A 101,973-nucleotide genomic window follows, 5' to 3' on the forward strand; every position below is an offset into this window, starting at 1 on the left:
AACCCTTGTCCGCCAGAAAACCCGATATCGCAGCGACAATGCCGCGGGTGGACACGCAGGTGACAGTCAGAACATAGGTCAGCATTTCATCTCTTTCGCATAGAAAACCGCCGTCCGGCCCGTTGCGCCAGGCCAGACGCGCATCCTCGATGGGGCCTTGGAACCGCTCAGGAATCGAGCGCCTTCAGGAAGTTTTCGAGCTCCGTCGGGTCCATATGGACGACATGGCGGTCCTCGGGATAGGCGAGGCTTTCGACATCCTGACGATATTCCGTAAAGGCGGCAATCCGCTCCTGCTGCAGCCGGTCATATTCGGCAGCGAAATTGCGATAGACTTTGGAATGGCGGGGCATATGGCCACGGTTCTGGCCGAGAATATCCTCGGCGAACAGATATTGCGCATCGCAACCGGTGCCGGCGCCCATCGAGAGCATGAAGAGCGAGGTCCGCTCGGAGATCGCCTTGGCCACCTCGACGGGAACAACCTCGATTTCGGCACCGAAGGCGCCCGCCGCTTCATATTTGCGCACAGCATCCATGATATCGAGCGCCGATTGCGCGGTCTTGCCGACCGCCTTGAAGCCACCCGTCCAGGTCGCCCGCGACGGGATCAGCCCGACATGGCCGATCACCGGGATCGCCTCATCCGCCATCGCCTTCACCGTCGCATAGCTTGCCGAGCAATAGACGGCATCGGCGCCGGCCTTGTAGAGCCGGAAGGCCCAGCGCACGAAATCGTCTGCGGTGCCGATCTCGAAGAAATTGTCGCCGGGCATTGAAAAGAGCGTCGGCGCCGCATCGCGATATTCAGGATTGAGCATCAGATCCGGCGGGATCGAGACGATATCGATGCCGGCGCGTTCGGCCGCCTCGGCCTCTTCGAGTGTCATGACGCGCAGCATGGTCAGCTGGCGTTTGCCCTTCATCGCGCGGAGGTCGGCAATGGTCGGTCTCTTTCTGGACATGCGTTTCCCCTTCCAGGATCAGAGTAGCGATTTGAGTTTGTTGGACGGATCGGCAAGGAATGCCGGGTCCGGTCGGGCACCGCGGCCAATCAGCATCTCGGCGAGCCTTATATCTCTGGCCACCGCCTGGCCCGGCCCGAAACCTTGCGCTGCCACCAGCCGTCCGTCGGCGGCGAGATGAAAGCTCATCAGCACATCCTCGCCGGGCCGGCGTGAGATTTCGGTTACCCCTTCATCGATGAGCCCCGCCACCTGCAGCCCATGGTCATACTGGTCCGACCAGAACCAGGGCACCGGCATTTCGCTGATCGCTTCGCCGGAGATGAGGGCCGCAGCCATGGCCGCCTGGTCGCGCGCACTACGCCAGGATTCGAGCCGGACCCGCCGGCCGCCATAGATCGAAAGCGGAAAGGAAGAGCAATCGCCGATCGCCAGGATGGCCGGATCGGAAGTTTCAAGCCGCGCATCGACGATGATGCCATTGTCGACCATCAGACCGGCCTCGCGCGCCAGCGCCACCTCAGGCACGGCACCAATGCCGATCACCACCGTGGCAGCCGTAATCGTTCCGCCATCCGAAAAGATGAGCGCAATCGCATCGCCACTGCGGTCGATGGCGCTGACGCCCGTCCCGAGGCGAAAGACGACGCCGTTCCGCTCATGCAGTTGCTGGACTTGGTCCGCAATCGATGCCGAGACGCCGCGGGCGAGAATTCGCGCCTGCGGCTCGATGACAGTTACATCTGCCCCATGCTTGCGCGCGGCTGCCGCCACTTCGAGCCCGATGAAGCCGGCCCCGAGAATGGCGATCGGGCCACCGGCCACCAGAAGCGGCCGCAAGGCCTGCGCCTCGCGAAGCGTTCTGAGATAGCGAATGCCGGCAATCCCCTCGGCGATCGGCAGGCGTCGCGACGCGGCGCCGGTGGCCAGCACCAGCCTTCCATAGTCCAGCCGCTGCCCGTCGGACAGTTCGACCCTCCGCGCCGCCCGGTCGATCCTGAGCGCCTGGACGCCGCGATGATGAATGATCGTGTCCGGCATCTCTCCACCGGCAAAGAGCGGAACCGCTCGGGCTGCTTCGCCCGGCTCGAGATGGGCCTTCGACAGTGGCGGCCGCTCATAGGGCGCGCAATCCTCCGCCCCGACGAGATGGATCGGCGCGGAATGGCCGCGCCGCGCAAGCTCTGCCGCGAGGGTGGCACCCGCCTCGCCGGCGCCGATGATGACGATGGGTCCGTCGCTTTTCATGACCGGACCGTCAGCCGAGCCGGAAGAGGATGTCGCCATCCTCGACCTTGGCCTCGTAGGTCTTGAGATCGACGCAGATCGGCGCCTTCAGCCCCTTGCCGTTGCGATAGTCGAAGCGGCCATTGTGCTTCGGGCATTCGATGACATGGCCCATCACCAGCCCATCGGCGAGATGGACCCTCTCATGGGTGCAGAGCCCGTCCGTCACATAGACCGTGTCGTCGGGGGCGCGGATGATCGCAAATGTCTGGCCATCATGGTCAAACCGCATCACATCCTCGGCGTCGATATCGTCCAGCGCGCAGGCCCTGATCCAGTCGCTCATAGTCATTCTCCGGTTTTTGGACATGGGTTGGCTTTCGCCCGTGCGGGCGGTCATGCCTTCCCTCACTTTCAGTGTCGGTTCAGTGCACGAGGTTCGGCTGCAGATCCTCGCGATAGGGCCGTGCCGTCGGCGGCAGCTCCCGTTTCACGAAATAGTCCTCGTAGCGCAATTGGCGCAGCCAGGCCGGGATCACCTCGCGATAGGCATGGATGATCGACGGGTTCGGCACCGGCAGGTCATGCTTGATCAGGCGATGCAGCTCAGGCAGCGCGTGGTAGGGCACCATCGGGAACATATGATGTTCGACATGGTAGTTCATGTTCCAGTAGATGAAGCGGCTGATCGGATTCATATAGACGGTACGGCTATTGAGCCGATGATCGAGCACGTTCTCGGCCAGGCCGCCATGCTGCAGAAGCCCGGTCATGATCATGTGCCAGCAGCCATACATGCGCGGCAGGCCGATCAGCATCAGCGGCAGCCAGGATTGCAGATAAAGGGCGGCGGCAATGGTGGCGATATAGATCAGCACATGCACGCGCGCTGCCCGGACACCCTTCTGAATCTCGCTTTCCGGAATATAGTCACGTTCGTCGGCGGAGTAGCGGCCGAGCGCATTGCGAACGAGCCCGATCAGCGAATGATAGACGTCGAGAATGCCGAACACATTCAGCACCACCTTCAAAAGATCCGGCGGACGCATGACGGCGATTTCCGCGTCACGGCCGACGATGATCGTATCGGTATGGTGCCGCGCATGGCTCCAGCGCCAGTTCACCGGGTTGCGCATCAGCATGAAGGAGGCGATCTGGTAGACGACGTCGTTCATCCAGCTGGTGCGGAAGGCGGTGCCATGGCCGCATTCATGCCAGCGCGCATCGCTCGCCGACCCGTAAAGCACGCCATAGACGAAGAAGAACGGAATGCACCACCAGCTGCCCCAGAAATAGACGCCGCCGGCGCCGGCCACAACCAGAAGCCCGAGCCAGATCACCGTGTCCCGGATCGCTGCGGCATCGGAGCGCTGCATCAGCGCCTTCATCGTCTTGCGGTCGACATCCGAATGATACCATTCCGCCGAGGCCAGGCCGAGCGCGACGGCGCGCGCAGCACCTTCGCCGGTCAGCGAATAATCCCGCTTGTCTACCCTGTCCAACATGTCGTTGACCTCCCTGCCCCTGCCGTTCAGCCGGCGGGTTCCTGCTTCTTTCTCGTGATGTTGGGAAACTGGCCGGATGGTTTCGGAAAACCGTCCGCCGGCTGTGTTGCGATCGCCGCAATCCGGTCGAGCGATGCGGCAATGGCGGACGCTCCAGCCAGCACCCGGAATGTGACGTCGTAGCGGCGCTCCTCGCCATGATGGAGCCAGATCAGTTCGCCCGTCTCGCGCGCCCGGCCCCGGCCCATCACATGGTCGGTCGAGGGTTCGATACCGAGCGCATAAAGTCCCGATTGCAGGGCCTGCCATTCGAAAAGGCAGGGAAACTGGTCCTTGCGGAAGCAGACTTCGAGGCCGAGGCCGGCGCGGTCGTTGACCAGCGCCACCGGCACCTGTCCGGCCGCATCAGCCACGACGTCATGTTCCCAGACCTGTTCGTGAAACCGCTCCTGCGGCGCCGGCATCCGGTCATAGCCGACATTCTGGGCACGATAGTTTTCGCCCTCATGGGCGGCCCACAGGACATCGCGGATCGGCGCGGCATAGCGCGATCCTTCCGCCAGCACCGGATGGCCAACATTGACGTGATACATGTACATGTGCGGTGTCGGGCTGAAGCCGCGATTGGCGACCCGGTCGGTGATGCGGATCTCGTCGGTCCCCACCTTCGCCTCGATGCGGCGGATGAGTTCGAGATGTTCGCCGAACACGGCAGCCTGCCGCACGATCCCTTCGCACCAGAGCCAGCAATCATCGCCGTCCCAGCGTTCGCCATAGCCGGACAGGCGGGCGGGAATGGTGCCGACGCGGCCATGGATCGAATGTTTGACCGTCTGGCGCGGCCGGTAATTATAGTGATCGGCCGGTTCCTCGGCCATGAAGAGCGTATGATCGAGGCCGCAGGTGACCAGCAGTCCGGAGAAGGACCGCATCCAGCCCAGGCCGCCCTCCCCTTCATAATCATGCAGGCCGGGATGGCGAAATCCGGTCGGGGAATGCCAGCCGATCGCCATGCCGTTATGTTCGCAATCGCCGATATCCATCGCGCGGTCTATGAGGACGGTGAAGCGGAGCCCGGTACCGGTGCGGAATTCGAGCATGCGCACGCCTCGCTCGACCCCGTCGCCCAGCGTCATCAGGCGCACACCGGCGAACTGCGACAGGCTGCCCGCATAGGCGGAAAGTTCCCGTCTGGTCCTGCGCTCGCCATAAAGTGTCACCATCGCCGCTGCTCCGTTGCTGAAACGTCATCTGTCCGGCACCGGGCGGCTATCCCGCCCGATGCCATTTCCTTGAGAACCGAAGCTTAGAGACCCTGGGCCCGCAGCTTGCCGTCGAGGAAGGCCTTGGCGCGCGGCACGTCGGATTCTTCCAGATGCTCGATGATGATCGGAATGTTCGGATGCTTCTGCGCCAGCCGCTTGAGGTAGAGATCGTAGTTGAGCGAACCGAGGCCCGGGGCCGGCAGCTCGATCTCGCCGACGCCGCGGAACGTATGGCTTTCCATCGCATCGGCATCGCCGATATCGGCATGCTTCTCGGACTTGTCATCGCCCGAGCGCTTGACGTCCTTGGCATGGGCGATCTTGATCTTGTCGGTCAGCGTGTCGAAGACCTGGTTGAGGATCTGATCCATCCTGTCGATATTGTGGGTCTCGAAATAGTTGGTCGGATCCATCAGCAGGCCAAGGCCCTGGTGATCGACCTGGGCGAACATCTTCACCGTTTCCTCGACGGAACCGACGACATTGTTCACATAGGTTTCGAGCAGGAAGGTGGCACCATGGTCATAGGCATGCTGCGACAGGTCGGCGATGACCTTGCGGCATTCCTCGAAGCCCTCCTCGGTCTTGTTCTTCGGATGGTGAACCCAGTCGGACTCGGTGTTGTAGGTGCCGGTTTCGGAAATCACATAGGGCGTGCCGAGATATTGCGCATGCCGGATGATTTCCTTGAGATAGCCGACGCGGCGGGCGCGTTCTGCCGGATCGGGATGGATGATGTTGGTATAGCCGGAGATACAGCAGATCGGCAGATTGTGATCGCGGAACGTCTCGCGGATGCGGATGCACTTCTCCTTGGTGATCTGGCCTGCGCTCAGATCCATATCCTTGAAATGCAGGTCGAGCTGCACGGTGTTGAAGTTGAGCGCACGGATCTTCCTTGCGGTCTCTTCAAGGCTGTAGGGGAAATATCCGGTGAAAATGCCGGTCTGCATCATGGTTGAGTCCTCCCTTTGGATCGAAATCAGATAGCGATATCAGCGAGTTTCACGGCGCGCCCTTCGGCCATCGAACGATAGCCGGCCTCCACGAGCGCCATGGTCTTGACATTGTCGGCAACCGAAAGTGCCGGGGCCTCGCCGGAGCGAAGCGCATATTGCAGCTGTTCCATCACGCCGATGAAGGCATGCGGGAACCACATCGTGTCCCATTTGGGCGAGACCCATTTGCCGCCGGTGGTCTTTTTCGACGCATAGCTGAGCGTCGAGGGCGACCCATCCGGCCAGCCGATCGTGCCCTGTGCGACGCCATCGGTGCCTTCGACGCGCCACTTGATGTAGATGTCGCTGTCGAACCCTTCCTCGCGCGGACCCGACCAGACATCCTCGAGCGACACCGCAAGCACATTGTTGGGGAATTTCAGTGTCGAGACGGTCACGCCGTCGCTATGGTCGAACCGGGTGCGCGGATCGGTGCGGGCTGCGGTATAGATTTCGTCGGGATCGCCAAACAGGAAGCGCAGCACATCGAGATGATGCACACTCATATTGGCGAGCGTCAGCCGGTCGTAATCCTCGAGAAAACCCTGCCAGTGCGGAATTGCGCGCATCTCGATCGTGGCGATCACCACCGAGCCGAGTTCGCCCCGGTCGAGGATCTCCTTGAGAACCCGCATCGACTGGTCGTAGCGCATGTTCTGGTTGACCGAGATGATCTTGCCGGCGGCCTTTGCCTCGTCGCGCAGCTTCTTCGCTTCTTCGAGCGACAGTGCCAGCGGCTTCTGGGCGAGGATCGCCTTGATGTGCGGCGTGGCAAGCGCCTTGCGGATGAGGTCCGGCTGCTGGTCCGGCGGATAGGCAATGTCGATGATCTCGATCGAAGGATCGGCAATCAGCGCCTCCGGCGTCTCATGTACGGTCGGTATATCCCAGCGCTTGGCCACCTCGGCGGCCCGCGACTTCGTGCGCGAGGCGATCGCGCCAACGGTGAAACCGGCCATCTTGTAGGCGGCAAGATGGCATTCCGCCATGATCATGCCGGCGCCGATACAGCCGATGCGATAACCCTTTTCCCGAACATCGACATCCGGATGAAATGGCTCAGCCTTCGTCATATTCTCCTCCCCTTCACAGATTTTGCAGTTTCGGCAGGGCCCTCCCGGCCCTGTCGAAATAGAACATGCGCGCCGGATCGCACGCGAGACCCACGAGACTGTCAAGCCGGATCTGCGGCTGGCCGCGCATCAGGGCCCGGAGCCGGATCGAACCGCTTTCGAGCGTGATGACCGTATGGCCACCAAGCGGCTCGACCTCGAAGACGCGCGCCTGATTTGCCGCGCCGCTCTCGGCTCCGACCTTGAGGTCTTCCGGCCGGATGCCGATGCCGACCGCACCGTCCGGAATCCGCGCCGGATCGAGCTGCAAGGCGCCGGCGGCAGCCGTTACTGTCGGTCCGGCCTCGATCGTCAGCATGTTGATCTGCGGTGAGCCGAGAAGCCCTGCGACATAGCGGTTGGCCGGATTGTCGTAGATTGCCTGCGGCGTATCGATCTGACGGATGGCGCCATGTTCGAGCATCGCCATCCGGTCGGCGACCGACATCGCTTCTTCCTGGTCATGCGTCACATAGACCAGCGTATGGCCGAGCTCGCGCTGGATGCGCTTGAGTTCGACGCGGGTTTCCTCGCGGAGCCGCGCATCGAGCGCCGAGATCGGATCATCCATCAGATAAGCGACCGGATCGCGCACAAGAGCCCGCGCGATCGCCACACGCTGGCGCTCGCCGCCGGAGAGATGGGCCGGAAGCTTGTGCAACAGATGCGAGATATGCAGCTTTTCGGCGACGCTTGCGACGCGTCTGGCAATCGCATCGGGCGCCACCTTCCGCTCGACCAGCGGAAAGCGCACATTGTCGCCGGCCGTCATATGCGGAAACAGCGCCAGGTTCTGGAACACCATCGCGACATTGCGCGCCGGCGCCGGAACATGGGTCACGGGCCTGCCATCGATGAGGATTTCGCCCCTGTCCGGCGTTTCGAGCCCGAGGATCAGTTTCAGGATCGTCGATTTGCCAGAGAGCGGCGGCCCGAACAGACAGAAGAATTCATTGTCGCCGATCTCGAAGCTGACATCGTCGACGGCGATCTTGTCGCCATAGCGTTTGGTGACATTGTCGAAACGGATGGTCGCCATGGTCTCAAGCCTCCCCGATCGCCATGCCGGTCTCGGCATCGAACAGTCGCACACCTTCGCTGGCAAGCGCCACCGGCGCCATCTTGCCGGCCTCGATCCCCTCGCCATTGTCGATCACCGCCTTGGCCAGCGTGCGTTCGGCGCCGAAATGCAGCGTCGTGCGCGCGCCGATCCGCTCGACGAACAGCACCGGCAGCGAAATGCCACTACCCGTCCGGTCGATCGATACCTGTTCGGGCCGGAAACCGAACCACACATCGCCCCGCTTGCGGCGGCGGAGTGCGGCGGCGAGCCCTTGTGGCAACGCCGGAGACAGACCGAGCTGGCCGAGATCAACACGGATCTCGTCACTCTCCTCGGTCACCGAACCGCGGATGAGGTTCATGCCCGGCGCCCCGATGAAATTGGCAACGAAAAGGTTGGCGGGATGGTTATAGACCTCGAGCGGTGTTCCCACCTGCTGCAGCACCCCGTGATCCATCACCGCAATCCGGTCAGCCATCGTCATCGCCTCAAGCTGGTCATGGGTGACATAGACCATGGTCTGGCGGAACTGCCGCTGCAGATGCTTGAGTTCGGTGCGCATGACGGCGCGGAAGGCCGCGTCGACATTGGAGAGCGGCTCGTCGAGCAGGAAGATCGCCGGTTCGACGATTGCCGAGCGGCCGATCGCCAGCCTTTGCAGGATATTGACCGACAGTTTCGCCGAGGGCTTGTCGAGCAGTTCGGTGAGCTGCAGGAACTCCGCCATCTGCTTGACGCGACGGTTGATGTCGGCAGCCGGCAACCGGCGCATCTTCAGGCCGAAGGCGAGGTTGTCGCGCACGGTCATATGGGTGAAGATCGCATAGTTCTGGAAGACGAAACCGACACCGCGCCTGCCCATCGGCACGTCGATCATGTCGCGACCGTCAAAGAGAATGCGGCCACCGGTCGGCCGTTCCATGCCGGCGATCATGTTCATCGTCGTCGACTTGCCGCAACCCGAGGGTCCGAGCAGCGCCATGAACTCGCCGTCGGCGATCTTCAGGTCCATGGTCTTCAGGGCCTGGAAGGCACCGAAACTCTTTTCGAGATTTTCGAGATGGATCGACGTCATGTCAGGCCTCCGCACGCGCCTTGTTCATCCGGGAAATCGCCAGGGAAACAAGGATGGAGAGAACGATGAGGATGACGAGCGCGATCGCTGCGACATAGCCCCAGATGAGATCCTGCTGGGTGACCTTGTAGATATAGACGGAGATCGTCTCGGTCGCGACACCCGGCCCGCCGCCGGTCATGATGAAGAGCGTATCGAAGATTTTGAAATTTTCGATGACGCGGATGGCGAGCGCAATCAGGATGATCGTCTTCATGCGTGGCAGCATGATGTGAAGAAAGCGTTGCGGCCAGGAAGCGCCGAGCAGGCTTGCCGCTTTCAGCTGGTCCTCCGGCACGCCGACGAGGCCGGCGAGCAGGATGAGGAACATCAGCGGCGTCCATTGCCAGATATCGGCGATCATCACCGCAATCAGCGCCGTTCCCGGGCTCGAGAGCCAGGCCAATGCCACCGGCTGGCCGGTCAGCGCCGAAATCAGCATGTTCACCGGCCCGCCCGACTGGAAGAGCATGAAGAACATGTAGCCGGCGACCGCAGGCACCACCATCATCGGCATCAGGAGGATCGAATAGAACACCCGCTTGCCCGGAAAATCCTGCACGAAGAGGATCGCGAGACCGAGACCGAGCAGGAACTCGACCGGCACGCAAACCAGCATGATCAGCGCCGTGCGACCGAGCGCGCCGAAGAAGCGGTTGTCCGTCATCAGGTCGATATAGTTGGCGAAGGTGTTCCAGCTTTCCCAGGCCATCCACCAGCCGGTACCATCGAGCGGCGACCAGTCGGTGAGCGAGATATAAAGCTGCATCAGAAGCGGAAAGACCGAGATGAAGAGCACCAGGATCTGGGCCGGAAGCGTCAGCCACAGTCCAAGGCGGCGGCCTTCGTCGGCATCCGTCGCCGCGTTGGCGGATAGGGATACGGGTTGCTCGAGAGCCGGCATGACGCTCTGTCCTCCCTGTTCAAGACGATCGACGAGGCTCATTGCTTCAGCGCCCCGAATGTCAGCCCCCGCACCAGATGGCGCTGGATGGCGATGCCCATGATGACGGGCGGCACGGCGGCGATGAGACCGAGCGCGGCCTTGGCACCATAGAGCTGTCCCGTCATCGACGAGGAGAGCGAGGCCATATAGACCGGGATCGTCACCCATTCGCGGGTGGTCAGTAGCAGACCGATCAGATAGTCCGACCAGTTGAGAATGAAGACGAAAAGGGCGGAGCTTGCGAGCGGGGCGCGCATCATCGGCAGCGTGATCTTGGTGAAGACGCGCCAGCGCGAACAGCCTTCCACCCGCGCCGCATCCTCGATTTCGCGCGGCATGTCGTCGAAGAAGGTCTTCATCAGCCAGAAGGCGAAGGGCAGCGTGACAATGCCATAGATCAGCGCCAGGCCCCACCATGTATCGACCATGTTGAAGAAGGCCCACATGATCATGACCGGGATCATGACGGCCATCGGCGGAAACAGCCGGAGCTGGATCAGCGCCAGCGGCAGATTGCCGCCAGATCCGAAGCGCGACAGGCCATAGGCGGCCGATGTGCCGAACACCATGGCAATCAGCGTGCCGAACACCGCCGAAAGCAGCGAGGCGAGAATGGGCTTGGCCGCCGTCTTGTCGAGCGCGACGATCAGTTCGTTCGAGGATTCCCCGAAGATGAAGCGGAAATTGTCGAGCGTCGGCTGTCTGGGCCACCAGGTCAGCTGATCGCCCGTCGCCGTCCATTCGGCGATCGGCTTGAAAGCCATCGAGGCCATCCAGAGAATGGGGACGAGCGTAATGGCCAACGCCGCGAAGATGGCGAGATAGCGAAGACACTCAAGGGCAAACGAACGATGCATGGTCATCAACTGTCATTGTTGGAGATCGGAGGGGCGAAAACGCCCCTCCGTGCCTTGGGAGAGAAACCGTTCGATCGATCAATCGACCACGGTCGGCCAGGCAGCCATGTTCGCCTTGACGGCACTGACGAGTTTGTCCTCGCCGATGCGCCGGGCGATGCGCTTCCATTCCTTTTCGGTGTCGGCCATCGCCTGTTCCGGTGTCTTGGCCTTGGTCAGCGATGCGACGAGATTTTCGTCGAGCGCATTGTGGAAGGCGGTCGCACCCGGATAGTTGATGGTCGGCACGGCGCGCGCCACGCTCTCGCGGACGATATCCATGTGGTAGTCGTGGTAGGTCTGGCGCACGAGCGGATCGGAGAAGTTCGACAGCTGGAACGGATCGAAGTAGCCGCCCGGATTGGCCGTCATCCACGAATAGATCCGGCTCGAACCCAGCCATTGCAGCAGAAGATAACAGGCTTCCGGATGCTTGGACTGCGACGAGATCGAAGCCGACAGGTTAAGCCAGAGCACGGTGCGGCGGATCAGCTTGCCATCGACCTCGCGGCCCGGCGGCAGCATGGACCCGACCTTGCCGGTGACCTTCGAGCCGGTATTGCCGGCATTGTCGAGGAATTTCGGCAGGTTGGAGAAGGCGCAGGTCATGGCCGCGCCGGCATTGGCGAAATTGCCATACTGTTCCGGCCAGCCCCAGGAAATCGCATCCGGCGAATGGTGCGACAGCGATTCCACATATTCGAGCGTGGCGGCATAGCCGGCCTCGGAATTGATCAGCGGATTGCCGCTTTCATCGAACAGGAACTGGTTCGGATTGCCCATCGAAACATAGCGCTGATACCAGTTGGTATAGCCCCAGCCCTGGTTGCGCAGGTCGGTCGAGCCGAACAGGCCCTTGTCCGGACGGTGGAAGAAGGCCGCAATCTCGGAATGTTCCTTCCAGGTCCGCGGCGGCTTCAACTCATAGCCATGCTTGTCGGCAAAAGCCTTCTTCTCGGCCTCGTCGTTGAAGAGATCGGTGCGGTAGTTCCAGGTCTGGAAGTCACCGTCGAGCGACACGCCATAGGTCGAACCATTATACTGGTTGAGCAGCGAAACGCCCTGCTTGCCGTTGACGTAGCCGCGTTCCGGATCGTCCCATTCCGGCTTGTGGGCCGCAACGAAATCGTCGAGATTGAGAATGCCACCGGTTTCGGCAAGATCGCCCAGACGGTTCCATTCCACGGCATAGATGTCGAAGGCCCCACCCTTGGTGGAGATATCCTGCATCGTCTTGGTGAATTCCTGGCCGTTCGGAACGCCGACGATTTCGAGCTTGATGCCGGTTTCCTTTTCCCACAGATCCTTGATCGAGGGCGCGCCCTTCGGGAAAGGCTGCGTCAATTGCCCGATCGAACCGTCGGACAGGCCGAGAACGATCCGCTCCGGTGCCTTGCCGGCCGCCTTCAGCGCCTTGGCCGCTTCCACCGCCCGGCCTTCGGGCGTCTCGGCGCCATACTGGTAACGTTCGGCGCCGTCAAATCCGGTCGGCCCGCCAATCATGCCCGGCGCCAGTGCGTCCGCGGCAAAGGCCCGACCCGGCCGGATGAATTGCGGTGCAATGCCGATGGCGGCCGTCAGCACGGCTGCCTTACCGCCACTGGCCAACAGGCCACGACGGGTCATTTCAAGTCTTGAGACCATCTTATCCTCCCACCGGGCAGACCTCCTTCCGCCCAATGATGAGGAAAATGACGACCAACTTGATGACTGTCAACATCATTTTTCATCATTTTGATCATGCATCGCATCATTTGATTGCATTCATGCGCGGCTTTTTGCATCAATTCATTGATAAATAAGTGCTTTATTCATTCTTTTGAAACGCATGATTTCCAAAATTCCTGCCTGAAACCAAAATATTAGGGCATTAAATGATTTGAAGATTGCATTTATCGTCAGTTCAATTACATCATTTCACATCAGAACATGAAGGCAAATGCCGTGAGATCGACATTGATTGACATTGCAAGGGAATCCGGTGTCTCGACCGCCACGGTCGACCGGGTTCTCAACAACCGTCCTGGTGTGAAGGAGCGAACGCGCCTCATCGTCATGGAGGTTGCGACACGGCTTGGCTATTTCACCGCGCCAACCGTTCAGGATAGTCGTCTCCGCATCGATTTCGTTCTGCCCGAAGGCACCAACGCCTTCATCCTGAACCTCAAATCCGAACTTGAACGCCAGGTCTCCGCGATGACGGATCTTGATGCGCGGGTTCATACGGTCGAAGGGTTTAACCCGGATGTGCTCGCCGCCAAACTCGCCGAGCTCGAAGACAATTCCCAAGGCGTGGGGCTGCTCGCATTTGATCATCCGGCCGTACGCGAAGCGATGCGACGTCTTGCCGATCGCGGCGTCAAGATCGTCACCATGGTATCCGATATCCAGCATACGCCGCGGATCGGCTATGTCGGGGTCGACAATCGCGCTGCCGGTCGTCTTGCCGGCTATCTCATCGGCCGCTTCCTGCCGAAGGACCAGCCGCAGAAGATCGCCCTTTTTGCCGGCTCGCTTGCCTATCGCGGCCATGAAGAGCGCGAAATGGGTTTCCGCCACATCCTGTCGGAAGAGTTTCCCTATCTCGAGATCGTCGATCTGCGCGAAATCCGCGATGACCGCATTCGCGCCTATGCCGAATCCACCACGCTTCTGAGCCGGCATCCCGATCTTGCCGGTATCTACAATATCGGCGGCGGCAATTCCGGTATCGGCAAGGCGCTCGAGGAATGCGGCCGTGGTCGCGAGGTCGTATTCGTCGGTCATGAAGTGACCGAAGACACGAGGCTGATGCTGATCAAGGGCACGATGGATGCGTTGATTGACCAGAATCCGCGCGTCGAAGCCCGCGAAACCATTTCCATGCTCAAGGCCGCCATCCGTGGCGAACCGATCAGCTATATCGGCCCGCGCATCCAGGTAGTGCTGAAGGAGAATATTCCGGATCATTGATCCGAAACCTGCCTTCCGGAGCTCCATCCCTCGCCTATCCCGCCCGCAGCGATCCGCTCTGTCCATTCGTGCGCAACAGCGCCATCAGCATCGGCCCGAGCGAGAATTCACCCCGTTCGGTTCGCGCCGTCAGATCGCGCAAATAACCGCCGGCGGACTGGATATGCCCGGCCCGCTCGAGAATGCAGGCGATCGCAACCGCGGCATTTTCAGGACCCATCGCATGCGACGCCGCCTCATAGGCCGAGGGGCTGACCCCGAGCATCGAGCGCACCACCACGGCGGCGGCCATCATGTCGCGCCAGTTCGAAATTGCCCCGCCCGGCCCATAATCGGCAATTTGCGGGCAGGCCCTCAACACCATCGCCAGGGGGAAGTTCTTGATCCCCTCGACCTTCACAGCCATGGATTGCGCGCTTTTTTGCTCCGGTTCGTCCGCCTGCTCTTTTTTCAGGAGCGGTTCAAGTTCATGGATGGAATCTGTGTTTGAATTCTGTTTGTGTGCGCCAGACTGGTGGTCATTGGCGTCCATTTTTTTTAAATTGAACTTGTTTTCGAGCAACTTGACGGCTTCGTCCTTCAAGGCACCCATTTCCAGGCTCGTCTTTTCGATGAAATCGATGTCCGGGCGGCGCGGAAATGTCGCGACGAGGGCGATATAACGCTCTTCCAGCGCCAGCCAGAGAGCCAGTTCATCCTCGCTGCTTTCGCTGGCCTGTTCGAGCCCGGCGGAGATCAGCTTGCGGGCATCGCGACGCAGAACCGTTAGCATGTCCTTTGCCTTGCGGAACATCAGCCTTTGCCGGGCGGCTTCCTGTGCCAGAGCCGCAAGTTCGGCCGCACGCACCAGAAGCGGCTCGAGGCTGAAGCCGAACGCGGCATCGATCGCGCCCTGCTCGTCCCGCCGCGCATAGCGTTTGCCATTGGGGCTGTCGCGCCGCTCGATCAGTCCGGTTTCGACAAGCAGCGCCAGCTGCCGGCGTAATGTCGTTCCCGAAATGCCATGCGCCCGGAGACTGAGCTGGGCATTGGATGGGAACACCACCAGCCCGCTTTCGCGGCTGAGTTCGCTGTCCTGAAAGAAACTCAGGAGCGCATTGAGGACCACCATGGCGCGATCGGTCAGGCCAAGCAATTCGCGGGCTTCGCCGATATCGCGGAACAGTTTCCACTTGTCGGCCCGGGTCGGGCCATTTTGTTCGCCGAGCGCATAGTGCCGTTGCAACGCGGCAATAGTCACCCCCCGCCGCCCGAAGGGCGTCGTGATCACATTTCCATCCATTTCCTTCACCCCATCAAGGCAAAAGAAATTTGCTCACCGAAACGATGCCGAGACTCTTGACTGTGATTCCGGGAAATGCGATTCTCTAGCTGCTAGACACGAGAAGGGCTTCCAGGACGGTAACGTTTGGGGGCCTTTTTCTTTTGCGGTTCACCTCATTTTGGTTTCTTGTTCAAGGATTTGCCGGAGCTCTTGAGAAAGCCCTCGTGCAATTCTTCCAGATGTTCGGCGATATAGGCGACAAATTCGCGTGGAACCGATTTGGTGAAAACCATCCGCCCGCCGCTATCGCCATAGGTCACATCGGCAATCTTGAAGCCCATCGACAGCACTTCACGCGGCCCGGGCGCACGCGGTTCGGCGCGCGAGATCTTGGCGTAAAGCGATTTGACCGCCAGTTCGAACCGTTCATCCGTGGTCGTCGTGGCATGAACCGTTTCCAGCACTTCGATGACCATGCTGACGGAATCGGGGAATTGCCTGACCTTGTCGACCAACTGCAGCCAGCGACGGCGACCGATCTCCGGCGCCGGGCCGATCGCCTGCACCAATTTTTCTGGCAGACGGGAAACGATCGTAATCATTTCCGACACATGCGATTTCGTCGTGCTGAGCGAGGCGATGATCGTCTGGCGCGAATAGCCTGCCTGTTCGAGCGTGCGGGCAAAGGTGCATTTCTCAATGAAGCTCAAATCGTTGCGGGCGGTGTTTTCCTCGCCCTGCAGGATGACGGCTTCCTCATCCGAAAGCGGCCGGATGACGGCACGGAACTTCACCCCCAGCGCCTTGGCGGCGGCCAGGCGTCGGCGACCATAGACGATCTGGAACCTCTGACCATCCTCGCCGATCGGACGCACAAGACCGGGAACGATCTGGCCACGCTCGCGCATGCTTTCGATCAGTTCGCTGATCGAGGCTTCGGAATAGGCCCCGTCAAAGCGGTCGGCGATCGCCGACGGTGCGATTGCATCCGGATCGAGTTCGACAACGCTGTTGCCGTCTTTCAGAAGCTTCTCGGCCAGTTCGCCGCGCTCCTGAATCTGACGGACGCCGGCCGCCACCTTCATCAGATGCGGCGAGGTGGTCGGCTTCGGCTGGGCACCGGCAAGGTTTGATCCCCCCTCGCCCAACTGGCCGAGAACATTAGCGAAAAGTCCCTTGGAATCCTTGCGGCTCATTGGCGCCCCCAGGCTGTCCACAGCAGCTGCTCGATTTCGTCGTTGGCGGCGTTGATCGATTCCATTGCCCGGTCATAGGTCTTGGGCGCGGAGAAGCGCGCCCGCTGCACCTCGTAAAGGCTCTGTTTCCAGGTCAGCGCATCAGCGACAGCCGTCGACTTGATCACCATGTTGAGAAGCAGATCGCCGCCGAACACCTGCCGCATCAAGGCCATCATGTTGGCTTGCGGATGATCGTTCGGCTCGAACTTTGTGATCAGGAACTTGGCGAAATCCCACTGCGCCGCCGTGCCCATGTCGGCAAGGATCTGCATGTAGGATCCAGCCAGCTCGAGGAACTTGGCCGTCGAATCGACATCCAGCATATGGGCCGGAACCGGGATCAGAACCCCGGTCGCCGCCGTCAGCGACGAGAGCGTGAGGAAGTTGAGCGACGGGGCCGAATCCATCAGGATCACGTCATAATCATCAGCGATCTGTTCGATCGCCTGTGCCACCCGCAACAGGAACCCCGTCCCGCCGGACTTGCGCATGTCGAGCGCTACGGCCGTTTCGAACTCGGTAAGTTCGAGCCCGGCGCAGATGACGTCGAAGCCGGCAATATGGGTCTTGTGAATGAGGCTTGCCGTCGGCACCGGATCGTCAAAACGGATGGCGCCATAAAACGTATCGCCTTCGCGCGGATCGAAATCCGGCAGCGACCCATGCAGGGCCGTCAGCGAAGCCTGCGGATCGAGATCGATCGCCAGCACCCGGTAGCCCTTGAGCGCGAGATAATGGCCGAGATGGATTGTCGTCGAGGTCTTGGACGAGCCGCCCTTGAAATTCGTCACCGCCAGGATCTGGCAAGCCTCGCCTTCCGTCCGGCGCGGGTTGATCCATTTCTTGCGACCGTTTTCGGCCAGCAGCATTCTGAGTTCGAGAATCTGCTCGACCGAATAGAGCCGGCGACCGCTGGTGCTGACTTCGGGTTCGGGTCCCCTCCCCTTGAGCGAAATCTGCCTGATATAGGCTTCGGTCACGTCCAGGAGCTGGGCGACCTCGGAGGATGCGAACTTTCGCATGGTGCGATGCGCATCCGGTGGATATTGTGCAATCGACAGATTGCGGAGAGCGATTTCCAGCTTCTCCGAAAATGTCTGCATGAAATCGAGGCTGCTCAGATGTCGAGTCACCTGTGGTTCTCTCCGTTTCTCACTGCCACCATTTTGCAGACCATGGTTAACGATCGGTTAATTTCGATGAGACTACGCTGAAAATCGAAATTTTCTATTTTTATCGTAGCTGCGATCGCTCCGATTCGGAAGAGGCGGAAAAACGCCGTCCCAAGCCGGCTTTCAATACCCATGCATCTGCATTTTCGTACGCCGGCTGGCCATCATCCGGCCAGTTCCCCGCGGGGAACCATCGGCACTTCCGTTATTCCAGTAACCGCTGACAAGAGGATGACATGCGGCGATCGCTTATACGCGAGCCGGAGGAACCTCGCCCTGCGAGGAGCCGTCCCGGCCCTGCCACTATAAGGGTGAGACGGAATGACAATCCTTCGAGACGTTTTGCCCATCCTTTGCTTACCGATCAATAAGCAAGGGCTGGTATAACGGCGCTGCTCCGGTGCGAAAGGGGCTGACCGTCCTTCGAAAGGTTTCTCATGTCCAGCTATTCTTCCATTGCGGCGCTTGTCGCCACCGGTACCACCGCCTTCGATCTCGACGATGGCGATGAGCTGGTTCTGACCGTCGAGGAAGCGCAAACGCTCGTTGCCTCCGGCGTGACCTTTGCCAGCGGCGATGCGGTCGGGGTCACCGATCTCGCCGCCAATATCGAAGAACTGACCGAGAGCGAGATTTCCGAGCTTGGAGCACTTGGCGTGACAACGGTTCTCGGTTCCGACCGGCAACTGGGTCTCACCCTCACCCAGCTTGCCGCCTATTCGACCGAGACGATCGCCATCAACTCGGAATATGCCACCTACTCCGAAACATCGGCTGAGATTGCCGTCAACACCGCAACGGCGGGTTACGAGGCCACCCCAGACCTCACCATTCTTTCGGATGGCAGCTATGTACTTTCATGGCGGTCGAACGTTTCCGGCGACAACGAGGTGCATGCCCAGATCTACGATGCCAATGGCAATGCGGTCGGGAACAATCTGGTCCTCAACAATCCGGACTACAATTTCGGTGGCGGCAAGATCGTCGCTCTCTCGGATGGCGGCTTTGCGGTCTACTGGGCAGAATATACGGCAGGCTATTCCGCACAGAATATCTACGCCATCTATTATGACGGCGACGGCAATGCCCAGACGGGTCAGATCGCGGTCTCAACGGCGAGCGGTTACAAGAACGATCTCCAGGCCATTTTGCTCAACGACGGTTCTCTGGCCTTCAGCTGGAGCAACAGTTCGTCTGTCGGTTATACCCAACTGGTGAATGCCGCCGGTGTGCTTGTGGGCGGTGAGAACCAGATCGCATCGTCAATGAACATGACCAATTACGGAAGCGCCTCAATCGCTCTTCCAGACGGATCGTTCGTTGTCTCATACGGAGCCAATGATGGCGATGGTTACGAGATCTTCTTCCAGATTGTCGATGCTACGGGCAACGATGTCGGGACACCGGTTCAGGTCAACGTCTACGAGACCGGCCGTCAATCCGATCCGGCGGTTACGGCGCTCGCGAACGGCGGTTTCGTCATCGTCTGGGGCGGCGAGTATGACACGGATGCGGAAGGTATCCACCAGCGCGTCTATGACAGTTCCGGCAATCCATTGACCGGGGAAATCCTCGTTGCAGAAACAACAGTGGACGCCGAAAGTCTTTCCGTCATTGCCCTCACCGGTGGCGGTTTTGTCACGATCTGGACCGATTACGTCAAGAATGCCGGCGAAAGCGCCTCTTACAAGGATGTCCTGATGACGGTCTATGACGCCGATGGCAATGCCGTCAGCGATCAGGTGACGGTCAACAGCTGGCTGACGGGAACGCAGGATGACTACAATGTCACGACCTTGCCGGATGGCGGCTTTGTCGTAACCTGGGTCAGCAACTCGAGCGCCGACGGTGAAGATGGCGGTGTCTTTCTTCAGGTGTTCGATGCCAACGGTGACAAGGTCGGCGATGAAACGCATGTCAACGACTATACGACAGCCGCCCAGTCTGAGCCGGTGATCACCACCTTTGCCAATGGAGACTTCGTCATCAGCTGGAGCAGCTTCGGCCAGGATGGCGCGGGTTATGGCATCTATCAGAAGCGATACACCCACGATACCGAAGTGGTGAGCCTGACCGACAGCCGTAGCCATCTGTCGGCGCTCACTGTGGCAGACGTTGGCCGGATAGCCGATTACGGCGTCACAAAGATTACCGTATCCGATGGCGGCGCGGTCACGTTCAAACTCGATACGGCGCTGGCGCTTCTCGATATCGATGGTCTGGTCATCAATGGCGAAGACAGTATTACGCTTACGGATACATCCTCGGCGTTCGAAGCCCTGACCGCCACGGAAATCGCGGCACTTGCCGCCGCCGGCTACACCAGTTTCGACGTCTCGGATGATACGGTCAGCCTCGACCATGACCAGCTCGATGCGGTGATCCAGAATGGGATCACATTTGCCGATGGCGATGAGGTCTATGCTTCCCTTTCTATGGCGGAACTGAAGGCGCTGGATGACAGCGCAACGGGTGTCATCAGCCTTGCGACCTTGGGCAGCCTTCCCGTTGCCGCGATCGACCTGACGGACGATAGCGGAACGATTTCCGGCTATTTCGCTTCCCAATTGCTGATCGCCGGATTGAAATTCGTCGCTACGGACACGGTGACGCTTTATGACACCGGTAATGTGCTTGTGTCGTTGGGTGGCGTTAATCTCTCGTTCCTGAAGACGCTCGGCGTCACCCGAATGGACGCGAGTAACGACACGATCTTCACCTCCTATAGCGATCTCACCTATTTCCTTGAGGAGGGCTTCTCCTACGGCGCCGATGACCAGATCACCATCTTTGACTGGACCAATGGATACGAGACGCTGACCGCAGCCGAGATCGCCGATCTGGCCGCAGCCGGTGTCACGGAATATCAGTTTGCGGCCGCAACGATCAAACTGTCGTTCGCCCAGCTCGAAGCCTTCTCCGACCAGGGGATCTCCCTGACATTCGATACGGATGGGGGAACGCTGACGCTTTATGATACCAGCGCCGTGATCGAGACTCTGGATACGGATTCGATTGCGATGCTCGCTTCGATGTCGATTGCGACCATCAACCTGAGCGACAATGCCGCAACGCTGTCGCTCGACCAGATCGTCGCCCTCAATGATCGCGGTCTCGGCTTTGATGCCGGCGATACGATCACCGTCTCGCTGAGCGTTGCGGAAGCAGCCGCGCTCGAAACGACCGACATCAGCGAAATCACCACCATCGGCGCTTCGGTGATCACAAGCGATGTCGCCGAACTCGAACTCAGTGCCGCGCAGCTCGATCTCCTCAGCGGGGCAGGGGTCGCGATCGATGACGAGATCATCGCGGTTCTGTCGGGTGACTATTCGACACTGGACGGATTGTCCGCAAGCGCGCTGGACGCCTACGAAGCCGCTGGCGTCGATATCATCGAGCTTGCCGCGAGCGCCTCTGTGATTACCGGCCTGTCGATCGGCGATGTGGTCGATCTGGGAGACAAGGATGTTACCCGGATCGATGTGACGGAAGACGTGCTAACGATTACCAACTGGGCACGCGCAACGCTGATGGCGGTCGAGAATATCAGCTTCGCCAGCGGCGATCTAATCACCGTCAGTGTCTCCGCCTCCAAGGTCGCGGATTCGGACTCCGACACGCTGGCGATCCTGACCGACATCAAGACCGACCGGGTCGACATTTCCGACACCGTGCTTGAATTCACTTACGATCTCGCGAGCCAGTATGCAGCCGCCGGCCTGTCCTTCCTCAGCGCCGACGAGATCACCGCGACGATTGGCTTGTCCTCGGCCCTGGCGCTGACGGCAGACGACACGGATGATCTCTTCGATGCCAATGTCGATGAACTGGTGATCGAAGCGGATTCCGACGATATCGCCGATCTTTCAGTGAACCAGATCGCCGCCCTCGGGGCTGCCGGCATAACTGGTATCGATCTCTCCGACGATGCGATCGTGCTGTCTTCCGCCCAGAAAACGGCGCTCGATCTCGCCGGGATCACGTTTGACAATTCCGACGATCTCTCCATCCACCAGGCGCCGACGGTCGTCAATGACAGCGCCAAGGGTCTTGAGGGCAACGCGGTCACGGTCGCAGTTCTCGCCAACGATACGGCGCATGACGATCTCAGCCTTTCGGTCGAGACCGCCAGCGTCGGCAAGGGTAGCGGCACGGTAACGATCAACTCGGACGGGACGCTCACCGTTCGCTATACCGGGCCGGATATCGATGGAAACCAGTCCGCGAAGGTGACCGTTCTCTATGGAGCCGGCGACGGAATCGAGACCACGGAAGGCAAGCTGACCGTCACATTCCAGGCCGTGACCGAAACGCTGACCGGCTCCGGCAAGAACGACAAGATCACCGGCGGTGCCTATGGCGAACGGATCGAAGGCTTGGGCGGCAATGACCGGCTCTTCGGCCTCGGTGGCGGCGATACGATTGTCGGCGGGCAGGGCAACGACACCATCATCGGCGGCGAGGGCAGCGATATCCTCACCGGCAACCAGGGGGCAGATCGCTTCCTCTTCAACAGTGTTGCGGAGATGGGCACCAAGGCCAAAACCGCCGACCGGATCACCGACTTCGACAATGCTGATCTGATCGTCCTCTCCGCGATCGATGCCAATACGGCACGATCGGGCAACCAGGCTTTCACCTTCATCGGCACGAAATCCTTTTCCGGCACAGCGGGCGAATTGCAGGCCACGCGAACGGACGACGGCTATCTGCTGAGCGTTGACACGAATGGAGACGGGAAGGGGGATGGGTATCTGCATCTCCTGACCGATCTGACGCTCAACAAGCAGGACTTCAGTCTCTGACAGTCATCGGCATGCCTGCGGGTCGATGATGCCTGGATCAAACTGTAGCCGTGCCAAATTGAAGCGATTGACAGCCGATGCCCTCGCTGCTGCTCATCTCTCCATTGGGCGCGGCTCACCGCCGACTGACCTATAAACATCGATGACTATTGAAAAAACGCTTGAAGCTTCGACTATTCCCGAAGCGGGAAATCACCGAAAGGTAGCAAAATATCACACCACAACAAAAATTGATAATTAACCAATTTGCAATTCAGCAAGGTTATTCATGGCGAACATTGTTGGAGTGGTACCATGCGCGACCTTAGGATTTCACGGAAACTCGTTCTTGCCTTCGCGGTCATCCTTGCCGTGGTCATCACATTTTGCGCTCTGGCCACCAATTCCTTTATCAAGATTGAGGACGCGACATCCGCCAATCAAGAATCGCAAGCAAGATTGAAGCTGACAGAGGAAATTCTGACAACGCTGGTCGAGCATCAGAATGCGATGCGTGGCTATGTGGCAAGCTTGAATGACGATTTCATAACGAGGATGGAGAAATATTCGGCCGCCTTGCCGCCCCTGATCAAGACACTTGAGGACAGTCTTAGCCCCGAGGAACGCGCCCAAACTGTTAGCCCGTTGCGAGAGTCCATTTCGACCTTCAACGGAGATGTTTCAAAGGCTGTGGCCGACGCGAAAGATTCGCAAAAACTCGAAGAAACGCGGGCAACCATTGCCAAAACTGCAAGACTAACCAAAATCCGTGAGATATTGGGGCAATTCACGGAAAATGAGCGCAAGTTGGCGGCCGCTCGTGATCAGGAGCTTCAAAGCGCCTTTCACACTGGAATGCTCACCCTCGCGATTGGCGGCCTGCTGACAGCATTGGTGGCGGTTCTCATGGGTGTCGTCCTTTCTCGCAGTCTTGGGCGACCGATCGTCACCATGACAGATGTCATGGGTAAACTCGCCAATGGAAAAACGGATGTCACGGTTCCGGAAACCGGTCGTTTGGACGAGATCGGAGCGATGGCAAAAACCGTCGAGGTTTTCCGCCAGAACGCACTGACCACGCAAAGGCTGGAGCAGGAAGCACTCGCCAATCGCAGCGAAGCCGAAAAACGCCGCGATGAAGAACAGCAGCGCCAAGCGCGCGAAGCCGAACAGCTGCGGCTCGCGAGCGCCGCGCTCGGCGACAACCTGAAGCGCCTGGCGAGTGGCGACCTGACCTGTCGGATCGAAACCCAGTTTGCACCGGAATATGAAGGGCTCCGCACTGACTTCAATGCCACGGTCGATCAGCTCAGCCAGACGGTCAGTGCGGTCATCGTTGCCGTCGACAACATGGATTCCGGAACCCGTGAAATTGCAACCGGTGCAACCGACCTTTCGAAACGGACCGAGCAGCAGGCAGCAGCTTTGGAAGAAACCGCCGCTGCACTCGACGAGATTACCGTGAATGTTTCGAGTTCGTCGAAGATGACGGAAGAGGCCCGCACTGTTGCCAGGGCGGCCACCCAGAGTGCGGCCCATTCAGCACATGTCGTGTCCAGCGCTGAAGACGCGATGGGGCGCATCGAAACCTCTTCGCAGCAGATCTCCAACATCATCGGTGTCATCGACGAAATCGCCTTCCAGACCAACCTTCTGGCGCTCAATGCCGGCGTCGAGGCCGCTCGCGCCGGGGAAGCCGGAAAGGGTTTCGCCGTCGTTGCCCAGGAAGTGCGCGAACTCGCCCAGCGTTCGGCCAACGCCGCCAAGGAAATCAAGGGCTTGATCCAGAATTCAACCACTGAAGTCGAAAGCGGCGTCAAGCTTGTTCGCGAAACCGGCGAGGCCCTGAAGACCATCGGCGACTACATTACCCGCATCAACAGCCACATGGAGTCGATCGCAACCTCGTCGCGGGAACAGTCCACCGGGCTGTCCGAGGTCAATGTTGCCGTCAACCAGATGGACCAGACCACGCAGCAGAACGCGGCCATGGTCGAGGAATCGACCGCTGCAGCGGCTTCGCTCTCGCAGGAAGCCGCCAAGCTGCGCGATCTCGTTTCCACCTTCAAGCTGGGCATGACGGCCAGCAGCAATGCCAGCGCGCTGCGCCAGACGGCCCGGGCGATGGCACAGCCCGCGCGTTCAACATCAACGGCAATGCCGGCGCGGACATCGCGACCGCTGAAAACGGCAGCGGCGGCGCAGCAGAGCAGCGATAGCTGGGAAGAGTTCTAAGGCTTTCCTCCAACCACGAAGACCGACGGCCCGAAGCAATTCGGGCCGTTCTTCATTGCAAGTGCGCGCTATTGAAAGGGTGTGAGGCCGAGCCAGGTTTCAGGCGCGACCCGGCTCTTCCAGAAGCGACCGGAACCGGATCCAGATCAGCCCGGCGATTGTGATCACGGCAAAGCCAGCCCCGGCAAGGAACGTGGCCTGTGGCCCGGCCAGATCCCAGAGCAAGCCTGCCAGCACGCTTGCGGCAAGCATCGCGAGCCCCGTCACCAGATTGTACATTCCGAACGCGGTTCCCCGGAGGTTCGCCGGTGCGGCATTGGCAATCAGGGCCGACAGCAGGCCCTGGGTAAAGCCCATATGCAGACCCCAAAGCACCACGCCCGTGGCGAGAAGCCAAATATCCGTCGCAAGGGCGAGCACGATATCGGCTGCGACGAGCAGCGCCAGCCCGGCGATGAGGATGCCGGTCGGTGTCATCCTGTCCGAAAGCATGCCGATCGGATAGGCCGACAGCGAATAGGCGAGCGACATGATCACCATCACCACGGGCACCAGCGCAATCGGAAGCCCGATCGACTGTGCCCGCAGGACGAGGAACGCCTCGCTGAACCGGGCCAGCGTGAAGATCGCGGCAATACCGACCACCCACCAGTAGCGGGCGCCGAGCCTTGCGAGTTCCCGCGGATGCAGCGGCATGCGCGCCGGACCTGCCGCTTCTTTCCTCTCCGGCTCCTTGACGAACAGGAGAAGGACAAGCACGGAAAGGACGGCCGGCAGCACGGCAAACCAGAAGACGGTCGGGAAATGGCCGGCAGTCGCCCACATCAATGCGATCGCCAGCAGCGGACCGATGAAGGCGCCGGCGGTATCGAGCGACTGGCGCAGGCCGAAACTGGCGCCTCTGAGTTCGGCAGGCGCGAGATCCGCCACGAGAGCATCGCGTGGCGCGCCCCGGATGCCCTTGCCGATACGATCGATGAAACGCGCCGCGATCAGCCATTCAATCGTGGTCGCCAGGGGGAAAATCGGTTTTGTAAGCGCGGCCAGCCCATAACCCAAGACCGCGAGCAGCTTGCGCTTGCCGAGCCAGTCGCTCAGCGCGCCGGAGAAGACCTTGGTAATGGAGGCTGTTGCTTCCGCGATCCCTTCGATGATCCCGACCGCCAGGGTCGATGTGCCGAGCACGGTGACCAGATAGATCGGCAACAGGGCATGGATCATTTCGGAGGAAACATCCATCAGGAGCGAAACGAAACCAAGCGCCCAGATGCCGGGCGGGATGCGCCGCCAGTGTGACATGACAGGCGTTTTATCGTCGGGGGACGCCGGGTTGGCCTTTTCCATCGGGGCTCCTGGAGCGCACCCTTTGTCCAGGGAATCGGGGAGGGCGCGCGTGTGCCGGATCCATTGACGCCGTCGACGTGACGTCCCGCATCATGGACCGGGACGCGGGCAGCTCTTGGGATAGCAATCCCCGGCTTTGACTGCAATCGGCACATCGCAAACTGGGCAATCCGTCGCGCCGCCCACAAGGTGGCGGTTTAGACGTCGACCCAACCGCGCTTTTCCGCCGAACGGGCCATGGCATGGACCACGCGTTCGATCTCCAGCCCGGCCGAAAAATCGATGACATGCGCATCGCCCCGGCCGGCGATGCGGCCGAGCAGTTCGTGGCATTCGATGACCTTCAGCTCGTTGAAGCCGAGCCCATGGCCCGGAGCCGGAACGAATTGCCGGTAGGGCGGGTGCGCCGGGCTTGCCAGAATGGTGCGGTAGCCCTGCAGACCCTCGCGATCGTCGGCGGAATAGATCTGCAACTCGTTCATGCGCTCCTGGTCGAACAGGATCGAGCCTTTCGAACCGAAGATCTGCAGCGCGATGCGGCCCTTGCGACCCCAGGCCGACCGGTTGACCATGAGGACGCCGGATGCGCCGCCTTCGGTGCGGAAGAGGGCCTGGGCGATATCGTGATTTTCGACCTCGCGCTGGCCGCCATCGCGAAGGGGCCGCGCCGCATAGGGCTTGGCCATATCGGCAACCACGGAAGTGATCCTTCCGTGCAGGACAGAGAGGAGCGACAGCGGATGGACGGCGAAATCATCGAGCGCGCCATATCCGGATGCCTTGTCGCTCTTCCAGTAGAAGGGTGCGGCCGCATCGGCCATGAAATCCTCATCCATCTCGAGGCGAATGTGGTTGACCGTGCCGATGCGGCCTTCATCGATCACCGAACGGGCAAGCCGGATCATCGGATTCTGGATGTAGTTATAGCCAAGGATAGCGATACGGCCGGAGCGTTTAGCTGCCTCCTGCATGCGCGTCGCATCTGCAAGCGAGGTCGCCATCGGCTTTTCGCACCAGACATGCTTGCCGGCCTCGAGGGCGGCAATGGCCATGTCGGCATGAAACTGGTTGGGTGCGGCTACGGAAATGACATCGATGGCAGGGTCGGCGATCAGCTCGCGCCAGTCGCCGGTGCCGCGCGAAAAGCCGAAGGACTTGGAATATCTGGCGGCCAGTTCGTCCGTCGCATCCGCAAGCGCAACCAGCCTTGGACGTTCGACATCGGGGAAGACGGTCGCAACCGAGGTCCAGGCCATGGCGTGGCATTTGCCCATATAGCCAGACCCGATCAATCCTACCCCGAGACCCATGGTATTCTCCTGATGACTTTGCGATTGCACTGCTTTCAACCCACCGGCAGCAGGACCGGCGGCGTTCTTCCGGGGCACGGCAGGCCCGCGCCCCCGATACCATTCATGCGCGCGATTTCCGGCGCTGGCGGTGGACATCGATGGCGACGGCCGCCACGATGATCAGGCCCTTGACGATTTCCTGATAGTAGGCGCCGACCTTGAGGAAGGTGAAGCCGGAGGTGACGACGCCGAGAATGATGGTGCCGATGACGGTGCCGGTGATCCGTCCCACGCCGCCGGCAAGCGAGGTGCCGCCAATGACGGTGGCCGCGATCGCATCCAGTTCGAAGGCAATGCCCATGTTGGGCTGACCGGACTGGGCGCGGGCCGCCAGCATGACGCCCGCCAGACCGGAAAGCAGGCCGGCCACGGCATAGACCTTGATGAGATGCTTGCCGATATCGATGCCCGAGACGCGCGCCGCCAGCGGATTGGCGCCGATCGCGTAGGTGAACTTGCCATAGCGCGTATAACTAAGCGCGATGTGGCAGATGATGGCAACGAGGAAGAAGACGATGACCGGGCGCGGCACCGGGAAGCCCCAGACCTCGAAACTCTGGCCGAACCAGCTGAATTCCGGGCTGAGGAGCGCCACCGGCTGGCCTTCAGTATACCAGCGCGCCAGACCCCGGGCCGACACCATCATGCCGAGCGTTGCGATGAAGGGCGGAATTCCGGTCTTGGCAATGGCAAAACCATTGACCCAGCCGAGCAGGAGCCCGATCAGCAGGCCGGCGGCGATGGCCCAGAAGGGGCTCGAATCGATGAACCAGGACATGCCGAACTGGGCAAATTCCGGCTGCAGGAAAACGGCCCGCGCATTGAGCGACGTCTGGGCAAAGCTTGCCGCGACCATGGCGATGAAGCCGACCAGCGACCCCGATGAAAGATCGACGCCTCCCGTGATGATGACCTGGGTGACGCCCACCGCGATGATGCCGGTGACGGCCACCTGCAGCACGATGATCGAAAGCCGCTGCTTGTTGGCAATGAAACTGTCGCCAATGAAGTACCAGCCGAGGATTTCGAAAATGATGATGATGCCGATCAGAACGCCGAGAATCGACACTTCGGCGGGCAATCGACGTACCTTCTTGAGGCCGGTTGTCGATGTATCGCCCAAATCATTCGCCGTCGCCATGGCTTTCACTCCCCCAGTCACACTCAGTGCGACGCCAGTTCCATTATCTTGACCTGATCGGCATCCTTGCGGTCGAGAATGCCGGTCATCCGTCCCTCATGCAGGACCATGATGCGATCGCTCATCCCCAGGACCTCGGGCATTTCCGACGAGATCATGATCACCGCCACGCCCTGGCCCGCCAGCTGGCAGATCAGCTTGTGAATTTCCGCTTTCGCGCCGACATCGATGCCGCGCGTCGGTTCGTCGAGGATGAGGATTTTCGGATCCGTCAGCAGCCAGCGGGCGATCAGCACCTTCTGCTGGTTGCCCCCCGACAGGTTGAGGATGCGCTCATGCATGTCCGGCGTGCGAACCCGCATGCGGTTGGCCATCGCTGCGGCATCGCGCGACAGCTTGCGTTGCTGGACGAATCCGAAATTGACATAGCGGTTCTGCAGCACCGCCATCTGGGCGTTTTCCTGGATGTCGAGAAGCAGGAAACAGCCGGTTTCCTTGCGATCCTCAGTCAGGAACGCCATGCCATGTTTCATGGCCACCGATGGCGACGAGACCTTCACTTCCTGACCGTGAATGAAGATCTGGCCTGCAGTTGCCGGCGTGACGCCGAAGATCGTTTCGGCCACATTCGACCGGCCCGAACCGACGAGCCCGGCAAGGCCGAGGATCTCGCCCGCGCGCACATCGAACGAGACATCGCGGAAAACGCCCTTGAGCGTGAGCCCTCGGACCGAAAGCACGACATCGCCGATCGGGACGGTTTCCTTCGGGAACATCTGGGTGATCTCGCGGCCGACCATCATGCGGATGATGTCATCCCGCGTCACCTCATTTGCGGCCCTGGTGGCAATATACTGGCCATCGCGGAACACCGAGACCTCGTCGGCGATCTCGAAAAGCTCGTTCATCTTGTGGGTGATGTAGATGATGCCCTTTCCATCGTCCTTGAGCGACCGGATGATGCGGAAGAGGTGGTTGACTTCCTTTTCGGTCAGCGCGGAGGTGGGCTCGTCCATGATCAGGACGTCGGAATTGTAGGAGACGGCCTTTGCGATTTCGACCATCTGACGGCTCGCCACACTGAGGGTGCCGATCTGGATTTCAGGGTCGATATCGATTTCGAGGCGGCGGAACAGGTCGCTGGTCATGCGGCTCATCTGGCGGTGGTCGATGAAGCCGAAGCGGTTCTTCGGTTCGCGCCGGATCCAGATGTTTTCGGCGACGGTCATGGAATTCATCAGGTTGAGTTCCTGATGGATCATGGCGATGCCATTCTCGAGCGCATCGAGCGGGCTCTTGAGACGGATATTCTGGCCCCGGAGCCTGAAGGTTCCGCTGTCGGGAACATAGATGCCGGCGAGGATCTTCATCAGCGTCGACTTGCCGGCGCCATTTTCGCCCATCAGCGCGTGTACGGTACCGCGCCTGAGCTTGAGATTCACATTGTCGAGGGCGACGACACCCGGAAATTCCTTGCGGACATCGCTGACCTCGAGCAGGAATTCAGCGCCTGGGACCGCGCCGCTTTCGCGCACGGCTTTCATCGTGGTGGGGCTGACAATGTTCGACATAGGGGCCTCGCCTGTGCGTCCTGCTGCCCGGAGGGGCAAATCGGAGATCCGCCGCCACCCGCAACCGGGTGGCGGCTTTGATCACGGCTGTGCCGATCAGTTCTTGGTGAGGAACTGATCCATGTTTTCAGGGGTGACGAGCTGGAACGGGATCCAGACCTTGGCATCGACCTTTTCGCCCTTGGCCAGCTTCATGGCCGCATCGACGGCACCGGCACCCTGACCGAAGGCATCCTGGAAGACGGTGACATCGAGATCGCCGGCCTTCATGTAGGCAAGCGCTTCCTGGGTCGCGTCAACACCGGCGACGACGACATCCTTCATGTCCCAACCGGCAGCCTTCATGGCATTGATGGCACCGATCGCCATATTGTCGTTGTTGGCAATCACGGCTGCGGGCTTGTGGCCGGCCGCAATCCAGTTGGTCATCAGGTCCTGCGCCTTGACCGGATCCCAGCCTGCGGTCTGTTCGTCGATGATCTTCATGCCCGAGCATTCCGGCGTGGCGATCACATCGTGAACGTCCTTGGTGCGCATGATCGCAGCCTGGTTGGCGAGATCACCCTGCATGACCAGGATATCACCCTTGCCACCGAGCAGGCGGCAGACTTCCTTGGTTTCCAGCGTTCCGGAATCAGCTTCGTTGGACGCCACAAACGCACCCTTGGGTCCAAGAGCATCGACGTCGATCGGCTGGCGGTTGACATAGACGATCGGAATGCCGGCATCATTGGCCAGCTTGGTCATCGGCGCCGTCGCCGAGGTATCGACCGCATTGACGATGATGGCATCAACCTTGGCGGCGATGAAGTTCTGGATCTGCGAAAGCTGCTTCTGCACATCGTCATCGGCAATTTCGATCTGCACCGGCTGGTTGGCATCGCCAGCAGCTTTCTCGATGCCCTTGCGCAGAACGGTCAGGAACGTATCCGAGTTCGCCATCGACACGCCGATATCGCCGGCATAGGCCGAGGTGGATGCGAGAAGCGCCAGCGTGGCGCCTGCAATCAGCTTCTTGAACATGTCTTTCTCCTCCACAGCGGGTGTCCGGTCGCACCCTTTTTACCGGAAGCCCGGATGATCCCGGGGCGATTATCCTGCTCGTCTCCCGCCGAGCAGCTTCGGAATATATATTCTTATTCCTCATAGTCAGAATAAATATTCCATTTATCCGCCATGTCAATCAAAAACCCACCGGAGGGAGGAGATCAGATGTCGCTAATGCAACCCGGACCGGATAAGCGCCATGCTGGCCCGCAGCATTTTGAGCGGATCAGCGGCGTCGTGGACCGACGGAGCGAACGGTTCGAAGGAGAAAGGGCCGCCATATCCGGCATCGCAAAGCGCCCGGATCTGACCGATATTGGCGAGGCGATCCCGCTCGGTCACCAGAACGCGATGCGGATCCCGCATGTCGTCGACGGCGATCGAAGGATCGTCAACGCCCGAGATATGAACAAGCCCGGTCCAGTCCGGAAAGAGGTCCGGCTCGCCGGCGAGCACATGGTGGAACGTGTCGTGGACGAGGCGGAAACGGTCGCCGCCGCCGATCGCCTCGATGGCTTCGACAGCCTCGCGTTTGGACCGGAGCGAGCAGATCCGGAACCCGAGTGGCTCGACAAGCCCCCAAATGCCCGCCTGTCCCAGAATCGGCTTCAGCCCGGTCAAAGCCTCGCGCAGATTTCTCTGCCGTTCGCCCTCCGCCTGCCCGGTGCCATCATTGACCGGCACCAGAACGAGCGCTTTTGCGCCACAGGCGGCAGCAAAGGATGCCAGGTCGCGCGCTTCCTGCTCTCGGGCGAGGGTCCAATCGTTGAAGCGCTGCAGGGCATTGATGGAAATGATCTCTGCCCCGTGACCGGCGGCGGCGGCACGGACCGTTTCCGGCAGAATCCCGTTCAGGATGGCATTGCCGGCGAGATCGTTGCGGATCTCGAACTGGTGGATGCCAAGGGCTGTGCCGAGCTTGAAAAAATCGTCGAGCGAAAGGCGGGGCGCAACCATGTGGTTGAGCGCGAAGACAGGCGAAGACATGAAACTCTCCCAATGAAGGGCGGGCAGGACCATTCCTCAACCAGCCCACCGACCAAAGGTCAGCAGGTTTCGCGATAGGCGTCAAAGACGAAGTTGGCTCAAATCATCGCATTGGTGATAGAATTAGCGATTGGGAATGCAATGATTCCATCATTCCCTAGACATTCTCCGGTATGAAAAGTTCGATCGGCAGAAAGGTCTGGCCCGGCGCCGTCGCCGGGCCATGATCGACCGCAGCCACCATGAGAGAGACAAGTTCGCGGCAAAGCCTGGCAAGCGGGGTCGCGATGGCGAGCGTGACGATTTCGTCGGCAAGTGCTGCCCGGGAAACCGGCGTGAGTTCATTGACGACGACAACGGGCTTGCTGGCAAGGCCGGCCTCTCGGAGTGCTGCGATCGCGCCTTCCATGCCACCGCCGGCAACGTAGAAACCGACGAGATCGGGATGGCGGTGCAGGAGATCGAGGGTTGCCTCGTGGGTGATCTGCACCGTCTCGAGATTGACCAGCGTATCGACCACGTCGAATTCCGGCGCCTGTTCGCGGAAAAAGGACCGGAAGCCGATCTCGCGCAATTCGTGACCGTGGTAACGGTGACTGCCGACGAAAACAGCGACCTTGCCCGGTTTCGTCGCCGTCTTCGCAATCATCCAGGCGGCCGTGCGACCAGCTTTGCGGTTGTTCAGCCCGACATAACCTTCGCGGATCCCCGACGCGAAATCGGAAAGAAGAGAGAAGACGGGAATTCCCTTCGCTTTCAACTCCTCGACCGCAACCGAGAGCGCCGGGTAATCCGGTGCCGTCATGGCGACCGCCTGGTTGCGATGGCCGATTTCGCGCAGCTTCTCGACAAGTTCGACCGGGGTCTGCGGAATGCAGAAATCGATCTGCGCCACGCCCCTGATGCCGGGATGGCTCTGCACCGCCGCTTCGATTTCGCGTGCAAAGATCTGATAGAAGTGGTGATCGGGCTTTTGCAGGATGAAACCGAGCCTATATTGCGGCAAGCCTTCGAAAATCCGTTGCTGCAGAAGCCCGACGGCGTGAAAGCCAATTTCATTGGCCGCATCATAGACGCGGCGGGCCGTCTCCTCCCGCACCTTGTGGCGGCCGTTGAGCACGCGGTCGACTGTCGCGACACTGACACCGGCGACCCTCGCAAGATCGGCAATGGTGGGACGGGACGCCATGAAAGCTCCGTTCATGAAAGAATGACATCATTTTTCGAACGGAAGATGATTTGAATTGACGGATGATTGCAAGCGCCTGTCGCGCCTTCCCGAGTGCGGGTCCGTCCTTTTGCCAAGGGACAGGATGGACCCGCCACCACCGGGGCGGGCGGCTGGACATGGCAGGGAAGGGCAATCAAGGCGCAAGGTTGGCATCGTCAGGGGCGGCCGGCCATCGAGCCGCTAAACTACGTCACGGCGCCGATCTTTCGCAGTCGATATTCGAGCTTTGCCCGCGTCATGTTCAGCGACCGGGCCGCTGCTGCGATGTTGCCTCCCGCCTCAGAAAGGGCGGAGCGATAGAGATCAGCCTCCGCCTGCCGGATCGCTTCCGGCGAGGTGATTGGTGCCGATGGGCCGGAGGGGCGTTCCGGCCGTTCATCCCGCGTCGCGCCGATCCTGCCTTCGCCGGTGAGATGCATGGCGCTGGCCGGCACGGTCTCGAAGCCGGTGAAAAGGTGGCGGATATCGATGAGCTGGCCCGCATCCGAGAAGATGACGCCACGTTCGACGAGGTTCTGCAGTTCGCGGATGTTGCCGGGGAAATGATAGGCGAGAAGCGCATCCATGGCACGGCGAGTGAAGCCCGTGACATCGCGGCGATGGCGTTCGCGGAAGAGCTTGAGGAAATGCGCCGCCAAGAGCGGAATATCGTCCCGCCTGTCCCTGAGGGGCGGAATGGCAATCGGAAACACACAGAGCCGGAAATAGAGATCCTGCCGGAAGCGGCCGGCGCGCACCTCCTCTGCGAGGTCGACATTGGAGGCCGCCACCACCCGCACATCGACCGGAATGGTGCGACTGCCCCCGACCCGTTCGATCTTGCGCTCCTGGATGGCGCGCAGCATCTTGCCCTGGGCGGAATAGGTGAGAGACGCGATCTCATCGAGAAAGAGCGTGCCGCCATGGGCGCGTTCGAAATAGCCGGCCCGCGATTGAACCGCGCCGGTGAAGGCGCCTTTCTCCACCCCGAACAGCTCGGATTCGACGAGAGTTTCTGGGATCGCGGCGCAATTGATCGGCACGAAGGGGCCGCCGCTGCGCGGGCTCAGCTTGTGCAGCTCGCTGGAAAACAGCTCCTTGCCGACACCGGATTCGCCGATGAACAGCACGGTCGCATCGGTATCGGCCACCTTTTCCAGCATCAGGCGGGTGCGCAGGAAGCTGGCCGACACGCCGACGACCTGGCCTTCGCTGGCCTCCGCCGGCGTTGAATAGGGCCTGGCGCCCGCAGCATGGCGCTCGACGGCAACATAGCGCCGGCTCTTCCAGTCTAGCCCGAGATAGGACCGTTCGGGCGCATCCTTGCCCCAGGCTTCGGCATGCTGGCCGACGACAAGGCAGCGCGGCGCCCCCATGCCGGCGCATTCCACCTCGCGGAAAATCACCGGCCGGCCGAAAAGCGTGCTCGTGTAGCCGGAAGGATAGCCGGTCTGCATCCAGCAGACCGGTTCGCTTGCAATTCCATAGCTGGCTATATGCTCGGCAGCTTCGGAGGAATCGTCCCAGGAAAACTCGCCGAAATAGGTTCCTTTGCGCAGGTCGAACTGGAAGCCCTTGGTCGTGACCTTCACGAAACCTTCGAGCGTATGCACACGCGGCCCGGCGGCCAGCGCATGGGTGAGATCCTGCTGCGGAAACCGCTTCTGGATCAGTTCAGCATCGCGCACGCCCTGCATATAGCCGACGCGCATGAACAGGGCCTTGGCCGTTTCGAGCCCGAAGGCGTCGATGATTTCCTGCCGGAGCCGGCCAAGCACCTGCGACTGGATCAGCACCATCCGCTGGTCGTTGAGCCAGATGCGCCCGTCGCCCAGCGCGAAATGCAAGGCCTCGGTCAAATCACCCAAGGTCGGTGCGGCACCGGTGTCCAGTTCGCTGAAGGCGCCCTTCGTCAGCAGGCGACCGGTCTTGCGGTTGGCCTCTGCCAGCGAGATCAATCCTTCGGGTCGCTCTGATGTCATCACGATTTCATTTCTGGTTTGGTGATTTTCATGAAGATATTTCATCATTTAATGAATAACAAGGTGAATGCGACGATGGCTCTTCGCAACATGTCTCGCCGTGAAATTTGAGCAATATCAATCTATTGAAACCATAGACCCGCCTCCGGCCACCGTTTCGGCTGATCTGGCACGCAGCTTGCAAAACTCTATGCGACCGCTTGAGGAGGCGGCAGGAGGATATCGGCCAGGCGCCAAATACCGCTTTGTAACGCATCGGCGAGCACCGATCTGCGTGACGGCGAAGCCATGCCTCTCGCCTCTCCTCGACGGAACCATGAGGAGGAACCGATGAATATTGAAAACCAGAACTTTCTTGATGCCGAGCGCTGGGCGGGCCGCGCCTTCTTTGCCGACTGGCAGAAGACGACAGCCGGCGTGGCCGATGTGACCGATCCTTCGACCGGTGCGGTGATCGCCTCGGTCGGTATCGGCGGACCGGCCGACATTGCCCGCGCTGCCGCCGAAGCCCGCGCGGCCCAGAAGGGCTGGGCAAAAATGCTGCCCACCGACCGCGCCCGCATTCTCAACAAGGCTGCCGACCTGCTCGAGCAGAATGGCGCCGAACTCATTCCCTGGATCATGCGCGAATCCGGCTCGATCTATCCCAAGGCGGGCATCGAGATCGAGCATGGCGCGCTCTTCATCCGCCATGCCGCCAACCTCGCCACCGCGCCGATGGGGCTGATGCTGCCGGCGATGGATGCCCGAACCAACTATGCCAAGCGGGTGCCACATGGCGTGGTCGGCGTCATCTCTCCATTCAATTTCCCGCTCGTTCTTTCGGTCCGCTCGATTGCTGCAGCGCTCGCCTTCGGCAATGCCGTGGTCCACAAGCCCGATCCCCGCACGCCGATTTCCGGCGGCATCATCATTGCCCGCATCTTCGAGGAGGCCGGCCTTCCGAAGGGTGTGCTGCAGATCGTGCCGGGTGGCGCCGATGCCGGCGAGGCCATGTGCGTTGATCCGAACATTGCGATGATCTCGTTTACCGGTTCGGCGCGCGGCGGCTCCAAGGTTGCCGAAATTGCCGGCAAACATTTCAAGAAGGTGCAGCTCGAACTCGGCGGCAAGAACTCGCTGATCGTGCTTGACGATGCCGATCTCGATATCGCCGCTTCCAACTCTGCCTGGGGCGCCTTCCTGCATCAGGGCCAGATCTGCATGGCCACCGGCCTCATTCTCGCCCACGAGAAAATTGCCGAGGCGCTGACCGAAAGACTGGTGACCAAGGCTTCGCATCTGCCGGCGGGCGATCCCTCATCCGGTCAGGTGGCGCTTGGCCCGATCATTTCCGACGGGCAGGTCAAGGCCATACAGGAGATCGTGGACGAAGCCGTTGCCAAGGGCGCGACGCTGCTCGCCGGCGGCACCCATGACGGCCGCCACTATGCCGCCACCGTTCTGGCCGGGGTCAAGCCGGGCATGCGCGCCTTCGATGAGGAGATCTTCGGACCCGTGGCCTGCATTGCCACCTTCGAAACCGATCAGGAGGCGATCGATCTCACAAATCGCAGCGACTATGGCCTCGCCGCCGGCATCATCTCGGCCAATACCAGCCGCGCGCTGCGCCTGGCCGACGAGCTGGATGTCGGCATGGTCCATGTCAACGACCAGACGGTCAATGGCGGACCATTCGCACCCTTCGGCGGCCCGCGCAAATCGGGCAACGGCACCCGCATCGGCGGCCCCGCCGACATCGAGGAATTCACCACCTGGAAGTGGATCTCGGTGAAGGACGCCGCCACGCTCTATCCGTTCTGATCCCCGCGAGGACAGGGATGCGGGCTAAAGCCCGCATCCCAGCCACACCATTTCATTCAGGAGCTTGAACATGCAGATCACGGCTGCGGTCGCCCGTTCGCAAGGGGCCGACCTTTCTCTCGAAACCATCGATATCGAAGAACCGCGCGACAATGAGATTCTGGTCAAGGTGGTCGCCACCGGCGTCTGCCACACCGATATCGTCGTGCGTGACGGCATGCTGCCGACGCCGATGCCCGTCGTCCTCGGCCACGAGGGCGCTGGCATCGTCGAAAAGGTCGGCCGGGGCATTTCCAAGGTCAAGGAAGGCGACAAGGTGGTGATGACCTTCAACAGCTGCGGCCATTGCCCAAGCTGCCAGGACCATCACATCAGCTATTGCCACGAATTCTTTCCGCGCAACTTCTTCGCCACCCGCGCCGATGGCACCAGCGCCCTTTCGAAAGGTTCCGAGACGGTGCATGGCAATTTCTTTGGCCAGTCATCGTTCGCCACCCATGCCATCTGCCATGAGGTGAATGTGGTGAAGGTGCCGGACAGCGCCCCGCTCGAACTGATGGGACCGCTTGCCTGCGGCATCCAGACCGGCGCCGGCGCGGTGATGAACGCGCTCAAGGTCTCGGCCGGCAAGAGTTTTGCCGTCTTCGGCTCCGGCTCGGTTGGCCTGTCGGCGATCATGGCGGCCAAGGTCGTCGGCGCCACCACCATCATTGCGGTGGATATGAATGACGAGCGGCTGGCGATGGCCCGCGAACTCGGCGCCACCCACACGATCAATCCCGGCAAGGCGGATGCGACAGCCGAGATCATGGCGATTACCGGCCATGGCCTCAATTTCGCGCTCGATACGACGGGCATTTCGAGCGTGATCCGCAATGCGGTGATGGCGCTGGCGCCGATGGGCACCTGCGGCATTCTCGGCGCCTCTGCGATGGGTACGGAAATCCATCTCGACGAGGTGCATTTCATGAGCGGCGGCCGCCGGCTGATGGGGATCGTCGAGGGCGAATCCAACCCCGATACCTTCATTCCCATGCTGGCAGAACTCTATGCGCAGGGCCGCTTCCCCTTCGACAAGCTGGTGAACTTCTACGACTTCGCCGACATCAACCAGGCCATCCACGATTCCGAAAACGGCAAGGCGATCAAGCCGATCGTGCGGATGCAGTGAAGATAGAAGACCCGCCCTTCCGGGCGGGTCATCCAATGCAAGAAGGGAACGCCGATGATCGAAGACAAGTATATCCATGTCGATACGACCCGTATCCGTTACCGGGATAGCGGCGGCAGCGGGCCTGTGGTTCTCCTGAGCCACGGAATTGGTGCATCGCTTGAAATCTGGGACAGGCAACTGACTGCCCTGGGCCAGAGGCTGCGGCTGATCGCCTGGGACATGCCGGGCCATGGACTGTCCGATCTCGGTCACAGGCCCTACGGTCCCGATGACTTTGCCGTATTCGGTTGGCGTTTCGTTGAGGCGATCGGGATCGAAAAACTGCATCTGGCAGGCAATTCGCTGGGCGGCGCGGTGTCGCTGCGCATGGCCGGTATTGCACCCGATCGAACACAGAGCCTGCTGCTTGCCAATGCCGCGACGCTCGGGCGTGAAAACCCGCTGCCCTTTCGGCTGATGACGCTGCCGCTTCTGGGACCCTTGATGAACAGGCCAGGGCCGATGGCCGTCAGCCAGCAGATCAAGGCGATTGTTGCCGACCCGGCCTGTATCGATGCGGCACTCCGCGCGGTCATTTCGCGTAATGTGCACAAGCCGGGTGCCGACAAGGCGTTTCTCGCGACCCTGCGCCAGATGGGCGGCCTGGGTGGCCAAAGCAAAAGGCTGATTGTTCAGTCGCGCCGTCTGTTGTCCGAACTGAAGGTGCCGGTTCTCTTCGTGCATGGCCGCGACGACCATGTCATTCCGGTGGCGCATTCCGAACTGGCTGCGGCCATCCCATCCCGCGCCTCGCTGAACATCCTCGACAATTGCGGACATACGCCACAGATCGAGAAACCAAAGGATTTCAACGCGCTTCTGACGGGTTTCATCATGGCCCAAGGCTGAGTGGCGCCTTCAGGGGCGGTCGCAATAACCCCGCCGCCGCTTGCGCGTCTCCCAGAGCCTCAGCTCCGCCCAGGCTTCTTCAAGGGATGCGACAGGCGTGGACCGGCTCTGGCCGCTGCGTCCGATCCGGCCCCAGGTGCGGCGGGCGAGCAGCTGGCCGAAGAGATCGCATTCGATCTCCAGCCTGTAATACCGCGCCATGTTCTTTTCCGGCTGACACCGTTCCAACTCGATCATCGTCTGCATGAAACGATGATCGCGCCAGTGGGGTGCCCTGTCCAACGACAGTTATGAATCGGTCGCGCCCGACCGATTCACCTGCGTGAACTGTCAGCCTTCTCAGCGCCAGATCGCAACCGCCTGCGGCTTCAGCACCGCCTCGCCGAGCAGGATCTCGGCGCCTGCCGGCAGCGCCCAGTCTTCGGTTCCGTAGTTGAAGGCGAAGGAGAGGGGGCCGCGACGACGGATGCGGATGAAATCCGGCACCGGCATGGTCGCAATCCCAGCTTTTTCGGTCACCAACGCCATCGTCGAGGCCAGCAGTTTTTCATCGGGCCAGCAGGCGAGATAAAGAAGATTGTTGCGTTCGGTGAGCGCCGGATCGCCATTTTCGAACCGGGCCAGCACCGTTGCTCGGCTCTCGGCATATTCGCGCCAGCGGATGGCGGCACCCGATACCGAGCCGGTGACCGCATCGGCAAGGCCGGGACGCAAGGAGGCGACCTGAACGATGCGATTGCCGCTGAGTTCGCCGAGCGGACCGGGCGGCAGCATATCCGGAATGCGGAAGTTGCGATCACGCGAGCCGCTGCGCGGACCGACGAGAACCGTTGCTGCGGTGCGAGCGAGTTCGGCGCGCGTGGCCTCGTCCACTTCCGTCATGCAGGGAACGAGGACGAGCCGATAGCCCTCGAGCGAGGCACCCGGGCGGACGAAATCGACATTCAGACCAAGATGGCGCAGGGCCTCGTACCAGCGGAAGCAAAGTTCCTCGTAACGGAAATCCTTGCCCTGCGGCTGGATCACCGTCGACCAGTGGCTCTGATAGTCGAAGAGAATGGCGACCGGCGCCTGACCGGTTTCCGGCAGCGGGCCAAGGGCCGCCAGCTCTTCGGCAACCTGCCGGGCCTCGCGGCCACCGGGCGACCATTCGTCGAGCCCCGGAAGGTTGAGGCCGGCATGCATCTGCTCCTGGGCGAAAGGGGCCTGACGCCAGCGGAAATAGCTGACCACCTCGGCACCATGCGCGAGCGCTTCCCAGGTCCAGAGCCGCACCATGCCCGGTTTCGGCACCGGGTTCCATGGCGCCCAGTTGACCGGCCCCGGCTGCTGTTCCATGACCCAGAAACGGCCCTTGCCGACAGCGCGATAGAGATCGTGGTGATAGGGCGCGATATCTGGATGCGAGGTCTCGGCCCAGCGATTGCGCTCTTCTTCGGTGAAGGGGAACTTCTCGACGAAACCGATCGGATAGCTGTCCCAGGAGGCGAGATCGAGATTGTCGCCGACCTTGAAATGATCGAAATCCGAGACGAAACCCATGAAATTGTGGGTGATCCAGCGGCCCGGCGAGTATTTTCGGATGATGGCGCACTGCATGGCATCATAGGCCGCGACCTGATCGGAATGGTACCGCCAGAAATCGAGCCGCGTGGCCGGGTTGGGTTCGGTGACCGTCAGATTGGGCAGCGTGACCTCATCGAAGCTTTCGAGCTCCATCGACCAGAAGACCGAGCCCCAGGCTTCATTGAGCTGATCGGCGGACTGGTAGCGTAGCCTGAGCCAGCGCTTGAAGCCCTTGAGATCTTCGGGACCCCAGGAGAGGGTCGTATCATGACAGCCATATTCATTATCGGTCTGCCAGCCGGCGATGCCCGGATGATCGCCATAGCGTTTTGCAACGATTTCGACGATGCGGGCACTTTCCTTCCACCAGGTCTCCGAGGAAAACGTGTAGTGGCGACGCGAGCCGAAACCGCGCGGACGGCCATGCTCGTCATAGGGGATGATATCCGGGCATTGATCCACCAGCCATTTGGGCGGCGTCGCCGTCGGCGTGCCAAGCACGATCTTGAGGCCAGCTTCGGTCAGGATGTCGATGGCGCGGTCGAGCCACTCGAAGGTGAACCGGTCCCGCGACGGTTCCAGCCGCGACCAGGCGAATTCACCGATACGAACAAAGGAGATGCCGAGTTCGCGCATGCGGCGCGCGTCGGTTTTCCACCGGTCTTCATCCCAATGTTCCGGATAGTAGCAAACGCCGAGCATTATCGTGTCAGATCCCCGTTGATGACGGCTTTGCCGTCCTTGTCGAACAGATGGCAGGCCTTGGCATGAATGCCGAGGCGAATGGTCTGGCCCGGCTTTTCGCTGGCGAGACCATCGGCCTTCACGGCCAGTTCCGAACCATCGGCAAGAGTGACGAAGAACAGCGTCTCCGATCCGAGATATTCGGCAAGCTTCACGGTGGCCTCGATGACGATGTCGCCCTTGCCGGTCGCATCAATATGTTCGGGGCGAATGCCGAAGGTCATCTCGCCAGCGGCAACAGTTGCTCCGTGGGTCGGGATGGCGATGTCGGCACCCGGAAGATGGGCAATCGCGCTGCCATCCTGTACTGAGACCCGGACCTTGAGGAAATTCATCTTCGGCGAGCCGATGAAGCCAGCGACGAACAGGTTGTTCGGGCGATGATAGAGTTCGAGCGGCGAACCGACCTGCTCGATACGGCCGGCGGAAAGAACCACGATCTTGTCGGCCATGGTCATGGCCTCGACCTGATCATGGGTGACATAGATCATCGTCGCCTTGAGATCCTGATGCAGTTTCGACAGTTCGGTGCGCATCTGCACGCGCAGCGCCGCATCGAGGTTCGACAGTGGCTCATCGAACAGGAAGACATCCGGGTTGCGCACAATGGCGCGACCGATTGCAACGCGCTGGCGCTGACCGCCGGAAAGCTGCCCGGGCTTGCGCTGCAGAAGCGGTTCGAGCTGCAGCATGCGGGCCGCAGCGGCGGTTCGTTCGGCGATCAGGGCCTTGGGATGGCCGGTCATCTTGAGGCCGAACCCGATATTCTCTTCCACCGTCATATGCGGATAGAGCGCATAGGACTGGAACACCATGGCGACGCCACGCTCGGACGGACCGATGCTGGTCATGTCCTTGCCGCCGATCGACAAGGCGCCGGAGGTGATTTCTTCAAGACCGGCGATCATGCGCAGAAGGGTGGACTTTCCGCAGCCGGACGGGCCGACGAAAACGCAGAACTCGCCGCCCCTGACGTCGAGATCGACGCCCTTGATGACGCTGAGTGCGCCGAACTGTTTCTTGACGTCGCGAAGGCTCACGTCAGCCATGGGTCTTGCCTCCCTTGATCGGTTCAAATTCGAGCAGCATGGCACTTTCAGGCGCCAGCATCGGCAGCGGCAGACCGGCAAGGCCGGCGCTTTCGAGCGCGAATGCGACGGCACCGGAAAGAAGCGCCTTCTGCCCTTCGGAGATGCGGATGAAGTGCGGTGCAGCCGGCAGAACAGTGCTGATCCGCCATTGGCCACCCAGGCGGGTCACGGAATCGGGCAGGCGCAGCGGTGCAGGCTGCTCACCCACCATCTGCGGTCCCTGGGCGACGACCAGCACGATCTTTTCGGCCGAGACGGCGCCCCAGACATAGCGGCCATCGACCGGTTCCATCCGGAAATTGGCGCCCGGCGCATGGAAGAGCGCGCGATTGCGCTTGTAGGCCTTGATATAGACCTTGAGCTCGTCGCGCTCTTCATCCGTCAGTTCGAGCGGGTTGAGTTCGACGCCGAGATGATAGGCGATCGCGACCAGCGCGCGGAAGGAAAGCGTGTGCCGGCGACCGGTCTGGTGGTTCGGCGAGGCCGAGATATGGCTGCCCAGGATTTCCGGCGGCAGGAAGAGCGAGGCGCCGCGCTGGATTTCAAGCCGCTCCAGTGCATCGGTGCAATCGGACGTCCAGACGCGATGGGTGCGTGCAAGAACGCCATAATCGATGCGGCCGCCGCCCGAAGCGCAGCTTTCGATCTCCACTTTCGGATGGGCAGCGCGGACGCGGTCCATCAGCGCATAGACCGCGCGCGTCTGGGCGGCGATCTTTGCCTTGCCGTCACGTCCGCCGGCATGGGTGAGATCGCGGTTCATGTCCCATTTGATATAGGAGACGGCATGGCGGGAAAGCACGGCGTCGATCTTGCCGAAGAGGTAATTCGACACCTCCGGACGCGTGAGATCGAGCACGAGCTGGGTGCGGGACTGAAGCACCGGGCGGCCCTCGATTGTCAGCGCCCAATCGGGATGCGCCTTGTAGAGCTCCGAAACCGGGTTCACCATTTCGGGTTCGAACCAGATGCCGAACTGCATGCCAAGACCCGTGACATGATCGACGAGCGACTTCAGGCCATCAGGATACTTGCGTGCATCGATATCCCAGTCACCAAGGCTTGTCGTGTCATCGTCGCGCTTGCCGAACCAGCCGTCATCGAGCACGAAACGCTCGATGCCCAATTCGGCCGCGGCGGTTGCCTGCGCCTTCAGCGAATCCATCCGATGATCGAAATAGTTGCCTTCCCAGGTGTTGAGCGTCACCGGCCGCGGCGCCATCTCCGCACCCGGCCAGTCAAGAAGCTCCGTCCGCACAAAGGCGTGGAATGCTTCGCTGTCCGGACCGGCATAGGCGACCGGGCTCTGATAGCTTTCGCCCGGTGCGAGGATGATTTCGCCGGGCTCGAACAGTTCACCGAGATGAACGAGGCGCCGTCCGTCATCGATACGGTCGATGACGAGCTGGTGGCCGCCGCTCCAGCCGAGCGTCACGCCGAACCGGGTGCCTTCGCCCTCGATGAAGAGCATCGGGAAACGATCATGCGAGGTGCGGCCACGACGGCTTTCCTGACTCCAGATGCCGTTGCCGAGCGTCTCGCGGCGGGTCTGGAACTCGCGTCCCCAGATGCCGGTGAAGCTGGTGACTTCGACCGGCCCGGCCGGAACCGGAAAGGTCGCTGCCATGCAGCGGTCGAGCTGATAGGCCTGATCGCCATGGTTGGTGAGCCGGCTCGCCATGCCGATGACGCCGCTTTCATGCGCTGTCAGCTCAACGACGATCTCGAGCCTGGCGACCGGATCGGTGCCCAAAAGACGCGTCGTGCGTCCATCGCGCTCGACCGTCCACTGGCCGAACTGGGCCACGAAATCGCGGCCCATGCGATGGCCAGCAACGGCAGGCCAGCCGAAAAAGCCCATGCCACCGGTTGGCAGCAGAACATTTGCCGGCACCGCGACATCCATGCCGTTGATGCGGCTGGACCGTTCGACCTCGAACAGCGGCTCGGCACCGGCAACCGGTCGGCCGAGGCAGAGGATTTCCGGCATGCCGAGTTCGGGCAGGCTGAGGCTGAGGCTGAACTCGGCGGAGCCGATCGTAAGAATATCGCTCATCCCTTTGTTGCTCCGAGGGTCAGGCCGGCAATGAAATGCCGCTGCATGAGAAAGAACATGGCGACCGGCGGCAGTGCCGCAACGATCGATCCGGCCGAAACCAGATGCCAGGCGGCAACCCACTGGCCGTTCAGCGAATAGAGACCGGCCGTGACCGGCATCGCATGCTGACCCTGGACAAGCACGGTGGCCCAGAAATAGTCGTTCCAGACGAAGGTGAAGATCAGAACCGACAGGGCAGCAATGGCCGGGCGCATCAAAGGCAGCACGATATAGCGGAAGATCCGCCATTCGGACACGCCCTCGACGCGGGCGGATTCGATCAGTGCGAACGGCAGGCCCTTGATGAAATTGCGCATGAAGAGCGTGCAGAAACCGGTCTGGAAGGCGACGTGGAAAAGGACGAGGCCGAGCGTCGTATCATAAAGACCGGCCCGCAGCGTCATGTCGCGCACCGGCACCATGAGGATCTGGAACGGGATGAAGTTGCCGGCGACGAACAGGAAGAAAAGGACGAGATTGCCCTTGAAATTATAGACCGCCAGCGCAAAGCCGGTAAGGCAGGACAGCGCCACCGCGCCGATCACCGTCGGGATCGTCACCTTGAACGAGTTGAGGATATAGTAGCCGATCGGCGAATTGGCAAAGACGGCTTTGTAATTCTCGAAACCGGCAAAACCGGAAGGGATGCCGAAATAGTTGCCGGCGGCGAGATCGCTTGCCGGGCGGACCGACGTGATGGCAACTCCGATGAGCGGTAGGAGCCAGAGCATGAGGGCCACCGGCAACAGGACCTTGTAGGCGGTCTGCGCGAAGGGCGAGGCCTTCTGGATGGGCGTGGGGAACATCAGGCGTTCCTTTCCTGGGAAAGCATGCGCACGATGAAGAGCGAGATGAAGACCATCATGATCAGGAAGAGCACGACCGCGATGGCCGCGCCGTAGCCCATGCGGAAGCCATATTCGGACAGCGCCTGCTCATACATGAAATAGGACAGGACCTGGCTCGAACCGTAGGGACCGCCGGCAGTCATGATCGAGACGAGGTCGAAGGACCGGAGCGAACCAATGACGGTGACGACCATGGCGATGAAGGTAGCCGGCGCAAGCTGCGGCAGGATGACGTGCCAGAGCAGCCGGAATCCCTTGGCGCCATCCATGCGGGCGGCTTCCACCTGTTCCGGGTTGATGTTGTTGAGACCCGTCAGATAGAGGATCATGCAATAGGCGGTTTGCGGCCAGAGGCCAGCAACGATGATGCCGTAAGTCACGAAACGCTCATCGGCGAGGACCGCGATCTGTTCGCCGAACAGCATTTCGGTGAGCTTCGAGAAGAGGCCGAAATCCGGCGCGTAGAACCAGGTGAACATCAGGCCGACCACGACCTGACTGATCACGAAGGGGAAGAAGAACATCGATTTGTAGAAACGGATGCCGGCAACCGTCTGGTTAAGGAAGAGGGCCGCCGCGAGGCCTGCCGGGATCGACAGAAGATAGAGCACCAGCCAGATCAGATTGTTCTTGAGCGACACATAGAACGTATCGTCATCCAGGAGCTCGACATAGTTGCCAAGCCCGATCCAGCTCATCTCGCCCAGTCCGTCCCAGTCGTGAAAACTGATCCAGATCGACTGGAAGATCGGAACGAGCACGTAGATTACGAACATCAGCATGCCCGGTGCCAGAAACAGGACGGGCGCCAGCTTCTGCTGGTTGCGCTTCCAGTAGCTGGATGGGGCGGAGGCGGTGTTGCTCATGGCGGCACCTCGAATGAAAACGGAAACGGCAACCGGATGCCACGGACCCCAAGGGCCCTGCAGCACCCGGCGCAGGGAGCCAGAGGCTTACTTGTAGACGCGCGCCCGGACCTTTTCGAGCCGCTCGAGGATCTTGTCCAGATTGTCGGGCTTGACCATGAATTCCTGGAAGCCTTCCATACCGGCCTTTGCCATTTCGGCATTGGCATCACGATCGTAGAACTGCGCCAGAGCGTAAGCGTTCGACAGCATGTTGAAGCCGGCTTCGAGGAAGACGTCCTTCGGCTTTTCGGCCTTGTTGTTGACCGGCAGCTGGCCGAGCGTGGCGTTCATCTTGGACTGGGCTTCCGGCGAAGCAAGGTAGGCGAGGAACTTCTTCGCATCTTCCTTGTTCTTGGCGCCCGACGGGATGTGGAACGTATCGGTCGGCGCCTCTTCCGCCATCGGAATGCCGGCGGTGATTTCCGGGAACTGCATGAAGCCGATCTGCTCTTCCTTCAGTCCACCTTCCTTCATGGTGGCGACGGCGAAGTTGCCCATCAGATACATGGCAGCCTTGCCCTGCACCATCTGCGGGATGGCATCCTGCCAGTCGATAGCGGCATGGTTTTCGTTGAAATAGCCGGCCTTGACCAGCTCGCCCCACTTTTCGAACACGGCCTTCACGCGCGGATCGGTGTAGGGAACCTTGCCGGAGGTCAGTTCCATGTGGAATTCATAACCATTGACGCGCAGGTCGAGATAATCGAACCAGCCGCCCGTCGGCCACAGCGCCTTGGTGCCGATCGTGATCGGCGTGACACCGGCAGACTTCAGCTTTTCGCAGGCAGCGAGGAATTCGGCCCAGGTCTTCGGCGGCGTGATGCCCTGTGCAGCAAAGACATCCTTACGATAGTAGATGCCCCACTGGTAATAGGTATAGGGAACGCCCCACTTCTTGCCGTCGATGGTCATCGAGGCGGACGCGGACTTGAGCTGGTCGTTGAAGCCGTTGGCTTCCCAGACATCCGACACATCCTCGAACAGACCGGCCTTGACGAAGGGTTCCATGCGGTTGCCGGCATACCAGGCAGCAACGTCCGGCGCATCCGCCGTCAGGAAGTTGCGGATGGCGGACTTGTAGCCTTCGTGGTCGAAATTGTTCCACTTGACGGTAATGTCGGGATTGGCCTTCTGGAAATCGGCGATCAGATCTTCCATCGCCTTCTTGGGCGCCGGATCCGAATGGTCGGAGTTGATCACGATTTCACCGGCAAAGGCGGTGGATGACAGAAGGGCAGCGCCCAGCGCGAAGCCGCTCAGGCTTTTGAAAAAGGTCATGTTTTCCTCCCTATGACCGTGGTGCATCGCTTATGCGGAGCTCAGGCTCCGGATCCCACCGGAACAGAAATCTCAGCTCGTCTTGATCATGGTCTGCAAAGCCCGTAACATTCTACCGAGTTTTCGCAGAAGTTTTCCGGGATCCTAAGATTTGGAACATGCAAAGCCCCTGTTGGTGGACGAATCCGTCCCCGTGCATCCCGATCATGACCCACGTCATCCGCTGGTCATCTTCGGCGACCACCGTTTCTGTGCCGGGGAAAACCTGACGGTGCAGCGCATGGCCGGGCCGCATATGCACAGCCAGGTCGAACTCAATTTCGTTCTCAGCGGCCACATGACCTACTGGTTCGATGGCCGCGAACTGACGGTGGACGAGGGGCGGCTAGTGCTGTTCTGGGGCATGATCCCACACCAAGTGATCGATCGGCGCGAGGGAACCACCTTCATCTGCCTCTATATTCCGATGTCGGTCTTTCTGGGGCTCGCCAATCTGGAACGGTTCCGCGATGCCGTCTTTCGCGGCGCGATGATCGAGGCGCTCGAACTGCGCCCCTATGATCGAGACATCTTCTCCCGCTGGCGCGACGAACTGCTCTCCGGCGACAAAGGACTGGCCGAGATCGTTCGCAACGAACTGACAGCCCGTGTTCTGAGGATCGAACGCGACGGCTGGCGCGACCTGCGCGAGGAAGGCTCGGCCATTGCCAGCTTTACCGACAATGACAGCGAGCGTTTCGATCATATCGAGCGGATGCTGCGCTATGTCGCCGAACATGCGCTCGAAAACATTTCGGCAGAGGATGTCGGCCGCTCGGTCGGCCTGCATCCGAACTATGCGATGTCGATCTTCAAGCGCGCCGTCGGCCACACGATCAACCAGGCGATCGTGCGGCACCGGCTGGATACCGCGCAGTCGCTGCTGATCTCGACCGATCTCTCGATCACGGAAGTGGCCTTTGAAAGCGGCTTCGGTTCGGTCTCCCGCTTCTATGAGGCCTTTGGCGATCGCTTTTTCGAAAAGCCAACCGCTTTTCGCCGGCGGATGCGTGCAAAAAGCATACAATTGCCGGCTTGACGCCCTCGGGCGACGCAATTAAAGAACGATCGTTCTCAATGAAATCCGAGGCTGCATGGCTCGTATCCGAACCATCGACAATAACGCTTTGCTCGACGCTGCCGAACGGATCGCCATCCGTGATGGCGCCGCGGCGCTGTCGATCGATGCGGTCGCTCGCGAGGCCGGCATCAGCAAATCGCGGGTGATCTACGATTACAAATCGAAAAGCGGCCTTCTGAGCGCCATTCTCGACCGTCGCCTGATGATGGAGGAAAAGCGCCTCGAGACGGCCGTCGAGGCCGAACGGGACAATGCCAATCCCGAGCTCGCCGGTCGCATCGCGCTTGCCCGGCAGGCGCCGGCCCAGGAGGACCGCGATATTGCCGTGATGCTGAGCGCAGCCCTGCCATGCCAGGGACCGCTGCAGGCGAAGATAAGAGACTTCTTCACGCGCAACATTGCGGCTGTCAGCGCCCCGGCACGAAACCCGTCGCTTGCCATTGTCGCCTTTCTGGCGCTGCACGGCATGACATCCGTCGAATATCTCGACGTCTTCCACTGGAGCGAAAGCGAACGCACAGCCCTCCTTACCGAAATCCAGAAACTGTCCGACGCCGCCTCCACCCGGGACGGCAGTGACACAAACTGACCGGATGCCGAGATACCATAGAACCGGCCTTACTATCGATTTTCAGAAAGCCCGTGCCATGAAAGCATTGTCCAGAAAGATCCCCGTTTTAGCACTTGCCTTTGCAATCCATTGCTTCGGATTGCCCGCCCTGGCGCAGGAACCGGGCCAGATGCCGCCGACTGCGGTGAGCGTCCTGACCCTGAAGGCCGAGGATTTGCCGGTCACCAGCGAATTGCCGGGCCGGATCGCGCCTGTTCGGATTGCAGAGGTGCGTTCGCGCGTCACCGGCATCATCCAGGCGCGGGTGTTCGAACAGGGCAGCCTCGTCAAGGCCGGCGATGTTCTGCTCCGGATCGATCCCGGCCTGTTCAAGGTCAGGGTCGCAAGCGCGCGCGCTTCCCTGCAACGGGCCCAGGCGACCGAACGCAACGCAGCCCAGCAGCTGGAGCGGCAGGGTTTTCTCCGCCAGCGCAATGCCTCGACCGAAGTGGCCTACGAGAGCGCCGTGGTGGCGCAGGCACAGGCCGCCGCTGACGTGGCACTGGCGCAGGCAGCCCTCGAAGAGGCCGAAATCAACCTCGGCTATACCGAAGTCAAGGCACCGATTTCCGGCGTGATCGGCGGCGCGCTGGTGACCGAAGGCGCACTCGTCAATGCCGATAGCGGCGATCCGCTTGCAACGATCCAGCAGATCGATCCGGTCTATGCCGACTTCACCCAGCCGGCCGGCGATCTTCTCGAAATCCGCCGGGACATCGCGGCGGGCAAGCTTGCGGCGCCATCGGACGATGCGGGCGTGCGGCTCGTCTTCGATGACGGCACGGTGCATCCGAACCCGGGCCGGCTGCTGTTTTCCAGCACGACCGTGGATGCGACCACCGGCCAGGTGACGCTGCGGGCGGAATTTCCCAACCCCAACCGCGATCTTCTGCCCGGCCTCTATGTGCGCGTGCGGATTGACCAGGCGATCCGCAAGCAGGCGCTTACCATTCCGCAGCGTTCGGTGATGCGCGACGGGACCGGTGCGGCAATGGTCTATGTCAACGGCGCTGACGGCAAGGCCGAAGCACGACCCGTCAAGCTGGGACCAGCCGCGGGCGACAGCTGGATCGTCGAGGAGGGGCTGAAAGCGGGCGACAAGCTGGTTGTTGAAGGTGGCCAGAAGCTGCAGCCGGGGGCAGCCGTTGCTCCGGAAGAATGGAAACCCGCGGCCAAGGCCGATGCGACCGCAACCGAACCGGCAAAGTAAGACCAGATGGCACAATTCTTCATCAGCCGGCCGATTCTGGCCTGGGTCATCGCGATCTTCATTTCGATCGGCGGCGCGATTGCGCTGCCCTTCATGCCGGTCGCCCAATATCCAAAAGTTGCGCCGCCGCAGCTGACGATCAACACCAGCTATCCCGGCGCCTCGCCGCAGGATATCTATCTGGGCGTGACGCGCCAGATCGAGGATGAACTCAACGGCGTCGACAATCTTGCCTATTTCGAATCCACCTCCGATACGTCGGGAAGCGTCTCGATCACGGTAACCTTCAATTCAGGCACCGATCTCGGCCAGGCGACCATCGACGTGCAGGATGCCATTGCCCGCGTCGAGCCGCGCCTGCCGCAGAGCGTGAAGTCGCAAGGTATCAATGTCGAACAGGCCGGCGCCGGCTTCCTGATGATCGTGTCGCTGACCTCGACCGACGGGCGGCTCGATGACGTCGGTCTCGGCGACTATCTCAACCGCAACATTCTCGGCGAACTTCGCCGTATCGAAGGTGTCGGGCGCGTGCAACTGTTTGCTGCCCAGCGCGCCATGCGCATCTGGCTCGACCCGGCCAAGATGCAGGGTCTCAGCATGACGGTCGGCGACATCAATGCCGCCATCTCAGCCCAGAATGCCCAGGTTTCTGCGGGCCAGATCGGTGCCGAACCGAACCCGATCGGCCAGGACCTGACGGCGACGGTTCTGGTCAAGGGCCAGCTGTCCGACCCGGCGGAATTTGCCGATATCGTGCTGCGCGCCAATCCCGACGGTTCGCTCGTTCGCCTCAAGGATGTCGCCCGTATCGAGATCGGTTCGGAAAGCTATAATTTCTCAACCCGGCTTAACGGCAAGCCCAGCGCGGCAGCGGCCGTGCAGCTGTCCTCGACCGGCAATGCGGTGGCCACATCGGAAGCCGTCAAGGCGAAGATGGAACAGCTGAAGAAGTTCTTCCCGGCCGGCATCGAATATAGCGTGCCCTATGACACGAGCCCGTTCGTCAATGCCTCGATCGAGAAAGTGTTCGAAACGTTGATCGAGGCCGTGGCGCTCGTCTTCATTGTCATGCTGATCTTTCTGCAGTCCTTCCGTTACACGGTCATTCCGCTGCTTGTGGTGCCGGTGGCGCTTCTGGGCACCGTCGGCGTGATGCTGATAACCGGCTTCTCGATCAACGTCTTGACCATGTTCGCTATGGTGCTTGCGATCGGCATTCTGGTGGACGATGCGATCGTCGTGGTCGAGAATGTCGAGCGGATCATGGCCGAGGAAGGGCTGTCGCCGAAGGAGGCGACGCGGAAGGCGATGGGCCAGATCACCAGCGCCATCATCGGCATCACGCTGGTTCTCGCCTGCGTCTTCATCCCGATGGCCTTCTTCCCCGGCGGCACCGGCGTGATCTATCGCCAGTTCTCGCTGACGATGGTGGTGGCAATCCTGTTCTCGGCCTTTCTGGCCCTTTCGCTGACGCCGGCGCTCTGCGCCACTTTCCTGAAGCCGATCGCCAAGGGACATCACGAAAAGGGCGGGCTTGCCGGCCTCTTCAATCGCGGTTTCGGCAAGCTGACGAATGGCTATGCCTGGTCGGTGAGCGGCATTGCCCGCCGGGCAGGCCGAATCATGCTGATCTATGTGCTGATTGGCGGCGCACTCGGCTATCTTTTCCTCAAGGTACCCTCGGGCTTCGTGCCGAACGAGGATCAGGGCTTCCTGATCGTCGGGGTGCAGGGGACGCCGGAAGCCTCCGCCCAACGCACCAGCGACGCGATCAACAAGGTCGAGGGCATCTTCAAGAACGAACCGGCGGTCAAGGACATGATCGCTGTTCTGGGTTTCGGCTTCTCGGGCCAGGGGCCGAATGCCGCCATTTCGTTCATCAGCCTCAAGGACTGGGCCGAACGTGGCATCGGCAACAGTGTCGACGAGATTGCCAACCGGGCGAACATGCAGTTGTTCGGCCTCAAGGATGTCGCCTTTGCCTTTGCTGTCTCGCCGCCGCCGATCGAAGGTTTCGGGATTTCGGACGGTTTTGCCTTCCGTCTCCAGGATCGTGGCGGCCTGGGCACCCAGGCACTGACGGCCGCCGGTGCCGACCTGATGATGCGCGCGTCGCAGAGCAAGCTCCTTGCCGGGGTCCGTATCGAAGGTCTTCCGGATGCGGCGCAGGTTCAACTGACGATCGATCGCGAAAAGGCAAACGCTTTCGGCGTGACCTTTGCCGATATCAACACGACGATCACCACCAATCTCGGCTCGGCCTATATCAACGATTTTCCCAATACGGGCCGCATGCAACGGGTGATCCTGCAGGCGCAGGATACCAACCGCGCCAACGCCGAGGATCTCCTGAAGCTGAATGTCCGCAATTCTTCGGGAACCATGGTGCCGTTCTCCTCCTTTGCCCGTATCGAATGGATCAAGGGAGCGAGCCAGGTCGTCGGCTATAACGGTTATCCTTCGATCCGCATCACGGGCAGCGCTGCACCTGGCGCCACCACCGGCGATGCGATTGCCGAGATGGAGCGGCTGGCAGCATCCCTGCCCGAAGGCTTCGGTTATGAATGGACGGGGCAGACGCTCGAGGAAATCACCTCGGGCAACCAGGCGCCGATCCTCTATGGCCTGTCGATCCTCTTCATCTTCCTGCTGCTGGCCGGACTTTACGAGAGCTGGTCGATCCCGATCTCGGTGATGCTGGTCGTTCCGCTGGGCGTCATCGGTTCGGTGCTCGCCGTGCTCATGACGGGCGGCGCCAACGACATTTATTTCAAGGTCGGCCTGATCGCCATCATCGGTCTGTCGGCCAAGAATGCGATCCTGATCGTGGAGTTCGCCAAGGACTATTTCGCCGAAGGAAGAACGCTGGCGGAAGCAGCAACCGATGCGGCGCGCATTCGTTTCCGGCCGATCATCATGACTTCGCTCGCCTTCACCCTCGGCGTCGTGCCGCTGGCGATCGCCACCGGTCCGTCGGCGGCAAGCCAGAACGCGATCGGCATCGGCGTGCTCGGCGGCATGATTTCGGCCACCGTACTGGCGGTGTTCTTCGTTCCCGCCTTCTTCGTCTTCGTGCTCTGGCTGTTGCGAACAAAGAGGCCGGATCGCGAACTGGTCGCCAAGATGTAACGAACCCGGGCCTCCGCATTGATCCTGTGCGGAGGCTCTTTTTTTGACACGCGAGAGCGACCGGCAATGGCAGTTGGTCGTTCGAGCAAAAATGGCTTATTTTTTAATAAATTTGCGATAATACAAATCGCACTCTTCCTGCCGGCAGAAGCCCGTAAGGCCAATCCGAGAAGCCGATGAATTGGGACCCTTTACCGGGTCGGGCGGGTGGGCGAGAACCAAACATCCGTGGGTGGAGACGATTGCGTGTCTGGGAATGCGGTTTCAAATATCGATTGCTTCAAGATGATCTTTCCGGCGAGCGACCCCGAGGCGGCGAACGCCTATGAAAAGATGGTCGCCACGATGTACGACTTCACCATTCCCGACGATGCGCGCGAGACGCCGTTTTCCGGCGAGACACAGGTCTTCTGTCTGCCGGACGCGACCGTGTCCAGGGTCAGAACGACAGCATCGCGCCTGACACGGACGGTCAAGACGATTGCCCGGTCCGCCTCCGACGAAATCGTCGTGGTCACATATCCGACCGGGCATTTCACCTTCCGGATCGGCGATGTTGAGCGGCGCGTCGAGGCCGGTGAGATCGCCTTCTTCGACCTTTCGCAGGAATCCAGCATCGAGGCGCCGTTCGTCGACAATATCAGTCTCGCCATTTCCCGTCGCCGGCTCGAGCCGCTGGTTTCGTTTCTCGACAGCGCCCATGGTTACGTAACCCCGCCGACGGCACTCACGAAGGTACTGATCGCAGTGGCGGAACAGGTGGTCGCCGCAGGCGCGACCACCCAGGCCGCAGAAGCCGGCCCCATCGCCGATACGCTGATTGCGATGGTCGGCGCCTGCCTGGAACAGGTTTCGCAACCCAAGCCCGTGACCGGCGCAGCCGCAAGCCCCGTTTCGCTCGCGAGCCTGAAGGCCGCCATTGAGCGCCATTTGACCAATCCCGACTTCGGGCCGCAATCGCTGATGACCGAGTTCAACATCACCCGCTCGACCCTCTACCGGGCTTTCGAGCCTCTCGGAGGGGTGGCCGCCTATATCAATGAACGCAAGCTGCGCTATGCATTCCGGCAGATGACCGATCCCGCCCAGAAGGATCTGCGCCTATCCCAGCTGGCTTTCGAGCTCGGATTTGCCCATGCTTCGGCCTTCACGCGGTCGTTCAAGGCCCAGTTCGGCCTGACGCCGAAGGAGATCCGTACGCTGACCATCCGGCCCGAAGGCAAGGATGTGCCCTATATCCTCTCTCCGGCCGTGTTTCCCTATATCCATCCCATGGGCGGCTGAGCTGGCTAGAGAAGTCCTTTCTCGTGCCGGAAAGGGACGTCAAAAGAGCGGAAGCCCCTCGGATCAGCTTTAATTCCCCGGGCCGGCTGTTTGCTCCGGCGCCATCGGTTCCGATTGCGGCAATACGGGAAATGATCCGTTGTTTTTGCAGGAGCGTACTCACAAGGCGCTTCCAGAGAACGGGCTCCTGTGCAAAAAATCGCCCGATCCAGTTCGGGAGCGGAATGTGTGACCAAGGATAGCGCAGCGACCATCCAATGTTTCAGGATCTTCTTTCCCGAAGAAGATCCGCAATCCTCTGCCGCCTACAAGGCGCTGCTTGCGAGGATGTTCGACTTCGAAATCCCCGACCATGCCCGTGACGTGCCGTTCTTTGCCGAAACGGAGGTTTTCTATCTGCCGGATGTCGCGGTGTCGCGCGTGACCGCTACCGCATCGCACCTGACGCGCAATGCCAAGACGATTGCGCGGTCGGCTTCCGACGAGGTGATCATGGTTTGCTCCACCCGGGGGCACTTCACCTACGCGATGGGGAACGTAGAACGGCGGGTCGAATGCGGGGAACTCGCGTTTTTCGATCTGTCCCAGGAACTCTCCATCGATGCGCCCAGCGTAGCGAATGTGAGCCTCGCCATCTCCCGGCGCAGGCTTGAAGCGCTGGTTCCGTTTCTCGATGGCACGCATGGACTGGTGGTGCCGCCCACTGCTCTCGCGCAGGTGTTGATCGGTGCGATGCAAAAGGTGATCGCGGCCGGTGCCGCCACGCAGCCGGCGGAAGCACGCGTCATTGCCGACGCGCTGATCCTTATGGTTGGCGGCTGCCTCGATACGGTGTCGCAGCCGAAGTTTGCCTCGCGAGGGACCAGCGGCTTCGTTTCGCTGGCAAGCCTGAAGGCGGCGGTCGAGCGCCAGCTCTCCGATCCGGATTTCGGGCCGCAGTCCTTGCTCGACGAATTCCGGATGGCGCGCTCGACCCTTTATCGCGCCTTCGAACCCTTGGGTGGTGTCGGCGCCTATATCAATGAACGCCGGCTTCGCCGTGCATTCCGGCAGATGACGAACCCGGCCCTCAAGGACATTCGTCTGTCGCAACTCGCCTTCGATTCAGGATTTACCCATGCTTCGGCCTTTACACGGTCTTTCAAGGCCCGCTTCGGCTTGACGCCGAAAGAAGTCCGCTCGCTCGCCATCCCCCCGGAAGGCACCGATGCTCCTTACCCGATGCCGGCGGAAGTCTATCCCTATATCAGTCCTATTGTCCCATGACAGGCAGGGAAGGTTTGCAGCCTCCACCCCGAGGCGAAACGGCCTGCGAGCCGGCTTTAACCTGTTGTCCCAATTGCTTTACACAGAGTCCCACAAGCATCACCGGGACTTGACCGGCACCACTGCATCCTGAAGTGATCCGCAATGATTTCGCATTCGATTGGCGGTGCCGAGGCACGACCCGTGACAACGATGTGAACTGCAAGGGCGGCAGAGACCGCGCCGGGGAGTAAGGGTGGCATGGCAACGATCATAGGCGGCGGCGCGGCCAACAATCAGTATATCACTGGTGGCGCCAATAATCCCACCGGTGCGGGGGCAAGCGGCCTGGACGGTTCATCGGGCAACGGTGGCAGTGGCGGCGGCGCCGGATATCTCATCGGGGGATCGGGGGGCGTTCAACTGCCACCGTGGACCAGCTACGGCGGCGATGGCGGTGATGGCGGGGTTCATGGCTACCTGGGAGCGACAGTCTCAGCGTCAGCCAGCTCTGGAACAGCGGGTGGCGCGGGGGAACTCGGAGACATAGGCGCCAATGGCGGCGGCGGCGGCGGCGGTTATGGCGCGGTCCTGACCGGCACAGGGTCCCTTGGCACCCTGACTGCAAGCGCGATGGGCGGTGACGGTGGTGACGGCGGATATTCGGATGGCGGATGGGGCGGTTCCGGCGGGCGTGGCGGAATCGGTCTTTGGATCAACGACCTATCAGGCACATCGCTCACGGTGGCTGCCGCCGTCTCCGGCGGCGCTGGCGGCGATCGAGGCGGGACCTGGGTCGAGGGCAGGATAGGGCAATATGGCGCCGGCGGCGAAGGCATCTATGGCAGCAATCTCTCGATCACGCTGACCTCGGCAGGCTCAGTCACCGGCGGCCTGAGCGGCGATGGCGTCACGCGCAACAACGCGATCTATTTCGAAGCCGGAACCAACCTGCTCGACATTCAGGGCGGCTCGATTACCGGCAATGTTCAGGCGGACGGCACGGATGACACGCTGCGCCTGAGCGGTTCGAGCGGCGGTTCGTTCGACGTCTCGACCATCGGCAGCTCGGCGCAATATCGCGGCTTCGAACATCTTGGCTCGGCCGGGTCCGGCACCTGGACGCTGACCGGCACCAATGCGGCAACGCAGAGCTGGAGCGCCAGCGCCGGCACACTTCTGGTCAATGGCACCATGGAGAATACAGATCTCACCATCGGCTCCGGCTCGACGCTCGGCGGGTCCGGCACCGTGGGTGATGTGACGATCCAGTCCGGAGGAACCATCGGGCCCGGCAACAGTCCCGGCATTCTCACCGTCGCCGATCTCACGATCTCGGGCACGTTCGAAGTCGAGATATCAGGCACGACCGTCGGAACGGAGTACGACCAGATCGTGGTCACCGGCAGCGTGACGCTGTCCGGCTCGCTCGATGTCTCCTTCCTCAATGCCTTCCTGCCCACAGTCGGCGATAGCTTCACCATCATCGACAACCAGGGCAGCGATGCCGTAACTGGCACTTTCAGCGGGTTGTCCGAAGGCTACACACTCGTCGTCGGCAGCCAGGCTTTCACCATCAGCTATGAGGGCGGCGACGGCAATGACGTTGTGCTGACCAGCCGGACGGCGATTGTCGGGGGTGGATCCAGCTTTCTTGGAACATATGCCGGCGGCGCCAATAATCCCACTGGTTCGGGGGGGGCGGGCGTCAGCTCCTATGGGTCTGGCGGTGGCGGCGGCGGTGCCGGATACCTCGTCGGAGGCGCAGGAGGAACGGTAAGTTCCGTTGGCGCAGGCAATGGCGGCGATGGCGGGGTTCATGGCTATCTGGGGACGACGCTTCCAACCACGGCGGCCTCTGGAACGAGCGGCGGCGCTGGCGAAGACGCTTACTTGGGCAACATGGGCGGCGGCGGTGGCGCCGGTGGCTATGGCGCGGTCCTGACGGGGTCGGGGTCGCTCGGCACCCTGACTGAAAACCTGACAGGCGGGGCAGGCGGCGCGGGCGGCGACGCGATCATTACCTTTGCCGGCAATGGCGGACGCGGCGGTATCGGTCTCTGGATCGATTCTGCGGCGGGGACCTCGATTGTGGTTGCGGCAACGGTGACGGGCGGTGCGGGCGGCGACCGAGGGATCAGCACTGCCGGCGATCAAATCCCGATCAGAAACGGCACTTACGGCGCCGGCGGCGAAGGCATCTATGGCAGCAATCTCTCGATCACGCTGACCTCGGCAGGCTCAGTCACCGGCGGCCTGAGCGGCGATGGCGTCACGCGCAACAACGCGATCTATTTCGAAGCCGGAACCAACCTGCTCGACATTCAGGGCGGCTCGATTACCGGCAATGTTCAGGCGGACGGCACGGACGACACGCTGCGCCTGAGCGGTGCAAGCGGCGGTTCGTTTGACGTCTCGACCATCGGCAGTTCGGCGCAATATCGCGGCTTTGAACATCTTGGCTCGGCCGGGTCCGGCACCTGGACGCTGACCGGCACCAATGCGGCAACGCAGAGCTGGAGCGCCAGCGCCGGCACGCTTCTGGTCGATGGCACCATTGAGAATACCGATTTCACCATCGGCTCCGGTGCAATGCTCGGCGGTTCCGGCACCGTGGGCGACGTGACGATCCAGTCGGGCGGAACCATCGGGCCCGGCAACAGTCCCGGCATTCTCACCGTCGCCGATCTCACGATCTCGGGCACGTTCGATGTCGAAATATCAGGCACGATCGTCGGAACGGAGTTCTACCAGATCGTGGTCACCGGTAGTGTGACACTGTCCGGCACGCTCGACGTCTCCTTCCTCAATGCCTACCTTCCCACAGTCGGCGACAGTTTCACCATCATCGATAACCAGGGCAGCGATGCCGTGACCGGCACTTTCAGCGGGTTGACGGATGGCGCCTATTTTTCGGTTGGCGGCACCTATTTCCAGATCGATTATGACGGCGGCACCAGCAACGATGTCGTGCTAACCGCGATAGACGATGGGCCAACCGAAAGCGCCAATGCCGGAGTGACTGTGGCCGAGGGCGGTACGGTGACAGTGGCCGCCGCCGATCTCGCCTTTGCGGATATTAACCAGACCGCTGACAATCTCGTCTATACGATCACCAGCGCTGTCACCAACGGCACGCTCTTTCTGAACGGTGTCGCGCTCGATCTCAATGACACTTTCACGCAGGACGATATCGACGACGGCCTTGTTACCTATACCCATGACGGTGGCGAGACGACGAGCGCCAGCTTCGGCTTTTCGATCTCCGACGGTCAGGGCAACGATGTTACCGGACAATCCTTCGCCTTCACCGTGACCGCGGTCAACGAAGCGCCGACCGATATTGTGCTCGCCCCACGGCGTACCCTTCCCGGCGGAGCGACGGCGGTCAACGAGAATGTCAAGGGTGCCGTCATCGGGCGTCTGTCATTCACCGACCCGGATACGGGCGACACCGTGACCTACACTGTCGATGACAACCGCTTCGAGATCGTCAATGACCGGCTCAGACTGAAGAGTGGCACCAGCCTAGATTATGAGAAGGAACACACGGTCGATCTAACCATTACAGCCGAGGATGCAGATGGCCTGGCCTATGACGAAACCTTCAGCATTCATGTCATCGACCGGGTTGATGTAAAAGTCGGCTCGGCAGGTAACGACAGGGTGATCGGCACCGAGGGCAACGACCGTCTCTACGGGCGTCAAGGCAACGACGTATTGAAGGGGCTGGGCGGCGACGATCGACTGCGCAGCAAGCTTGGCGATGACCGGCTCTGGGGTGGCGACGGCGCGGACACGTTCGTGTTCATGCACAATGGCGGCCATGACCGGATCATGGACTTCGAGACCGGCATCGACACGATCAACTTGGCGCGCTGGCCGGAGATCGCGAATTTCGCCGACGTCAAGAGCCATGCCTACATGCAGGATGGCGATCTCTGGATCGAGGCCGGTCGGGACGCCCTGATCCTAAAGGACTTCCACAAACGCGATCTCGACGCCGGCGACTTCCTGTTTGCATCCTGACAGACTGCCATAGCAATGACCGGCCTTGCACGTCCCGTCGTGCAAGGCCGACAATGCCTGTCTCAGAAGATGTTCAACCTGCGCATCAGGATCTGCCATCGATCCAGCCTGAGTGTGCTGTTGCCATTGCTGCCGCGGGCCACGGCATCGACCAGGACATTGAGGATCAGGGTCAGCGCCACCGTCGATTCAATGAACAATCCGGAACCCGAAGCCGCAAACATCGTATGATCGGCGACGTCATGGGCCCAATCGCAGAACTCGTCGCTGATCACGATCACCTTCATACCGTTTTCCTTGGCGATCTGGGCCACCTTCAACCCGTCATTGGCATAGGGCACGCCGTCGATCAGGATCAGCACCATCGGTTTCGGCTGTGAATCGCCGATGTAGGAAAGCCATTCGCCCAGCATATCGTCATGCGCGGAGAGGAACCGCACATTGTGGCGCGCAAGCGCAAGGCGCCGCGAGAAATCCTCCGCCGTGCCGCGCAGGGCCTGAAAGCCGGTGACGAAGACCTGCTCTGCCAATGTGGCGGTCTGCACAAGATCCCGCCAGGGCGCATATTTGAATTCTTCAAACAGCCGTTCGATGGACCGGATCTCATTGGCCCGCACCTCGGCATAGATATCAGGCCATTCGGCATTGTTGCTGTCATCGGAAAGATGCCGTTCGTTGACCGCCTCGACCTTCAGTTCGAGTTTCAAGCCGGCGATGCCCTTGTATCCCGCCCGCCGCAGAAAACGGCTGACCGAGATTTCGCTTACATAGACCTTTCGCGCCAGCGAACTGCCGCTTTCGAACGGGATCTGGTCGATATGGGCGATGATGAAATGCGCGATCCTCGCCTCGGTCGCCGTCAATTCCGGAATGAGGGACTGCAGCTTTCGGATGGTGGTTGCCGACATGGAATACTCGCTCGAACAGGCTCATTTCTGACAGATATCTATCATAATAATGTTATTGACAGATACAAGCGCCACGCCGAGTATTCCCGGACAAATGAGCCAAATAATCAGCCATTGGGGAACGAACATGAACCGTCGTAATTTTCTCAAGTCATGCATATTGGCAGGCGTCGGTGCGCCTTTCCTGCTCGACCAGCTATCCACGATCGCTGCGGCAGCAAATACGAAGATACTCCGCATCGGTTATGCCGCTCCGGTGCAAACGCTCGACCCGATCAAGACCGTTTTCGGTCCCGACATCATCAGCCAGGGCATGATGTATGCCCGCCTGTTGAAGGCGAATGCGGATCAGAGCGAAGTCGGCCCCGGTCTGGCCGAGAGCTGGGAGATTTCCAGTGACGGGCTGACCTATATTTTCAAGCTGCGTGAAGGCCTGAAGTTTTCTGACGGCAGCGCCCTGACAGCCGAAGATGTGGCCTTCAGCTTCAACCGCATGCGTTTCCAGAAGGACTCGGTCTATGCCGCGCCCTTCCAGCCGCTGAAAACGATTGAGGTCGTTGATCCCTTAACGGTAAAATTCGGCCTCGACCGCGCATTCCCGCCGTTCCTGAAGCTTTGCGAGATCTGGAACACGGGGATCGTCTCCAAGAAGACGGTGACGGCCATGGGCGATGAAGCCTTCAGCGCAAAGCCGGACGTGACGTCGGGTCCGTTCAAATTCGTCGAATGGAAAGCCGGCGACCGCGTAATCATGGCCCGCAACGAACATTACTACCGTGAAGGCCTTCCGCATCTCGAAGGGATCGAGTTCATCTTCGTCCCGGATGTCAACACCGGCGTCTCCATGGTCCAGGCCGGCGAACTGGATGTGAGCATGGGCGTGCCGTTCGCCCGCATGAAGGAGCTTGAGGCCGCCGGCGTGACGATCGTTTCCGAACCGTCAAGCGCCACCTATGACATGCTGATCAACCACGCCAAGGCGCCGTTCGACAATCTCGCCTTCCGGCAGGCCGTGAGCTACGGTATCGACCGGCAGCAGATCAACGACGCTGTCACCGCAGGTTACGGCACCGCTGCCGCATCGATCTTCAGCCCGAAGCTGAACTTCTTCGACAAGGAGATGAAGGTGATCGCCCGCGATGTCGAAAAGGCCAAGGAGCTGCTTGCAAAATCAGGCGTCGGCGATCCGTCCTTCACGCTTCTGACCAATGCCGGCACCACGGATGAAGACAAGACGGCCGTTCTCATCCAGGCCCAGCTCTCCGAAATCGGCATCAATGTCACGGTGAACGCCATCGATCCCGGTCAGGCCTGGACCCAGCTGGTTGCAGGAGAGTATCAGGCGCAGCTGAACTGGTGGTACAATGAAACCACCGACCCGGACAATGCCGTGCGCTGGTGCGTCTGGGGTGCCGGCGACAACAAATCCTATTACACGCGCTACAACAATGATGAGGTCAACAGCCTGATCGACAAGGCGGCAGGTGAGCCGGACGATGCAAAGCGCGCCGAAATGTACAGCAAGATCCAGCGCATCTGCGTGGAAGAGGTGGCACAGGTCGCGCTCTATCATCCAAGCTGGACGAGCGCACGCTCAGCCGCGGTGACAGGCCTCGTCTTCAATCTTGGATCGCAATATGCATCGATCGACGAAGCGGACCTGAAGGGCTAACCTCTCCGTCTCCTCGCAGTGCAGGTAGTCTCCAATGACGCGTTTCGCCTTTCTTTTGCGAAGGCCGTTCGAGCTGATCCCGGTTTTGTTCGGGATCAGCCTGATCAGCTTCGTTCTGTTGCAACTGACGCCTGGCGACCCTGTTCGCCTGCTGCTCGGGCCCAAGGCGGGCGATGCCGCCATCGCGCTTGTGCGCGAGCGCTATGGCCTCGACCAGCCACTGCTCGTGCAGTATTTCTACTATATCAAGAATGTCCTCATGGGCGATTTCGGCCAGTCGATCAGTTATCGTTCGGCCATCGGCCCGATCCTCCTCGAACGGATCGGACCCACCCTCTATATTCTCGTCTATGGGCTGGCGCTCTCGGTTGCTCTGACGCTGCTTCTCGGCGTTCTGGCCGCCCGCAGCCGGGGCGGCGTGATCGACCAGACGATCCGCATCATCTGTGTCGTGGGGGTTGGAGTTCCGTCCTATGTCGCCGGGCTCCTGCTGGTGCTGGTCTTTTCCCTGTCGTTCAAATTCTTCCCGGTCTCCGGCTATGCGGACGGTATTTTCGCCAATCTGCACCATCTCTTCCTGCCGGCGCTGACGATTGCGATTTCGGTGACGCCCGTCCTGACGCGGAATTTCCGGGCGACCTTGCTGCAGCAGATGAATGCCGGATACGCGACAGCGGCCCTTTCCAAAGGCGTGTCGCCGAGCCAGGTCTTCTGGCGGCATGTGTTCTGGAACTCGCTTCTGCCCACGGTCAGCCTGTTCGGCGTCGTCGCCTCCTTCCTGATCGGCGGCACTGTCGTGATCGAGAACGTCTTCAACATTCCGGGCCTCGGCCTGCTTCTCGTGCGCTCGGTTCTGAGCCGGGACTATCTCGTGGTGCAGGGCGTCACGATCGTGATGGCGCTCGGGATCGTGCTGTCGAACCTGATCGTGGACATCGTGGTCGCCGCTCTGGATCCGAGGACCGGCACATGAAAAACACGGCTTTCTGGTTCTATCGCGAAGCACCGCGCTCGCTCGTAATCGGCCTCGCAATCACGCTTTTCTGGGTGCTTGCCGCCGCCTTTGCCTCGGTGGCAACGCCATACGATCCGATCAGGATCGATGCGCTGGCAGCGCTGCAGCCGCCCGGTGCCCAACATCTGCTCGGGACGGATTCCGTCGGCCGCGACGTGCTGACCCGCATCCTCTATGGCGCCCGGATGGACCTTCTGATGGCGGTGGCCGGTGTGGCCGGCCCCTTCATTCTCGGAACCACAATCGGCCTGCTGGCCGGCTATTTCCGGGGCTGGCTCGATACTGTGCTGATGCGCATCCTCGAAGTGACGATCTCGTTTCCCTATTTCGTTCTCGTGATCGCAATCGTTTCGATCATGGGGCCGGGCCTGCAAAGCTACATCATCTCGCTGACGGTGGTGAACTGGGTGACCTATGCCCGCCTCGTTCGCGCCGAAACGATGGTTCTCGCCAATGCCGACTTCGTGCTGGCAGCGCGGGTGCTTGGCTATAGTCCCGGTCGCATCATGCTCCGGCATGTCTTTCCCAATGCCATCATTCCCTCGAGCGTGTTTCTGATGACCGATGCGGTGCTGACCATCGTGCTCGGATCGTCCCTCGGCTTCCTCGGCCTCGGCGTGCAGGCCCCGACGCCCGAATGGGGCGCCATGATCGCCGAAGGCAGGACCTATCTCGGTTCGGCCTGGTGGATCGCCGTCTGCCCGGGAATTGCCCTTTGTACTCTCGCCTTCGGTCTGTCGCTCGTCGCCGATGGCCTGGCTCATATTCTGGATCCGGAAGCCTGACATGGACGATCTCGTTTCGATAGACAGACTTTCGGTCAGCTTTGACACCCGGCACGGGCCGGTGGATGCGGTCAAGGACGTCTCCTTCTCCATCCGACGCGGCGAGGCGCTGGGAATCGTCGGCGAATCCGGATCGGGAAAATCGGTGGTCTGCCGCGCCCTGCTGCAGCTCTTTGCCCCGAACGCACGGGTGACCGGCGGCAAGATCCTCTATGAGGGCGCCGATGTTCTTTCCATGTCGGCAGCTGAACTCGGCCGCTACCGCGGCGAAAAGGCGGCGATGATCTTTCAGGATCCATCCACGCATCTCGATCCGATCATGAAGGTCGGCGATCAGGTTGCCGAAGGGCTGGTGATCCACCAGAAACTGGCCCGTTCCGAAGCGAACAGACAGGCAGTCCGCCTGCTTGACGACATGAAGATCCGCGATGCAGCGCGCCGGGCTTCATCCTATCCGCACCAGCTTTCAGGTGGTATGCGCCAGCGCGTGATGATTGCCGCAGCGCTGGCCTGTTCGCCCGGCCTGCTGATTGCCGACGAGCCGACCACCGCTCTCGATGTGACCGTGCAGGCGCAGATCCTTGCCCTGCTCGGCACGATCCGCAAGGAACGCAACCTGACGGTGGTTCTCGTCTCGCACGATCTCGGCGTGATCGGGGCCGTCTGCGACCGCATCATCGTCATGAAAGACGGGCAGATCGTCGAAACCGGCACGACCGAAGAGATCCTGACGGCACCCAAGGTGGACTATACGCGCAACCTGATCCGCTCGCAGCCATCGCTGTTGCCGGATCGTACCGAGCCCGCATCCAAAGAGCCCGAAATCCTCTCGATCCGAAATCTCTGCGTCGAATTTCCCGGTCCGAAAGGTCTGGTCGATTTCGTCGCCGGCCGACCCGCCCATGTGGTGCGGGCGGTCGATGATGTCAGCCTCTCGGTGAGACGGGGCGGATCGCTCGGGATCGTCGGCGAATCCGGGTCCGGAAAGAGCACGCTCGCCCGCGCCATCGTGGGGCTGGTCCGTGCGAGCTCCGGCAGCATCCACATTGACGGTCCTCAGGACAAAAAGGCCCGAGCCCGCATCGTGCAGATGGCGTTTCAGGACCCCTACCTGTCGCTCAACCCCGCCTATACGATTGGCCAGACACTGTCCGAACCCTTCATCGCCCACCAACTCTGTGCGCCAAGCGAGGTGCCCGAGCGGGTGAAGCGGCTGATGCAGACGGTGGAACTGCCCGAAGAGCTGCTCGGGCGAAAATCCGGCCAGCTCTCCGGCGGACAGCGCCAGCGCGTGGGAATTGCGCGTGCCCTTGCCATGGCGCCGGAAATCCTGATCGCCGATGAGGTGACATCGGCGCTCGATGTCTCGATCCAGGCCCAGATTCTGGACCTCTTCAAGCGCCTGCAGGCAGAGCTCGGGCTAACGCTGATCCTGATTTCGCATGACCTCGCCGTGGTGCGCTATCTGTGCGAGGATGTTGCCGTCATGCAGCACGGCAAGCTTGTCGAATATGGCAAGAGCCAGGAGGTCCTGCGCCATCCGCAGACCGACTATACCCAGGCACTGCTCGACGCAGCGCCGAAACTGATGATCGCCAAGACAGGACTGCTTTCATGACCAAACCCCGCGCCCGCGCGCTTGGCCTGCCGTTTCCCGGCACGCCGGGCCCCAACAACGCCATTACCGATGTGCCCGGTGTTCTGGTGGGCTTCACCACGCTGACAGACCCGGAAAAGCACATGCGGACCGGCGTGACGGCCATCATTCCAAGGGCGGAAAAGGATAGTCCGCATCCGGTCTGGGCCGGCTTCCATACGCTCAACGGCAATGGCGAAATGACCGGCGTGCACTGGATCAACGACGCCGGCTATTTCGTCGGGCCGATCTGCATCACCAACACACATGGCGTCGGCGCAGCCCATACGGGGGCGACCCAGTGGATGATCAAGACCTATGCCAAGCACTTCAACGAGGAACATGCCTGGGCCATGCCGATCGTGGCCGAGACCTATGATGGTTGCCTGAACGATATCAATGCCATGTTCGTGAAGCCAGAGCATGCGGTGGCTGCACTCGACGCCGCCTGTTCCGGCCCGGTTGCCGAAGGTTCTGTGGGCGGTGGCAACGGCATGATCGCCTATGGCTTCAAGGCCGGAACGGGCACCTCATCGCGTCAGGTGACGATCGGCGGCGAGACCTATACGGTCGGTGCGCTGGTGCAGGCCAACTATGGCATCCGCCCCTGGTTTACCGTGCTTGGCGTGCCGGTGGGACGCGAGATCCCGGAAGAGTGGCCGCAGGAAAAGGAACGCGGCTCCATCATCGTGATCATCGCCACCGATGCCCCGCTTTCGGATGCCGTGCTACGACAGATGGCAAAGCGGGCCTCGATCGGCATCGGACGATCCGGAACGCCGGGTGGAAACGGATCGGGCGATATTTTCCTCGCCTTTTCGATTGCCGACGATATGCCGAACTCGCTTCATGCGGGGCCGATCATCAGCCGCCGGTCGCTCAACTGGGAAGAGCTCGACCCTCTCTACGAGGCTGCGGTGGAAGCAATCGATGAAAGCGTGCTCAATGCGATCGTCGCGGGCGAAGATGTCCCGACATTCAAGCCGCCGGGCTATATCTGCCCTGCCATCGATATCGACCAGTTGAAGGTGATCATGGCCGCACACGGGCGGCTGGTAATAAGCGAAAAGGCGGTTTGACCATGGCAGGACTTCAAGCGCGGGAAAGCGAACGTTTTCTGGTTGCCGGCGTCCAGATGCCGATATCCTACCGGCAGGACAATATTCCTTCCATGTGCGCCAAGGTGGCGGAAACCATGGCGCTGTTTCCCGGCACCGACATGATCGTCTTCTCTGAACTCGCCATGCATGGGCCGCTCGAGACGCAGATTTCGCCCGATCCTTCAAAGGACATCGCGCAGTTTCAGCATCTTGCCGAAAAGCACGGGGTCTGGATCGTGCCCGGCTCGATGTATGTGCGGCGCGAGGACAAGATCTTCAACCATGCCGTGGTCATCGGACCCGACGGATCCATTCAGGGACGTTACGACAAGATCTTTCCGTTCCAGCCCTTCGAAACGGGCGTTTCCGCTGGCGCGAGCGTTCTGGCATTCGACGTGCCGGGCGTCGGACGGTTCGGTCTCAGCATCTGCTACGACATCTGGTTTCCCGAGATCATGCGGGCGCTGACAAGCGAAGGGGTCGAGGTGCTGATCCATCCGACCCTGACGGGAACCACCGACCGCGCGGCCGAAAACGCGATTTCCAAGGCAACGGCGGCGATGTTCCAATGTTACGTGGTCGACGTCAATGGCCTCGATGGCGGCGGCAATGGCCGCTCGCTGGTGGCCGATCCGAGCGGAAATGCGGCCTATCAGGCCGGGCAGGTGGCGGAAATTTTCCCGGTCATGCTCGATCTCGGTCTGGTGCGGCAAGCGCGCCGCGACGGCGCCAACGGACTTGGCCAGGTGCTCAAATCCTGGCGCGACCGTGAAATCGATTTCGACGTCTATCGGCCCGGTCAGCGCTCCGCCTATCTCGACAGTCTCGGTCCCCTTGAGCCGATGAAGAAGCGGAACTCCTAGGCTCAATTATCAACCGGTTCGCAGCCAGCCTTGTGGCTGCGCCATAGGATCGATACGGGCCGAGAGAGGCGCGAAAACCTCGCCGACGCCGATCAACACCGGTTCATCGATGCCGATCGCCTCCATCGCTCCGGCAAGCCCGGATAGCGGGCCAGCCCAGCGGCGTTCGTTCGGCCGGCTGATCGCCGAAACCACGATGACGGGCGTTTCCCTTCCCATTCCGTTATCGAACAGGCGCTCGGCAATCTTCGCGGCCATTCGACCGCCCATATAGAAGATCGTGGTGCAGGCCGGATCCGCAAGCGAATGCCAGTAGAGATCGGGCAGATCGCCATGGCGGGAATGGCCGGTGACGAACCGTACCGACTGGGCGCAATGCCGGTGGGTTAGAGACACGCCAAGCGCCGATGCCATCGCGAGCGCCGAGGTGATGCCGGGGACGACATCGACCGAAATGCCCTCGTCGCGAAGACGCTCGATCTCTTCGCCGGCCCGGCCGAAGATCATCGGATCGCCTGATTTCAGGCGGACGACGCGTTTGCCGGCCTTGGCGAACCGCACCATCATGTCGTTGATATCTTCCTGCTTGCAGCTGTCACGGAAGCCACGCTTGCCGACCAGCAGGCGCTTTGCCTCGCGCCGTGCCAGTTCCAGCACGTCCTTCGACACCAGATCGTCAAACAGGATGACATCGGCGGCCTGAAGCGCGCGGACGGCTTTTAGCGTCAGCAGTTCCGCATCGCCGGGCCCGGCCCCGACAAGCGTGACATGACCACCAGCGCCGTCTACCCGCGACGGATCGACCGCTGTCGCTAGCATCGCGCAATCCTGTTCGGTTGGCGGCGCGTTGGTTCTGAGGCTGCGATCGACGAAGCCTTCCCAGAAGGTTCGGCGAGCCGAACCCGGTGCGAACCGGCGATTGACGCCAGCACGCAAGGACTGGGCGAGCCGGGCCCAATCCTTGAGCGCCGGCGGCAAGAGCACCTCGATCCGGCGGCGGATCGCCTGCGCCAGGATGGGGGAAGCGCCATCCGTCGAGATCGAGACCAGAACCGGCGACCGATTGACGATCGATCCGAACTGGAACTGGCAGAAGGCCGGCTTGTCGATGACATTGACGGGAACCCCAGCGGCGCGAGCGGCCTCGAAAAAGGCTTTGGCTTCCGCATCGTCCTCGAAATCACCGATCGCAATGGCGGCGCCGGCAAATGCATCCTCATTCCACAGTTGGTCGACATGCGTCACCAGTCCGGAGCCAACCAGACCGGCCGCGATCTCGCCCAGCTCTTCCGCTGGCACATAAAGTTCGACAAGGGCGCCGCTGGCGGCACAGAGCTCGGCTTTCCAGGCAGCACCGTCGCTGCCGCCGGCTACGACCACTCGTTTGCCTTGCAGATCCCAGAAGATGGGAAGCTTGGCGAGCGGTTTGATCCGCGCCTGGGTTTCACTCGGCGGCGATGGGACGTTGCGCATCGATGATCCTCCTGATTTCGGCGCGGCACGAGCCGCAGTTGGTGCCGGCATTGACAGCCTGTCCGACCGCTTCGACCGTTCCGCATCCGGAGCGGATCGAGGCCGCGATTTCATTGATGCCCACGGAAAAGCACGAACAGACGATCGCGCCCTTGTCGATCTGGCCGGCCGCCGGGCGCCCGGCAATGACCCGTGAGCGGGCGGACCGGTCCAGATGTTCCGCGGTCAGCTGCGATATCGCCCATTGGCGCGAAACCGCCACCGGTCGATCGGAGAGAAAAAGTGCTGCGAGGAGCTGCTGCCCGTCGAAGAAAGCAAGTCTGGTGCCGCCGCCGACCGTATCGACATAGCCAACCATGTCCGCACCGGCCGGGAGGCAAAAGGCCGCGCGGGCCCAGAGTTCCCAGCCCTCAGGCGGGCTCTCGCCTGCCAGTTCAAGCCTGTAACCGCCCTCTGCGCGCGCCAGAGCCCAATAGGCAAACGGCAATGTTCCCCGTTCCGGGCGGTTGGCAGAAACGACAAAGCCATAGACGGGGGCCCGATAAGGCCTTGCCGCAATGGCGACATTCTTGGAGGCCGGCTGACCAGAGACGGGATCCGTCCGCGATGGCACCAAAGCATCGATCCGTCCGAGCGCGGCGGTTTCACCGGTCCAATGCATGGGAACGAAGATCGATCCCCGCGCCTGCCGGTCGGTCAGGAGCGCCCGGACGATCACATGCGCGCCGGTTTCGCTGACAAGGTCGACCAGATCGGCATCCCGGATATCATAATCGAGCGCATCACGCGGATGGATCTCGGCAAAAGGCTCGGCAAGATGGGCCGACAGGCGCGCGCTTTTGCCGGTGCGGGTCATCGTGTGCCACTGATCGCGAATGCGACCGGTATTGAGCGTGAACGGAAAATCTGTGCTGCGCCGCGCGGCCCCACCCTGCCGCGACACAACGAACCGCGCCTTGCGATCCGGATGATAGAAACCGCCGGCGGCAAAGAAGCGACTCTCGCGCGGTTCGGTTCGGGCGGGGCATGGCCATTGAAACGGTGCCAGCGCGTCGAAGCCTTTCCGGTCGATATCAGAGAAGGCGGCGATGTCGAAATCGCGTTCGCCATCGTTCTCGAAACCCGACAGAAGGGCATGTTCGGCAAAGATCTTCGCCGGGCCATCATAGTCGAAGGCAGCCTCATGGCCCAGCCGGCGGCCGATTTCGGTAAGCTGCCACCAGTCGGGACGGGCTTCCGAGGGTGGCGGCAGAAAGCCGCGCTGGCGCGAGATCCGGCGTTCGGAATTGGTGACGGTGCCGTCCTTTTCGCCCCAGCCGGTCGATGGCAGCAGCACATGGGCAAGCCGGGCCGTATCGGTGTCGCTCTGGATATCCGAGACGACGACGAACGGGCAAGCGGCGATGGCAACGCGGACGCGATCGGCATCCGGCATCGAGACGACCGGGTTTGTCGCCATGATCCAGAGCGCCTTGATGCGGCCATCGGCAACCGCTTCGAACATGTCGACGGCTTTCAGCCCCGGCTTCTCCGCGATGCGGGGCGCGTTCCAGAACCGCTGCACCCGCTCGCGGTGAACGGGGTTCTCGATCGCCATATGGGCGGCGAGCATGTTGGCAAGACCGCCGACCTCGCGACCACCCATGGCATTCGGCTGGCCGGTGAGCGACAGCGGCCCCATGCCGGGCCGACCAATACGGCCGGTCAGGAGATGGCAGTTGATGATCGCATTGACCTTGTCGGTTCCCGAGGTCGACTGGTTGACGCCCTGGCTGTAGCAGGTGACGACCTTTTCGGTCACGGCAAAGAGCGCATAGAAGCGGAGCAGCTCTTCGACCGAAAGCCCGGTCGCATTCGATGTTGCGGCAAGGGAAGAGCCCGGCTCTTCGGCAAGCAGCACCTCAAGACCCACCGTGTGGTCGCGAACAAAGGCGTGATCGACCACGCCCGTCTGGTGGAGATGATGCAGAAGTCCGCCAAACAGCGCGACATCGCCATCCGGATGCAATTGCAGATGCAGATCAGCGATGTCGGATGTGGCGGTGCGGCGCGGGTCGATGACAACGACCTTCATGTCCGGGCGGCTTGCCTTGGCGGCCGCCAGGCGCTGATAGAGCACCGGATGGCACCAGGCCATGTTGGAGCCGACAAGCACGACGAGATCGGCGCATTCCAGATCCTCGTAACAGCCCGGCACGGTATCCGAACCGAAGGCACGCCGATGGCCGGCAACCGAGGAAGCCATGCAGAGGCGGGAATTGGTGTCGATATTGGCCGAACCGATGAAACCCTTCATCAGCTTGTTGGCGACGTAATAATCCTCCGTCAGCAATTGCCCGGAGACATAGAAGGCGACCGCATCCGGCCCATGTTCGGCGATGGTCTGGCGAAACCGGCTGGCAACGCGGTCGAGCGCCGTGTCCCAATCTGAACGCGTGCCATCGATCTGAGGGTAGAGCACACGGCCTTCGAGATCGAGCGTCTCGGCGAGCGCCGACCCTTTCGAGCAAAGCCGGCCGAAATTGGCCGGGTGTTCCGGATCGCCCTTGATGCTCACCTGCCCATCGTCCTCGACGCGGGCGATCACGCCGCAGCCAACACCGCAGTAGGGGCAAGTGGTCTTGACATCATGAGGCATGGCCATCGTTTCCATAGCTTGCATTGGATTGCGGAAGCAGCCGCGCCCTGCGCTGCCGGACTTGTGTCAGACCAGCTGAGTGTGTATATATATGCGCATCGGAGGCTTGGGTGATGGAATGTGACAGCCGCAAGATCATCCAACGCCTCAAGGACGACGGTTTCGAGCTGGTGGCGATCCGCGGATCGCACCACAAGTTCCGCAAGGGCGATCGGACCGTCATCGTCCCGCACCCTAAAAAAAACCTGCCCATCGGCACAGCGCGCAGCATTGCCCGGCAGGCAGGATGGATATGACAATGCGCAGCTATTTCGCTCTCGTTCACAAGGATCCGCAATCGGCTTTCGGCATCGCTTTTCCGGATCTGCCACAGGTCTTTTCCGCTGCCGACGAGGAGGCCGATATTGTCGGCAATGCCATCGAGGCGCTGCAATTGTGGGCGGAGGACGAGGCGCTGCCCGACGCTTCGCCGCTGGAAACAATCCTGGCGCGAAACGATGTGCGGCGAGAACTGGCCGATGGGGCGTTTCTGATCCGCATTCCGTTGATCGAGGATGACAGCCGCATCGTCCGCGCCAATGTCACGTTCGAGGCCGGCACTTTGCGCGCGATCGACGAGACGGCGGCGCGGCGCGGGCTGACCCGCTCGGCCTTTCTCGCCAGCTGCGCCCGCAAGGAGATCGAAGCGGCCGGTTGACATCATTCCGCCGCCATCATTGCCGGCTCCAGGCTGATCGACAGAAGTCCGTCGTCATTGCGGACCGGGATGGTGCGCACAGCGCCCTCATCGGCGCCGAGAGCCTGGCCGTTTTCGAGCGAAATCACCCAGTTATGCAGCGGGCAGGTGACGGCCTTGCCATGCACGATGCCCTGGGAGAGCGGTCCGCCCTTGTGCGGGCACTGGTCCTCGATGGCGAACACTTCATTTTCGGCGGTGCGGAAGACGGCGATCTTGCCCTCCGGCACCCTGACACAGCGGGCGCCGCGGAGCGGAATGTCGTCGATATGGCCGATGGCGATCCAGTTCATGGGTTTCGTTTCCTTGTTGTTGCCAAATGCCCCTCCCCACCCTCCCCACAAGGGGGAGGGCTTAACCCAGCCGAACCCTTGGCGGAGAGAATCGAGCGGTTTCCGCCAGGTCTCTCCCCCCTTGTGGGGGAGATGGCCGGAAGGCCAGAGGGGGTCTTCTATTCCGCCGCCTGGCTGTAGCCGACCGTCGCCATCGGCTTGAACTCGTGCTTGTCCTTGCCGGAGACGCGCTCCGACCAGGGATCGACCTGCGCGAATTTCTGGGAGAAGACGAAGCGGTCGTAGTAGGCGCGCCGCTTGTCGGCATCCTGCATGATCTGGCGGCGGATCTCGTCATGACCGATGCGCTTGGCCCATTTGTAGATACGCTCGAGATAGCGGGCCTGCTCGCGATACATCTGGGTCAGTGCCACGATATGTTCGAGCGCTTCATCCTCAGTTTTCACAAGCCCGAGCACGTCGGTTCCCTTGATGTCGAGACCGGCAGCACCGGCGAAATGGATCTCGAAGCCCGAATCCACACAGATGACGCCGATATCCTTGCAGGTGGCCTCGGCGCAGTTGCGCGGGCAGCCGGAAACCGCGAGCTTGAGCTTGGCCGGCGTCCAGGAACCCCACATGAATTTCTCGATGCGAATGCCGAGCCCGGTCGAATCCTGGGTTCCGAAACGGCACCAGTCGGAGCCGACACAGGTCTTCACCGTGCGTAGGCCCTTGGCATAGGCCTGACCGGAGACGAAACCGGCCTTGCCGAGATCGGCCCAGACGGCGGGCAGATCCTCCTTCTCGACACCAAGCAGATCGATGCGCTGGCCGCCGGTGACCTTGACCATCGGGATCTCGAACTTGTCGACGACATCGGCGATGGCCCGCAGTTCGGCGGCGCTGGTGACCCCACCCCACATGCGCGGCACCACCGAATAGGTGCCGTCCTTCTGGATATTGGCGTGGACGCGCTCGTTGATGAAGCGCGACTGGTAATCGTCGGCATAGTCATCCGGCCAGTCGCAGACGAGGTAGTAGTTGAGCGCCGGGCGGCACTTGGCGCAGCCGCAGGAGGTTTTCCATTCCAATTCCTGCATGACGGCCGGAATGGATTTGAGCCCCTTGGCCTTGATCAGACGGCGGACATCGTCATGGCCAAGCTCGGTGCAGGTGCACATCGGCGTCACGGCAGCGGGATTGTAGGCATCCCCCAGCGTCAGCGACATCAGCTGCTCGACGAGGCCGGTGCAGTTGCCGCAGGAGGCGGACGCCTTGGTGTGGCCGCGCACGGCGTCGAGCGTGGTCAGGCCCTTGGTCGTGATCGCGCCGGTGATCTTGCCCTTGCAGACGCCGTTGCAGCCGCAGATTTCCGCATCATCCGGCAAGGCTGCAACGGCCGCCATAGGGTCCAGGGGGGCCCCCCCCTGGAACGACTGGCCGAAGATCAGCGTGTCGCGCATGGCCGAAATATCGGTCTGCTTCTTGAGCAGATCGAAGAACCAGGAACCGTCGGCTGTCTCGCCATAAAGCACTGCACCGATGATGCGGTCATCTTTCAGCACGAGCCGCTTATAGATGCCGGCGCTCGCATCACGCAGCACGATCTCCTCGCGGTCCGGTGCTTCGGCGAAATCGCCGGCAGAGAACAGGTTAATGCCGGTAACCTTGAGCTTCGTATTGACGACGGAACCGTGATATTCGGCCGCGCCACCGGTCAGCCGGTCGGCGAGAACGCGTGCACTTTCATAGAGCGGTGCGACGAGACCGTAGCAGGTGCCGCGATGTTCGGCGCATTCGCCGAGCGCAAAGATGTTCGGGTCCGAGGTCATCATGCCATCGTCGACGACGATGCCGCGATTGACGGCGATGCCGGCTTCCCTGGCGAGTGCAGACGCCGGACGGATGCCGACGGCCATGACCACCATATCGCCGGAAATCACCCGACCATCCTCGAGTTCGATACCTTCGACCCTGTCGGTGCCGAGAACCTGCTTGGTATTGGCCTTGGTGATGATCTCGATACCGCGCTCGGTGAGCGCCTTTTCGAGCAGATAGGCAGCGGCCGGATCAAGCTGGCGCTCCATGATCGTCGGCATCAGATGGATGACGGTGACTTCCATTCCCTGGCGCTTGAGCCCATAGGCCGCTTCGAGACCGAGCAGGCCCGCGCCGATGACGATGGCGCGGCCCTTGCCTCTTGCGATCCCCAGCATCTTTTCGACATCGTCGAGATCGCGATAGGCGAGAACGCCGGGCAGCTGATGACCGGGAACGGGAATAATGAAGGGCAGCGAGCCGGTGGCAATTACCAGCTTGTCATAGCTGGCGGTCAAACCGTTGGCAGCGGTGACAGTCCTGCTCTGCCGATCGATCCCGGTAACCTTCGCGCCCTTGTGGAGGGTGACGCCATGGGCGGCGTACCAGGCATCATCGTGAATGACGATGTCCTCGTAGGCCTTTTCACCGGACAGGACCGGCGAGAGCATGATACGGTCGTAATTGACGCGCGGCTCGGCATTGAAGATCGTGACGTCGAACAGGCCAGGCGCCTTTTCGAACAGCTCTTCAAGCATGCGGCCAGGCGCCATGCCATTGCCGATGATGACAAGTTTTTCTGCCATGGTCTTACTCCGCGGCTTCGACGAAGCGGTGACGTTCGTAGAGGAACTTCAGCACGGCTTCGCGGGATTTGAGATAGGTGCGATCGGAAGCAAGCGCGATGCGGTCGCGCGGTCGCGGAATCGGCACGTCCAGCACTTCGCCGATGCGGGCGGCCGGACCGTTGGTCATCATCACGATCCGGTCCGATAGCAACACGGCCTCGTCGACATCATGTGTGATCATGATCATCGTATTGCCGAGCCGGGCATGGATCTCCATCACCGCATCCTGCAGATGCGCGCGGGTGAGCGCGTCGAGCGCACCGAAGGGCTCATCGAGCAACAGGATCTTCGGCTCCATGGCGAGCGCCCGCGCGATGCCGACGCGCTGTTTCATACCGCCGGAAATTTCCGATGGCCGCTTGTCCTTGGCATGCCCCATCTGCACGAGGTCGAGATTGCGCATCACCCATTCATGCTTCTCGGCCTTGGATTTCTTGCCGGCAAACACCTTGGAAACGGCAAGGTTGACGTTTTCGTAAACCGTGAGCCAGGGCAGGAGCGAATGGTTCTGGAACACCACGGCCCGTTCGGGGCCCGGCGCATTGACTTCCTGGTTTTCGAGAAGCACGGCCCCGGAGGTAACGCGGGTGAGGCCAGCAATCAGGTTCAGGAGCGTTGATTTTCCGCAGCCGGAATGGCCGATGATCGAAACGAACTCTCCTTTGTCGATGGTAAGCGTCACATCCTTCAGCACCTCGGTGCGGGTGCCGGAACGTTCGAAACTCTTGTCGATATGGTCGATCTTGAGATAGGCGGTCATGGTCGTTCCCTCTCAGTTCTTTGCCGTGCTGCGGGTGACGACGGTGCCCAGGAGGGCGACCAGCTTGTCGAGGACGAAGCCGGTCACGCCGATATAGGCGAGCGCCACGATGATGTCGGGCAGGCGCGAGGAGTTCCACGCATCCCAGATGAAGAAGCCGATGCCGACGCCACCGGTGAGCATTTCTGCCGCCACGATGGCGAGCCAGGACAGGCCGATGCCGATCCTCAGGCCGGTGAAGATGTAGGGTGCAGCGGCCGGGATCATGATCTTGAAGAAGAATTCCAGCGGATTGAGCCGCAGGACGCGGGCGATGTTGCGGTAGTCATCCGGGATGTTGCGTACGCCGACGGCGGTGTTGATGATGACCGGCCAGATCGAGGTGATGAAGATCACGAAGATCGCAGACGGGTTGCTGTCCTGAAAGGCGGCGAGCGACAGCGGCAGCCAGGCCAACGGCGGCACGGTGCGCAGGATCTGGAAGATCGGATCGAGGCCGCGCATGGCCCAGACCGACTGGCCGATCACGGCACCGACGATGACGCCGCAAAGGGCGGCAAGACCGAAGCCGATCGCCACGCGCTGCAGCGATACGAGCACGCGCCAGGCCAGGCCGATATCCTGCGAGCCATAGTCGAAGAAGGGATAGGCGATCAGGTCGTAGCTTTCCGACCAGACCTGCGACGGTGGCGGCAGCGTCGCACCCGGTTCCGAACAGAGGACCTGCCAGAGACCCAGAAGGACGAGGAGCACCACCAGCGGTGGCACGATGTTGCGCAGGGCGCTCATCATCACCCTGTTGACGTTGAACCGGGAGGTCGGGCGAGGAGCCAGCCGAACGACGGCGCCGCTATTGGCCGTGGCAATGGCCGGCATTTCCTGTTCGGTCTTTCGGGCGGTGGCGAGCATGACGTTGTCCTCTGTCGCGTGCGTTCGTGTAGCGGAGATCCCCGCCGCCGTAACAGCGGGGAGAAGGGGAGATCAGGCGCCGGCCTTGATGGCGAGACTGTCGAGATAGGCTTGCGGGTTTTCCGGGTCGAAAACCTTGCCGTCGAAGAAGGTTTCGACGCCACGCGACGGGGAAGCCGGGATATCGGCCGCGGCCACGCCGAGATCCTTGGCGGCAGCGCGCCAGATATCCTCGCGGTTGACCTTGTCGACCAGGCCCTTGATATCCGTATCTGCAGCGAACTTGCCCCAGCGGACATTCTCGGTGAGGAACCAGGTGTCGTGGCTCTTGAACGGATAGGATGCATGATCCTTCCAGAACTTCATTTCGAGGCCGGAATGTTCGACCACGCGGCCATTGCCGTAGTTGATGTTGCCGCGCAGACGGCCCAGCACATCCTTGGGCGGCACGTTGAACCACTGGCGCTTGCCGAGAATGCCCGCCATCTCTTCCTTGTTGTCCATGCTGTCGGCCCATTGCTGGGCTTCCATGATCGCCATCAGAAGCGCCTTAGCGGCATTCGGGTTCTTCTCGATCCAGTCAGAACGCATGCCGAAGGCCTTTTCGGGATGGCCCTTCCACAGTTCGCCGGTGGTGCAGGCGGTAAAGCCAATGCCCTGATTGACGAGTTGTTCGTTCCAGGGCTCGCCGACACAGAAGGCGTCCATATTACCGACCTTCATGTTTGCCACCATCTGCGGCGGCGGCACGACGATCGTCGACACGTCCTTGTCCGGGTTGATGCCGCCGGCTGCGAGCCAGTAGCGGATCCAGAGATCATGGGTTCCGCCCGGGAAGGTCATGGCGACCTTGACCTCGCCGCCCGCAGCCTTCTTGGCCGCGAACGCTTCCTTCAGCTTGGACGCGTCGATCTGCACACCGGTGCCCGCATATTCCTTGGCGACCGAAATGCCCTGGCTGTCGAGATTGAGGCGAGAAAGAATGGACATCGGCACCGGCACATTGTTCTGCGTGACCTTGCCGGTGGAAATGAGATAGGGCATCGGCGTCAGGATGTGGGCGCCATCGATACCGTTGGACTCACCGCCGAGAACGAGATTGTCGCGCGTGGCCCCCCAGGAGGCCTGCTTGAGGACTTCGACATCCGGCATGCCATGCTTGGCAAACAGGCCCATTTCCTTGGCGATCACCAGCGGTGCGGCATCGGTGAGCGCGATGAAGCCGAGCTTGGCGCCCGAAACTTCCGGGCCGGCGGTTGCAGCAAAGGCACCGGAGGGAAAGGCCGTCCTGATGGCGCCGATCATGGCGGCGGCAGAACTGATCTTCAGGATATGACGGCGGCTGATGTTCATCTGCGTGGTCTTCGTCATGTTCAAGGTCCCTCTGGTGCGTGACGGAGATTTGAAAACAAAAAACGCCGCATGCTGGTCTGCTGGGTCCAGGCGGGAGGAGCCGGACAGCAAAGAAGCTTGCGACGTCGGTGTCGGATGGTTATCTGCGCCCTATGCGGCGCTCATCTGCCCTGCGATCGCCGTTGATCGCGGACGTTAGAAAAGATGCAAGCACCGTGCCAATTCTGAAATTTCTGGCTAAGCATCCGGAAAGAAAGCAATCTCAGGCCTGGCGCGCGGTGAGTGGTTTCCAATAGCAAATGAAAAACTGCACGATTTGCGTCCGCCGATTCCGTGCAGATGCCGCAGTATTGTGCAGTGCGGCGGATCAGATATCCGCCGTTTGCGATGCCGTTGTCGGGTTCGAGCGGACAGGAAAGCGCTCGACATAGGACGATATGTGGTTCGGATCGAAGACCTGACCGTCCATGAAACCCTCGTAGCCTGAGCCGGTAACAACGTCCGGAATAGCGGCATCGCGACCAAGGGCATTGCTATAGATATCGGGCCGGTAGGCACTCCGCGCCTTTTCCATTCCGTCATCGCTAAAGCTTGTCTGACCCCAACGGATCATCTGGCTGTAGATCCAGGCCGCCTGATCCAGTCGGGGGTGATTGGCCGCACCGCGATGGAAGAGGAAGTAATCGGGGATGACCCGCTTCGTGCCCTGGGCATCGAGATTGAATTCTCCGCTCAGGACACGGCGGATGATGCTTTTGGGGGCGGCGATATAGTCGGCAGTGGACAGGATTTCGGCAAGCGCATCATGATTGACGGGATCGTCGCACCAGCGTGCGGCACGATCGAGTGCGACGATCAGGCGTGCGACGGTGTCGGCATTGGCTTCGGCCCAGTCCGGCCGCATGCCGATGACCTTTTCCGGCGCCAGCGCCCAGATATCCTGTTTGGCCGCAACGATGCGGCCGGTTCCGCGTTCGGAAGCGATCATGTTCCAGGGCGCCCCGACACAGAAGCCGTCGATGGCGCCAGCCGCAAGCGCATCGGAGGTCAGCGGCGGCGGCACCACCACCAGCTTCACGTCCCGGTCGGGGTCGATGCCGCCGGCGGCGAGCCAGTAGCGGAATTCGTAATTGTGCGAGGAAAAGGGATAAGTCATGCCGAGGGTCGGCGGCGCCTCGCCGCGCACCCGCATATCTGCCAGGAGGGCAGCAAGCGCCTGAGCATTGGCAAGAGCCGACGCATCATCCTTCAGGCCCGTCAGCGCCTTCATCCGCTCGAACAGGCGCAGCGAAAGGGTAATGGCGTTACCGCCGCGACCGAGCGAGAAGGGGGCAATGGTTGGCGAGGGATTGGAGCCCAGCCCGAGCATCGAGGCAACCGGCATCGGCGACAGCATATGGGCGATATCGAACTGGCGAAAAGCCAGCCGGTCGCGGACATTGGCCCAGGAGACATCGCGCACGAGGTCAAGCCTCAGCCCTTCCTTTTCGGCAAAGCCAAGCTCGGCGGCGGCGATCAGGATCGAGGCATCCATCAGCGGAATGAACCCGGCCCGGATGGTCCTTTGCTCCCCGCCGCGAACCGCGACAGGCGCGTTCAGGGTGATGTCGCCAGATTGCGTGGATACCATGTCACTCACCAGCTCTCCCATCGGGGCCGCGTTCAAAGCAATAATCCTGCCGCCGTGACAACGCTCTGGGCGATGTCGGCCAGCTTCTTCTTCTCGTTCATGGCGGTCTGCCGCAACAGGGCGAAAGCATCCTCCTCGCTCAGTCCGCGCATCTTCATCAGGATACCCTTGGCCCGCTCGATGACCTTGCGCTCCTCGAGCGCATTGCGCGCTTCGGCCAATTCACGCTGAAGCCGGCTGAAAGCGTTGAACCGGCTGACGGCCATGTCGAGGATCGGCTTGATACGTTCCTTCTTCATGCCATCGACCACATAGGCCGAGACACCCGCATCGACCGCCGCTTCGATCGATGCGGAATCGGACCGGTCGACAAACATCGCGATCGGCCGCGACACCGAGCGGGTGAGCTGGAACATGTGCTCCATCATGTCGCGATTGGGGTTCTCGATATCGATGATGATGACGTCCGGATCCATCGTTTCGATCAGGCGGGCGACGCCATGCATCTCGTGGATCACCTTGACATTGCTATGGCCGGCTTCGTTGAGGCCCTCCTCGATGATCGAACCGCGGATCGCGTTCTCATCAATGACAAGGATTGTCAGGTCGTTGACGGTCTTCGACATGTTCAAAACGGCGCACCATTTGCCGGACTGGCAACGTCAGAACGGGCGCAATCTGCGCTCGGACAGATCACATCCGGCGTGCCCCTAACCCTGCATCTGGTCATGTCATCAATCAAGAATGTCTCCCGCTTTTCTTGCCGGGAGCAAAGCAATTTTTGCGCCAGATTTCAAAACGGATACCGGTTTTCCGGACGGGCGCCTATTGCGGGCGGCAGGCCCTGAGCCATGTCGTAGCATAATCCGCCAGACCATCGACCGTTCCGTTGACGTCGCGCATCGGCACATCGAGCCGGATGCCGGTCAGCAGAGCCGCGCCGATGGCCGTACCCGTCGTAGCTTCGGACGCATGGACCGGACGCCCGGTGAGGCTATGCAACGCCCGAAGATAGAGAATATTGGCGGCAAAGGGGCCTTCGACCACGATCGGACCCTCTGCACCGATGAGATCGAGACAGGTCTTCGTCATCAGGGCCTCGTAAAGGCTTGCCGCAGCGCGTCGTTCTGCCGTCGATCGCGGCTCGTTCTGCCAGCGCCACTGCAGGTCCGGAAAGGGGCCTGTACCAGCGACGACACTGGGCAGCAGCATTGCACCGGCGGCGATGATCGTTTGAGCCGCAGCCATCTCGTCCTCGACGGAGACGGCTGCGAGTTCGCGCGTGATCAGGTCCCATTCGCGGCCGCCCATGAACCGTGCCGAGGGCACCGCATTGCCATGGGCATCGACATTGACGAGTGTGTCGCGCGATGGATCCAAATTCGCCGGCTTTGCGCCGACACCCAGGCAAATGACCCATGTGCCAGTGGAAACCACGCTGCAGGGACTGCCGAACCCGGCAAGGTGCGGCAGGAGCGATGCATTGGAATCATGGATGCCGCAATAGACCGGAACCGGCTTTGCCAATCCGATCCTCTGCGCAATATCCGCGCGGATCTCGCCAAGCGGATCGAAGGCCGATCGCAGCGGCGCCATGAGGTCGCGGATCTGCAGTTTGTCGACCAGGCCCGAATATTGCCCATCGAACGGTCGCCAGAGATCGGTATGGCAGCCGAGCGAGGTTCGTTCGTTTGCCGTTGTACCCGTCAGGCGATGGGCCCAGTATTGCGGATAGGTGAGGATGGTTGCCACCTTCGCAAACAGATCGGGAAAAACCGTTTTCTGGAAATGCAGTTGCGCTCCGAGATTCAGCCCGCCAGTCAGGCAGGGCGAAAAGGTCTCGGCGAAATCCGGTCGCAGAACGCGATAGGCTTCAACGATGGCATCGGGATAGGTGTGCTCATAATCGAGCACCGGCATCGCGAGCGTCCCGTTGGCATCGAGCAGGGCGGCGCTGGCGCCATGGGTGGTTATCGATAGTGCATCGAAACCCGGTGCTGCGGCAAATTCCGTCAGCGTTTCGACAATGAAGGTCCAGAGCCGCTCGGTATCGAAATGCGGATAGGGGGGACCATCCAGCACAATGTTTGCCGTCTTGCGGACCGCCAGTTCGGCGCCGCCGGCAGCATCGACGACCACGACCTTTGCATTGGTCTTGCCGATATCGATCACGGCGATGCGTTCGAATGTCCCTGTCATGGCATATAGAAGACCGGTTTCAGATCGATCGCGACCGGCGAGTTGTCAGGATTGGTCTCCATGATATCCGCCATATGCGCCCACCAGCGCTTCATCACCGGATGGTCCGGCAACTGAGCCATGCCGTGATCTGCCGGCCGCGTGAGGACGCCGAACAGGATATTGGTGTCACTGTCGAGAAAGATCGAATAGTCGCTGACGCCGGCCTGATGCAGCAATTCGACAAGTTCCGGCCAGATTTCGTCATGGCGCCGACGATATTCTGCTTCCATGCCCGGATTGAGTTTCATCCGGAAGGCGTGACGTTCGAGTTTGCTCATGGCTTGCTCCGGACGGCGTGAATCCGCCGTGCGATGATCGGCAGGGTGATGGTGACAATCAGCAAGAGGCCGATGAAGATCGACATGACGATGCCGGGGACGTTGAGAAGCCCGAGCCCGAAGGTCACCAGACCCATCACGAAGGCTGCGATGACGACGCCGGCGATGGTGCCGGCGCCACCCAGAATGGATACACCACCAAGCACGACCATGGTCACGACTTCCAGTTCCCAGCCCTGGGCGATCGACGGCCGGGTCGAGCCCAGGCGCGATGTCAGGCAGACGGCGGCAACCCCGCTCATCAATCCGGTCAGCAGAAACAGGACGAAGCGGACGCGATCGACCGAGATGCCGGAAAATTTCGCCGCCATGGAATTGTTGCCGATCACATAGACATGACGACCAAAATTGGTGGCATGCAGCAGAATGGCAAACAGGCCCGCCATCACCAGAAACAGCACGAACTCGAAGGAGAAGACCCAGAAGACATACCCCTGGCCGAAATAGGCGAAGTCGGCTGGATATTTGCCATAGGCCTGATCGCCGAGCACGATATAGGAGATGCCGCGGAACAGGCTCATTGTGCCGATGGTCACGACGATGGACGGCAGCTTGAGACCGGCGACCAGCAATCCGTTGAAAGCGCCGCAGACAAGACCGACGCCGATCCCGATCGCGACCAGTCCCGGTGCGCCAACGCCCATCTGGGCGGCAGCACCCATGGCCGTCGAAGCGAGCGCGATGATGGCGGCCACCGACAGATCGATCTCGCCCGCGATGATGAGCAGCGCCATGGCAAAGGCGATCATCGCCTTTTCGGTGAAGTTGAAGGTGGCATCGGAGAGATTCCACGCATCGAGGAAATAGGGCGACGCCAGCGAATTGGCGATGAAGATGAGGATTGCCACGCCGAACAGCAGCACTTCCCAACTGGACAGCAGCCGTTTCAGCGGTGTTCCCAGCCGATCCGGAATATGCCGTGCCGTCGAACGATTGTCGGTCACCGTCATGGTCATGCCGTTACCTCATTGATTTCCTTGGCAGCGCGATCGCGCAGGATGATCCGGCCCCGCTTCTTTTCGGCTCTGGCATTGAAGACAACGGCGAGCACGATGACGATGCCGGAGATGGCCATCTGGGCGAAGGGGGAAATGCCGATCACGGGCAGGGCATTCTTGATCACGCCGAGAAAGAGCGCGCCCAGCACCGTGCCGACGACCGTGCCAATTCCGCCGGCAATCGAAATGCCGCCGATCACGCAGGCCGCAACACTGTCGAGTTCAAAGCCGGCGGCGATATCGACATAGGCGACCGCATAGCGCGACACCCAGAGATAGCCCGAAAGACCGGCAAGGGCGCCCGACAGAACGAAGGCGAAGAAGCGGGTTCGGCCGACATCGATACCGGCATAGACCGCCGCGACCGGATTGCCGCCCGACGCATAGGTCGCGCGGCCGAAGGCGGTCCGCATGAGAACGAACCACATGAAGAGCACGATGGCGATGGCAGTCCAGGACAGGATCGGCAAGCCGATGACCGACAGGCGCGGCAGGTTGAGAAATTCCGGCGTCATCTGGTGCGCATTCACCCAGCTGCCTCCTGAAAGGACGAAGGCCATGCCGCGATAGATCGTCAGGGTTCCGAGCGTCACCACGATCGGCGGGATCTGCATGAACCAGACGAGAAAGCCGTTGATGGCACCGAGTGCGGCACCGATGAGGATCGCGAGCAGAATGAGAAGCGCGAGCGGCAGGCCGGGATAGGCCGCATCCAGCATCGCGATCGCCATGCCGGTGAAGGCGAGGTTTGCAGCCACCGACAGATCGATGGACTTGGTGAGGATCACCGTCATCTGGCCGAGCGCCAGAATGATGAGAATCGACGTATCATTGAAGATGTTTGCAAGGTTGCCAGGTGTGGCAAAGCCGTCGGCACGGGTGGAGAAAAGGCCCAGAAGCGCGACGATGATTGCCGCCAACAGCATTTCCCGGTTTTTCAGAAGCTTCTGCATGGTCGTTCCTATGCGTTGCCGGTGGCCGCCCGCACGAGCGTTTCGGCGGTCAGTCCGGTGCGCTCGAAAATGCCCGCCTGCAGGCCTTCCCGCATCACCATGACGCGGTCCGACATGCCGAGGATCTCGGGCAGTTCCGAGGAGATCATGATGATGGAGAGGCCTTCGCCGGCAAGTTCGGAGATGAAGCCGTGAACAGCCGCCTTCGAGCCGATGTCGATGCCCTTGGTCGGTTCGTCGAGAATGATCACCTTCGGCCTTGTGGCGAGCCATTTGCCGATGACGACCTTCTGCTGGTTGCCGCCCGACAGGGTGCCGACCGGCACCGAGAGCGCGGCGGCCCTGAGATCCAGCCGCTCGGCATATTTGCGCGCAAGCGAAAACTCGTTCGCCGCCTTGAGAAAGCCGCGTGTCGAGGTGCGGACCAGCGATGGCAGCGACATGTTCTGGTAGATCGGCATTTCAAGCGCCAGACCATGGCGGCCGCGCTCCTCCGGCACATAAACGATGCCAGCGGCAATCGCATCGGCGGAGCTTTTGATGCTGATCGTCCGGCCTTCGAGCTCGATGGTTCCCGACGCCGGTCGCGTCATGCCGAAGATCGACTGGCAGAGTTCCGACCGGCCGGCGCCGATGAGGCCATAGATACCGAGAATCTCGCCGCGGCGGAGTTCGAACGATATGTCGCGAAACTCGGTATCATGGCAATAATTGCTGACCCTGAGGACCGTCGGGCCAATCGCAACTTCGGTCTTGGGGAAGACGTCATGGACATCACGGCCAACCATCAGCCGGACGATCTCCTCCTGCGGCGTCTCGCGCAGAATGCCGGCACCGACCATGCGGCCATCGCGGAAAACCGCATAATTGTCGGCGATCTCGTAGAGTTCGTCGAACTTGTGGCTGATGAAGAGGATCGCCTTGCCCTGCTTCTTCAAGGTCTCGACGATCCGGAAAAGATCATCGATCTCCTTGCGCGACAGGGCCGCCGTCGGCTCGTCCATGATGACGATCCGCGCTTCGACGGACAGCGCGCGTGCAATGGCCACCAGATGGCGCTGGGCAATCGAAAGATCCTTGAGGCGCGTCGTCGGATCGATATGGATTTCAAGTTCCGCCAGCAGTTCGGAGGCGCGCCGGTTGATCTGGCGCCAGTCGATGAGGCCGAAGCGGGTTTTCGGCGCATGGCCGAGGAAAATGTTTTCCGCCACCGAAAGCTCGTCGAACAGCACGGTTTCCTGGTGGATCGCCGTCACGCCGGCGTCGATGGCCGCCTGGGCATTGGCAAAGCTCGTGGAGCGCCCGTCGATAAGGATCTCGCCTTCGTTCGGACGATAGATGCCGGTGAGAATCTTGACGAGCGTCGATTTGCCAGCGCCGTTTTCGCCGATCAGCGCCGTAACCTTGCCGGGATAGAGCGCGATATCGACGGTATCGAGCGCCTTGACGCCGGGAAAGATCTGCGAAATGCCGCGCATTTCGAGAATGGGTGTCGCGAGCGGCACTGATCCCGCATCGATTGTCGAAGCTTGGACGTTCATCACAATGTCACCAGAAAATGAAAAGACCCGGCGGCTGAGCCGCCGGGCACCATGGCTTTAAGGATCAGAAGATCTTGGAGAACTGGTCGATGTTGGACGCATCGTAGACGAAGGGATCGGACATCGCCGCTTCGCCATTGTCGCCGACCTTGATCTTGCCCATGCGACCCGCTTCGATTTCCGAACCCGGAGCGCCATCGGTCTCACCCTTGACGAGACGATAGGCGATCTGCGTGGCCGAGTAGCCGAGATCGATCGGGTTCCAGATCGCGAATTCCTTCGTCGCGCCGGACTTGATCGCGCCCGCCATTTCGGACGGAAGGCCAAGGCCGGTGACATAGACTTCGCCGATTTTGCCGGCATCCTTCACCGCCTGCGAAGCGGCAAGCACGCCCACCGTCGTCGGGGCAACGATGACCTTGACGTTCGGCTGCGAGGTGAGGAGGCCCTGGGCTTCACGATAGCTCTTGTCGGCAAGATCGTCCCCATAGACGGTCGTCACGAGGTTGAGGCCCGGGAAATCCTTGAGCTGCTTCTTCATCTCGTCGATCCAGATATTCTGGTTGGTCGAGGTGGTGGTTGCAGAAAGGATCGCGAAATCACCCTTGCCATCCGGCAGATGGTCCTTGGCGAGCTGCAGGCACATGCGGCCGATCAGTTCGTTGGACGAGGGGTTCAGATGCATGATGCGGCCTTCGGCAGCAACACCGGAATCCCAGGAGATGACCTTGATGCCGCGTTGCGCGGCCTTCTTGAGCGCCGGAACGACGGCATCCGGATCGTTGGCGGAGATCGCGATGGCATCGACGCCCTGTGCGATCAACGAATTGATCACTTCGATCTGGCCTTCGGCAGTCGTGGTCGTCGGACCGGTATAGATGACTTCAACGCCACCCAGCTCCTTGGCCGCTTCCTGGGCGCCCTTGTCGGCAGCTTCGAAGAAGCCGTTGCCGAGCGACTTGACCACGAGCGCGATCTTGATGTCGGCGGCCGAGGCTGCAGTTGTCATGACGGCAAAGGCAAGCGCCACACCGGCAAAGAGTGTCTTGGTCAGTTTCATTCGTCTTCCTCCCACTGTTGATAAGACTGTTACACTCCCCCCGGTCGCTCCTCATGTTATGCGGCCGAGGTGGAATCCTCCTTCTCGGACGAAGCCATCGGCTTGACCGTGATTAGTTTGATGCCGGCGTCGGTGACCATTTCGGCCGCTTCGTCGGTGATGGCATCGTCGGTGATGATCGTCGAAACCTTGTCGAGCGGGCACAGGATCAGACTCGACCGTTTGGAAAACTTCGACGAGTCGACCATGACGATCAGCTCTTCGGCCTGGCGGACGAGCTTCTGCTCGCTCTGGATCACAAGCGCATCGGATTCCATGACCCCGAGTGCCGTGATGCCCTGGGCGCCAATGAAGATGCGTCTTGCGTAGAAATTTCGGATCGCGTCGTTTTCGAACGGCGACAGGATCAGGCTCTGGTCGCGGTAGATTGCGCCACCCGGTACGCTGACCGTGCATTTCGAATGTTTGACCAGATGTTCGGCGATCGCGAAGGAATTGGTCATCACCTGCAGCCGGCGGGCCGACATATAGTGCACCATCTGGAAAGTGGTGGTGCCGCCGTTGATGATGATCGAATCGCCTTCGTCGCAAAGTTCGACCGCGCGGCGCGCAATTGCGCGTTTACGATCGATATTGACTGATTCGGATACCCGGAACGGTCGCGCCGCAAGCGCGCCCAGTTGCGGCGGATGGATCGCCTCTGCACCGCCACGCACACGCCGGAGCTTGCCCTGAACATGCAGGGTGGCGATGTCGCGGCGAATGGTTGCTTCGGATGCCTCGGTCAATTCAGCGATATCCTGCACCGTCACGACGGGCTTTTCCTGGATAGCGCTCAAAATGATGCGATGGCGTTCACGTTCGTGCATTGGGCTCCTCCTGAGCGTGATTTATTCGCATTACTTTTAATCTGTCAATCACAAACGATCAAAAAAGATAATATTGCAGCGCACAATGATTTTTTGTGATCGAATTTGATTGACACTTGCTCCGTCGATGCGCCATAAGCTGGTCATAAGGAGATGATCCGCGCCGCGTGCCTGGATCATGATTTGAAAGCCAGGGAGGATAAAATGACGGGCCAGCCCCGCCTTCTCGAAAACCGTTGGGATGATTCCCACGCTGCCACGCTCGATGAGCCCGGCAAGCTGCTCTACCGTTCCAACCTCCTTGGTGCCGACAAGCGCATCACCAATTATGGCGGCGGCAATACCTCCGCCAAGGTGATGGAAAAGGATCCGCTCACCGGCGAGATGGTGCGCGTTATGTGGGTCAAGGGATCGGGCGGCGATGTCGGCACGATCAAGCTTGATGGTTTCGCCACCCTCTACATGGACAAGCTCGAGGCGCTGAAGGGCCTCTACAAGGGAGTGCATGACGAAGACCGCATGGTCGGCTTTCTGCCGCACTGCACCTTCAACCTCAATCCGCGCGCGGCCTCGATCGACACGCCCCTGCACGGGTTCGTTCCCTTCGCCCATGTCGACCATATGCATCCGGATGCGATCATCGCGATTGCCGCGGCGAAAAACTCCCGCGAACTGACCGCAGAGATCTTCGGCACGGATATCGGCTGGATTCCCTGGCGCAGGCCCGGCTTCCAGCTCGGCCTCGATCTCGAAGCCTTCGTCAAGGCCAATCCGGCTGCCAAGGGCGTGGTGCTTGAAAGCCACGGGCTCTTCACCTGGGCCGACGATGCCAAGGATTGCTATCTTCTGACACTCGAGATCATCAACAAGGCAATCGCCTGGTTTGCCGAACAGACCGAGGGCAAGGTGATCTTCGGCGGCGCCGCCGTTAACAGCCTGCCGGCAGACGACCGCCGCACAATTGCCGCCCGCCTGATGCCTGAAATCCGCGGCCGTATCGGCAAGGCCGAACGCAAGCTCGGCCATTTCGACGATCAGGATGCCGTTCTCGAATTCGTCAATTCGAAGGAAGTTGGCCCGCTTGGGCAGCTCGGCACCTCGTGCCCGGACCATTTCCTGCGCACGAAGATCAGGCCTCTGATCATCGATTTCGATCCGGCCAATCCGGATGTCGACAAGGCAATTGCCGGCCTAGACCAGGCGCTTGAAGCCTATCGCGCCGATTACACGCGCTATTACGAAGCCTGCAAGCACGACAATTCGCCGAAGATGCGCGACCCGAACCCGGTCATCTTCCTGGTTCCCGGCGTCGGAATGCTGTCCTTCGCCAAGGACAAGGCGACCGCCCGGATCGCGGGCGAATTCTATGTCAACGCGATCAATGTGATGCGCGGGGCCTCCACCGTTTCGGAATATCAGGGCCTGCCGGAACAGGAAGCCTTCGATATCGAATACTGGCTGCTCGAAGAGGCCAAGCTGCAGCGGATGCCGAAGCCGAAGAGCCTGGCCGGCCGCGTGGCCTTCGTAACCGGTGGCGCTGGCGGCATCGGCCGGGCGACGGCCGAAAGGCTGATGTCGGAAGGCGCCTGCGTGGTGCTCGCCGATATCGATGCCGCCGCCCTTGCCGATACGCTGGCCGATTTCGCCAAACGTTACAGCGGCGATGCCGTTCGCGCCGTCACGCTCGATGTGACGCGTGAGGATGCGGTCGTGTCGACCTTCGCTGAAGCCTGCCTCGAATTCGGCGGCGTCGACATTCTCGTCTCCAACGCCGGCATTGCATCGTCCGCGCCGGTCGAAGACACAACGCTTGCGATGTGGAACAAGAATATCGACATTCTCGCCACCGGCTATTTCCTGGTGTCGCGTGAAGCCTTCAAATTGTTCCGTCGCCAGGGCCTGGGCGGCAACATCGTCTTCGTCGCATCGAAGAACGGTCTTGCCTCTTCGCCCAATGCCTCGGCCTATTGCACGGCAAAGGCTGCGGAAATCCATCTGGCGCGCTGCCTGGCCCTCGAGGGTGCGGATGCCGGCATCCGTGTCAATACGGTCAATCCCGATGCCGTGCTGCGCGGTTCGAAGATCTGGACCGGCGAATGGCGCGAACAGCGGGCAGCATCTTCCAAGATCGAAGTCACGGATCTCGAGGAACATTATCGCAAGCGTTCGATGCTGAAGCTGAATGTCTTCCCGGAAGACATTGCCGAAGCCATCTATTTCCTCGCCTCCGATCTCTCGGCCAAGTCGACCGGCAACATCATCAATGTCGATGCCGGCAACGCGCAGAGCTTTCCGCGCTGACAGGGGTCCGGGATCTGCCTGCCGCCGGGGTCTCCCAAGACCGGCGGCAGGCTTTCGTATTATCATGCCCGGCTGCTGGGGGAGAGCACGCAGCAGGTGGCACTTCGGGAGGATGGAATGACCGAACAGAAGATTTCAGGCGATGTGATCGCTCAGGAAAATGAAAAGCGGGCAGCGGCACAGGCTGCCGATTATGCCGCTCTCGGCGACAGGCTTGCGCGCAATGGCGTCGATATCGATACGATCACCACGAAAGTCGCTGAATTTGCCGTTGCCGTTCCCTCCTGGGGCGTGGGCACCGGCGGTACGCGTTTTGCCCGGTTCCCGGGCGCTGGCGAACCGCGCCATATCTTCGACAAGCTCGACGATTGCTCCGTCATCCATCAGCTGACGCGCGCAACGCCCACCGTGTCGCTGCATATTCCGTGGGACAAGGCGGATGCGAAGGAACTGAAGGCCAAGGGCGATGCGCTGGGCCTCGGCTTCGATGCCATGAATTCCAACACCTTCTCGGATGCGCCGGGCCAGGCCCATTCCTACAAGTTCGGTTCCCTCAGCCATGTGGATGCCGCAACACGGGCACAGGCAGTCGAACACAATCTCGAATGCATCGAAATCGGCCGTGCGCTTGGCTCGAAAGCGCTGACGGTATGGATCGGCGATGGTTCGAATTTCCCGGGCCAGAGCCATTTCACCCGCCAATTCGAGCGCTATCTCGCTTCGCTTGCTGAGATCTACAAGGCGCTGCCGGACGATTGGCGGCTCTTCACCGAGCACAAGATGTATGAGCCGGCCTTCTATTCCACCGTCGTGCAGGATTGGGGAACCAATTATCTCATTGCCAATACGCTCGGTGAAAAGGCCTATTGCCTGGTCGATCTCGGCCATCATGCGCCCAATACCAATATCGAAATGATCGTCGCGCGCCTGATCCAGTTCGGCAAACTCGGCGGCTTCCATTTCAACGATTCCAAATATGGCGATGACGATCTCGATGCCGGTTCGGTCGAGCCCTATCGGCTGTTCCTCGTCTTCAACGAGCTGGTCGATGCCGAGCGGAGGAATGCAGGTGGCTTCCATCCGGCGCACATGATCGACCAGAGCCACAATGTCACCGATCCGATCGAGAGCCTGATCTCGAGCGCCAACGAAATCCGCCGTGCCTATGCCCAGGCCCTGCTGGTCGATCGTTCGGCCCTCGACCTCTACCAGGACTCCAATGATGCCCTGATGGCGACGGAAACCCTGAAGCGGGCCTACCGCACCGATGTCGAGCCGATTCTCGCCGAAGCAAGGCTTCGCACCGGCGGCGCCATCGATCCCGTCGCCACCTATCGGGCGAGCGGCTATCGCGCCCGGGTCGCATCCGAACGTCCGGCGATTGCCGGCGGTTCGGGCGGTATCGTCTGAAAAGAATCTCCGCTCAATCTGAAGCGCTCGGGCTCGTCCCGGGCGCTTTGCGTCTCACGCCCGCATGCGGGGAACGTCACGCGGATCGAGGCACAATTCGATCAGGAGTGGCCGGCTGCGTTTCGCAATGGCCGCAAGCGCCAGATCCAGATCCTCGACGGAGCGCACGGTCATTCCCTCGCCACCGAGGGCGGTGGCCACTGCGGCCATCGATGGCCAATCGAACTGAGTGAGGCCGGGATCCATCTTGCGATCGATGAACTGGATATGTTCTGCGCCATAGGCGGCATCATTGCAGACGATGACGATCAGATCGAGCCCGAGCCGGCCGGCGGTGTTGAATTCGTTGATGCCACCCATCATGAAGCCGCCATCGCCGGTGAACAGCACGACGGGACGGTCGGGCGCGGCAAGGCCGGCACCGATCGCCTCCGGCAGGCCAAGGCCGATCGAGCCGAAATTGGCGGTCACCACGAAACTGTCGGGATCGGGTGCGGAGATCCGGCACCAGACTTCGGTCATGAAGCGGCCGCCATCGGTGACGAGAACGCGATCCTTCGGCAGCGCCAACTCGAGCGCCTCAAGCGCATGGATATAGTCGACGCAGCCTTGCGCCGGCCCCTTGGACGCGGGCGCGGGGTGGATGGTCAGTGCCGAAACCTCCAGTTCGCGGGTAAAGCCGCTTGCCGGAATTTCGGCCTGATCCAGCCAATGGACAATGTTATCCGCTGTCAAACCGGCATCGGCGATCAGCGCCGCATCCGGGCGATGGGTTCTGCCGATCACCCGCGCATCGACATCGACCTGGATCACGCGTTTGCCCTTGAGCAGCGCGCCCCGGTCGGTGGTGAAATCCAGAAGACCGGTGCCGAAACAGAGGATGCAATCGGATCTGTCGATCAACTCATAAGTGGCCGGCGTGCTGAGCGTTCCGAAAATGTCGGCATTGTAGGGATGGCCGTTGAACAGGCCCTTCGCCTTCAGGGTCGTGGCGAGCGGTGCCTCAAGACGGTTCGCAAGACGGATCAACGGGTCGCGGGCGCGGCTTGCACCGCCGCCGGCGAGAATGAGCGGGCGGCGAGCGGCGGCAATGATGCCGATGGCATTGTCCAGTTCCGCCCCTTCCGGCACGAAGGCCGGCGTATGAAAGGCATTGCTGACAACGGGCCTGTGCGCGGTCTCGATCCACATGAAATCCGCCGGCATGTTGAGGACGATGGGCCGTCTCTCGGTGCTGGCACGAAAGAAGGCCCGGGCGACATCCTGTGTCGCCAGTTCGGGCGAGCGCATCTGCTCGAATCCCGCACCGGTTACCTTGACGACCTCGCGCTGGTCGATGCTCTGCAGATGGCCGGGATTGGAAATCGGCGTATCACCCGCCAGAAGCAACATCGGAATATTGCCTCGGGCGCCTTCGGTGAGGGCCGTGACGCAATTGGTGAGCGCCGGCCCGTGGGTTACCGTTGCGACGCCGATCCTGCCCGACACATGCGCATAGGCCAGCGCCATCAGAACCGAGCTGCCTTCATGGGCGGCGGGCACGAAACGGCCGCCACAGGCGCGCGCATAATGGTCGACCATGAAGAGATTGGCGTCGCCCATCAGGCCGAACAGCGTTTCGACACCGTGATCGCGAAGGGCGCGGGCAATGCTTTGATAAACGGGCATCGTGACTTCGGACATTGCGCGCATTCCTCCTTGCGAGACAGCCATCGGGCTTTCTCAGGCTAATACCAAGCACAGGCACGAACTGTGCAAAGACGTAAGCCGCAACAGAATTTTTGCGCAGAGATTGCATGAAATTCGGTATCGATGCATCTTTCATGCACGCATGGAAAAACGCATAGGAAACTGAAGCATGGTGCCGGACCGATTTGATCTGCGGATTATGAAGGCGTTGCAGAAAAACGGCGCATTGACGAATGGCGAGCTATCGGAGCTGATCAATCTCTCTGCATCGCAATGCTCGCGCCGCCGGGCCGCTCTCGAGGCCGCTGGCCTGATCGAAGGCTATCACGCCCGCTTGAATGCCAAGGAACTGGGTTTCAGCATCCGGGCCATCATCCGCGTCAATCTGCGCATGCATGGCCAGGAGTCCGACAAGGAATTTTCGCGCTGGGTGGAACGGCAGGAAGAGGTCCAGTCGGCCTTTTCCGTCTCGGGAGATGCCGATTACGTGCTCGATGTCAGGATGCGAGATCTCGACAGTTTTTCGCAATTCATCCACGAGCGGCTGCTGATCCAGCCGCAGGTCGCGCAGGTGCGGTCAGACTTCGTGCTCAAGATCCTGAAGGACAATCAGGCACTCGCCCTTTCCACCGATGGTTAGGGCGAGGGCTGAGGGCGAAATGACACTCTAACGAGCGACGTCAGCCTTTGGCCCAAAGCGGACATAGTAGAGCTGATCTGGAGGCGCATGAGTCGAGTGGGAAACTGACTGGAGGGTCTCAATCTGCGGCGCAGCAAGCCTGATTTTCCCGGTCACAGCGCCAACCTTGGATGCGTACGAGGCTTGAGTCAGTAGTTGTCGTGCTCGAAATCCTCAATTCCCATCTGAACTGGAATTGTGAAATCAAAAACCTGTTCGATGTGATATTTCGTCAGTTTATGTTCGGCCCGCGGATTCAAAAACAGCCACGCTCCGTCATTGTCAAGATTGATAAATAGCAAAGCGGAAACGAGTTTAGCCGCATCCGCAACTGTCAGCCCCGGACTTGTTTGAGAATCATGTTTGTGAAGTAATGTTTTGTCAGAAGTGAGTTGGATAAAGACACGTCGGGCCAATGCCCGTAGCGCGATGTCTGTCATGTCGAAAACATTCGATGCCAACATGCTATTGAACTGCGAAGAGTAAGGGAAGACTAGAAAGAACGGTGCTTTGCGCGTGAACTGGCGCGACGTCTTAAAAGGATAATATCTATTCTGCTCAGCAAACACATAAGGATCGCTTGTGTGTTCGGATATAGTAACCCTCTGTGGCGTCGCGACCTTAATCGACCACCCAAGCTCGCCTATCTGGTGTGTGCTCCCCACAGATAACTTGGCTTTCAACTGCCCGATAGTTCCAAAAGCATACTTTTCGATATCCTTCACAGCAACATCCAAGGGGCCGTCGATCGAGATAGTCAAACCCGGCAAAAAGGGCTGCAGCCGTTGTTTGAAAAGGCCCATCAGATACGCCTGCATCCCGAAGCCTTTTATGTCGAAATATGCATCGTAGTTCGTGAATTGACCGTCGATTGTGCAACCATTAGGGTTGAGGACGTCTTGGCTCCCGAGAGCAACCTGAGCCGTATGGGTCGCGTTGTTTCGTTCGAGCCAATCATAGGCACCGAGTTCGCAGAAACTGCCGTAGAAATGCCGGTCCGTGAGAAGATTGCGAACGACATGTTCCCCGTCGATCACGCTAAACCCCGAACTCTGCATTAGTCCATCTACTGAGCGACTTATACGGTCCAGCTCTCCGGGCTGATTCGCTAGATTGATCAACTTTCCAGTCAATTGGTCATCTTGAATCTTAACTTTAAGCCCCATTGACGTAATATTTGACGATCGACTTTCGAGTTCGTCAATTAATTTGTGAAGAGAGCTGATCATACTAAAACTTCTCTTGTAAAAAGATACTCGGCTGGGCGTTGCTTGGCCCAGAAACAACCATCGTTTTGTCCGTGTGTCAACGAGTGGTTTAGCCAAGGGGTGTCGTAAACCCATAGTCCAGTTGCGGACCCTGCCCAAGCTATCATTGACTAGCCCAAGTATGGCGGCTTTTGAGAAACAGCCTCGTGTCACGGAACTTCCCACATGGGGTCGAGAATGAACCTTCAGCTATCCGCCAAGAGATGTCCACAATCGGCGCAAAGCGGCCAAATGCGAGCTGTCCCAGATGAACCGAAGCCTGTTTGGGACGGTCGCAGGGCCATGCAAACCAAGGCTTTCCGGCATTAGACTCACAAGGGTTCAATGGGGACAGCGGAGCAAAGGCTTACAGTGCCCTTTCGCCTTCAGACTGAACCGACCCCCAGATGGATAGGCGAGGGCGATTGCGTCAATTGATCCGTTCCCAGCCAATGCCGCGGCAGATGAGGCCTGCGATAACGCAACCGCGCGAGGTCATCCTGTCGCCGTTGATCGTCACCGTCAGATTGTAGGTGAGATCACGCTTCGGATCGAAAGCCGTGCCGGCATAGACGCCCTCGTTCTGCTGCTGGATCGACATGACCAGCGTGTCGCCCTTGTCTTCCTTCGGCGTGCCCGGCTTGACCCAGACATTGGTGGCACAGATATCGGCACCGCAGGGTGCGATCTGCACCCGGGCCTTGCCATCACCACGGGCCCACTCGCCGTAAAGTTCGTTGGCCTGGGCGGATCCGGCGCAACCAAAGGCGAAAAACGCCACCGTCAACATCAAAGCTTTCATGGGTTCTCCTTTCTCAAGCGCTCTATGCATGCATAACCGTGTAAAGGCCGACATCGATGCTGCCTTCCTCGAAACCCGCCTCGCAGTAGCAAAGGTAGTAGTGCCACAGGCGGCGGAACCGTTCGTCGAAACCCTGGGCGGCAATGGCCGGCCAATTGGCGTGGAAACGAGCCCGCCATTCAGCGAGTGTCCAGGCGTAGGATTTGCCGAACCGCTGCTCATCGACGAGCGTGAGGCCGGCAGCTTCCACTGCCTTGCGCAACGCCGGCACTGATGGCAGGAACCCGCCGGGAAAGACGAATTTCTGGATGAAATCGACATTGTCGCGATAGGCGTCGAACCGCGCTTCCTCGATCGAAATGATCTGCAGCACGGCCCGACCATCCGCCGCAAGGCACCGTTTCAGAGTGTCGAAATAGCTCGCCCAGTAGGCCTGGCCGACCGCCTCGAACATCTCGATCGACACGATGCGGTCGAACAGCCCCTGAACGTCGCGGTAATCTTCCAGACGCAAATCGATCTGGTCTGCCTTGCCGGCGCTTGCCGCCGCATCGCGGGCCCAGGCCAGCTGGGAGGGAGAAAGGGTAAGGCCCGTTACCTGCGCATCGGCCTTCGTCGCGAGATCGACGGCGAGCGCACCCCAGCCGCAACCGATTTCGAGTACGCGTTCGCCACCGCGGAGCGCCAGTTTTTCACGGATCAGATCGAGACGCTGTCTCTGGGCGCTTTCGAGATCCGAGGTCGCTGCGTCGTGGATCGCGGACGAATAGAGCATCGTCGGATCCAGCCATTCGCGATAGAAATCATTGCCAAGATCGTAATGGGCTTCGATATTGCGCCGGCTGCCCTTTTTCGTATTGGCGTTCAAAAGATGGCCGATACGGTTGACGAGACGCATCACGCCATTTCCCGTTATTGCCGGCGTGAGGGATTCCGTATTGCGCGCAGCGAGGCGGATGACCGACGTCAGGTCCGGCGTCGTCCAGTCGCCGTCGATGAAGGCTTCGGCAAAACCGATATCGCCAGCCGCCAGGAGACGGCGCACCATGCGCCAGCGCCGGATGACGATCGTCGCTTCCGGTCCGGCTTCAGGACCCGCCTGCTTCACCGACGCACCGGACGGCAACACGATCGTCAGACGACCAAAACGAAGGTTTCGGATCAGCCGCGACAGGAGAAGGCCGCCGAGGCCGATCTTCCTGCGGTTTGCTGAAAGATCGAGCGCCGGGGATGTCGCCTCGTCAAACTGGTGCATGCGGCACCCCTTTGTAATCTCGCGGGCGGCGCCCATCCGAAATCCGCCGATTGCCTGCCATCGATCCCTCTCGCTCATGCTTGTTGGTTTGTTTGTGGTGCTATGTACGCGGCAAAGGGCGGACCAGTTTCGTCGCAAGCGAATTTTTTCCAATTTTTTACAGCCGAAAGACAACTGAAGGGGACCGTGCGTCGTAGAAATACGTAATCGTCAGAAGAAAGGATGAGACTGATGGCGCAACTGTTCATCACCGCAAAACAGGCGCCGGCGCTCGATCCCCTGACTCGCGCGACTGTAACGATCGCCTGGGTCATTCTTCTCAACAAGCCATTCTACCCGCTCTATGTCTGGTATCTGACTGGCGATGGACTGTTTGCTTCACTCGGCACTCTGCTCGGAACGCCCTTCTTCCTGGCGATCCCCTTCCTTGCCCGCCATTCTCCGTTGGCGGCCCGGATCGCACTGCCGGTGGTCGGCACGCTCGATACGTTGTTCGAGACCAAGCTGTTCGGATCGGCATCGGGGACGGATCTCTATTTTGCGGCCTGCATCATGCTCGTGGCCCTGTCCTTCCGGGCGCACGAACTCTGGTGGCAACGCGGCCTCACGGCCTTTGTCTTCCTCGTCTTCGTCGTCTCGCGCTATGGGATCGGCGCGCCGCTGCATGTCTGGAGCAGCGAGGACCTTGCGACCCTTCTCAATCTCAACACCTTTGCAGTGGCGAGCCTGCTGGCCTTCATCGCGCTCAACCATGCCGGGCTCGAGCGCGACGCGGAGCGACCGGCAGATAAAGCGTCTTGACGCTCATCCGGGCTCAATGACGGGCCGTTAGGGAACTGCCGTTCTCACATCGACCACAATATCGACAGGGGCGCTGCCTGCAGGCGTTCTGAAAAAGGCGTGATACGGTCATGGTCATGCAGGACGAGCCCGCGCACAAAGCGATCACCAACAGCGGCTTGCAGCTGGCGCAATCCCCGGAAGTCATCCGCCTTGACCGTGGCGGATGCCTTGACTTCGATACCGATGATGCGGCCGCGTCGATCCTCGATCACGACATCGACTTCATCGCGATCCTTTGTCCGGTAGTGCGAAAAGGACATCCGCCGCTCGGACCAGGAGGCGAGCTTCATCAGTTCGGATAGAACGAAGCTCTCAAGCAGGGACCCAAACCGGGTCTTGTCACTGGCGAGACGCGCGAATTCGTCTTCACGCAGGGCGGCGAGGAGACCTGTGTCGATGAAATGGAGTTTTGGCGTTTTAACGAGCCGGCTCAGCCGGTTGTTTGACCACGGCACCAGAGTCTTGACCAGAAAGAGCCGTTCAAGGATTGCGATATATTTCTGAGTGGTCACCCCGGACAGGCCGAGCGCCGCACCAAAGCTGCTGTTGTTGATCAGCATGCCCGCATGTTCGGCAAGGATGTTCATGAGCCGGGGCAGCCGATCCAACTGATCAATATTCGCAATGTCGCGCACATCGCGGTCGAGGATCAGGCTGACATAGTCCTCGAGCCATGAAATGCGCCGGGCCGCCGAGCTTCGCCGCAGGACTTCCGGATAGCCCCCGGCGAGAACCATGCGCATCATCTCGTCGCCAAGGACGACGTCGCCTTCGATTACAGGCTCTTCACCCGAAAAGAGCCGATCGAGCATGTGACCCGGGCTCGAGCGGATCTCGGCCTGGGCAAACGGCAAAAGCGGGACGACAGCCATGCGGCCCGCCAGGGAATCCGCAATCGCCGGTATGGTCGCCAGATTGGCGGAACCGGTCAGAAGAAACCGGCCCGGCGTCTCGTCTTCATCCACGCTCGCCTTGATCGCGAGCATGAGGTCGGGCGCCCGTTGCACCTCGTCGATGACCGCTCGCCTGATCCCCCTGATAAAACCGGTCGGATCCTCCCTCGCAGCATTCAGGGTGCTTGCATCATCCAGCGTGAAATAGGGCCGATCCCTGTCTGAAAACATCCGCGCGAGGGTCGTCTTGCCCGCCTGCCTCGGTCCCGATATCAGAACCACACGGGTATCTGCCAATGCGGCCTCTACCAGAGGAAACGCCTTGCGGTCGATAATGGCCTTGGGATTCAGCTGCGCAATCATGCGACCATTCTTAATCCAAAGCCCGACCAATTTAAAGTATGATGGCGTCTGTTTTTAATTCAAACTCAAACGCGCCTGCCGATCATGTCGATGAAGAGATCGACAGCCTGCGCCATCGCCTCGTCTGCGGGCTTCGTTACCCGCCATTCCGGGAAGTGACCATCGACCCACATCCGGCAGAGGCCGTAAATGAATGCACGGGCCGACAACATCAGCGCATCCGGCGGAATATCCGACGAAATCTGGCCGCCTGCCTGTCCTTTGGCGATGAGATCGACCATGATCAGCCGGATCGCTTCGGTTTCTCCGGTCAGACGCTCGGAACCATGGAAATCGATCAGCGTGCGCGACGCGATGACATTGAAATGGGTCGGGTTGCGCAGGGCCCAGGAGAGATAACCTCGGGCAATGGCGCGCAGACCCTCCACGGGATCGCTCAGGTCTGCGGCGGCGAGTTCCGCCTCCACCGAACCGGTCAATCGTGCCATTGCCTGTTCAGCAACGGCGGTCATCAGCGCCGTCTTGTTGGCAAAGTGGCGAAACGGCGCAGCAGACGAAACGCCTGCGGCTTTGGCGACTTCGCGAACGGAGACAGCCTCAAAACCCTTCTGTTCGATCAGTCTGATCGTCGCGCTAATGAGTTCTTCGACCAGATTTCCATGATGGTAGCTTCTTTGGATTTTCGGCTCGTTCGTCATGACGCGACGATAGCCTCTCTTTTGATTCAATGTAAGCACTGAAAACATTTCTTGACAAAATCCACAATCGCAAACTAACTTGATGTTATCACCGATAACATTGGAGTTCACAATGCAGACGATACAGCATGAAGAAGCCCGGACGACCGGACATTGGCAAACGGGCGTTTGCCTTGGCCTGACCGTCGCAATCCTGTGTATCCTTGTAGTGGCCCTGTCGCCGACGCCAACCGAAGCCACCCGCATGGTCATCCGACTGACCGCGCGAACCTCGATGATCCTTTTCGTATTTGCCTTCACCGCATCGAGCCTGCTGACCCTTGCGCGCTCGCCGGCCACCCTCTGGCTCCGCAACAATCGCCGCTACTTTGGCCTCGCATTTGCCTTTTCGCATGCGGTGCATGCCGCCGCACTCTTCGCGCTCTGGCGCTTGAACCCGCAGCTGTTCGATGACCTGACCACGCCGGCGTCGTTCTGGGCCGGCGGTACCGGCTATGCCATTATTCTGGTGATGACGCTGACATCCTTCCCGTGGGCCGCTTCGATGGCCGGACCCAGGGCATGGCAGATCATCCACAAGACCGGTGCGTGGTTTCTGGCTCTGTTCTTTGTGGTGAACTTTGGACGCCGCGCCGTCCACGTGCCAGCCATGTACTGGCCCTACATGGTCATTCTTTTCGCGGCGATTGCCATTCGGCTTTGGGCCGGCTACCGCACTCGCAAGGCCAATGGCGCGAAGAAGACGCTGTTGGGGAGCTAAACCATGATCTTTGGACGCGCCTCAAAGCGCGTCCATTGCCCCTTTGGCAATCTCCTCCGCCGTAATTCCGAAATATTTGTAGAGTTCCTTGTAGGGGCCGGAAGCACCGAAACCCTTCATGCCGACGAAGATGCCGTCCGAGCCGATGAACCGGTCCCAGCCCTGGCGAATGCCGGCTTCGACCGCGACCCTGACCTTGGCTGTGCCGAGCACGGA

General features: G+C 60.8%; 80 protein-coding genes and 1 pseudogene. 26 read left to right on the forward strand and 55 right to left on the reverse strand.

Annotated features, from left to right (window positions below):
* The 13 genes and pseudogenes from Q4481_RS21610 to Q4481_RS21670 form a co-directional block, all read right to left on the reverse strand.
* Nucleotides 1-85 (reverse strand): annotated as a pseudogene (locus Q4481_RS21610) (formyltetrahydrofolate deformylase); the annotation flags it as partial.
* Nucleotides 86-167: 82 nt separating this feature from the next.
* Nucleotides 168-965, reverse strand: coding sequence for a 3-methyl-2-oxobutanoate hydroxymethyltransferase (locus tag Q4481_RS21615; RefSeq protein ID WP_304378491.1), 798 nt, complete (start codon nucleotides 963-965; stop codon nucleotides 168-170).
* Nucleotides 966-983: 18 nt separating this feature from the next.
* A complete protein-coding gene (locus Q4481_RS21620) occupies nucleotides 984-2,213 on the reverse strand; it encodes an NAD(P)/FAD-dependent oxidoreductase (RefSeq protein ID WP_304378492.1) in 1,230 nt (409 codons plus the stop codon).
* A gap of 10 nt (nucleotides 2,214-2,223) precedes the next feature.
* Complete coding sequence (locus Q4481_RS21625; RefSeq protein ID WP_304378493.1) at nucleotides 2,224-2,538, reverse strand: MocE family 2Fe-2S type ferredoxin; 315 nt, start codon at nucleotides 2,536-2,538, stop codon at nucleotides 2,224-2,226.
* Nucleotides 2,539-2,617: 79 nt separating this feature from the next.
* Nucleotides 2,618-3,697, reverse strand: coding sequence for a fatty acid desaturase family protein (locus tag Q4481_RS21630; RefSeq protein WP_304378494.1), 1,080 nt, complete (start codon nucleotides 3,695-3,697; stop codon nucleotides 2,618-2,620).
* Between the two features lie 26 nt (nucleotides 3,698-3,723).
* The gene (locus Q4481_RS21635; protein WP_304378495.1) at nucleotides 3,724-4,920 is read right to left on the reverse strand and encodes an aldose 1-epimerase family protein; all 1,197 of its coding nucleotides are present in this window, start codon (nucleotides 4,918-4,920) and stop codon (nucleotides 3,724-3,726) included.
* 83 nt (nucleotides 4,921-5,003) lie between these two features.
* The gene (locus Q4481_RS21640; protein ID WP_304378496.1) at nucleotides 5,004-5,918 is read right to left on the reverse strand and encodes a sugar phosphate isomerase/epimerase family protein; all 915 of its coding nucleotides are present in this window, start codon (nucleotides 5,916-5,918) and stop codon (nucleotides 5,004-5,006) included.
* Between the two features lie 26 nt (nucleotides 5,919-5,944).
* Entirely contained in the window at nucleotides 5,945-7,033 is a 1,089-nt protein-coding gene (locus tag Q4481_RS21645; protein ID WP_304378497.1) for a Gfo/Idh/MocA family protein, read from the reverse strand.
* 13 nt (nucleotides 7,034-7,046) lie between these two features.
* Complete coding sequence (locus Q4481_RS21650; RefSeq protein WP_304378498.1) at nucleotides 7,047-8,111, reverse strand: ABC transporter ATP-binding protein; 1,065 nt, start codon at nucleotides 8,109-8,111, stop codon at nucleotides 7,047-7,049.
* A gap of 4 nt (nucleotides 8,112-8,115) precedes the next feature.
* Nucleotides 8,116-9,210, reverse strand: coding sequence for an ABC transporter ATP-binding protein (locus tag Q4481_RS21655; RefSeq protein WP_304378499.1), 1,095 nt, complete (start codon nucleotides 9,208-9,210; stop codon nucleotides 8,116-8,118).
* A 1-nt stretch (nucleotide 9,211) separates the two neighbouring features.
* A complete protein-coding gene (locus Q4481_RS21660; RefSeq protein WP_304378565.1) occupies nucleotides 9,212-10,153 on the reverse strand; it encodes a carbohydrate ABC transporter permease in 942 nt (313 codons plus the stop codon).
* 38 nt (nucleotides 10,154-10,191) lie between these two features.
* Nucleotides 10,192-11,058 carry a carbohydrate ABC transporter permease gene (locus tag Q4481_RS21665; RefSeq protein ID WP_304378500.1) on the reverse strand — a complete coding sequence of 289 codons (867 nt, stop codon included), beginning with the start codon at nucleotides 11,056-11,058 and terminating at the stop codon, nucleotides 10,192-10,194.
* Between the two features lie 72 nt (nucleotides 11,059-11,130).
* Nucleotides 11,131-12,735, reverse strand: coding sequence for an extracellular solute-binding protein (locus tag Q4481_RS21670; protein ID WP_304378501.1), 1,605 nt, complete (start codon nucleotides 12,733-12,735; stop codon nucleotides 11,131-11,133).
* Between the two features lie 300 nt (nucleotides 12,736-13,035).
* On the opposite strand from Q4481_RS21670, the gene Q4481_RS21675 reads away from it, so the two are divergent.
* Nucleotides 13,036-14,043 (forward strand): LacI family DNA-binding transcriptional regulator, encoded by a 1,008-nt coding sequence (locus Q4481_RS21675; protein WP_304378502.1) that lies wholly within the window; start codon nucleotides 13,036-13,038, stop codon nucleotides 14,041-14,043.
* Between the two features lie 34 nt (nucleotides 14,044-14,077).
* Here the strand turns inward: Q4481_RS21675 and repC are convergent, their stop codons facing one another.
* From repC to repA, 3 genes are all read right to left on the reverse strand, one after another.
* On the reverse strand, nucleotides 14,078-15,325 hold the full coding sequence (repC, locus tag Q4481_RS21680; protein ID WP_304378503.1) for a plasmid replication protein RepC: 1,248 nt from the start codon (nucleotides 15,323-15,325) through the stop codon (nucleotides 14,078-14,080).
* A gap of 155 nt (nucleotides 15,326-15,480) precedes the next feature.
* Complete coding sequence (gene repB, locus Q4481_RS21685; RefSeq protein WP_304378504.1) at nucleotides 15,481-16,503, reverse strand: plasmid partitioning protein RepB; 1,023 nt, start codon at nucleotides 16,501-16,503, stop codon at nucleotides 15,481-15,483.
* Complete coding sequence (gene repA, locus Q4481_RS21690) at nucleotides 16,500-17,678, reverse strand: plasmid partitioning protein RepA (RefSeq protein WP_304378505.1); 1,179 nt, start codon at nucleotides 17,676-17,678, stop codon at nucleotides 16,500-16,502. Before repA ends, repB begins: the two co-directional genes overlap by 4 nt.
* A gap of 476 nt (nucleotides 17,679-18,154) precedes the next feature.
* Between repA and Q4481_RS21695 the strand changes: the two genes are divergently transcribed.
* Together Q4481_RS21695 and Q4481_RS21700 are read left to right on the forward strand one after the other, a co-directional pair.
* Nucleotides 18,155-22,525 carry an Ig-like domain-containing protein gene (locus Q4481_RS21695; RefSeq protein ID WP_304378506.1) on the forward strand — a complete coding sequence of 1,457 codons (4,371 nt, stop codon included), beginning with the start codon at nucleotides 18,155-18,157 and terminating at the stop codon, nucleotides 22,523-22,525.
* A 294-nt stretch (nucleotides 22,526-22,819) separates the two neighbouring features.
* The gene (locus tag Q4481_RS21700; RefSeq protein ID WP_304378507.1) at nucleotides 22,820-24,739 is read left to right on the forward strand and encodes a methyl-accepting chemotaxis protein; all 1,920 of its coding nucleotides are present in this window, start codon (nucleotides 22,820-22,822) and stop codon (nucleotides 24,737-24,739) included.
* A 99-nt stretch (nucleotides 24,740-24,838) separates the two neighbouring features.
* Here the strand turns inward: Q4481_RS21700 and Q4481_RS21705 are convergent, their stop codons facing one another.
* The 8 genes from Q4481_RS21705 to Q4481_RS21740 form a co-directional block, all read right to left on the reverse strand.
* Nucleotides 24,839-26,083 (reverse strand): MFS transporter, encoded by a 1,245-nt coding sequence (locus tag Q4481_RS21705; RefSeq protein WP_377354097.1) that lies wholly within the window; start codon nucleotides 26,081-26,083, stop codon nucleotides 24,839-24,841.
* A gap of 197 nt (nucleotides 26,084-26,280) precedes the next feature.
* Complete coding sequence (locus Q4481_RS21710) at nucleotides 26,281-27,393, reverse strand: Gfo/Idh/MocA family protein (RefSeq protein ID WP_304378508.1); 1,113 nt, start codon at nucleotides 27,391-27,393, stop codon at nucleotides 26,281-26,283.
* 103 nt (nucleotides 27,394-27,496) lie between these two features.
* A complete protein-coding gene (locus tag Q4481_RS21715) occupies nucleotides 27,497-28,576 on the reverse strand; it encodes an ABC transporter permease (protein WP_304378509.1) in 1,080 nt (359 codons plus the stop codon).
* Nucleotides 28,577-28,599: 23 nt separating this feature from the next.
* Nucleotides 28,600-30,147, reverse strand: a complete 1,548-nt coding sequence (locus Q4481_RS21720; protein WP_304378510.1) for a sugar ABC transporter ATP-binding protein — start codon at nucleotides 30,145-30,147, stop codon at nucleotides 28,600-28,602.
* A gap of 96 nt (nucleotides 30,148-30,243) precedes the next feature.
* Nucleotides 30,244-31,170: a sugar ABC transporter substrate-binding protein gene (locus Q4481_RS21725; protein WP_304378511.1), complete on the reverse strand. Its 927-nt coding sequence runs from the start codon at nucleotides 31,168-31,170 to the stop codon at nucleotides 30,244-30,246.
* A gap of 195 nt (nucleotides 31,171-31,365) precedes the next feature.
* On the reverse strand, nucleotides 31,366-32,181 hold the full coding sequence (locus Q4481_RS21730) for a TIM barrel protein (protein ID WP_304378512.1): 816 nt from the start codon (nucleotides 32,179-32,181) through the stop codon (nucleotides 31,366-31,368).
* 157 nt (nucleotides 32,182-32,338) lie between these two features.
* Nucleotides 32,339-33,370, reverse strand: a complete 1,032-nt coding sequence (locus tag Q4481_RS21735) for a LacI family DNA-binding transcriptional regulator (protein WP_304378513.1) — start codon at nucleotides 33,368-33,370, stop codon at nucleotides 32,339-32,341.
* A gap of 227 nt (nucleotides 33,371-33,597) precedes the next feature.
* Nucleotides 33,598-35,373 carry a sigma-54-dependent Fis family transcriptional regulator gene (locus tag Q4481_RS21740; protein ID WP_304378514.1) on the reverse strand — a complete coding sequence of 592 codons (1,776 nt, stop codon included), beginning with the start codon at nucleotides 35,371-35,373 and terminating at the stop codon, nucleotides 33,598-33,600.
* Nucleotides 35,374-35,703: 330 nt separating this feature from the next.
* Here Q4481_RS21740 and Q4481_RS21745 point away from each other — a divergent pair, with 330 nt between their 5' ends.
* From Q4481_RS21745 to Q4481_RS21755, 3 genes are all read left to right on the forward strand, one after another.
* Nucleotides 35,704-37,176 carry a benzaldehyde dehydrogenase gene (locus tag Q4481_RS21745; RefSeq protein ID WP_304378515.1) on the forward strand — a complete coding sequence of 491 codons (1,473 nt, stop codon included), beginning with the start codon at nucleotides 35,704-35,706 and terminating at the stop codon, nucleotides 37,174-37,176.
* A 70-nt stretch (nucleotides 37,177-37,246) separates the two neighbouring features.
* Nucleotides 37,247-38,347: an NAD(P)-dependent alcohol dehydrogenase gene (locus Q4481_RS21750; protein ID WP_304378516.1), complete on the forward strand. Its 1,101-nt coding sequence runs from the start codon at nucleotides 37,247-37,249 to the stop codon at nucleotides 38,345-38,347.
* Nucleotides 38,348-38,401: 54 nt separating this feature from the next.
* Nucleotides 38,402-39,238 (forward strand): alpha/beta fold hydrolase, encoded by an 837-nt coding sequence (locus tag Q4481_RS21755; protein ID WP_304378517.1) that lies wholly within the window; start codon nucleotides 38,402-38,404, stop codon nucleotides 39,236-39,238.
* Nucleotides 39,239-39,247: 9 nt separating this feature from the next.
* Here Q4481_RS21755 and Q4481_RS21760 read toward each other — a convergent pair whose 3' ends face one another.
* The 7 genes from Q4481_RS21760 to Q4481_RS21790 all read right to left on the reverse strand — a co-directional run bounded on the left by Q4481_RS21760 (nucleotide 39,248) and on the right by Q4481_RS21790 (nucleotide 47,771).
* Complete coding sequence (locus Q4481_RS21760) at nucleotides 39,248-39,484, reverse strand: WGR domain-containing protein (protein WP_368400815.1); 237 nt, start codon at nucleotides 39,482-39,484, stop codon at nucleotides 39,248-39,250.
* Between the two features lie 93 nt (nucleotides 39,485-39,577).
* Nucleotides 39,578-41,506 (reverse strand): beta-galactosidase, encoded by a 1,929-nt coding sequence (locus tag Q4481_RS21765; RefSeq protein WP_304378518.1) that lies wholly within the window; start codon nucleotides 41,504-41,506, stop codon nucleotides 39,578-39,580.
* Nucleotides 41,506-42,597, reverse strand: a complete 1,092-nt coding sequence (locus Q4481_RS21770) for an ABC transporter ATP-binding protein (RefSeq protein ID WP_304378519.1) — start codon at nucleotides 42,595-42,597, stop codon at nucleotides 41,506-41,508. The genes Q4481_RS21765 and Q4481_RS21770 overlap by 1 nt, the downstream gene beginning before the upstream one ends.
* Complete coding sequence (locus Q4481_RS21775; protein WP_304378520.1) at nucleotides 42,590-44,695, reverse strand: alpha-galactosidase; 2,106 nt, start codon at nucleotides 44,693-44,695, stop codon at nucleotides 42,590-42,592. Before Q4481_RS21775 ends, Q4481_RS21770 begins: the two co-directional genes overlap by 8 nt.
* Nucleotides 44,692-45,543, reverse strand: a complete 852-nt coding sequence (locus Q4481_RS21780) for a carbohydrate ABC transporter permease (RefSeq protein ID WP_304378521.1) — start codon at nucleotides 45,541-45,543, stop codon at nucleotides 44,692-44,694. The genes Q4481_RS21775 and Q4481_RS21780 overlap by 4 nt, the downstream gene beginning before the upstream one ends.
* Entirely contained in the window at nucleotides 45,543-46,451 is a 909-nt protein-coding gene (locus Q4481_RS21785) for a carbohydrate ABC transporter permease (RefSeq protein WP_304378522.1), read from the reverse strand. The genes Q4481_RS21780 and Q4481_RS21785 overlap by 1 nt, the downstream gene beginning before the upstream one ends.
* 87 nt (nucleotides 46,452-46,538) lie before the next feature.
* On the reverse strand, nucleotides 46,539-47,771 hold the full coding sequence (locus tag Q4481_RS21790; protein ID WP_304378523.1) for an ABC transporter substrate-binding protein: 1,233 nt from the start codon (nucleotides 47,769-47,771) through the stop codon (nucleotides 46,539-46,541).
* A 151-nt stretch (nucleotides 47,772-47,922) separates the two neighbouring features.
* Here Q4481_RS21790 and Q4481_RS21795 point away from each other — a divergent pair, with 151 nt between their 5' ends.
* The 7 genes from Q4481_RS21795 (at nucleotide 47,923) to Q4481_RS21825 (ending at nucleotide 60,398) form a co-directional block, all read left to right on the forward strand.
* Entirely contained in the window at nucleotides 47,923-48,849 is a 927-nt protein-coding gene (locus Q4481_RS21795; RefSeq protein ID WP_377354089.1) for a helix-turn-helix domain-containing protein, read from the forward strand.
* Between the two features lie 55 nt (nucleotides 48,850-48,904).
* Nucleotides 48,905-49,480, forward strand: coding sequence for a TetR/AcrR family transcriptional regulator (locus tag Q4481_RS21800; RefSeq protein WP_304378524.1), 576 nt, complete (start codon nucleotides 48,905-48,907; stop codon nucleotides 49,478-49,480).
* A 58-nt stretch (nucleotides 49,481-49,538) separates the two neighbouring features.
* Nucleotides 49,539-50,711 carry an efflux RND transporter periplasmic adaptor subunit gene (locus Q4481_RS21805; protein ID WP_304378525.1) on the forward strand — a complete coding sequence of 391 codons (1,173 nt, stop codon included), beginning with the start codon at nucleotides 49,539-49,541 and terminating at the stop codon, nucleotides 50,709-50,711.
* A gap of 6 nt (nucleotides 50,712-50,717) precedes the next feature.
* Nucleotides 50,718-53,840 (forward strand): multidrug efflux RND transporter permease subunit, encoded by a 3,123-nt coding sequence (locus Q4481_RS21810; protein WP_304378526.1) that lies wholly within the window; start codon nucleotides 50,718-50,720, stop codon nucleotides 53,838-53,840.
* A 246-nt stretch (nucleotides 53,841-54,086) separates the two neighbouring features.
* On the forward strand, nucleotides 54,087-55,124 hold the full coding sequence (locus Q4481_RS21815) for a helix-turn-helix domain-containing protein (protein ID WP_304378527.1): 1,038 nt from the start codon (nucleotides 54,087-54,089) through the stop codon (nucleotides 55,122-55,124).
* Between the two features lie 228 nt (nucleotides 55,125-55,352).
* Nucleotides 55,353-56,390 (forward strand): helix-turn-helix domain-containing protein, encoded by a 1,038-nt coding sequence (locus tag Q4481_RS21820; RefSeq protein WP_304378528.1) that lies wholly within the window; start codon nucleotides 55,353-55,355, stop codon nucleotides 56,388-56,390.
* Nucleotides 56,391-56,630: 240 nt separating this feature from the next.
* On the forward strand, nucleotides 56,631-60,398 hold the full coding sequence (locus Q4481_RS21825; RefSeq protein WP_304378529.1) for a cadherin-like domain-containing protein: 3,768 nt from the start codon (nucleotides 56,631-56,633) through the stop codon (nucleotides 60,396-60,398).
* Between the two features lie 62 nt (nucleotides 60,399-60,460).
* Here the strand turns inward: Q4481_RS21825 and Q4481_RS21830 are convergent, their stop codons facing one another.
* Nucleotides 60,461-61,306 (reverse strand): MurR/RpiR family transcriptional regulator, encoded by an 846-nt coding sequence (locus Q4481_RS21830; RefSeq protein WP_304378530.1) that lies wholly within the window; start codon nucleotides 61,304-61,306, stop codon nucleotides 60,461-60,463.
* 127 nt (nucleotides 61,307-61,433) lie between these two features.
* Between Q4481_RS21830 and Q4481_RS21835 the strand changes: the two genes are divergently transcribed.
* Genes Q4481_RS21835 through Q4481_RS21860 form a run of 6 tightly spaced genes read left to right on the forward strand, consistent with a single transcriptional unit; the run spans nucleotide 61,434 to nucleotide 68,377 of the window.
* Nucleotides 61,434-62,978 carry an ABC transporter substrate-binding protein gene (locus Q4481_RS21835; RefSeq protein ID WP_304378531.1) on the forward strand — a complete coding sequence of 515 codons (1,545 nt, stop codon included), beginning with the start codon at nucleotides 61,434-61,436 and terminating at the stop codon, nucleotides 62,976-62,978.
* Nucleotides 62,979-63,012: 34 nt separating this feature from the next.
* Nucleotides 63,013-63,951 (forward strand): ABC transporter permease, encoded by a 939-nt coding sequence (locus Q4481_RS21840; protein WP_304378532.1) that lies wholly within the window; start codon nucleotides 63,013-63,015, stop codon nucleotides 63,949-63,951.
* Nucleotides 63,948-64,778 carry an ABC transporter permease gene (locus Q4481_RS21845; RefSeq protein ID WP_304378533.1) on the forward strand — a complete coding sequence of 277 codons (831 nt, stop codon included), beginning with the start codon at nucleotides 63,948-63,950 and terminating at the stop codon, nucleotides 64,776-64,778. The genes Q4481_RS21840 and Q4481_RS21845 overlap by 4 nt, the downstream gene beginning before the upstream one ends.
* Nucleotide 64,779: 1 nt before the next feature.
* The gene (locus tag Q4481_RS21850) at nucleotides 64,780-66,396 is read left to right on the forward strand and encodes a dipeptide ABC transporter ATP-binding protein (RefSeq protein WP_304378534.1); all 1,617 of its coding nucleotides are present in this window, start codon (nucleotides 64,780-64,782) and stop codon (nucleotides 66,394-66,396) included.
* Nucleotides 66,393-67,493, forward strand: a complete 1,101-nt coding sequence (locus tag Q4481_RS21855; protein WP_304378535.1) for a DmpA family aminopeptidase — start codon at nucleotides 66,393-66,395, stop codon at nucleotides 67,491-67,493. The genes Q4481_RS21850 and Q4481_RS21855 overlap by 4 nt, the downstream gene beginning before the upstream one ends.
* Before the next feature lie 2 nt (nucleotides 67,494-67,495).
* On the forward strand, nucleotides 67,496-68,377 hold the full coding sequence (locus Q4481_RS21860) for a carbon-nitrogen hydrolase family protein (RefSeq protein ID WP_304378536.1): 882 nt from the start codon (nucleotides 67,496-67,498) through the stop codon (nucleotides 68,375-68,377).
* A gap of 9 nt (nucleotides 68,378-68,386) precedes the next feature.
* Here the strand turns inward: Q4481_RS21860 and cysG are convergent, their stop codons facing one another.
* Together cysG and Q4481_RS21870 are read right to left on the reverse strand one after the other, a co-directional pair.
* Nucleotides 68,387-69,850 (reverse strand): siroheme synthase CysG, encoded by a 1,464-nt coding sequence (gene cysG / locus Q4481_RS21865; protein WP_304378537.1) that lies wholly within the window; start codon nucleotides 69,848-69,850, stop codon nucleotides 68,387-68,389.
* Nucleotides 69,822-72,488 carry a nitrate reductase gene (locus Q4481_RS21870; RefSeq protein ID WP_304378538.1) on the reverse strand — a complete coding sequence of 889 codons (2,667 nt, stop codon included), beginning with the start codon at nucleotides 72,486-72,488 and terminating at the stop codon, nucleotides 69,822-69,824. The genes cysG and Q4481_RS21870 overlap by 29 nt, the downstream gene beginning before the upstream one ends.
* Before the next feature lie 113 nt (nucleotides 72,489-72,601).
* On the opposite strand from Q4481_RS21870, the gene Q4481_RS21875 reads away from it, so the two are divergent.
* Both Q4481_RS21875 and Q4481_RS21880 read left to right on the forward strand, forming a co-directional pair.
* Nucleotides 72,602-72,784, forward strand: coding sequence for a type II toxin-antitoxin system HicA family toxin (locus tag Q4481_RS21875; RefSeq protein ID WP_304378539.1), 183 nt, complete (start codon nucleotides 72,602-72,604; stop codon nucleotides 72,782-72,784).
* 2 nt (nucleotides 72,785-72,786) lie between these two features.
* Complete coding sequence (locus Q4481_RS21880; RefSeq protein WP_304378540.1) at nucleotides 72,787-73,185, forward strand: type II toxin-antitoxin system HicB family antitoxin; 399 nt, start codon at nucleotides 72,787-72,789, stop codon at nucleotides 73,183-73,185.
* Between the two features lie 2 nt (nucleotides 73,186-73,187).
* On the opposite strand, the gene nirD is transcribed toward Q4481_RS21880, so the two are convergent.
* From nirD to Q4481_RS21950, 14 genes are all read right to left on the reverse strand, one after another.
* The gene (nirD, locus tag Q4481_RS21885) at nucleotides 73,188-73,517 is read right to left on the reverse strand and encodes a nitrite reductase small subunit NirD (protein ID WP_304378541.1); all 330 of its coding nucleotides are present in this window, start codon (nucleotides 73,515-73,517) and stop codon (nucleotides 73,188-73,190) included.
* A 158-nt stretch (nucleotides 73,518-73,675) separates the two neighbouring features.
* Nucleotides 73,676-76,123: a nitrite reductase large subunit NirB gene (gene nirB, locus Q4481_RS21890; RefSeq protein WP_304378542.1), complete on the reverse strand. Its 2,448-nt coding sequence runs from the start codon at nucleotides 76,121-76,123 to the stop codon at nucleotides 73,676-73,678.
* A 4-nt stretch (nucleotides 76,124-76,127) separates the two neighbouring features.
* Entirely contained in the window at nucleotides 76,128-76,925 is a 798-nt protein-coding gene (locus Q4481_RS21895; RefSeq protein WP_304378543.1) for an ABC transporter ATP-binding protein, read from the reverse strand.
* Between the two features lie 12 nt (nucleotides 76,926-76,937).
* Nucleotides 76,938-77,834, reverse strand: a complete 897-nt coding sequence (gene ntrB / locus Q4481_RS21900; RefSeq protein WP_304378544.1) for a nitrate ABC transporter permease — start codon at nucleotides 77,832-77,834, stop codon at nucleotides 76,938-76,940.
* A 72-nt stretch (nucleotides 77,835-77,906) separates the two neighbouring features.
* Nucleotides 77,907-79,205 (reverse strand): CmpA/NrtA family ABC transporter substrate-binding protein, encoded by a 1,299-nt coding sequence (locus Q4481_RS21905; RefSeq protein ID WP_304378545.1) that lies wholly within the window; start codon nucleotides 79,203-79,205, stop codon nucleotides 77,907-77,909.
* 349 nt (nucleotides 79,206-79,554) lie between these two features.
* Nucleotides 79,555-80,817, reverse strand: coding sequence for a CmpA/NrtA family ABC transporter substrate-binding protein (locus Q4481_RS21910; protein WP_304378569.1), 1,263 nt, complete (start codon nucleotides 80,815-80,817; stop codon nucleotides 79,555-79,557).
* Nucleotides 80,818-80,849: 32 nt separating this feature from the next.
* Nucleotides 80,850-81,443, reverse strand: a complete 594-nt coding sequence (locus Q4481_RS21915) for an ANTAR domain-containing response regulator (protein WP_304378546.1) — start codon at nucleotides 81,441-81,443, stop codon at nucleotides 80,850-80,852.
* A 199-nt stretch (nucleotides 81,444-81,642) separates the two neighbouring features.
* Nucleotides 81,643-83,016, reverse strand: coding sequence for an FGGY-family carbohydrate kinase (locus Q4481_RS21920; protein ID WP_304378547.1), 1,374 nt, complete (start codon nucleotides 83,014-83,016; stop codon nucleotides 81,643-81,645).
* Nucleotides 83,013-83,336, reverse strand: coding sequence for an L-rhamnose mutarotase (rhaM, locus tag Q4481_RS21925; protein WP_304378548.1), 324 nt, complete (start codon nucleotides 83,334-83,336; stop codon nucleotides 83,013-83,015). The genes Q4481_RS21920 and rhaM overlap by 4 nt, the downstream gene beginning before the upstream one ends.
* Entirely contained in the window at nucleotides 83,333-84,346 is a 1,014-nt protein-coding gene (locus Q4481_RS21930; protein WP_304378570.1) for an ABC transporter permease, read from the reverse strand. The genes rhaM and Q4481_RS21930 overlap by 4 nt, the downstream gene beginning before the upstream one ends.
* Before the next feature lie 2 nt (nucleotides 84,347-84,348).
* On the reverse strand, nucleotides 84,349-85,347 hold the full coding sequence (locus tag Q4481_RS21935) for an ABC transporter permease (RefSeq protein ID WP_304378549.1): 999 nt from the start codon (nucleotides 85,345-85,347) through the stop codon (nucleotides 84,349-84,351).
* 8 nt (nucleotides 85,348-85,355) lie between these two features.
* The gene (locus Q4481_RS21940) at nucleotides 85,356-86,888 is read right to left on the reverse strand and encodes a sugar ABC transporter ATP-binding protein (protein ID WP_304378550.1); all 1,533 of its coding nucleotides are present in this window, start codon (nucleotides 86,886-86,888) and stop codon (nucleotides 85,356-85,358) included.
* 64 nt (nucleotides 86,889-86,952) lie between these two features.
* On the reverse strand, nucleotides 86,953-87,948 hold the full coding sequence (rhaS, locus tag Q4481_RS21945) for a rhamnose ABC transporter substrate-binding protein (protein ID WP_304378551.1): 996 nt from the start codon (nucleotides 87,946-87,948) through the stop codon (nucleotides 86,953-86,955).
* A gap of 56 nt (nucleotides 87,949-88,004) precedes the next feature.
* Entirely contained in the window at nucleotides 88,005-88,817 is an 813-nt protein-coding gene (locus Q4481_RS21950; RefSeq protein ID WP_304378552.1) for a DeoR/GlpR family DNA-binding transcription regulator, read from the reverse strand.
* A gap of 204 nt (nucleotides 88,818-89,021) precedes the next feature.
* Here Q4481_RS21950 and Q4481_RS21955 point away from each other — a divergent pair, with 204 nt between their 5' ends.
* Both Q4481_RS21955 and rhaI read left to right on the forward strand, forming a co-directional pair.
* On the forward strand, nucleotides 89,022-91,118 hold the full coding sequence (locus tag Q4481_RS21955; protein ID WP_304378553.1) for a bifunctional rhamnulose-1-phosphate aldolase/short-chain dehydrogenase: 2,097 nt from the start codon (nucleotides 89,022-89,024) through the stop codon (nucleotides 91,116-91,118).
* A gap of 117 nt (nucleotides 91,119-91,235) precedes the next feature.
* Nucleotides 91,236-92,528, forward strand: coding sequence for an L-rhamnose catabolism isomerase (rhaI, locus tag Q4481_RS21960; RefSeq protein ID WP_304378554.1), 1,293 nt, complete (start codon nucleotides 91,236-91,238; stop codon nucleotides 92,526-92,528).
* Nucleotides 92,529-92,582: 54 nt separating this feature from the next.
* Here the strand turns inward: rhaI and Q4481_RS21965 are convergent, their stop codons facing one another.
* Nucleotides 92,583-94,211, reverse strand: a complete 1,629-nt coding sequence (locus Q4481_RS21965) for a thiamine pyrophosphate-binding protein (RefSeq protein ID WP_304378555.1) — start codon at nucleotides 94,209-94,211, stop codon at nucleotides 92,583-92,585.
* Between the two features lie 175 nt (nucleotides 94,212-94,386).
* Here Q4481_RS21965 and Q4481_RS21970 point away from each other — a divergent pair, with 175 nt between their 5' ends.
* Nucleotides 94,387-94,857, forward strand: coding sequence for an Lrp/AsnC family transcriptional regulator (locus Q4481_RS21970; protein WP_304378556.1), 471 nt, complete (start codon nucleotides 94,387-94,389; stop codon nucleotides 94,855-94,857).
* 188 nt (nucleotides 94,858-95,045) lie between these two features.
* Here the strand turns inward: Q4481_RS21970 and Q4481_RS21975 are convergent, their stop codons facing one another.
* From Q4481_RS21975 to Q4481_RS21985, 3 genes are all read right to left on the reverse strand, one after another.
* Nucleotides 95,046-96,125, reverse strand: coding sequence for a hypothetical protein (locus Q4481_RS21975; protein WP_304378557.1), 1,080 nt, complete (start codon nucleotides 96,123-96,125; stop codon nucleotides 95,046-95,048).
* Nucleotides 96,126-96,573: 448 nt separating this feature from the next.
* Entirely contained in the window at nucleotides 96,574-96,945 is a 372-nt protein-coding gene (locus tag Q4481_RS21980) for a DUF2147 domain-containing protein (protein WP_304378558.1), read from the reverse strand.
* A 22-nt stretch (nucleotides 96,946-96,967) separates the two neighbouring features.
* Nucleotides 96,968-98,200 (reverse strand): SAM-dependent methyltransferase, encoded by a 1,233-nt coding sequence (locus Q4481_RS21985; RefSeq protein WP_304378559.1) that lies wholly within the window; start codon nucleotides 98,198-98,200, stop codon nucleotides 96,968-96,970.
* A 231-nt stretch (nucleotides 98,201-98,431) separates the two neighbouring features.
* On the opposite strand from Q4481_RS21985, the gene Q4481_RS21990 reads away from it, so the two are divergent.
* Nucleotides 98,432-99,001: a hypothetical protein gene (locus tag Q4481_RS21990; protein ID WP_304378560.1), complete on the forward strand. Its 570-nt coding sequence runs from the start codon at nucleotides 98,432-98,434 to the stop codon at nucleotides 98,999-99,001.
* Nucleotides 99,002-99,045: 44 nt separating this feature from the next.
* Here Q4481_RS21990 and Q4481_RS21995 read toward each other — a convergent pair whose 3' ends face one another.
* On the reverse strand, nucleotides 99,046-100,299 hold the full coding sequence (locus tag Q4481_RS21995) for an ATP-binding protein (protein WP_304378561.1): 1,254 nt from the start codon (nucleotides 100,297-100,299) through the stop codon (nucleotides 99,046-99,048).
* Between the two features lie 65 nt (nucleotides 100,300-100,364).
* Complete coding sequence (locus Q4481_RS22000; protein ID WP_304378562.1) at nucleotides 100,365-101,027, reverse strand: TetR/AcrR family transcriptional regulator; 663 nt, start codon at nucleotides 101,025-101,027, stop codon at nucleotides 100,365-100,367.
* An 82-nt stretch (nucleotides 101,028-101,109) separates the two neighbouring features.
* Between Q4481_RS22000 and Q4481_RS22005 the strand changes: the two genes are divergently transcribed.
* A complete protein-coding gene (locus Q4481_RS22005; protein WP_304378563.1) occupies nucleotides 101,110-101,757 on the forward strand; it encodes a ferric reductase-like transmembrane domain-containing protein in 648 nt (215 codons plus the stop codon).
* Nucleotides 101,758-101,778: 21 nt separating this feature from the next.
* Here Q4481_RS22005 and Q4481_RS22010 read toward each other — a convergent pair.
* A partial coding sequence (locus Q4481_RS22010; protein ID WP_304378564.1) for a transketolase-like TK C-terminal-containing protein occupies nucleotides 101,779-101,973 on the reverse strand: 195 nt, incomplete at its 5' end.

The sequence above is a fragment of the Fluviirhizobium alvei genome, assembly GCF_030551875.1.
Classification (GTDB): domain Bacteria; phylum Pseudomonadota; class Alphaproteobacteria; order Rhizobiales; family Rhizobiaceae; genus Rhizobium_E; species Rhizobium_E alvei.

Coding starts and splice junctions, on each gene's coding strand:
- Q4481_RS21645 (WP_304378497.1), bottom strand. CDS start 7,033: ATGACGAAGGCTGAGCCATTTCATCCGGATGTCGATGTTCGGGAAAAG.
- Q4481_RS21965 (WP_304378555.1), bottom strand. CDS start 94,211: ATGTCCGAAGTCACGATGCCCGTTTATCAAAGCATTGCCCGCGCCCTT.
- Q4481_RS21615 (WP_304378491.1), bottom strand. CDS start 965: ATGTCCAGAAAGAGACCGACCATTGCCGACCTCCGCGCGATGAAGGGC.
- Q4481_RS21780 (WP_304378521.1), bottom strand. CDS start 45,543: ATGTTCCCCACGCCCATCCAGAAGGCCTCGCCCTTCGCGCAGACCGCC.
- Q4481_RS21950 (WP_304378552.1), bottom strand. CDS start 88,817: ATGCACGAACGTGAACGCCATCGCATCATTTTGAGCGCTATCCAGGAA.
- Q4481_RS21910 (WP_304378569.1), bottom strand. CDS start 80,817: ATGGTATCCACGCAATCTGGCGACATCACCCTGAACGCGCCTGTCGCG.
- Q4481_RS21695 (WP_304378506.1), top strand. CDS start 18,155: ATGTCCAGCTATTCTTCCATTGCGGCGCTTGTCGCCACCGGTACCACC.
- Q4481_RS21650 (WP_304378498.1), bottom strand. CDS start 8,111: ATGGCGACCATCCGTTTCGACAATGTCACCAAACGCTATGGCGACAAG.
- Q4481_RS21765 (WP_304378518.1), bottom strand. CDS start 41,506: ATGCTCGGCGTTTGCTACTATCCGGAACATTGGGATGAAGACCGGTGG.
- cysG (WP_304378537.1), bottom strand. CDS start 69,850: ATGCGCAACGTCCCATCGCCGCCGAGTGAAACCCAGGCGCGGATCAAA.
- repB (WP_304378504.1), bottom strand. CDS start 16,503: ATGAGCCGCAAGGATTCCAAGGGACTTTTCGCTAATGTTCTCGGCCAG.
- Q4481_RS21625 (WP_304378493.1), bottom strand. CDS start 2,538: ATGAGCGACTGGATCAGGGCCTGCGCGCTGGACGATATCGACGCCGAG.
- Q4481_RS21715 (WP_304378509.1), bottom strand. CDS start 28,576: ATGGCGACGGCGAATGATTTGGGCGATACATCGACAACCGGCCTCAAG.
- nirB (WP_304378542.1), bottom strand. CDS start 76,123: ATGGCAGAAAAACTTGTCATCATCGGCAATGGCATGGCGCCTGGCCGC.
- Q4481_RS21870 (WP_304378538.1), bottom strand. CDS start 72,488: ATGCCTCATGATGTCAAGACCACTTGCCCCTACTGCGGTGTTGGCTGC.
- Q4481_RS21990 (WP_304378560.1), top strand. CDS start 98,432: ATGGCGCAACTGTTCATCACCGCAAAACAGGCGCCGGCGCTCGATCCC.
- Q4481_RS22005 (WP_304378563.1), top strand. CDS start 101,110: ATGCAGACGATACAGCATGAAGAAGCCCGGACGACCGGACATTGGCAA.
- Q4481_RS21920 (WP_304378547.1), bottom strand. CDS start 83,016: ATGACAGGGACATTCGAACGCATCGCCGTGATCGATATCGGCAAGACC.
- Q4481_RS21895 (WP_304378543.1), bottom strand. CDS start 76,925: ATGACCGCCTATCTCAAGATCGACCATATCGACAAGAGTTTCGAACGT.
- repC (WP_304378503.1), bottom strand. CDS start 15,325: ATGGATGGAAATGTGATCACGACGCCCTTCGGGCGGCGGGGGGTGACT.
- Q4481_RS21630 (WP_304378494.1), bottom strand. CDS start 3,697: ATGTTGGACAGGGTAGACAAGCGGGATTATTCGCTGACCGGCGAAGGT.
- Q4481_RS21620 (WP_304378492.1), bottom strand. CDS start 2,213: ATGAAAAGCGACGGACCCATCGTCATCATCGGCGCCGGCGAGGCGGGT.
- Q4481_RS21635 (WP_304378495.1), bottom strand. CDS start 4,920: ATGGTGACACTTTATGGCGAGCGCAGGACCAGACGGGAACTTTCCGCC.
- Q4481_RS21655 (WP_304378499.1), bottom strand. CDS start 9,210: ATGACGTCGATCCATCTCGAAAATCTCGAAAAGAGTTTCGGTGCCTTC.
- Q4481_RS21745 (WP_304378515.1), top strand. CDS start 35,704: ATGAATATTGAAAACCAGAACTTTCTTGATGCCGAGCGCTGGGCGGGC.
- rhaS (WP_304378551.1), bottom strand. CDS start 87,948: ATGAAACTGACCAAGACACTCTTTGCCGGTGTGGCGCTTGCCTTTGCC.
- Q4481_RS21980 (WP_304378558.1), bottom strand. CDS start 96,945: ATGAAAGCTTTGATGTTGACGGTGGCGTTTTTCGCCTTTGGTTGCGCC.
- Q4481_RS21935 (WP_304378549.1), bottom strand. CDS start 85,347: ATGCAGAAGCTTCTGAAAAACCGGGAAATGCTGTTGGCGGCAATCATC.
- Q4481_RS21670 (WP_304378501.1), bottom strand. CDS start 12,735: ATGGTCTCAAGACTTGAAATGACCCGTCGTGGCCTGTTGGCCAGTGGC.
- Q4481_RS21740 (WP_304378514.1), bottom strand. CDS start 35,373: ATGACATCAGAGCGACCCGAAGGATTGATCTCGCTGGCAGAGGCCAAC.
- Q4481_RS21805 (WP_304378525.1), top strand. CDS start 49,539: ATGAAAGCATTGTCCAGAAAGATCCCCGTTTTAGCACTTGCCTTTGCA.
- Q4481_RS21880 (WP_304378540.1), top strand. CDS start 72,787: ATGCGCAGCTATTTCGCTCTCGTTCACAAGGATCCGCAATCGGCTTTC.
- Q4481_RS21845 (WP_304378533.1), top strand. CDS start 63,948: ATGAAAAACACGGCTTTCTGGTTCTATCGCGAAGCACCGCGCTCGCTC.
- Q4481_RS21720 (WP_304378510.1), bottom strand. CDS start 30,147: ATGTCGAACATTGTCAGCCCCACCACGATGAAAGCCGTGCGCGAAAGC.
- Q4481_RS21830 (WP_304378530.1), bottom strand. CDS start 61,306: ATGTCGGCAACCACCATCCGAAAGCTGCAGTCCCTCATTCCGGAATTG.
- Q4481_RS21825 (WP_304378529.1), top strand. CDS start 56,631: ATGGCAACGATCATAGGCGGCGGCGCGGCCAACAATCAGTATATCACT.
- nirD (WP_304378541.1), bottom strand. CDS start 73,517: ATGAACTGGATCGCCATCGGCCATATCGACGACATTCCGCTCCGCGGC.
- Q4481_RS21875 (WP_304378539.1), top strand. CDS start 72,602: ATGGAATGTGACAGCCGCAAGATCATCCAACGCCTCAAGGACGACGGT.
- Q4481_RS21760 (WP_368400815.1), bottom strand. CDS start 39,484: ATGCAGACGATGATCGAGTTGGAACGGTGTCAGCCGGAAAAGAACATG.
- rhaI (WP_304378554.1), top strand. CDS start 91,236: ATGACCGAACAGAAGATTTCAGGCGATGTGATCGCTCAGGAAAATGAA.
- Q4481_RS21835 (WP_304378531.1), top strand. CDS start 61,434: ATGAACCGTCGTAATTTTCTCAAGTCATGCATATTGGCAGGCGTCGGT.
- Q4481_RS21985 (WP_304378559.1), bottom strand. CDS start 98,200: ATGCACCAGTTTGACGAGGCGACATCCCCGGCGCTCGATCTTTCAGCA.
- Q4481_RS21725 (WP_304378511.1), bottom strand. CDS start 31,170: ATGTTCAAGAAGCTGATTGCAGGCGCCACGCTGGCGCTTCTCGCATCC.
- Q4481_RS21785 (WP_304378522.1), bottom strand. CDS start 46,451: ATGAGCAACACCGCCTCCGCCCCATCCAGCTACTGGAAGCGCAACCAG.
- Q4481_RS21705 (WP_377354097.1), bottom strand. CDS start 26,083: ATGGAAAAGGCCAACCCGGCGTCCCCCGACGATAAAACGCCTGTCATG.
- Q4481_RS21975 (WP_304378557.1), bottom strand. CDS start 96,125: ATGATCAGCTCTCTTCACAAATTAATTGACGAACTCGAAAGTCGATCG.
- Q4481_RS21840 (WP_304378532.1), top strand. CDS start 63,013: ATGACGCGTTTCGCCTTTCTTTTGCGAAGGCCGTTCGAGCTGATCCCG.
- Q4481_RS21955 (WP_304378553.1), top strand. CDS start 89,022: ATGACGGGCCAGCCCCGCCTTCTCGAAAACCGTTGGGATGATTCCCAC.
- Q4481_RS21790 (WP_304378523.1), bottom strand. CDS start 47,771: ATGACCTTTTTCAAAAGCCTGAGCGGCTTCGCGCTGGGCGCTGCCCTT.
- Q4481_RS21770 (WP_304378519.1), bottom strand. CDS start 42,597: ATGGCTGACGTGAGCCTTCGCGACGTCAAGAAACAGTTCGGCGCACTC.
- Q4481_RS21660 (WP_304378565.1), bottom strand. CDS start 10,153: ATGCCGGCTCTCGAGCAACCCGTATCCCTATCCGCCAACGCGGCGACG.
- Q4481_RS21850 (WP_304378534.1), top strand. CDS start 64,780: ATGGACGATCTCGTTTCGATAGACAGACTTTCGGTCAGCTTTGACACC.
- Q4481_RS21735 (WP_304378513.1), bottom strand. CDS start 33,370: ATGGCGTCCCGTCCCACCATTGCCGATCTTGCGAGGGTCGCCGGTGTC.
- Q4481_RS21700 (WP_304378507.1), top strand. CDS start 22,820: ATGCGCGACCTTAGGATTTCACGGAAACTCGTTCTTGCCTTCGCGGTC.
- Q4481_RS21855 (WP_304378535.1), top strand. CDS start 66,393: ATGACCAAACCCCGCGCCCGCGCGCTTGGCCTGCCGTTTCCCGGCACG.
- Q4481_RS21860 (WP_304378536.1), top strand. CDS start 67,496: ATGGCAGGACTTCAAGCGCGGGAAAGCGAACGTTTTCTGGTTGCCGGC.
- ntrB (WP_304378544.1), bottom strand. CDS start 77,834: ATGCTCGCCACCGCCCGAAAGACCGAACAGGAAATGCCGGCCATTGCC.
- Q4481_RS21940 (WP_304378550.1), bottom strand. CDS start 86,888: ATGAACGTCCAAGCTTCGACAATCGATGCGGGATCAGTGCCGCTCGCG.
- Q4481_RS21995 (WP_304378561.1), bottom strand. CDS start 100,299: ATGATTGCGCAGCTGAATCCCAAGGCCATTATCGACCGCAAGGCGTTT.
- Q4481_RS21930 (WP_304378570.1), bottom strand. CDS start 84,346: ATGACGGTGACCGACAATCGTTCGACGGCACGGCATATTCCGGATCGG.
- Q4481_RS21755 (WP_304378517.1), top strand. CDS start 38,402: ATGATCGAAGACAAGTATATCCATGTCGATACGACCCGTATCCGTTAC.
- Q4481_RS21915 (WP_304378546.1), bottom strand. CDS start 81,443: ATGTCGAAGACCGTCAACGACCTGACAATCCTTGTCATTGATGAGAAC.
- Q4481_RS21800 (WP_304378524.1), top strand. CDS start 48,905: ATGGCTCGTATCCGAACCATCGACAATAACGCTTTGCTCGACGCTGCC.
- Q4481_RS21665 (WP_304378500.1), bottom strand. CDS start 11,058: ATGACCATGCATCGTTCGTTTGCCCTTGAGTGTCTTCGCTATCTCGCC.
- Q4481_RS21750 (WP_304378516.1), top strand. CDS start 37,247: ATGCAGATCACGGCTGCGGTCGCCCGTTCGCAAGGGGCCGACCTTTCT.
- Q4481_RS21970 (WP_304378556.1), top strand. CDS start 94,387: ATGGTGCCGGACCGATTTGATCTGCGGATTATGAAGGCGTTGCAGAAA.
- rhaM (WP_304378548.1), bottom strand. CDS start 83,336: ATGAGCAAACTCGAACGTCACGCCTTCCGGATGAAACTCAATCCGGGC.
- Q4481_RS21710 (WP_304378508.1), bottom strand. CDS start 27,393: ATGGGTCTCGGGGTAGGATTGATCGGGTCTGGCTATATGGGCAAATGC.
- Q4481_RS21810 (WP_304378526.1), top strand. CDS start 50,718: ATGGCACAATTCTTCATCAGCCGGCCGATTCTGGCCTGGGTCATCGCG.
- Q4481_RS21730 (WP_304378512.1), bottom strand. CDS start 32,181: ATGTCTTCGCCTGTCTTCGCGCTCAACCACATGGTTGCGCCCCGCCTT.
- Q4481_RS21640 (WP_304378496.1), bottom strand. CDS start 5,918: ATGATGCAGACCGGCATTTTCACCGGATATTTCCCCTACAGCCTTGAA.
- Q4481_RS21905 (WP_304378545.1), bottom strand. CDS start 79,205: ATGACGAAGACCACGCAGATGAACATCAGCCGCCGTCATATCCTGAAG.
- Q4481_RS21775 (WP_304378520.1), bottom strand. CDS start 44,695: ATGAGCGATATTCTTACGATCGGCTCCGCCGAGTTCAGCCTCAGCCTC.